Below are 115,343 nucleotides of genomic sequence, written 5' to 3'. Positions count from 1 at the left end.
TGTATTAAAGTCAGACATTCAAGATATTTTAGGTGCATAACAAATGAAATTATTAACTTTAAATTGTCATTCATGGCAAGAAGATGAGCAACTTGCAAAGATTCATTATTTGGCAAAAACGATTCAAGAAAATGACTATGATGTCATAGCGTTGCAAGAGGTAAGTCAATCAATTGAGGCAAGAAATGTATCCGGGAACATGAAAGAAGATAATTTTGTACGCTTATTACAAGCGGAGTTAGAGAAGCTTGGAGCTGCAAAATATGACATTGTATGGGATTTTGCTCATATTGGATACGATGTGTATGAAGAAGGTTTAGCAATTTTAACAAAGCATTCCATTACAAAGAGCGATTCATTTTTCGTATCGGACAGTACGGATACAACGTATTGGAAGACACGAAAAATTGTAAGCGCAACAATTTCCTATAACAATGAACCGGTGACTATTTATTCTTGTCATCTTGGCTGGTGGATTGATGAAGAAGAGCCGTTTAAGAAGCAAGTAGATCATTTATTGAATCATGTAGATAATAATGAGTTGTCGTTTTTAATGGGTGACTTCAACAACAATGCACGTACGCAGAATGAGGGATATGACTATCTCATAAAAAATGGTCTATACGACACGTATGAATTAGCAGAAAGAAAAGACGAAGGAACAACTGTGCAAGGAAAGATTGCTGGCTGGGATGAAAATAAGAATAATTTACGTATCGATCTTATTTTAAGTAATCATCCTTTGAAGGTTGTTTCCTCACAAGTGATTTTTAATGGTATGAACCGAAATGTAGTATCAGATCATTTTGGTGTTGAAGTCCAAATTAACGTGTAATAAAAAAGCAACCACCGTGTAGAATGCGGATTGGTTGCTTTTTTATTACGTTTTATATATGATTTTAATTATTGAACGAAAAACCTAAACGGTCAGTTGGTGTTATAATTTACATGTGTTCATTATATAATGACGTATAAAGCTTACTGGGAAAGTGTCGATTAGTTTAATTTAAAAATCTCGATAAACGGTGATATAATGGCAAAATGTATGTATGAATTTGGGAAAAAGAAAAAATATATGATTAGGTGATTAAAAATATGAAACAAATATGGCGTATTTATACGACAGACATACGGAATGTAGCGAAACATTGGGCTGCAATTGTTATCATACTGGGGCTTACTATTTTACCGTCGTTATATGCGTGGTTTAATATTAAAGCTTCTTGGGACCCTTATGGAAGTACGAAAGATGTTCCTATTGCGGTATCTAATGAAGACAGCGGTACAACTTTACGCGGGAAAGATATTAATGTAGGGAAAGAGGTTGTTGATTCTTTAAAAAAGGATAAAAACCTTGGTTGGAAGTTTGTTGATGAGAAGAAAGCTATAGAGGGTGTAAAGCATGGTGATTATTATGCAAGTATTACCATTCCAAAAGATTTCTCCGAAAAAATTGCAACGGTATTAAGTGATAATCCGCAAAAACCAGAGCTTCAATATTATGTGAATGAAAAGGTCAATGCGATTGCACCAAAAATTACGTCTAAAGGTGCATCAGGTATTGTAGAGGAAATAAGTAAAAACTTCGTAAAAACAGCAAACGGTGAGATTTTTAAAATCTTCAACGAGCTTGGGATTGATTTAGAAACAAATTTACCAAGCATCGAAAAGGTAAAAGAACTTGTTTTTAAATTAGAAACACAGTTTCCGGAGATTAACAATTTAGTTGATACGGCATTAACGGATGCCGATACAGCGCAAAAACTTGTGAAAACAGCGCAAGACACATTACCGACCGTTGAGAATGTCATTCGAGATGGACAACAAATGACGAAGGATTTAGATACATTCTTTACACAGAATACGAAAACGTTAGAAGCTGCACCAGGAGCAATTAAAAACAATTTAACATTTCTAAAACAGTCTGCAGATGGTGCGGTACAAATTACAGAGTTCTTGAAAAATCCAGCAGGGAATTTAGATTTAGCAAATATTAACGAACAAACATTAACCGAATCATCAAAAACTGTAAAAAGCTTTTTAGCATCTACTCGCCAAGTATTAGAATCTACACAACAAGTGGCAAATGCTATAAAACAAAATAATGTTGTTGACCCTGAAACGACAAAACAAAATCTTCAAATCATTAAAAGTCAAATTGATGTTAGAAGTCAACAAGTAGATACAATCATTTCATTGTTACAAACTCTTAATGCAACATTTAACACAACAATCTTTAATGATAATATTGATCGATTGAAAGGTTTAAAAACTGTATTAGATAATACAAGTAAGAAGATTGATAATACGATTAAGGCTATAGATCAAGGACAACAGCCGTCACAAGATGCAATCAATGCACTAGATCAAGGGGCTAAAGATGGAATTTCTATTATCGACGGTATTTTAGGAGCATGGCCTAAATTGGATCAATTAAAACAAGAGGGAGTAAATTTAGACCCAGCGAAAAACGGATTGAATTCTTTAAAAGCAAGTTTGACAGCTGGAATACAAGTAATAGATGGAATTATTCCAGTATTAAATGATGCAGATAAAATTGCCGGGGATTTAAATAAAACAACAAATATACCAAATACAATTAATCAATTGAACAAAGTAAAAGGTGAATTCCAAAAAGGAATCGATGGGGCAAATTTAGCATTAGATGCAATGAATAAAGGACAGAAACCTGCAAAGGATGTAGTTGATGGTATAAATGCCGCGTCTAAAAATGCTTCAGCGGCATTAGGCGACATTTTAGGAAGATATGATTCTGAAATTGTTCCAAGTTTTAATGATGCGATTGAACGTACGAAACAAATGTCGAAAGATACATCAAAAATCTTAAGTGAAGCAAATAAAAGTCTTCCTGATGTGAAGAAGGTACTCGAAGATGCATCGAAAGGTTTGTCTCTTGGCAAAGACGAAGTTGAAAAAGTAAAAGCTGAACTTCCTAATGCACAGAAGAAAATTACAGAAATCGCTAATAAAATTCGTGCATTTGAATCACAAGAAGATTTAAAGGACATCATTCGTTTGTTAAAGCATGATGTAGAAAAACAAAGTGATTTCTTCGCAAACCCGGTAAACGTAAAAGAGAATAAATTATATCCAATACCGAACTACGGTTCAGCGATGTCGCCGTTTTATACAGTGTTAGCGTTATGGGTAGGGGCATTACTTATGGTTTCATTATTAACAGTAGAGGTACATGAGGAAGATGCGGAGTATAGAAGTTATCACATTTACTTTGGGCGTTTCTTAACGTTCTTAACGGTTGGCCTTGCACAGGCGTTTATCGTAGCAATGGGCGATATGTTCTTACTAGGTACTTATGTAGTAGACAAATTTTGGTTTGTTCTATTTAGTATGTTGATTAGCGCGGTATTCGTCTGTATTGTTTACTCGCTCGTTTCTGTATTTGGGAACGTCGGGAAGTCAATGGCGGTTATTTTACTCGTACTACAAGTTGCTGGTTCAGGTGGAACATTCCCAATTCAGATGACGCCGAAATTCTTCCAAGCTATTTATCCATTTTTACCGTTTACGTATGCGATTAGAATCATCCGTGAGACAGTTGGCGGTATGCTGTGGAATATTGTATGGAAAGATCTTCTCGCATTGTGTATATGGGTCGTTGTTATGCTTATTATTGCGCTGTTCTTGAAAAAGCCGATTAATAAATCGAGTCAGAAGTTTGTAGAAAACGCAAAAGGAAGTAAGTTGATTCATTAATAACAAAAGGTTCCTACTAATTGGTAGGAACCTTTTGTTTATGAAGAGCGAGTGTAGGTTAAGTATGTCGAACATCGTTGAAGGGTCTTTATCCCGCATGAACGGGCAGTAAAGGACGGAGAAGAGCGGGGAAGAAAACGGCTGGCATGCGCCCGATTGGTGAGAGCTTTCCATCAGTGAGAAAAGCATCACTGATGGAAGTTTCACTTTATATTGTGTCGAAGCGCCGATATATTATTGGACATGAAAGAAGGAGTTGAATGAAAGGGCATCTACATCCCTTTTCATTCAACTCCCTTTGGTGTGTTATTTATCAAACTTCAGCCCTTTTAATGCTTCTGCGAATGCATTATTTAGAGGTTCTTCTTGTTTTTGTTGTTGTTTTAAGTACTTTTGTACAGAGCGTTTATCCATTTTTCCGTGAGATTCTTTCTTACGGCGTTCTTGGAATGAAGAAAGCTTTTCGCGATAGCCGCATTTACATGCGAAGATTTGACCTTCTCCTTCACCGCGAAGTTCTAGTTTTTTCTTACACTGAGGGCATCGTGCGTTTGTAGTACGGGATACGTTTTTACGGTGGCCGCATTCACGATCTTGGCACACAAGCATTTTGCCTTTCTTGCCGTTTACTTCTAGCATCGGTTTGCCGCAGTCTGGGCATGTTTTTGTTGAAATGTTATCGTGCTTATATTTTTTATCACTCGATTTAATTTCGGCAACAATTTCTTTCGTATAGTTTTTCATTTCTGAAATGAACACATCTTTTTTCAATTTCCCCTTCGCAATTGCCTCAAGTTTTTGTTCCCATTCAGCAGTTAGTGCAGGGGATTTTAATTCTTCTGGTACTAGATCAAGTAACTGACGGCCTTTTGATGTAATGTGAATGTCCTTGCCGCGCTTTTCGATTAAGAACGAATTGAATAATTTATCAATAATATCAGCACGTGTAGCAACAGTACCTAGTCCACCAGTTGATTTTAACGTGTCTGCAAGTTGTTTATTTTGCGTGCCCATGTACTTTGTAGGATTTTCCATTGCCGAAAGTAATGTTGCTTCATTAAAGCGTGCAGGCGGCTTTGTTTGCCCTGCTGTTTGGGCAATTAGTTTTACGTTTAATGTATCGCTTTTTTCGATGCGAGGTAAAATCTGTTCTTTTAAATCGTCTACTGCATCGTCATCTTCAAAGCGATTTTCATATACTTCTTTCCAGCCAGAGTTAACAATTGTTTTGCCGCGTGCGATGAAGTTTTCATCGTCAATTTTTGCGCGTAACGTTAGTTGTTCGTATTCGAAAGCTGGGAATAAAACTGCTAAGAAACGTTTTACAACTAGATCATAAATTTTACGTTCTTTATCTGTGAAAGCTGAAAGGTTTACATAACTTTCTGTTGGAATGATCGCATGGTGATCACTTACTTTACTATCATCAACAAACGCTTTAGAAGCTTTAATTGGTTTAGTTAAGACCTTATTAGCTAAAGAACGATACTCACCTACACCGCAAGCTTTCAGACGTTCTGGAAGTGTCCCCACGATGTCGGATGAGATGTAGCGTGAATCTGTGCGAGGGTATGTTAATACTTTGTGCTGCTCATACAGTTTTTGCATAATATTTAACGTTTCTTTTGCGGAATAACCAAAGATTTTATTCGCATCACGTTGTAGTTCTGTTAAATCATAAAGACCAGGAGAAAACGACTTTTTAGGTTTTTTCTCAATTTCCACAACAGTGGCATTTTGTTTGCCTAGTTTTTTCACAATGGCATCGATTTTTTCTTTATCGAAGCTACGGCTATTGCCTTTCGCATCTTGCCAAGTCAATTTTAACTTGTCTGTTGTTTGGGCTTCGATACCGTAGTATGTTTGTGCTTTGAAGTTTTTAATTTCGTCTTCACGGCCTGCAATGATCGCCACAGTAGGCGTTTGTACACGACCGCAATTTAGTTGTGCATTGAATCGTGTCGTTAATGCACGTGTCGCGTTAAGACCGATATACCAGTCGGCTTCCGAACGTGCGACAGCTGAAGCGTATAAATTGTCATATGCTTTACCAGGCTTCAAATTTGCAAAGCCATCTTTAATTGCTTTATCAGTAACAGATGAAATCCATAGACGCTTAATAGGTTTATTCATTTTAACTTTATCAATAATCCAGCGAGCGACTAATTCTCCTTCTCTTCCTGCATCTGTAGCCACGATGATTTCATTTACATCATTTCTAATCAGTTGACTTTTAACGGCATTAAACTGTTTTCCAGTCTGCTTGATCACTGTTAATTTTAAGCGTTCAGGCAGCATTGGAAGGTCTTCTAAATTCCAATTTTTGTATTTCGCATCATAACTTTCTGGATCTGCTAATGTAACGAGATGCCCCAAAGCCCAAGTAACGATATACTTATTGCCTTCAATATAACCATTTCCTTTTTTATCACACTTCAACACACGTGCAATATCACGTGCAACAGAAGGTTTTTCAGCAATTACAACACTTTTTGCCATATTTCAAACATCCTTTCGAATTTCCGTAAGTTAACTATAGCATACATCCTTTTTGGATTCAGTTATTCGGAAGATTCGAATCTATTGTTAGTAATGAAACACTTTACATCTTTGATGAGTTAAGAGGAGAAGAATTTTCATAACAAAATGTAACTTGTGATTTTGATAGAATAAGAGTAGACTCTGAATTAGATGAATAAGAAAACACATGGGAGTTTGTGGATGCAAACTGAGAGTACGGCTAATCTGTCGTTGACCATTTGAACCTGTTGGATAATGCCAGCGTAGGGAGAGTGTGAAAGCATATATTAAGACACTTTGCATGCGCAAAGTGTCTTTTTGGCTATATCTCCCATTATTAGAAAAGGAGATGGAAAAATATGAAAATCAAAGAAATTGCACAAGTAATTGAAACAGTACGAGAAAGAAATCCGCTCGTTCATAATATTACAAATGTTGTTGTGACAAATTTTACAGCTAATGGTTTACTTGCATTAGGTGCATCGCCCGTGATGGCATATGCGAAAGAAGAAGTAGCTGAAATGGCAAGTATTGCTGGAGCGCTTGTTTTAAATATGGGAACACTTCGCCCGGAAGAAGTAGAAGCGATGCTCATTGCTGGGAAATCAGCAAATGCGCACAATGTACCAGTTTTGTTTGATCCTGTTGGTGCTGGTGCAACTTTGTATCGAACAGAAGTTGCGAGACATATCCCAAGTGAAGTGAAACTAGCAGTTATCCGCGGCAATGCGGCGGAAATTGCAAATGTGATTGATGAGAAGTGGGAGATTAAAGGTGTTGATGCAGGAGAAGGAAACGGTGATGTTGTTTCCATTGCGAAACAAGCAGCAGAGCAGCTAAATACTGTTGCTGTTATTACTGGAAAAGAAGACGTTATAACAGATGGAGAAAGAACATTCATTCTTCGTAACGGTCATCCCATTTTAACAAAAGTAACAGGAACGGGCTGTTTATTAACATCTGTGATTGGCGCATTTGCAGCAGTCGAAAGAGACTATGTAAAAGCAGCAGTCGCAGCAGTAACGTTTTATGGTGTAGCGGCAGAAATAGCAGCAAACAAAACAGCTGAACAAGGACCAGGAAGTTTCCAAATTGAATTTCTTAATCAGTTAGCAAATGTTACTGCAAAAGACGTTGAACAATATGGGAATGTCGAAGAAGTTCGTTAAGAAAGGATGAGAGAAATGGCACGCATCGATAAACAGCATATGTCCGAGTTATTACAAGTATATTTTATTATGGGGAGTAACAATTGCCGCAAAGATCCATTACAAGTCATGAAAGAAGCACTCGATGGTGGAATTACAATTTTTCAATATCGTGAAAAAGGTGATGGAGCATTAACGGGAGAAGAACGATATGCATTTGCAAGACAGCTTCAGTCTTTGTGTAAAGAATATCATGTTCCATTTATTGTGAATGATGATGTGGAATTAGCACTAGAATTAGATGCAGATGGCGTTCATGTTGGACAAGATGATGAGGGCATTAAGATAGTACGTGAAAAAATGGGAGATAAAATGATCGGTGTATCCGCTCATACAATAGAAGAAGCACACTTTGCAATTGAAAATGGTGCAGATTATTTAGGGGTAGGACCGATTTTTCCAACACATACGAAAAAAGATGCAAAAGCAGTACAGGGAACGGAAGGATTACGCTTTTTCCGTGAAAGTGGCATTGAAATTCCGATTGTCGGTATTGGTGGAATTACAATTGAAAATGCTGCTTCTGTCCTTGAAGCAGGTGCGGATGGGGTGTCTGTTATTTCTGCGATTAGCTTAGCAGATTCTCCTTATAATAGTACGAAGAGATTAGCTGAACAAGTGAAAAAATAATAAATGAATTTGTTATATATCGTGAAAATCACTACCATTTTGAAAGAACCATTTCTAACATGAAGAAATGGTTCTTTTTGTCGTATAAAACAAACTGTGAGGCTTAAACTAACGTGTATGAATATATATCGTTTCGGAGGCGACAATATGATTTCGTTACAAAGTATTATAGCTGCTCATGAAAAAATGAAGGGGATTGTACATACAACACCGTTAGATTATTCCAGTACATTTAGTGAACTATCTCATAACGAAGTGTATTTAAAGTTAGAAAACCTACAAAAGACAGGTTCTTTTAAAGTACGTGGCTCTTATAATAAAATGACTTCACTTAGCAAAGAAGAATTGCAAAAAGGAGTTGTGGCAGCATCAGCTGGTAACCATGCACAAGGTGTAGCTTATTCTAGTAATATGCTCGGTATTCCTTGTACGATTGTGATGCCAAAAGGAGCACCGCTTAGTAAGATACTTGCGACAAAGCGTTACGGAGCTAATGTTGAATTGCAGGGAAATGTATTTGATGAAGCATTAGCATATGCACTTGATTTAAAGGAACGAACAGGAGCGACGTTCGTACATCCATTTGATGATGAGCTTGTTATTGCTGGACAAGGAACAGTTGGATTAGAAATATTGCATCAGCTTGATGATGTTGATGCGGTTATTTGTCCCATTGGTGGTGGTGGTTTAATTGCGGGCGTTGCGATGGCAATTAAAGAACAAAAGCCATCTGTGAAAATCTATGGTGTACAGGCGTTGGCGTGTCCTAGTATGAAACAATCTCTTACTGAAAAACAAAGGATAACGGTAGAGTCAACACCAACGATGGCAGACGGAATTGCAGTAAAAAAACCAGGGGATCTCACTTTTCAGCTTGTGCAGCGCTATGTAGATGATATTTTCTGCGTCGATGAAATGGAAATTGCTCGGACGATGCTCATGTTACTAGAGCGTAATAAATTACTTGTAGAAGGATCGGGTGCTACTTCATTAGCTGCGCTATTATATGAAAAAGTGCCAGTACAAGGAAAAAAGATTGTCCCTGTCTTGAGCGGCGGCAATGTTGATGTTAATTTTATTTCGCGCATTATTGAACACGGTATGGTTGAAGCAGGCCGATTTGTACATATTTCAACAACCATTAAAGATAAACCGGGGCAATTACAGCAAGTATTACAGATTGTAACCGATTTTGAAGCGAATGTTCTTCATGTTCATTTAGAGAGGATTGGAACGAAAGTATTTCCGGGTTATGCGCAGCTGCACCTTTCTCTTGAAACGAAAGATAATGAGCATATTGAGCAAGTGCTAATTGGGATGAAGAAGAAAGGATATAGCGTCGAAGTCATTGAATAAGTATTTAAACAAACGTTTGATTAAAAAGAGCCAGCCTTTGTAAGGGCTAGCTCTTTCTTCATTAAAACATCAGTGAAATGAGGAGCATTCCAATTCCAATTGATGTTATTGTTGCAACAAGACCTGGAATCATAAAGCTATGATTTAATACATATTTACCAATACGCGTTGTACCTGTACGGTCAAAGTTAATTGCCGCAACGATTGTTCCGTAGTTTGGAATAAAGAAATATCCGTTTACAGCTGGGAACATCGCAATTAATAGTGCTGGTGAAATGCCCAGTGTTAATCCAAGGGGTATTAACGCACGTACCGTTGCGGCTTGGCTATATAACAAGATTGATAGCACGAATAGTGCAATTGCGAATAACCACGGTGCACTCGTTACGAGACCTTGAATGGAACCTTGAATTATTTGTAAGTTACCGTTAAAGAACGTATCCCCCATCCATGCGATGCCGAAAATCGCAACAACTGCTGTTGCTCCTGCTTTAAAGACGTTACCAGACACGATGCTTTCCACATTTGGTTTACAAAAAATAATAATCAGTGCAGCGATTGTTAGCATCACCATTTCAATGGTGTTTGGCATAGAAAGGCGTACAAGTTTTCCGGCTATCATCCAGCTAGGGCGTAACGCTTCAAAAGATCCAAGAAGCACAACTAGAACTGTTGCAAGCAAAAAGAGGATAACAGACAGTTTTGCACCTTTTGGAACAATAAACTCTTTCTTTTCTTCTAGTTTTGGAATCATGCCTTCTTGTAATCGTTTTAAGTATTCTTCATCTTCGTTTAGCTCTTTCCCCATTTTGCTCGCGACGAAAGCAGCTGCCATACAAGCGATAAAGGTAGATGGAATACTAATTTTTAAAATATCTAATAGTGTAATCTGATAGTTAGCAAGCATAGCGAGAAGTGCAACGGTTGCTGCTGAAATTGGACTTGCCGTAATCGCTTGCTGCGATGCAATAACAGCGATTGACAGTGGACGCTCTGGTCGAATTCCTGATTCCCGCGATACTTCAGCAATGACAGGAAGAACCGAATAGGCAACGTGACCTGTCCCTGCGCAAAACGTAAATAAATAAGTGACGATTGGGGCAAAGAACGTAATACGTTTTGGATTTTTGCGGAGTGCTTTTTCTGCAAGGTGAACAAGATAGTCCATCCCCCCAGCAGCTTGTAGTGCTCCAGCGGCTGTAATAACTGCTAAAATCATAAGCATAACATCGATTGGCGGGGAAGTTGGCTGTAAGTGAAAGAAGAAGACAAAGATTGTCATCCCAACGCCTCCCATTACGCCAAGGCCAACCCCTCCAAGGCGCGCACCGATGAAAATACAAAGTAACAAAATGATGAACTGTAGCCAGAACATAGTGTAGTACCTCCGAGATAATAATCGATTGTTATTATCGAATAACTTAATTTGTTTAATGCTTCGAAAATTAAATAATGAATAATAAAATAAATCTCTGAAAATAGCCATTTTTATTATATAGCATATCCAAAACATGATTCGCTCATTTTTGTTACAATTATTTTACAAAAGAATTATTGTGAAATTAATATTTATATGTGCAAATAAATGGACAATTTGATTTAGATGTTGTAATCTGAGACAGAGAATTGTGTAATTCTCATAAAACTCCCATATCGTTCAACTCGTTCATCGAGAAAGGCAAACTTATGGAAACATAAGGTCGCAAAACTATAGGGGCTAAGGTCGAAATAGACTAAGCTAGCCAGTTACCGGACTGATAGGGTTGGTTTAGACCAATGCTTTTTCATACATTGGTCTCTTTTTTTAACTATTTTTGTTTTTAATATTCTAAATATTTTTATATTATGTTAATTTGTTTTGGGGAGGGATAAAATGATTATAAAAAAATATTGGTCTAAGTTATCGTTTTTACAAAAAAACGTATTGTTAACAATCCTTGTTATTTTAATGCTTATTGGCAGTATGAGCGCGTTAAACTTTAATATTTTCCAGAATAGTATGTTGTCTATATATGAAAAGCACTCTGTAGATACGGGGGATATGGTAGTCCACAAACTAGATACGGGATTGATTGAGGATCTTGTAAAAGACCCAACGACGCAAAGAGTGAAAAAAGAAACGTTAATTCAGCAGTTAGGTGATGTATCAAAAGAATTAAAAACCATAGGTCATCTGTATGTTACTGGTGTAAAAACAAATAACAAGGGAGAATTACAAGTAGTAGGAATGACCACGGAGTTATCGAAGGCCACAAAACTACAGGTAGGAGATTATGCTAAGCAGCCTTCATATTGGATGGAAACTTATGAAAAAGTAATGTCGACCAAAAAACCACAGGTATCCGCAGTATATGAAGATGATGTTGGGACTTGGGTCACAATATTAGAGCCAGTTATAGGCGAGGGTCAAAAAATTGTTGCAATTGTTGGGGTAGATGTAGATGCTTCTATTATTGCAAGTACGAAACAAAAGTTTATCATTCAAAGCTTGATTTTTATCTCTATTTTTCTCATTATTGCGACTTTAATTCAATTCTTTATCGTTCGTAGTTCTTTAGCACCGTTAAAAGAGTTGCGTGAAGGATTACGAAAAGTAGGAGACGGTGACTTAAGTATACAATTAAGGGAGCGTTCAGATGATATAGGGGTTATTAATGCGTATTTTAATAATATGATTGAAAAGTTTAGAAAAATTATTGAGAAGGTAAAAGAAACCTCAGAACAAGTTTCATCTTCTTCGCAAGAGCTTTCAGCAAGTACAGAAGAGAATAGTAGGGCTGTACAAGAAATTGCAAGCTCTATTGGAGGGTTAAACGAGGGTGCTCATTCTCAGCAAACTTCTGTACAGCAATGTCTAGAAATTGTCAATGAGATGGGTAATAAGATGCAAGGAGTTACAGAAGCTGCAGGGCACGTAGCGGAGGCAGCTGAAGGAATGGAGAATCATTCTATTAAAGGTAACAAGGCAATTGAACAAATTATTCAGCAGATGAATTTAATACAGAAAGCGGTCCAAGATTTATCTTCTATTATTTATTCGCTGGAAGATCGTTCAAAACAAATTAGTGATATTGTTACAGTGATTACAGGTATTTCAAATCAAACAAATTTACTTGCCTTGAATGCTTCTATTGAGGCAGCGCGTGCTGGAGAGGCTGGTAAAGGTTTTGCAGTTGTAGCAGAAGAAGTGCGGAAATTAGCAGAACAAACGGAAACATCCGCTAAAGATATTTCTAAACTTATTAGTGAAACACAAATAGAAACTGAACAAGCCGTTGTTTCGATGCAAAAAGGGTCACAAGAAGTGGAATCTGGCATTTCTCTTGTGCAAAATAGCGGAGTGTTTTTTGCGGAAATTTTACAGTCAGCACAATCTGTGACAAAACAAGTAAAAGAGGTATCAGGAACATCAAGTCATGTTTCGCAAAGCAGTAAAGATATTGTTCATTTAGTAAATGATCTTTCAAATATTGCAAAGACATATGTCGAGAGTACAAACTATGTAGAAGTAGGTATGAGAGAACAGGAAATGTCTGTTCAAGAAGTAGCAGAATTAGCAAGTTGTTTAAATGTGCTTGCTTATGAATTGCGAGAGCTTATTGGAGAATTTAAAAGCTGAATTATCATGAAAAAGCAGAAGTGCTAACCGCTTCTGCTTTTTCATATATGTTATCCCGATATTTCGGTGCAATAAGACCACGACCGATGCAAGTTTTACTTTGCAAAGAATTTCATTATGAATTCTCTTTGATATGCGTAAAAATATTAATAGAAAATATAATAATAGCAAGAACCACAAGAATGCTACCGCCGGCAACAAATGGAATAGCGGCATGATGTCCATAGATCTCAAGGGCTAGCGCAATCATCATAATTGGCAGTCCAATATTAAGTAGCCAAAAGTGCAATTTCCCTAGTTTAGACTGACCAGCCTCTTGAAAGATATGATATAAAATGCCAGCTGCCATCATTGAAGCCCAGCCAAGAAGCAGTAAGTGTACATGTACACTTTTTAATGCAAAATTAAGAGACATTGACATATACATCCCCATACAGACGCCGATGACAAAATAAATAGAAGAAATCTTGATAAAGCGAATGCCCATACAAATTCCACCTTTCCGTATTAATTTGTGAGTACAATAGAATATATGAAGACGAACTTGAGGACAGTATCATTAGATGGAAAAATTTAATTTTGTTTGTTCACAAAAATAATACGTGCTACAATGAAAACGAATTGGAACAGGGGAGCCCGTACGGCTGAGAGGATGTAACAATACATCGACCCTTAACCTGATCTGGATAATGCCAGCGTAGGGAGTTGTATCAAGAATCGTAGCATATGTTATTCTATGGTAACTTGAATATAAGGCTTTCCTGCCCTGGGGCAGGAAAGCCTTTTCTTTTTACACAAATTTTACTTTATATAAGGAGGAATTTAGTATGTCACAGCAAGTTACGATTTCATTTTCAGTAGTACCACAAGCAAAGATGAAAGATGTATATTCAGTTGTAGATAAAGCGATTGAGGTTGTTCAGCAATCTGGTGTACGCTATGAGGTTGGTGCGATGGAAACAACGATGGAAGGGGAATTAGATGAGCTTCTTGATATTATTAAACGTGCGCAGCAAGCTTGCATAGATGATGGGGCGGAAGAAGTCATTACTTCTATTAAAATTCATTATCGTCCAAGCACAGGTGTAACGATTGATGAAAAAGTATGGAAGTATCGTGAAGAATATGAAAAAACAGAAACGATCTAATATAGCGATTACAACAATTTGGCTTCTCCTCCTCGTTGCAATATGGGAAGGGGCTGTGTCAGTATTTCATATTGAACCGTGGATTTTACCGAAGCCTTCTGCGATTGTAAGTGAACTTATACAAATGAAAGATTTACTACTTCCGAATACAATGCAGACGCTGCAAGAAGTTTTAATCGGATTATTTTTTGCGATTGTACTTGGAACGAGTATTGCAATTATTATGGATGTCATCCCATTATTCCGTGTTTTAATTAATCCGTTATTAGTGATTTCACAAACGATTCCGATTGTCGTGCTAGCACCTTTATTTATTATTTGGTTTGGCTATGGAATGCTGCCAAAAGTAATGGTTGTTATTCTCGTATGCTTCTTTCCAATCGCACTTAGTATTTTAGAAGGTTTTCAAACGGTAGATAAAGCAATGCTAAAATTGCTTCAAACAATGCGAGCAAGCAAGTGGCAAGTATATCAAAAAGTGAAATTTCCAGCAGTATTGCCATACTTTTTTTCTGGATTAAAAATTGCAGTTACGTATAGCGTAATGGGAGCTATTATTGGAGAATGGCTTGGTGCAAGTGAAGGGCTAGGGGTTATGCTGACAAGGGCGACAAAATCCTTTTTAACAGCACGTGTATTTGGAATAGCTGCTGTTATTGTCGGTGTAACGTTATTGTTGTATTTTATTGTTGAATTGGTGGCAAGACTAACAGCACCATGGATTTACAGGAAGGATGAGAGAAAATGAAAAAAGGATTAAAAATGCTATTAGCAGCTTCTCTACTATTTTCATTTGCAGGTTGCTCGGCAGAAAAGAAAGCGGAGAGTAAAGAGAAAAAAGTAACAGTGGTATTGGATTGGTTTCCGAATACAAATCATACTGGTTTATATGTAGCAAAGACGAAAGATTACTATAAAAAACAAGGGTTAGATGTAGAAATTATTCAGCCGGGTGATAATACTTCTGTTGAACAAATGGTTGCATCCGGAAAAGCTGATTTTGGTGTAAGCTACCAAGAAAACGTAACGATAGCACGTGAAGAAAACGTTCCAGTTGTATCAATTGGTGCAATTATTCAACATAATACATCTGCGTTTGCATCTCTAAAAAAAGATAATATAACATCGCCAAAGGCGTTTGAAGGAAAAAGATATGGCGGCTGGGGTGGACCAGCAGAAGAAGCAACATTGAAAACGATTATGGATAAGCAACAAGCAGACTATAGTAAAGTAAAGAATGTTGTACTTGGACAAACTGATTTCTTTAAATCTATCGGCCGCGATGCTGATTTTGAGTGGATCTATTATGGCTGGGATGGTATTGAAGCAAAGAGAAAAGGCATTGAACTAAACACTATTATGGTAAAAGATTTAGATCCAGCATTAGATTATTACAGCCCTGTTATTATTACGAGTGAAAAACACGCAAAACAAGACAAAGACTTTGTGAAGAAATTTATGAAAGCGACAACAGATGGTTACAACTTTGCAATTAAGGAACCGAAAGAAGCGGCGGATATTTTAATTAAAAATGTACCTGATATTAATAAAGAGTTAGTACAAGAAAGTCAAAAATGGTTAAGTACGAAATATCAAGATGATGCGAAAGCGTGGGGAGTACAGAAGGAAGAAGTGTGGAGCAATTATATGAATTTCTTATATGACAATAAGGTCATTAAAAAGAAAATTGATGTAAAGGCAGCCTTTACTAATGAATTCCTTCCAAGCGAAAAATGAGCGGATTACAAGTAAAAGACGTTACGAAAACATTTGATGGGAAAACAGTGCTAGAACATATGAATGTCTCAATTCAGGATGGAGAATTTGTGTCCTTTGTTGGGCCAAGTGGTTGCGGAAAAAGTACATTATTAAACATTATTGCTGGAATTGAGCGAGCGAATGAGGGAGATGTATTTTACGAAAATCAATCTGTTATGAATCGAGATATTGTTAGCTATATGCCGCAGCAAGATCTTCTACTTCCGTGGCGTTCTGCTCTTCATAATATTGTGTTACCTTTAGAAATTGAAGGGCAGTCAAAAAGAAAACGATTAGAAGCTGGGATGGAGGCACTAGAGCAATTTGGACTTGATGAATATGCAAATCATTATCCAGATGCTTTATCAGGTGGTATGCGGCAGCGGGTTAGCTTTTTACGTACGTATTTATGTGATAAACCAATTATGCTGCTTGATGAGCCCTTTGGGAAATTAGATGCATTTACAAAAATGGAAGTGCATAGCTGGCTGCTAGAATCATGGCAAAAAGGAAAGCAAACCATCATTATGGTTACGCATGATTTAGATGAAGCCATTTTGTTATCAGATCGTGTTTTCATTATGTCGCAGCAACCATCAACAATTGTTGGAGAAGTCAAAGTGAATTTGCCGCGACCTCGAACAATGGACATGTTAACGTCAGTAGAATTAAAAGAAGATAAAACAGAGATATTAAAAATATTGGCTCCTTATATGAAGAAATAGACGAAAAAACTCTTAACAAGTCTAATTTGTTAAGAGTTTTTTCTTTTGGGTGCAGGAACAAAAAGAAAAATGAAGAATATGATATAAAAGCTTGGTTTATACTATTATTATGAGAAAATAATGATTTCAAAAGGAGTGAAAGGATAAGATGACTTTATCAACTGTTCTTCAAATGGTTTTGGCTTGATAAGGGAGAAGTATGCCCAATTTTTGATTAAAAGCCAACCGGAAGACAGTAGATAAAGAACCTTATTCCTTTTTTACGATAATGAATTGTAATGGGTAAGGTGTGTTCGCCTTATCCATTTTTATGTTCAGCTAATTGAATATGGCCTGTATCATGCTGTTCTCTCGTTTGGCTTTGTATGTAAAGCGAAAAGGAGAGAGTAAAATGAGTATGTTATCAGTTGAAAATGTTACCCATATGTACGGGGATAAAATAATCTTTCAAAACATTTGTTTTCGCTTACTTCGAGGTGAGCGCGTTGGCCTTGTAGGAAGCAACGGAGCAGGGAAATCTACATTACTGCGTATATTAGCAGGAGAGTTACTTCCTGATGCAGGAAGGGTTGAATGGTTCCCTCATGTAAATATCGGTTTTTTGCAGCAGTATATTGATTTACAAGCTGGAACAACTATTATGAAATATTTACAAACAGCTTTTGCCCACTTGTATGATATCGAGTGTAATATGCGGCAAGTAGCTGATAAAATGGCGACAGCAGGAGATAACCTTGAGCAATTGTTAGTACAATACGGGGAGTTACAAAGTATACTAGAGCATTCTGATTTTTATCATATTGATGCGAAAATAGAGGAAGTTGCTGCGGGATTAGGGATTTTAGCACTTGGTATGGATCGTGAGGTAGAAAAACTAAGCGGCGGTCAACGAACAAAACTATTATTAGGAAAATTGTTATTAGAAGAGCCGCAAGTTTTATTACTTGATGAACCAACAAACTATCTTGATAACGTGCACATTGAGTGGCTTATAGGATATTTGAAAAATTATAAGCATGCTTACATTGTGGTTTCGCATGATGAAAGGTTTTTAAATGAAATTACCAATGTAATTTATCATTTAGAGCATAAAGGAATGAAACGTTATATAGGTAATTATCAAACATTTATAACAAGCTATGAACAAAATAAACAGCAATTACAAGCGGCGTATGATAGGCAGCAAAGAGAAATTGGAAAGTTAAAGAACTTTATTCAAAAGAATAAAATTCGTAAAGCAAAACAGGCAAAAAGCCGCGAAAAAGTATTGGAAAAAATAAATAAGATCGGAAAACCAACTTCTGTATTGCAGCCGCGTTTTATGTTTCATGTTCACTGTGATCCTGTGAGCCGGATTTTGGAGGCAAAGGATATGCAAATTGGCTATACAGAGCCTCTATTCCCGCCAATTGATTTACTAGTAAAGCGCGGTGAAAAGATTGCGATTGTTGGCTATAACGGCATTGGAAAAACAACAATGTTAAAAACATTACTGGGACATTTGCAGCCTTTAACCGGAAGTGTGAAAATAGGGGAACGAGTAAATCCAGCTTATTTTGCACAAGAAGAGTTTGCTTCAGAACAAACACCGCTTGAGGAAGTACGGTCAATAAGGCCTGATATGACGCAAAAAGAAGTTCGGCAAGCTCTAGCAAGATGTGGTTTAACAGAAGAACATATTGGACAGCAGCTTTGCTCATTAAGCGGTGGAGAACAAACGAAAGTACGTTTATGTGAATTGATGTTAACAGAAAGTAATATACTCGTTTTAGATGAACCGACTAACCATTTAGATGTTCGAGCAAAGGAAGCACTTAAGGAAGCTCTCATGCAATATGAAGGAACGGTGCTACTTGTTTCTCATGAGCCAGATTTTTATGAAGAATGGGTGACGCAAGTTTGGAAAGTGCAAGAATGGTGTGAAAGTATAAAATAAAGTAAAGTTTTCATAAGTGTGGGGGGGGTATCCCACACTTATTTTCTTTGTTTCTCTCTGAATCTTGAGGTGGGGGTCTTACTGTCCGTTCATGCAGGATATTTTTTTGTAAACGCTTTAACTGTTTTTCCAATAATTGTTGTATGATAGAGACAAACATTATTTTAGTTAATAAGTATTTACTAGGGATGTTTTTGTTTTTTAGCCACTATTAAGTCTAGAGAAAAGTAGTAGTTTTGATTAGTATATTAATAGCTAGTGCTTTTAATATATTGTATGAAAATTTAGGGTGAGGAGAATTTAGAAAAATGAATCGAAGAATTGCAGCTCTATGTGTAGCTACTAGTCTATTAGTATCTCCAATAAATAGTTTCGCACATGCAGAAGAAATGAAAGTAGATCAAACACCTATTGTACTGCAAAAAGAAGAAAGCTCTACAATAACAACAAACGATACGAGTAAACAAGGAAATACTACTGGGGAAGTAGTAGAGAAGACACAAAATGAAAAAGTTGTTGAGAAAAAGAGTGATGTGCAACAGGAGCAAGGTGTATCAGAAGAAGATAAATCATTAAAACAGCAGACTACATCGACTCCATCTAGTAAAGTAACAAACGAAACAACTGAAGAAATTTCAAAAAAACAAGTAGAGGGTTCTAACTCCCAGGAGCAAATTAAGAATGGGTGGGTTCAAGAAAATAATAACTGGTATTATTATACAAATAATGAGATGGTAAAAGGATGGAAGGATATTGATAATAAACGATATTATTTTCATCCGGAAACAGGGATACGCCAAGTAGGCTGGATTAAGGATCAAAATACGTGGTATTACTTAAGTGAAAATGATGGAGCAATGGCGACAGGATGGAAGGATATTGACAACAAACGATACTACTTTCATCCAGAAACAGGAGTACGCCAAGTAGGCTGGATTAAGGATCAAAATACGTGGTATTACTTAAGTAAAAATGATGGGACAATGACAACAGGCTGGGTAAAAGACGGAAGCGCATGGTATTACTTAAATAACAATGGAGCAATGGCAACAGGCTGGATAAAAGACGGAAGTGCACGGTATTACTTAAATAACAACGGAGTAATGGCAACAGGCTGGATAAAAGATGGAGATGCATGGTACTACTTACAGAACGACGGAACAATGGCGACGGGCTGGATAAAAGATGGAAGTACGTGGTATTACTTGCAGAACAGCGGTGCAATGGCAACAGGCTGGATAAAAGATGGAGGTACATGGTATTACTTGCAGAACAGCGGTGCAATGGCAACAGGTTGGGCAAAAGATGGAGATACATGGTATTACCTACATAATAGCGGAGCGATGGCAGTTGGTTGGTTAAAGTACGGAGATAATTGGTTTTATTTAGCGAGTAATGGCGCTATGCAAACAGGCTGGTTATGGAATGGCGGGAAATGGTATTACTTACAGAACACCGGTGCAATGGCTACCGGCTGGATATGGGATGGCGGCAAGTGGTATTACTTGTATGAAGATGGAGTTATGAAAACAGGTTATGCATATTTAGACGCACCGCAAATCTTCCAAAATCCTGAATTGAAGAATGGCTGTGAAGTAGTTTCTATGACAATGATGTTACAGTATCACGGCTATAATGCGAATAAAATGACACTTGCTATGCAATTGCCAGTAGATCGAACACCAATTCAAACAGGACCGAATGGTCAAATCTATACATGGGGAGATCCTGCAGTTGGTTTTGTTGGTGATGTAACAGGTGCTTCTAGAGGATATTCCATTGATCCGGCACCATTAAAGACTGTACTAGATCGTTATACAAGCAGCGGTATTAATTTAACTGGTTCTGACTTCTCTAGAATTGAGCGTTTATTAGAAGAAGGAAAGCCGGTTGTAACATGGATTACAGCATCTTTTTCGTATCCAGTAGCACCAAAAACATGGAAAACTTTATCTGGTAAAGTTATAAATGCTGATTTTGATATGCATGCAGTGTTAGTAACTGGATATGATGATAACTATGTATACTTCAATGATCCTCTTCGAAGAGGTAAGGGAGCGAAGGTAAGTAAATCAAGCTTTATTAATAGTTATAATTACATGGGGAAGAAAGCTTTAAGCATGAATTAATCTTTGAACATAAAATATAGAAAAGAACTTGAATACATCCGAGGATGTGATGGTATGGATATCTTTTCAATTATTGCTGAAGAACGCATTCGTCAAGCAGTGGAAAAAGGTGATTTTGAAGATCTTCCAGGGAAAGGAAAGCCTCTTGAATTAGAAGATTTGTCAATGATACCAGAAGAGCTTCGTATAAGTTATAAAATCTTAAAAAATGCTGGCATGATTCCTGAAGAAATGCAGTTACAAAAAGATATGTTAAAAATTGAGGACTTAATTGCTTGCTGTCACGATGGTATGGAACGAGAACGACTGCAAGAAGAATTAACAGCAAAATCGCTTCGTTTTCAGCAAGTTATGGAAAGACGTAAGTTAAAAGAAACAGCAGTATTTGGTATATATCGTAAAAAGATATTTCAAAAATTCATGTAAGAGGGATTTGTATGAAGCAATTCTCAAATATAGAAGAACTAACAACATATATTGAACAACAACCATTATTATTATTATTTATTAAAACTGAAGATTGCGGTGTATGCGACGTTATGCTCGAAAAAATAACACAATTACTCGAACATCATTCGAATGTGGAAAGAGTTGTTGTTTCATTAGAGGATATGAGGGAAATTTCAGGACAGTATTTAGTGTTTACTGCACCAACTGTTTTACTATTTCATAGTGGAAAAGAGATATTACGAGAATCTCGTTTCATTTCTTTGGAGAATATAAATCGTATTCTACAAATAATTGAGTAGTAAAAGGGGGATTTTAGAATGGAATTATTAGTAGGCACTGTGCTTTTTATTGTATTGTTTTGGATTATTGTAAAAGTAATTGCATCTAATGAAAGAAAACGGGTACGGAAGCAATATAAATCCGATGCAACAGATAGTACAGCGTATACTGCTACACCATTTTTTTTCGCAGGACCTAGTGAGGGTTCAGGGGATTGCGATAGTTCTTTTGGTGGAGATGGCGGAGATGGTGGAAGTTGTGGTGGCGATTGAAGTGAATATGGAAATGCGTCTGAAAGGGCGCATTTCTTATTTTGAAATTTAAACAAACGTTTGATTAGTTAGGGTAAAGTCTTGTGAAATATATTAAACAAACGTTTGATTAATAAGGGAATTATCATCACTTAATAAGGATAAATAGATATAAAGAGGGGATATAGAATGGAAAAAAAGCCGAAAGTAAAAAATAAAGGGAAAATAATTGCATTTGCTTTAGTAGGGATAAGCGTTGTTTTATTTAAGGTAGCGTTAAAAATAGGAAAACTGTATGCGATTCATAATTGGATTGACAAGATGTTTTCTTAAATAGGGGTCACCTTACATACCCATCAACTTAAGAAATTGGTTGTTCCCCAAAACGCAAAAAATGCGCTAAATTCTCATTTCAAAATATTAGCTTGATGGACATGGAGCGGCACCCCAATATGCTTGGATTAAAATCATTGCAAACAACTAAAAAAATGATTACTGGAATAGAAGTTATGCATATAATCAAAAAAGGACAAACTCCCCAAGGTGAGAAGTTTGTCCAAAAATAGATATATCTTATCCATGATTTCTTTGGTTGAACAACATAAAATTCAATTCCGCTAGGAAACTTTGCACCAGAACCAACAATAGTGAATTAGAATAATGACTTAATACTTGCTAGGACAGTAAGTATACCTATAATAATGACAAATACATTGCTCGCTTTCCCTTTGTATTTAGCTAGTACTGGTACTTTATGGATCGCATACATTGGTAATAGACATAAGATAGCAGCAACTAACGGACCACTAAGGGCATCAATGATTCCAAGAATACTTGGATTTGCATAAGCAACATACCAGCATGTTAATACAACAAAAGTAAGGATCATTGTCTTAACTGTTTTTTCTCCCATATTTTTTCCGCGTTTTTTACCGACCTTGATAATCATGTCACGCATTACCTCATATGCTCCTATATAATGGCCAAGGAAGGACTTTGTTATAGCCGTAAAAGCAATAAGAGGAGCTGCAATAGTGATTACAGGCGAATTAAGCTCATTAGCAAGATATGATAGAATTGATAAGTTCTCTTCTTTTGCCTTTATAAGATCAGCTGGAGTTAAACTCAATGTGCTGCTCCAAACAAAGAACATAACAACAGCGAATGTCATGATATAACAAGCTTTTTGTATTTGAGCACATTTGGCATCAGTAGCGTCTATTCCATAGGTAGCTCTCTGTTTCATAACAAATGATGAAATCATAGGCGAATGATTGAACGAGAATACTATGATTGGTAGTATCATCAATATCGTTCCAAAATATCCTGTGCCTGTTGAAGCATTAGAAACACTTGAAAAACTAAGCATTGACGTATTCCATTTTGGAATTAAAGATATTGCGATAAAAAGTAGAGAAGCTATGAAAGGATATACTAGCATGCTCATTATCTTTACAGTGATATCTTGACCAAAATTTAGTATAGCTATAAGACCGAGTACTAATACAAGCGATAAAATGGCCCTTGGAGGCTCCGCCATGTGCAATTGATTCACGATAAAACTACTTGCAGTATTTGTAAGTGCAACCGAGTACATCAGTACGATCGTATAAATTGAGACGAAATATACAATGTTAAAAGTTATACCTGCCTTATTTCCGAAATACTCTCTTATTGTACCTGTAATCCCCTCATCAGCAGAATTGGAAGCGTATATCATTTTAGCAAGCGCCCTATGTGAGTAATACATAACAGGAAATGCAAGTATGGTAATTAGCAGTAATGATAATAAACCACCTGAACCTGCATTAATTGGTAAAAAGAGTACTCCTGCTCCAATTGCTGTTCCAAAAAGACTCAATGCCCAGGTAGTATCCTGTTTATGCCACTTTTTAGGGTCTGGATATTTCTCATTTTTTACTGCAGTATTTTCAGCTTGAAATTCTATGTTTTTTGCAGTATTCCCATTCATATAATGATTCCTCCTTGTATCTTATTCTTACGTCTTTTTTTAAGGCTTAGGGATATTGGCCCAATCACATCAAAACAACTTTTGTATTTAACAAATAAGCCCCCATAATGTATTGTTTTTAACTGCAGTTGAATCTAAGTTATTAGAATGTCCAATTCAAAATATGTTCCGGCTTTTATTTTCTACAACTCCATTTGTTCCAAAAATCAGAATATAAGATTCGGATGGTAACGCTTCCAGTTTTATGTTAAATAAAATTCCTTTTCTGATTACAAAAGGAAGCGTATCAGTATGTCCAATTTTAGAAGCTTAGAATTTTTGCACCAGAACCTGGTTTGATATTTTCTCTGCAGGTAATAGATTATCTCCTGACGCCCTCATTATAGCTTGCATATTTATGAGTTATAAGATTTTTTTATTTTTAGAAAGATTGAATAAACAGAATCTTGAATAGATAATAAATTACACCTGGCATATAGCAATTGTGCCCATTATTTGAATCTGTATTAGTTAGTAGAAAGAAAATAATAATACAGTTTTCCTTTGGTTAACACATCAATTATATGAGAAGACTATTACAAAGATACTTCTACTTTCCTTTGTCGAAACATCTTATTTTAGACGGGAAAACTGTTATAATAAATGATTCATGCATATGTAAAGGAATAAATAAAAGAAATATAAAATCTCTTTAGGATATTTATTATCAATTTTGAATTTATATTCATTTTTCAGAAAAGAGGAACTTCTTTTTGTATAAATCTTGGACATACCGATATTATTACTTTACAGAAGGTGTGTGATTAGTATGGAAAAAGAACAGTTATTTAGGTTCTGGTGTAAAAAAGAGCATAAAATGCATATATCTCTAACAGAATTGTATCTTATACTATAAGGCCCAGTACCAGCGTTCATGCAAAGTAGCAATTAAGTGTAGAAAGATAGTTCTATATAATGACCCTAAATAAGAAAATTGCCTCTTGTAAGGAAGATGTAATTTCATTAAAATTAGACTGAACGGTCGGTTTAGTGAGGTGCAATAATGAGAAAGAGTGCTGAAGAAATTAAAAGAGAAATTGCTTATAAAGCAGAAGAACTATTTTCAAAAACAGGGTATGCAGCAACATCTATGGAAGACATTTGTGAAGTTACTGAACGGAGTAAGGGCAGTATTTACTATCACTTTAAAAGTAAAGAAGAATTGTTTTTATTTGTAGTGAAGCAGCATACGTATGATTGGCTGGAAAAGTGGGCCGAAAAAGAAAAACAGTATCATACAAGTACGGAAAAGCTATATGGCCTTGCTGAATATTATGTGGAAGATGTCCAAAACCCAATTTCTAGCACAATTGAAGAATTTCTAACGAGTCAAGTTGTAAGGAAAGATATAATGGATGAAATGATAGCCTTAACTCGTGAATCGTATAGCATTTTCAAGAAGCTAGTTGAAGAAGGAATGGCATCAGGTGAATTTCGCCAAGACGATGTAAATGATCTCATGTACGTTGTGAACGGTCTGTTAGCTGGGCTTGGACCATTATATTATGAAATGAATGCAGGGGAAATGAAACGGATTTATAAAAAGGCAATTGATGTTTTATTACAGGGAATGGCAGCTGGATCGTAATGTCAGCAGCTTTTCTTTTGAAACAAATTAGACTGAACGGTCGGTTTAATAAAGGGGGAGATATTGATGAATGCTTTGTTAAAAAATCGAGTGTTTCTGCTTGTAATTGCTTCTGATATTTTACAACAATTTGCGATTTGGATCCGAAATATGGCGCTTTTGTTTTTTGTTATGGAGCAGACAAATAATGATCCTGTTGCTGTTTCTATATTGTCTGTTATGGAATATGCTCCTATCTTCATCTTTTCATTTGTTGGAGGTGCCTTGGCTGATCGATGGAATCCAAAGCGAACAATGATTACAGGGGATATATTAAGTGCACTATCTATCGTTATGATTGTTTTCTTGTTAAATATTGGGTATTGGCAAGCGTTATTTGCTGCAACATTTGTATCAGCGGTCGTCAGCCAATTTTCACAGCCAGCAACTTCACGCGTTTTTAAACATCATGTTGAAGAGGAACATGTTAGTGCAGCCATTGCTATATCTCAAAGTTTACAAGCATTGTTCTTGATCTTTGGTCCAGTTGTAGGAACATTCGTATATACACAGCTCGGTTTATTTGCATCACTCTACAGCTTAATCATTATTTTTGCTTTATCAGCTCTTTGTCTTTCATTTCTGCCAGGGTGGATGAAAGATAAAGAGGTGAGGCAATCTTCATTATGGAATGATATAAAAGAAGGTTGGTTGTATGTGCTACGTTCGAATCCTTTACGAATGTTGGCGGCTACTTTTTCGATCATTGGTTTGGCATCAGGTTTAGTACAACCGCTTGAAATCTTTCTCGTTGTGGAGCGGTTAGGAATGGAGAAAGAAGCTGTTCAATATTTAACTGCAGCGGATGGCATTGGAATGTTAATTGGGGGCGGCGTGGCAGCTATGGTTGCTGCAAAAGTAAGGCAGAAGCACTTGCTTGTTTTTGGAATAATGATTTTAGCTGTTTCATTTGTTGTAGAAGGATTTTCGACTTCGTTTTGGATTACAGTATGCATGCGTTTTATAACAGGAATTTGTTTAGCTTGTGTCAATATCGTAGTCGGAACGTTTATGATTCAACTTGTAGATGAGAACATGATTGGCCGGGTAAATGGAACGGTATTACCGCTATTCATGAGTACGCTGTTAATCGGTGTTTCGCTAGGAGGAATATTGAAGGAGACAACTTCGCTCGTAATCGTATTTAGCATAGCGGCGGTATTAGGTTTAGCAGCTGTTTTACCGGTACTTCGAATGAAAATGACACAAGCACAAGAAGGGTAAAAGATAAAAACGCTCTCCCCATTTATATGGGAGAGCGTTTGATTATAATGTCTCTGGTTTTTGAGAAGGTTCTGTTACAGAAGCAGAAGAGCTCTCTGGTACGCGTGTTAATAGAAATCCACCGATAATAAATAATATGATAATACTTAACACGCCAGCGTTTGTTTTACCTGTTAATTGCGTTGTGACACCGACGAGAACAGGCCCCATAATGGCAGCGAATTTACCAAATATGTTATAAAATCCAAAGAATTCGTTTGCAGATTCTTTCGGGATGAGCTTTGCAAAATAGGAGCGGCTTAACGCTTGAATACCACCTTGTGAAGTAGCAACGAGCATCGCTAAAATCCAGAAATCCAGCGTTGTTTTTAGGAAATAAGCGTACGTGCAAATAATAATATAAATAATAATACCAACATATAGCATTTTCTTGCCGGTAAATGTTTCAGACAACTTACCATATAATAATGCAAATGGGCAGGCGACGATTTGTGTAGCAAATAAAATAATTAATAAATTTGTTGCACTAATCCCAAGGTCTGTTCCATATGCTGTTGACATTGTAATGATTGTGTCGACTCCATCAATGTAGAAGAAATAGGCAAGGAGGAAGAAAAAAACTGTTCGGTATTGACGGATATTTTTAAATGTATAAGCAAGGCGTTTAAAGCTTGTCACAACAGGATTTGGATCACGTTCGATATAATAGCGTTGTTCTACATTTTTTAACATAGGAATTGTAAAGAGTCCCCACCAAAGCGCTGTAATTGCGAATGAAATTTGGCTTGCCACGCCGACTGATAATGGGATGATACTTTTTTGGGAAAGAATAATAAGAGCCATGCAGCCGATAAATGGAATTGTACTTCCGATATAGCCAAGGGCAAAGCCGCGTGTTGAAACACGGTTCATTCGGTCCTCTGTCGTCACATCTATTAAAAAAGCATCGTAAAAAATATTTGATCCTGCAAATCCAATTAAAGCGAGCATATAGCAGCAAAGTAAGAGAATCCACTGCGAAGTTGGCACTACTGCCAACATACCTGTAAAAATAATGCCTAACAGGAAAAAGAATGTGAAGAAACGTTTCTTAAATCCTTTATAATCAGCAATCGTACCAAGAATAGGAGCGAGTATAGACACAAGAAGTGTCGCAAAGGAATTTGCATACCCCCAATATGCAGTTGATGTTGTACCTGCAAGTCCAATTTCCTTAGCGGCTGCTTTAAAGTAGATTGGAAATACAGCAGTTGTAATAACAAGTGAATACACTGAGTTTGCCCAGTCATATAATATCCAGCTTTTTTCCTGCCTGGACATTTTTTTCATATATGTTCCTCCCTCAACTAATCTAATGTTATTGTACAAAAAGGCGTTTATAAAAAAGAGAAACGAATTGAATGTTTACATATTTTTTACATAACTTTACATTTGTAATAACTCTTCTATAACAGTTCCATCTGTGTCACCAAGATGTAATCCAAGCAATCTTGCAATTGTAGGACCTTCATCAATAAGTCGCATGTGCGGAATAATGGTGCCTTGACGAATTCCTTTACCGGCTGCCACGAAAATAGTTTCGTAATTTGGTTTTGATGGAGAATAGCCATGGGTACCAAACGTATATTTTTTATTAGAGGTTACATCTTCTCTTGTAATCTCTCTTATAAGGTCTCCAGTATGATTTTCTAAAAAGTAATACCCTTCTCGAGCTTCAAGCATAAAGAGGCAATTCCCATCAGCTCCGCGATCTTTTGCTTCTTCATCGGTTAATAGAAATTCTATGCCGTTTTGCTTATCTTGCATAATTTCTTGCAGTAAACGGTGTAAACTTCCAATTGTTTCTGTATCATTTTTATCTTTTACGTATACATATGCTGAACCGTCACAGCTTTGACAATAAGCTTTCCAATTTGTTACTTCCCCTTTTTTATTCACAGTAAGGAACCCCTTTTCACGCAATAGGACATTTAATTGAATGGCCTTATGTTCATCTAATGCGCTATGATCCCCGAGTGCAATGATGGTTGTTTCTTCGTACATACCGCTTTCTTTTAACGCTTCAACAATTGCACCTAGACGTTTGTCGTGGCGATGAATCGCTGCTACTGTTTCTTCAGAAGAAAATCCATGGTAATGGCGCTGTGTATCTAAATCAGTAAAATGAACAAACATAAGATTTGGTTTTTTCGTTTGAATTGTGTGTATTGCAGAAGCGAGGACAAAATCATCTAGCTCTGGTTGTGACAAACCATTCCGGATATGACCAAAACGTTGATTTAACTCTAGTTGATACAATGGACTCCCGCTGAATAATGAGACGAGTACTTGATTTTGCCATGGCCGATTTGGGAAAATTTCTGGCATGTTGTAATCAATTTTTGCTTTTCCTGTGACAGGCCATAGAAGTGCAGCTGTTTTTAAGTTTGCTTTTCGCGCTTCATCATAAAGGGTCGTTCCTTTAATAGAACGGCGGTACCAGTGCCAGTCGGGTGATTCTTTACCGGGTTGCAGCAGTGTATTGTTTACAACACCATGTTTTGCAGGATAATTTCCTGTCACAATCGTTGCATGACTTGGATATGTAACGGATGGATAAATACTTTCAACTTTTTCAGCGTATGCACCACGTTTTAGTAAAGAACGGAAGTGAGGAAGGTTTTGTAATATAGGAAAATCTAAAGCTGATAAACAATCAAAAGATAAAACAATAACATGTTTTGGTAGGGACTTGTTCATAGAAAATACCTCCGGAAGTTCTAAAACCTATTTTTATATATTACTATTAATACTTGATTATAAATACTCCCATTTAGAAGAAAGTATTTTTTAAATTTTTTGATCAATTAACATATAATGTATTTATGGGAGGGAAGATAATGGGAATTTTTTTAATGAGTAGTATTGTCACGACAGTTGTTGTTTTTCTCATTTCATTCATGTTACGAAAAAGCTTTCCAAATCGTTCGTTTGACTTTACCTTTGGACTTATTGTGATTATAATTTGTTTCGTTTGTTTTTTACTCACATTGTTTTTCATTGGTGGATGGGAAGGTATGGCATATGGTTTCCTATGTTTTTTTATTCTGATTGGAACAATTATTGGGATGTTAATTCATCAGATCGTGAAATTTTTTCGAGATAGATATATATAATACAAGTATAAAACAAAACAAAATGAAAAGAATATATAAGAATCAGAAAATTAATTATTGCTTTACAGCAAAGTGTGTATTATGATAATCAACAAATTTATATCGTTATGACGATGAAAAAGGATTAGTACATGTTCAATCTTTTTGCAGAGAGAGAATCCAGTGGCTGAGAGATTCTTAAAAGACAATATGGAACCTGCCTTTGAGTTCTGCATATGCAGCGGGATATTCCCGTTATCAAACAAGAGAGCATATACATGTTGTATATGAATCAGGGTGGTAACGCCGGCAAAAGCTCGGTCCCTATTATAGGGGCACGGGCTTTTTTTATTTTTTTGAAGGAGGAAAAGTAGATGGGAAAAGAACAAGTACAAGCCATTACAAAAATGGAAGAAGATTTCGCACAGTGGTATACCGATATCGTAAAAAAAGCTGAGCTTATTGATTATTCAAGTGTAAAAGGATGTATGATTTTACGTCCGCATGGATATGCCCTTTGGGAAAACATTCAAAAAGTAATGGATGAAAAGTTAAAAGAAACAGGGCATGAAAATGTGTATATGCCAATGTTTATTCCAGAAAGTTTACTTCAAAAAGAGAAAGATCATGTGGAAGGTTTTGCACCAGAAGTAGCATGGGTTACACATGGAGGAAGTGAAGAATTAGCAGAGCGTCTTTGCGTTCGTCCAACATCAGAAACGTTATTCTGTGAGCATTTTTCGAAAATTGTTCAGTCGTATAATGATTTACCAAAGCTGTATAACCAATGGTGTTCCGTTGTACGTTGGGAAAAAACAACGCGTCCATTCTTACGCACAACTGAATTTTTATGGCAAGAAGGTCATACAATTCATGAGACAGCGGAAGAATCACAGCAAGAAACGCTTAATATTTTAAATATATATGCGTCGTTTTGTGAAGAGTATTTAGCTATTCCAGTTATAAAAGGTCAGAAAACAGAGAAGGAAAAGTTTGCAGGAGCTAAAGCAACTTATACAATCGAAAGTTTAATGCATGATGGTAAGGCACTGCAAACAGGTACATCACATAATTTTGGTACTAACTTTACAGAAGCATTCGATATTAAGTTTTTAGATCGAAATGGGAAATGGCAGTATGCACATCAAACATCTTGGGGTGTATCAACGAGAATGATCGGCGGTCTTATTATGGTACACAGCGATAATAACGGACTTGTATTACCACCAAAGATTGCGCCAACACAAGTGATGATTGTACCAATTGCCCAGCATAAAGAAGGCGTGTTAGAAAAGGCAGCTGAGCTTCAGACTCGTATTCAAAAAGTTGCGCGTGTGAAAATGGATGCAAGCAACAAAACACCAGGCTGGAAGTTTAATGAATATGAGATGAAGGGAGTACCAATTCGCTTAGAAGTAGGACCGAAAGATATTGAAAAAAATCAAGTTGTTCTTGTACGTCGTGATACAAAAGAGAAAGAATTTGTATCTATAAACGAATTAGAAGAACGTATTACAACATTACTTGATGATATTCAGCAGTCTTTATTTGAAAAAGCAAAAGCACTCCGTGAAGAAAAAACATATACAGCTACTACTTTTGAAGAAATGAAACGAGTTGCAGCAGAAAAGCAAGGGTTTATTAAAGCAATGTGGTGCGGAAGTCTTGCTTGTGAAGAAAAGTTGAAAGAAGAAGCAGGCGTTACATCACGTTGTATGCCATTTGAACAAGAGGAATTAGCTAAACAATGTGTATGCTGTGAGAAAGATGCGAAGCATATGGTGTATTGGGGCAAAGCGTATTAAAGAATAGGTGACTGGATCTATTAAAAGTAAAAAAGGTTGGCAAAATGCCAGCCTTTTTCAATATTGTATGGTGTATTTTCTTGATGTGAATTTGCCCCGCTATTTGCGGGCAGTAATACTCCCACCTCAAAATTCGGTCAAAGCATTGTCCAGCTCTAGCGGCTGGAATCTCCGGTCGTTTCGCCCCCTCGGGCGAGGCAAAAAGCGCCTCTCTGCCTTAGGCGCGGGCGTCCTGCGATTCTGATTGAGCCGCTTCCGCTTTTCTAAAGAGGTTAGGTGGGAGATAAACTGTCCGTAAAAGCCCGATTGGTGGGGGCTGATAATCAGTGGGGGATGAAGAGACCCTCCACTGATTAAAGTTTCACTTTATGTATTGGTTCATAGATTCTTAACATTTTTCAAACACAAGGGATAGCAGTATGTATGTTAAAATATTAGATAAGAAAGTATGAGAAGGGGTGAACTTAGAATATTATAATCCTGATATTATAATAGATAATTAAATAGATGGAAAGCGGTACATTTATAGTAACAGCGGCATCTCTTATTTCCACACATGCTTTTGCACAAGAAGAAAGCACAGCGACAGTAAATACAATGAATTTAAATATACGCGAACAACTAACAACGCAAAGTCCAATTGTTGGACAATTCATGGGTTTACATCTTATATGATTAGTAAAATAGAAATTCTCGCACTTCTTACATCGGTGCGATGAAATCAAATAGGTGTTTTCGTATAATTAAAAAATTATTCTTTTTCTCAATCTATGAAAAATGCTACAATATAAAGAAAGAATACAATATTTTCCTAAGTGGAAAGTGACTTGTAGAAAGGAAGAGACTTCATGCCTATTATTTTAGAAAAAGGACAGAAGATCGATTTAACGAAAGGAAAACCTGGTTTAACAAAGTTACAAGTTGGCTTGGGCTGGGATCCAATTGAAAAATCAGGTGGATTTTTATCTTCATTATTTGGAAGTAAGCCAAATATTGACTGTGATGCATCTGTAATTATGCTTGAAAATGATCGCTTTTTACATAAAAATGACCTTATTTATTTTGGAAATAAATTATCTTCTTGCGGAAGTATTATTCATTCGGGGGATAATTTAACGGGTGAAGGAGCGGGCGATGATGAAACGATCTTTGTGGAATTATCAAAAGTTCCATCTAGAGTAAACCGCTTAATATTTGTTGTAAATATTTATGATTGTGTGAACCGTCGTCAAGACTTTGGAATGATTCGCAATGCGTATATTCGTATTCAAAATCCACAAACAAATGAAGAGTTAGTACGTTATAATTTAACTGATAACTACGGCGGAAAGACGACGCTAATTGCTGGTGAAATATATCGTGATAACGGTGAATGGAAATTCTCTGCAATTGGAGACGGAGCACAAGCTAAAAACTTAAGCGAAATTGTAACGCGTTATCAATAATCTCTAAGGAGGCGCTATATATGGCAGCTATTTCATTACAAAAAGGACAAAAAGTAGATTTAACGAAAACAAATCCAGGTCTTTCAAAAGTAATTGTTGGTCTTGGCTGGGATACAAATAAATATGATGGACAAGCTGATTTTGATTTAGATGTAAGTATTTTCTTAGTTGGTGCAAGCGGTAAAGTTGGCGGAGGAGAAGATTTTGTTTTCTATAACAATCCAACTGGAGCAAATGGTTCCGTACAGCATTTAGGTGATAATCGTACAGGAGATGGCGAAGGGGACGATGAAACAATCAAAGTTGATTTGAAAAATGTTCCTGCGCATATTGAACGTATTTGTTTTACAATTACAATTTATGATGGAGAAGGTCGTCGTCAAAACTTTGGACAAGTATCTAACTCCTTTGTTCGCATTTTAGATGAAGAGAAAAACACAGAGCTGATTCGTTATGATTTAGGTGAAGATTTCTCGATTGAAACAGCGGTTGTAGTAGGTGAATTATATCGTCATAACAACGATTGGAAGTTCAATGCGATTGGCAGTGGTTTCCAAGGCGGATTAGCAGCTTTATGTAAAAACTTTGGTTTAGATGTAGAGTAAAGAATCTATGTAAATAGAGGTGGATGGATATGGTTATTCAGTTACAAAAAGGACAAAAAATTGATTTAGGTAAGACAAGCCCAGGCCTTACAAAAGCAATTATTGGTCTTGGCTGGGATATTAAACAATATGACGGTGGAGCTGATTACGATTTAGATGCATCCGCGTTCTTATTAAATCAAGAAGGTAAATGTACGAAAGAAACAGACTTTATCTTTTATAACAATTTACAATCTCCTTGTGGTTCTGTGACACATACAGGTGATAACCGAACTGGAGAAGGTGAAGGCGATGATGAGCAATTAGTTGTCGATTTAAATAAAGTACCAGCGGATGTACATCGTATTGCTATTACAGTTACGATTTATGATGCAGAGGGGCGCCGCCAAAACTTTGGACAAGTTGCCAATGCATTTGTTCGTTTAACTAACGAAGAAACAAATGAAGAAGTGCTTCGCTATGATTTAGGGGAAGATTTCTCCATCGAAACAGCAGTTGTCTTTTGTGAATTATACCGTCATAATGGACAGTGGAAGTTTAATGCTGTCGGAAGCGGCTTCCAAGGTGGATTAGGTGCGCTTGTAAGAGCGTACGGCTTGGATGCGTAAGAAGGAAGCGAATTTCGTTTCCTTCTTTTCCGCTTTTTAGAAATTTAAAACAGAATAGGAGTCAACAACAATATGGAGATTTTACATGGAATCCTTAATACGTATGCCCAATTCTTTGATCTAGATATGTGGGTAAAAGTATTAACAGATCCAGTATCTTGGGGATTAATTGGTACGCTTGTTGTTTTGGAAGGATTGCTATCTGCTGATAACGCACTTGTATTAGCTGTTATGGTAAAACATCTTCCAGAAGAAAAGCGTAAAAAAGCATTATTTTATGGACTTATTGGTGCTTATGCATTCCGTTTTATTGCCATCGGAATTGGTATGTACTTAATTAAATTATGGTGGGTAAAAGTGTTTGGTGCTCTTTACCTTGCATGGCTTTCTTTGAAACACTTCATTGATAAATCTAAAGGAAATGAAGAAGACGAAGAAGCTCATGGTATGAAGAAAGATAGTGTGCTATTTAGAATGTTTGGCATGTTCTGGGGAACGGTTGTAATGGTCGAACTAATGGATATCGCGTTCTCTGTAGATAGCGTTCTTGCGGCATTTGGTGTTTCAAATGAAGTATGGATTCTGCTTCTTGGCGGAATGCTTGGAATTTTAATGATGCGTGGTATTGCAGGTGTATTTTTAAGATTACTAGAACGTGTTCCAGAGCTTGAAACGACAGCGTATATATTAATTGCAATTATTGCTGTAAAAATGTTCCTTTCTGTATTTCATATTGAAATGCCGCATTGGATGTTCTTTATGATTTTAGTTATTGCATTTGGTGCTACATTTATTTTACATTATACGAAAACATCTCGCCAAACTCGTGAAGAGGTGGCAGCTTCTAAGAAAGAAGATTAATAGGTTAATAGACTAAATGGGTTTGCTCGTCATACGAGCGCCCATTTTTTATAAATGTTTCGTTTGGAGGTGAATTAATGTGTTTTCACGTTTTACATTTCATCCACATGCATTAAACGAGGAAGAAGAATTGAAGCAATTTGGAGTAGAGTTAGCAAAGCGTCCGCATTATGAACTTACAGAGAATGAGTTGCATTTTAGTTATGTCGGATGCCGCATTCTTGGTGTGCCGAATGATGTGGATGAATACTATAACCAGTTATTTGATTATGGTCAAAATGAGAATATCACTGTACTTCATGAACAAAATTTAAATAAAGTTATTCCTTCGGAGAAGCTTCGTGATATTCAAGAAGTTTTTTCATTACATCAACAAGCATCTAACGGCTTAACTGTAAATCGTCTCGTTGCTCATTTGTCGGGAAAACGTTTGTTGCCTGAAGTTGACCATCCAGATATACAACACTACATACACACAACTTTTATTTCAATTTTAAAGCTGTACGAAAAACAGCATAATCAATCGTTAAAAACAGAAGGTTTCCGCCGTTTTTTAATTGATATGATTAAGTTAAGTGAAAATTACGTTTCAAAATGGTTTTCACAAAAGGATTACAAAGTACAAATGCCCCAAATTATATGGTATGGTGATGCGTCGGAAAGCCAAACTTATTTTTTATACTTTCTTATTATGCTTGGATGTGACGTATTGTATTATCATCCGGAAGGAAAAGATGGATTTGAAAAAATCGATGAAGAGAATCGAACATTTGTAATCTCGCATCCAAGTCGAATTTCATTAGAACCATTTCCAGATAAAAAACGAGAGCGCGTTGCAACGGTTGCATATCAAGCATCGAAAGAAATTGAGCAAGTGCTTCATCATGATAATTCGCTCTTATATAAACCGTGGCAATTCAGGGCATATACGCCAGTTGCGCGTACATTAAAGACAACATATGATGAACTCTTTATCATCACGAAAGAAAAGGCATTTATAAGACCAACATTCTTTGTAGAAAAGCAACATATTTATATTCCATCGTTATTTGCAAAGGTGTCTGGTGTTTCTAAAAATGGGAAAGAGTATTTTCAAAGATTAAAAGTGTTAACATCGTATGAGAACAGTATGTTAGTAAATCAATTTCCGTTTACGAAAGAACAGAAAGCTAATTTTCAATTTCATTATCGCGATGCATTAGATCGTTCTGGAAAGCTTAATGCACAGAGAATCCTTCAAAGTCATTGGTGGCCGCACAAACGCTTACCGGAGGGCTTACAATACGGCATTGCAGAAGCGATTATTCATACATGTGAGAGTCAGCTTTACAAGAGAATGGGAACAGAAACAGAGCAAGATGCAGCTTTATATGTGTTTGCGCAGCTTTCACAAATTCCACCGAATATACTTGAACAGCTTGAGAAATTCGATTATTCCCAAGAGGTTCCGAAGATAGTTATATTTAACAATGAAAAAAGTGGAGAACTTACGCGTTCTGATGCGATATTGATGCTCTTTTTAAATCACATTGGTGTCGATGTTTTACATTTTAATCCGACAGGACGTAATGATATTGAGCAGTACATTGAAGCGGGAGCATTTGATTCACATTGGTTAGAAGAAGTGAGCTTTGATGTAGAGTTTCACGGTCCATCGTCCTATAAAAATTTATCAAATACTTTAAAAGGGATATTTCGTCCATTTTTATAAAGGAAGGAAGATACATATATGAATCCGATCGTACTAGACCCAACAACAACAGAATTGACTGAACAAACATCACAAAATATTCGCTTACAGCTAAGACAAGACCCTGAAGTGCAGCGCATTTATAATGCGGTGGATATAAAAGATCAATTGGAATTAATCGAGCTAGGAAAAGAGCCATCTGTAGAGATTTCCCGATTTGCTGATCAAATTTTACATACGATGACATTATCTAAAGTAGAAGATTCCGGTGAGTTATTAAAACAGCTTGGGAAAATTATGGACAAGTTTGACAGTAAAGATTTCGTTGAAGACAAAGGCGGTTTTTTCTCTCGTTTATTTAAAAAAGGAAATCAAATGATTGAACAAATCTTTAATAAGTATCAAACGATGGGACGCGAAATGGATAAAGTATACGTGGAAATCACGAAATACCAAGATGAAATGAAGCGTTCAATCGGTACGTTAGATGGTTTGTATGAGCAAAACTTAAAATATTATTTAGATTTAGAGAAATACGTTGTTGCGGGTGAAATGCTACTTGAGCGTCTGCAAACAGAATTAGTTCCAATGTATGAAGAGCGCGTTCGTAACAATGATCAACTTGCAGGAATCGAGCTGGAATCATTAAAAAACTCTGTAGAAATTTTAGAGCAGCGTATTGACGATTTAGAAAAAGCGCGTATGGTTGCATTACTAACAGCGCCTCAAATTCGAATGATTCAACGTGGTAACAACAAGTTAATAGGGAAAATTAATACAGCGTTTATTACGACAATTCCTATTTTTAAAAATGGTATTATTCAAGCCGTAAATGCAAAACGTCAAAAGCTTGTTGCGGATTCAATGGCAGAACTTGACCGTCGTACAAACGAGTTATTGAAGAGAAATGCACAAAATATCGCGACGCAAAGTGTAGAAGTAGCAAAATTGGCGGGTTCTTCAAGTATTAAGATGGAAACTCTTGAAGAGACTTGGAATATTATTTCTAAAGGTGTTCAAGAAACAAAACAAATTGAAGAACAAAACAAACGTGAGCGTGAAGAAAGCCGTAAGCGCATGGCAGAATTAACGGATAGAATTAAAAAGGAAATGCAAGGATAATGAATGATAAAAAAGGCAATGAGGATGCTCCTCGTTGCCTTTTTATTTTTTAATTAATGAACCTAATTCTTCTGTAATAGCTTGCATTTCACTAATGCTAAATGTTTCGCGCTTCATAACGTGTTCATAAATGTCACGCAAATCTTCATACATATCTTCATTGAAGTTTGAAGCTCTCATTGCTCCAGCGTTTACCATGCGTAATTTTTCTTTAATTGCTTCTACCATATATTCAACGTTTTCTTGCGTTTTTACGGATAAATCCACGGAAGTACCCCCCTTTAAAGTAACATAGACTTATCTTAACATTTTTTATCATTTTCGTTAACGGAAGTTTGAAATCATATTAAATTAGCGCTTATTTCCTTTATAAGTAATTGTTGATTGTTTATACTAAATATAACAAATGCATCATGAAGGGAAGAAACAAATATGGTTCGAGTTTTATTTGTTTGTCTAGGAAACATTTGTCGTTCTCCGATGGCAGAAGCAATTTTTCGTGAGCTTGTAAAAAAAGAAGAATTAGAACAAGCGATTACTGTTGATTCGGCTGGAACTGGAGATTGGCATATCGGGCATCCGCCTCATCACGGCACACAAAAAATTTTAACAGAAAATGAAGTATCTTTTGAAGGAATTAAAGCACGTCAAGTAGAAAAAGAAGACTTAACAAAGTTTGATTACATAATTGCAATGGACAATAAAAACTTAGACGATTTAAAGGCTTTAGGAAAAGCAGGCGGCTATATTGGCAGACTATCCGATTTTGTTCCAGACGGTGGCTGGACAGATGTTCCGGATCCATATTTTACAGGGAACTTTCAAGAAGTATATGACCTTGTAACAGAAGGATGTGCAAAATTGCTAGCGTTCATTCGAAATGAGCAAGGAATATAAGGATGTTAGTTCAGAAAGTATAATGTGAAACTTCCATTGGTGAGCATTGCTACTTATGGTTAGTTAAACCAATCGAGCTCTTATGGGGAGATACCTCAAGGCTATCACCTTTAAGGTATCATTGTCCGTTTGAGCGAGATAACTTTCTAACAAAATAGATGAAAGGGTGAAGGAATATGGCAAAGAAGGGAAATATTGTACGCAATATTGCAATCGGTGTGGCAGCAGGTGTGGCGGTTTCTATGTTAAAGAAAGAAAATCGTGAAAAAGTGAAGTATACAGCAGGGAAAGCGAAAACAAAAATGATTGAAATTGGTGAAAATGCAAAGCTAAAAGAAAAGATGCAAACAGTTACAGATAAAGGGCGCGAAATTGCTGATTTTAATGTTGTAAAAGCAAAAGTGGCAGAAATTAAAAAGTTAACGCCAGCTGTTGTTGAAACATTAAAAGAGACGAAAGATATTTTTAACAAGAAGAAGAATAATGTGAAAGAACAACCAGAAACAATTGAAATTCAAGCGGTTGTACCGACAGAAGAGTTAAAGACGGAAGAAGAACTGATTGTAGCAGAAGATAGCGACAAAAAGGAATCTATTGTAGAAGAGAAGAAATCAGAAGCGTTTATTGAACTAAAACAAAATCAAGAAGAAAAGAAAAGCGTTTAAAAAAGATGAAAACATTTTTACAAAAAGCAAGAACTCATCATGTTTTCACATTTGGGAAAGATTTATATGATCGAACAATACGAGATGATGTGGCAGGCTTAGCAGCGCAGCTTGCCTATTTCTTCTTGCTTTCTCTTTTTCCAGCACTTGTTTTTTTAATAACGCTTCTTGGATATATCCCAATTGAGACGGAAGATGTATTATCCTTCTTACAGAATTATGCTCCTGAAGATGTATTGAGTTTAATTGAAACAAATGTAGATAAAATAGTGAGTGAACAAAATGGTGGGTTATTATCGTTTGGTTTACTTGCAATGTTATATTTTGCTTCGAATGGCGTAAATGCTGTGATGAAGGCATTTAACCGTGCCTATGATATTACTGAAACACGTTCATTTATTACAACAAGAGCATTGTCAATTGTATTAACATTAGCAACGATTTTTATGATTGTCTTTGCTTTAATCTTACCTGTATTTGGACAAATAATTGGATCAGCGATTTTTAAAGTTCTAGGTTTATCTCATGAATTTTCGTTTGTTTGGAGTATTGTTCGATTATTATTAAGTTTTCTCGTATTATTTGGTTTATTTTGCTTTTTGTATAAATTTGCCCCAAATCGTCATGTAAAGAGAAGAGAAGTAATGACAGGAGCATTATTTGCTACAATTGGGTGGATTGTGGCATCGTATTCATTTGCATTCTACGTCGATAACTTTGCAAATTATTCGAATACATATGGTAGCCTCGGTGCTATTATTATTTTAATATTATGGTTTTACTTAACTGGCTGGGTGATTTTGCTTGGTGGAGAAATTAACGCACTTTTGAATTATTATCGAACGAGTGACAATAATTCCCGTAATCAAAAGTAACCTTCTGTTTCATACTAAGGGGGAATAGGGGGGATTATTCATGGGTCAAAATAAGACTGGTAATAGTAAAAACGACAAAAACCAACGTAAACAACACAGCAGCTCACAGCCAAAACATAAAACGAGCAGCAGTGCAAACGGACATAACGGTTATCATTAAAAAAGGGTTCCATATTGGAACCCTTTTAATTATTTGCTTTTAATAATCGTAACCCATTTAAAATAACGAGAATAGTACTTCCTTCGTGACCGATGACACCTAATGGAAGTGCTAAAAATTGTAGGAAGTTTGAACAAATGAGCAGCATAATTACTGCCAATGAAAAGATAACGTTTTGCTTTATAATACGATTCATTCGTTTTGATAAGCGAATTGCTTGTGCTAAGCGAGAAAGTTCATTTTTCATTAAGACAACGTCTGCAGTTTCTAAAGCAACATCAGTTCCTTCTCCCATGGCAACTCCAATACTCGCTGTTGCCAATGCAGGAGCATCATTAATGCCATCACCGACCATTGCCACTGTACCATATTTCTTTTTCAATTCTTTTATTGCTTCTACTTTTGTTTCTGGTAAGCAAGATGCGTAGTATTCTTTAATATTACTTTCAGCAGCGATGGTTTTTGCTGTTTGTTCATTATCACCTGTAATCATCACCGCTTCGATACCAAGTTTTTGAAGCTCATGAATTGCTGCAATTGTTTCTTGGCGCAGTGTATCTTTTAAGGCAATAAGACCGAGAATACCTTTCTCATCGCTTACATATACAACAGTTTTTCCTTCTTGTTCTAATTTCGTTGAAATGCCGTTATGGAATGATTTTGTTTCTTCACCCATAAAATCAGCTTTCCCAATTTTGTAAGCTTCGTTTTGCAGTGTTCCTTTTAAGCCAAATCCAGTTACATCTTCAACGTTTTCTGGTTTTGTTAATGTCATGTCATATGCATGTTTTGCATATTTAACAATTGATGCTGCTAAAGGATGTGTAGAATGACTTTCAATAGATGCTGTAATGTGCAATAACTCTTTTTCAGATATTCCATCACGCGTATATACATCTGTTACTGTTGGCTTTCCTTGGGTTAATGTACCTGTTTTATCAAAGGCGATTGCTCTTAATGAAGCGAGTCTTTCTAAATGAACACCGCCCTTAAATAAGATTCCATGGCGTGCACCGTTTGAAATTGCCGATAACGTAGCTGGTGTAATGGCTGCAACGAGTGCACAAGGAGAAGCGACAACGAGCAGAATCATCGCACGGTAAAATGTTTCGTTCCAGCTCCAGCCAAGAGCATAGTGAGGAACAAACATCATGAGTGCTACAACAAGAAGTACGCCTTTCACATATGTTCCTTCAAATTTTTCAATGAAAAGTTGTGAAGGAGATTTTTCACTTTGTGCATTTTGCACGAGACGAATAATTTTTTGGAACAACGTTTGATCGCTATGCTTTGTGATTTCTACTTCGATCGCACCACGTAAATTAACCGTTCCTGCGAATACTTCATCACCAGGTTTCTTTTCACTTGGAATTGGCTCACCTGAAATGGCAGCTTCGTCAATATTTGTTTCACCAGTGTGAATCATGCCGTCTGCAGGAACGCGTTCACCTGGTTTAATTAAAATAATGTCACCAATTTGTAGCTGTTCGACTGAAATACGTTCCTCGACTCCGCGAGAGATACGCAGTGCTTCTTCAGGCTGTAAGTCGAGCAGTGCTGAAATTTCCTTTTGACTTTTGTTCATCGTGTAAGCTTCCATAGCTCCGCTTAAAGCGAAGATAAAAATTAATATAGCACCTTCTGTCCAATAGCCAATAATAGCTGAGCCGATAGCTGCAAAAAGCATAAGCATTTCGACGTTCAGCTCTTTTTCTGCAATCGTATCTTCAATACCTTCTTTTGCTTTTGCGTAACCTCCAATCATATAAGCTAATACGTAAAATGTGGTTGCAGTTGTTGTCACGTCATTCTTTGTTAATAGCCAACCTATCAAAATGAAAACTCCGGATGTAAGTGCAAAAATGAGTTCATAATGTTTTTGAAATGTTGCAAGCCAAGATGAAGAAGTTGGCGTTCCTTGTTGTTTTGATAATGCTTTTACTTCAGAATTCATAACTTATTGCTCCTTTCTATTGAGAAAAAATTTATTATGGAAACCAGTGAAAGATGGATAGTAGTTTTCTTTTAAGGTGGTGTTTCTGTTTGTTTTAATAATGCTTTTATTTCAGCATTCATAGTTTTTCGCTCCTTTCTATTGAGAAAAATAATCATCATCGACAGCCCTATAAAACGGCGAAAGCTGCCATCCATCTAGATAGCAGCATTCTTTTAAGTTGAAACGTTCTTTTACTTTGAGAATATTTTTACTGGTGAATTCATCTCGTTTTACTCTTCTTATTGAGAAAAATAATCATCATCGAAACCCTTATAAAACGACGAAAGCTGCCATCCATACGGATAGCAGCATTTCTTAGAAAACACATTCTGTGTAGATATTTACTTTATTATTACTATTCTAGATTATAACATATGTTTCCTTATACGAAAAGATTTTTACTTATTCCGCTATTCGTTGAGAGTAAGTACCCACCTTAAGATTGAGGAAGAAGCAAAGAAGGTAAGTTTTACTTGAATAAGTAGAAGTGAAAATACTTGTGTTTTTGACTCCGCTTTGTTATATATGGATATTGTTCGTAAAAAGTACGGAAAGGAAGACATCAGTGAAGACAGAAAGATTTTTTACACATCCGCTCGGTGTATTTGTTGCAGCATTAAGCGCAACTTTTCTATGGGGCAGTGCGTTTCCATTTATTAAATTAAGTTATGTACAGTTAGATATTCAACCTCATGAAGTAGGTGAACAAATTTTATTTGCTGGCTATCGTTTTTTCCTAGCAGGAGTTATGCTCTTATTCTTTTTTAAAGCATTAGGAAAAAATATATCTTTCCAAAAAGGTACAGCGAAGCAACTTGTTCAGATTGGTTTGTTTCAAACGTTTTTACAATATGTTTGTTTTTATATCGGTTTGAGCTATAGTACTGGGATTGAAGGAGCAGTTATTTCTGGAACATCATCATTCTTTCAAATTGTATTAGCACATTTTCTATATAAAGATGATTCATTAAATATGAGAAAAATCGTTGGTGTATCAATCGGTTTTTGCTGTGTCATTCTTGTAAACATTCCAAAAGGAAATATGGATTTTCACTTTGGTATTGGTGAATTGTTATTGTTAGTTGCGGCAATGCTGTACTCGTACGGTAACATTTTGGCGAAAGAAGGCAGTAAAACGATGGATGTAGGCTACATGACTGCATATCAAATGATTATTGGTTCTTTAGGTTTATTATTCATCGGGATTTTACAAGATGGATTCATGCCATTTACATTTCATATGCAAACGTTGCTTATGTTACTGTACTTATCTTTTTTATCGGCAGCGGGATTTTGTATTTGGAATACAGTGATGAAATACAACAAAGTTGGAAAAGTATCGATGTACATGTTCTTCATTCCAGTGTTTGGTGTAATATTATCAAGCTTAATTTTAGGTGAAGCAATTCATTCTTTCGTATTGTTTGGATTGGCATGTGTAGCGACTGGAATCATTGTGGTGAATCGTACACCTATAGTGCAAAAAACGGAGCAAATACAAAAGCAGTGTGAAGAGGCTCAGTAAGAGCCTCTTTTCTATATGTAAGGATAGGAAATATGAAATGGATTTTTTGAGAAAGTGATGGAGTAATAGAAACACACATATTTTTTGTTGAAACTTGTAGATAGAAGGAAGGAAAATGACGTTTTTATATCGAATAACATAGAAATATTAATCCATCAAGGAGAAAAATATGAATGAAATGTACGTACTGCTGATTGGACAAGTAACTTTATTTCTGTTCGGTACAATTTATGCAATAAGACAATCAAATCAAACAAAGAAAAACGAACCATTACCTTTATTTATACGTTTACTCCTGAGTTTTTCATTAACTGGAGCTGCGACATGGATGTGGGTGCAAGATCCTGTGACACCTTATCGGCAGTGGGTTGCAATCGGTATGCTTTTATCAACAATCGGCGATTTATTTATGGCAGGCTTGATTCCATTTGGGCACCGTTTAATTGGCGGAATGGCGACATTTGCTATTGCACATTGCTTGTATGTGACAGCTTTTTTAGAAACAGGTATTTCATGGACGGGGTTATGGTTTAGTTTAGTAGGATACGGGTTATTCTTAATTATCGGTTGGTTCTTTTTTATTCGAAATAATAAGCAAGATAAGTTATTTACAATAGGAGCACTTGTATACGGGCTTTGGGTTAGTGGAATGGCATGTTTTGCATTTGCACTTGCTTATTTGAACGGTGGAATATGGTGGATTCCAGCGTTTGGAGGTTTGTTGTTTGCCATCTCCGATTTTATTATTGGTGTTACTGATATCGGAAGAAGGAATATAAAATATGATCCTCTTTGGGTTTGGGCAACATATATTGGAGCGCAAATGTGTATTATTTATGTTGGAATGTAATAAAGCAAGCTGGTACATAACCAGCTTGCTTACTTTTTATTATTTATGCTGCCATGATATTTTTTTGTTGTAAAGCAGCTAAGCTATATTCGTCAGCAGGTTTATAACCTTGAGATAAAAGGTCATTAATATATAACTTATTATAAATAAAACAGAAAACTAAATTAGAAAAACCGAATGTGAATGCACTTGCAATTAAGATAATTAATAACCATTTCCAATCCCCGCGAAATAGTGCTGGAAAGAAGCCGAAGAAAAATACAGTCCAGCTAAACCCTAGTTTTGTTTGTTTAATTTGTCCAGTTCGTTCGTTTTTTAGCATAACTTTCATAATAAAAATAAATCCTCCTTGCATTTTATGTATCAAATAAAAAAGACCAGAAATATTATATCAAAAAACTATATATAAGGATATTTTTCAGAATATAATTGTAAGATTTGATAAAGGGAAACTTTAATCATTGGGGTTTTCTTGATTCCCCAATGATTATTAGACCTCACCAATCGGGCTTTACGGGCAGTTTATCTCCCGCCTAACTTCTTTAGAAAAGCGGAAGCGACTCGCTCAGAATCGCAGGGCGCCCGCGACCAAGGCAGAGAGGCGCTTTTTGCCTCGTCCGAGGGGGCGAAACGACCGGAGATTCTAGCCGCTAGAGCTGGAAAATGCTTTCATCGAATTTTGAGGGGGGAGTATTATTGTTCGTTAATGCCGGATAAAGTTGATGGATGAATATTTGCCATCTATATAGAAATGAAAGAAGAACTGCTTATTAGTAGTTCTTTTTTTTTAGTTAAATAATTTGTATATATAGAATGTTTTATTCTCATTGTGAATAGTATATGTAATTTACTGATAATATAGAATTTATTTACAAAAGTATTCTATAATATATGTACATAAGGGATAAAGGAGATAAGCATGAGACAGAAAAGTCGCTTTCGGGAATGGATTGAAGTATTGGTGATTGCATGTATGATTGCTTTTTTTATGAAAGTATTTGTATTTTTTTCGACGACGGTACAAGGAGCTTCCATGCAGCCTACGCTTTATGAAGGGGATAAAGTCATTATAAATAAGTTAGTAAGGAAAGTTGATAGCTATCACCATGGTGATGTGATTGTGATAAAAACAGATAATTTTTATGTGAAGCGTATTATCGGTTTACCTGGAGATAAAATTGAAATGAAAAATGATCAGTTGTATATCAATAGTCAATTACAAAAGGAATCATATTTGGAAAAAAATAAGAAGCAAGCAAAACAACTTATGATGAATTTAACAGAGGATTTCGGCCCGATAATTATTCCAAAAAATAAAATCTTTGTGATGGGGGATAATCGATTAGTGAGCCGAGATAGTCGTAATGGGCTAGGGCTAATTGATAAAGATGATGTATTAGGAAGTTTGGTTGCAATATATTATCCTCTTAAACGAATACAAATAGTAAATTAGAAGGAGAGAAGCTATGGAAGATATTATTGGTCACATTCTCGCTGGGGTCGTACGAGGAGCAGTTGCACTAGGAGAAGCGGCAGCAGATGCTACAAAGGTTATCGGTCGCGGAACAGTTGGAATTGTAAAAGTTGTAGGAGAAAATATAGCAGAGGAAATTGTGGAACAAGCGTTAGAAAGCATAGAAGGACGAGAAAAGCGAAAGCAAAGAAGATTTGCTCGTCATATTGAAAAGTTAAAAGGGCATGATTGGTTCAAAGTTATATATGAAGATGTAAAATGCCGAAATGTCATTCATACGGAAGAACGTTATCGGAATTTGTTGAGTAAGCGGCGGTATATACATAAACTAATTCGTAACGAAAACGATAGACAACAATTTATTCAGCAAATTCGCGTGGAAGCAAAGGTCGATGATGTGATTTGGGATATAAAGTGAAACTTTAATCAGCGGGGAGTTTGATGGAAGTTATTACCAATCGGGCATATGTCATCAGTTACCTTCACATAAGAGTTTAGTAAAAAAGCAGCCAATATTGGCTGCTTTTTTGTTCTTATTTACTACTATATGAGAAATTTAAAAGGTGGATATTTCATCTATGCTTGTTTCTAAAGTTGAATCTGTATAGGAATTATCCTTATCCATATTTACGATTACTTCATACTGGCGTAATCTCAATTCAAAGAGCGTTATAGGATCATGATAAACTTCAGGACTTGATTTCATTTTATGTAGTGTATTTTGTTTTTCTTGTATTTCTAAATGTGTGTCTTCTACAGCTTGTTTTAACGTACCAAATGGATTTCTGAAGAACATAGTAATATCCCGCTCCAGTGCGTTTTCAAATAGCTCAAACTGCAAGAAAAATTTGTTCATAATAGAAGCAGTTACATCGGTATAATCTTCATTTTCTAAATACTGTGTGTATTTGTTATATAGCATTGTTTTATTTTTAGGAAGAACTCCAAATAATTTACCGGCACTTTTCAGTAAAAATTGTGCTGGTGTAAATCGGCGTAAGATATTCACTTCTTCCATTTGTATTCTAGTTGTCATTCTATCCGTATCTCTACGCCAATCATCGAGCACTTTAAAGTCACATTCTAACTGTATTCGATTTTCTCCACATAAAGAATTAAGTCCTTCACTGATTTCTTCTAAGTACGATTGACTTTGAAGGAACTCGTTATTAGAAGTTGCAATCCAATCTTGCATAGAGCGAGCAAGGTTAGGTAACACAGTTTGTTCTAAATAGTTTTGCACTCTTTCGTTCATCGCTTTATTTAGTTCAATATCAATGTGCCCGAAATCGCTTTCTTCGCTAATTAAATCAGAACAACTTTGCAATAGTTTCGGAATATGTTCTGTCATATCATTCGTAATTTCGTTTTTCATTGTACGATATGATTCTGTAATAGAATGAATTTTTTCCTTCTCAAAAGCAGTAAGATTATTAATGAAACCATTTAGTCTAACTAAAATATCTTCATTCCAATTAATAGAATCCACTAGGCCGTTTTCCATCTCAACTCGTTTATCCAAAAGATATGTGATTGTTTTTCGAATGAAAGATAATAACTTTTCAGTGCGTTCTGTATCGATGTTTTTATGGTTAAAGTTAAAATGAATAAACTCAGTTAAATCGTTTAGTTGTTGACTATTTGTATATAACGAAGAATAAGGGAAAACTCTCGCATGCGGGAAATATGTGTTTATTCTCGCTTGCGTATCATGTATAACTCTTTTTGCTTCTGCTTCACTGTAAATGTTATCAATTTTATTTAATAAGAAATGAATTTGTAGATTTGGTGAATGTTCTTGAATACTTAATAGAATGTCACGTTCTTTGTCAGTAAAAGGTGAATCAGCATTCAATACGTATAATAATTCGTCTACCGAATGTAAATATTCGAATGTTTCATTTCTGCTATCGTTGTTTCTGCTAAAGCTAGGTGTAACAACGAATGTAAGTTTATTTTTACTTAAAAATCTGCATGGTAATTTAAATTCAACACACGCTCTATCTCTATATGTTTGGCGGTGCATAGACATCATGTTATGGAATTCAGAGAAATCCTCAGTCGTTGTAATTGCTGAATCTGTTATGGCGTTAATTTCGGTATGATCATCATTTTTAAAGACAACTACATTTGAGCTTGAGTCTTCTAATATATTTTCTCCTAGTATAGAGTTAATAAATGAAGATTTTCCGTTTCCTGAAGTTCCTGTTACTAAAAGACGATTTGTTTTTAAATCTGCAAGCTCGTCAACTAACCATCTAAATCGATGGCCTATTTCTAAATCATTTCTTTGTGCCCACTGTGTAATAGATTCAAAAAGATGTAAACTATACTCTAATCCATCTGTATGATTGGTAGAATATGATAGATTATTTTCTGCATGTTCTACATCTGTTGAATCTATTTGGGAAGGGAAAATCTCATCCCACGCCAATACTGCTGCAGATGGAAAGAAAGAATAAGACGGATTGGCTACCTTTAACCAATTTGTTAATAGGTTCGGAATGATGTCGTGTAATTGTCTCAGCATATATTGACCTTGAATTAATTCAAAGTACGTTTCTTCGTAAAGAGAAGAAATTTTGTCCCATATATCGGACGAATGTATTTCGATATGTAAGAAAAATTTATTTATCGTTTTAAGCCATAATAAATAAGTTTGTTCATTTTTATAGCTCTGCCAAAGCGATGAAACAATTTGCGTAAATTGTACTTGGTCTACATTATGTAATGTAGTTAATACTTCGTAAAAATAATCTGGTGAAATGGTTTTCGTAAATCCTTTATCAATATATTCTTTTAGAACTTCAAACCATGGGAAAGATTCTGTTCGAATTAGCTCATTTACAGCAAGCTCTACTGCACTGCCAAAATCCTGCTGTTCTTCATAAAAGGAACGAGCGATTGCTGTAACGTTTGGATAATCGGGATTTAAAGAAACCGCTTCTTTTATAACGGTGAAAGCTGAATCAAGTTTATTTTGCTCGATGTAAAGAGAGAGTAATTGCAGTGATATTTCGGTCATAAGTATTTTATTATCAGTTGTAATAGATGTATAAACATTTTCAGCAACTGATAATTGGTTAAGTTCGAAGTAAGCATCTGCAATATTTTTTTGTGCCCATGATGCTAATTCATTATTGACTTTCTCCCATTTAAAAATAGCTGATTCAAAATCTTGATGGTGATAATAAAATTCACCTTGAGCAAAACGAATATAAGATCCATCGGAAAATTCATTTTTTTGTTCGTTTAAATAAGCTTCTCCAAGCACTTGAAGAGGTGGATGTGTTTCATTTTCCATTAGGAATGTTTCATAATATATCTTTTTTATTAATTGTTTTTCTAATCTCATTTTTTTCCCCCACTATATCTTGAAAGAATACGTTTTCCTCCATGTGTCAACACTTTTTTGTCTGTATGCTTTTTATTTTAGCAAAGATTTTCTTTTGGAAAATTTCATTTTCCTTTCAATTTTTAAGTAGGATTGAATTCTAATGCAAAAAGTTTCAGTTATTTTTCAATTTCCTTTCAGTTGTGAAACAACATTATGTCTTCCTAATAAGTTAATGTGGATATAATATTCTCCATGAAGTTGTAACATTGTATATAGAGTTCGTCATAAAAACAATGTATAGTGAATATGTATGCCATGTTTGCTTCATTGATAGAGAGGGTACAATGTGGAATAACGATAGCGTATAGGATGTGTCGTGCGAATGGAACAAAATATTGGTGAGTTAATCGCACACTATGGTTATTATGGAATTATTATTGCACTTGCTGGAGGAATCGTTGGATTACCGATACCAGATGAATTTTTACTTACATTTGTCGGATACAATATTTCAAGAGGATATATGTCAGGTACAGAGGCTTTTATAAGCAGCATGACTGGGGCTATACTTGGGATTACATTAAGTTATATGCTCGGTTTAAAACTAGGACTTCCTGTACTAAAAAAATATGGTTCTAAAGTGGGGATTAAAGAAGCACAAATTGAAAGGACTCATATTTTATTTGGGAAGTATGGTCTTTTTTTACTAATGATTGGCTATTTTTTACCTGGTGTCAGACAGCTAACTGCATATTTTGCAGGAATGTCCAACTTAAAATGGGGTAAGTTTTGTTTATATGCGTATAGCGGTGCTTTGATTTGGGTGAGTGTGTTTATTGGGCTTGGTTGGAAATTAGGAGAAAAGTGGAGAGATGTAGAGTACAATTTACATCGATATGGATTTTGGATTAGTATTATTTCAATCGTCATCGCTTTGCTTGTGTATACATATGTAAAAATACAAAAAGCTAAGAAAAACCGCTAATGTATATAGCGGTTTTTCTTATCCCGCTATTCGTGGACAGTAAGCCTCCACTAATGAAGGTTTCTCTTTATTAACTAAAAGCAATAAAAAGAACGCCTGTTGTAATAAAGAGAACACCGATACCGGTCATGAAATTTAATTTTTCACCAAGAATAATCATAGCCAAGATAATCGAAAAGACCACGCTTAATTTATCAACAGGTGCTACTTGTGAAACCTTTCCTGTCTTTAAGGCGAGAAAGTAAAAGAGCCAAGAAGAAGCACCGGCTACACCGCTCAGTGTGATAAATAATAATGCTTTCTTATTTACTAATACTTCTCCGATATTTTGGAATTTTCCTTGGATGATAATAACGCCGACCATAAATAAGGCCATAATGATTGAACGAATTGTCGTTGCAACATTCGAATCAATTCCTTCTAGTCCTATTTTTCCGAAGATAGATACAAGCGCTGCTGTGATTGCTGATAGTAATGCGAATAATAACCATGAGCTCATATAAATTCCTCCAATCATATATTATTTTACATGAAAAAAACCATTCCTGTTAGGGAATGGTCTTCTGTATTATTCTGCAATTTCTTCATATAAGAAGTACGTCACATTATAAATATGTTCTACTTCGTCATCTGTCATATACATAAGCTCTTCGCGTTCAATTCCTTTTTTCTTTTCAATAAACTCAATCATGTTTTTCCGTTCTTCTCTTTTCATCATTTTTATTTCCCCTCTCACTCTGTTTTAATACAGTTTATTTAAGTTAATGCTATTATATAACAGAATCTTTAGAAAGTTCCAGCTTTTTCAATTTTTTTTGGAAAAGAACTTTTCGACAAAACGAGACCTCATATTTCGTGAGATCTCGTTTCTTTTTGCTATAGACGTAAAAATTCTGGTTGCGTTGTACCAGCACTATCAATGTAATAAATTGTTTCAGGATTAATTTTTATTAAAACGTAATTTGGATCTTCAGGACCAAGTAACCAACGTTTCAAGCTGTTTGTCCAGAATTTATTTTTTAATGTATGGTCTTCTTCAATAGAAGCGATTCCTTCTACCTCAATATACTCTTCATCCCAGTTTTTTCCTTCTCGCCCAAGTAAAATATGAACATTTGGATTTTGTTCTATATCTGCTATCTTTTTTGAATGGCGATCTGTTGCAGCGTACAATACAAAATCTTCATGAAAAAATATCATAAAGCAGCTATGTGGTTTGTTGTCACGCATTGTTGCCAGTACACCTGTTTTTTGATTTTGAATGATATTTGCTATTTTTTCTTTTATATGCATTTGTTTATGCTCCTTCCTCGTCAATACTCATATTTTTTAAGGGGAAATTCTCGTAAGATTTCAATTGGTGTTGTTCCCTCTTACTTTTTTCTTCAATGCTCTTTTTTAAACATATCTCCAAAAGAATTCCCCTTCCTCAAGGAACGAGAAGGGTGAAAAGCAATGAGTAGGGAGGGGATGAATTTTGGTTGGCGTAAGCCAAAAAAAATGAAAAAGGAATTTCCTCAAATCAGATAGAATTCGTGTAAAGAATGCTTTTGGTCTCAAGGTTATTGTTTGTTGACTGTAGGTGGTGCAGTATTAAAAGTTCTAAACAATACATCGAAACACAAGGACAAAACCAACGGGAGGTGAAGACAATGTTGTTGAATCAAAAATATGAAATCTTTCCAACAGAAGCACAAAAAGAAGTGTTAGACCGTTGGTTACAATATTGTCGTCAAACCTACAATTCTGCCTTACTAGACAAAGAACGAAAATATAAGCAAAACAAAGAAAATTACGATCGTTATGATATGCAAAGACAACTTACATTGGACAAGAATACGTACCCTTTTCTAAAAGAAATGCCTTCTCAGCCTTTGCAAGAAGTTTTTGCACGTCTGAAAAAAGCATTTGATAATTTCTTTCGTAAAGATGCAAAATATCCAAAACAGAAAAAGTATAAGGACTACAATAGTATGACGTTTCCACAATTTGGACTCAAACCGAATGGAAAGCATCGTTATGCGATGTCTTTTTCTGATAACGGTAAGTTATACAATGAGAAATTGGGTAAGTTAGAAGAATAATGATAAAACAAAGGATAATTGATGAAAATTGGAAGGATGAAAAAGATGTTTAATAAAATCTTTTTATTCGTTGTAGTTATCGGTGTGCCGTTTTCCATTCTTGGTAACGTCATGCACTGGCCACAAACAATTATGTTTGCTGTATATTGTATTACGATTATTGCACTTGCTGGCTTTATGGGGAGAGCGACAGAAAGTTTGTCGATTGTATCAGGACCGCGTATCGGTGGTTTACTAAATGCAACATTTGGTAACGCGGTTGAACTTATTATTTCTATTTTTGCATTGCAAGCTGGATTAATTGAAGTAGTGCTCGCTTCGTTAACGGGTTCTGTTCTTGGCAACCTATTGCTAGTGGGGGGCCTTTCCTTTTTTGTAGGTGGTCTAAAGTATAAACGTCAAAGCTTTAATGTATATGATGCAAGACATAATTCAACCTTATTAATTTTTGCAGTTGTTGTTGCATTTGTTATTCCAGAAATATTTTCAATGAAAATGAACGCAGAGAAAACAGTTCAACTTAGTATTGGCATTTCAATCATTATGATTATTTTATATTTAGCAGCATTGTTCTTTAAACTTGTCACGCATCGAGGTGTATATCAGCCTAAAGAAGAAGAGTTAGAACAACACGATGAAGAGCCGGAATGGTCAAAAGGAAGAGCATTGCTTATTTTAGCACTTGCAACAGCAGCGGTTGCCTATGTATCAGAAGCACTTGTACATACGTTTGAAACAGTTGCAAAGGCATTTGGCTGGAGTGAATTATTTATTGGAATTATCATCGTTGCCATTGTCGGAAATGCGGCAGAGCATGCATCGGCTATTCTTATGGCCTATAAAAATAAGATTAATATTGCCGTTGAGATTGCAGTTGGATCAACATTACAAATTGCAATGTTTGTTGCACCTGTACTTGTCATTATTTCTATATTTTTTGCAGTAAACATGCCTCTTATATTCACTTTTCCGGAATTAGTGGCAATGATTACCGCTGTATTTTTGACAATTTCCATATCAAATGATGGTGATACGAACTGGTTTGAAGGCTTAACCTTACTTGCAGCATATTTTATTATGGGTATCGGTTTTTATTTATTATAAAAAATCCCGCCACTTTTCTTCTTTGAATCTTGAAGTGGGGGAGATCTCGTGTATCCCCTTTGGTAGATGCTTAACACGAGTGAAGTTTTCCTGCCTATTTTTTGATAAAAAGTTTGGATAACAAAGAGGAGTGTGGAAAAGAATATAACAGTATAGTCCCATTAGGAAGGAGCTTTACGGATGAAACGAATGTACAGTATTTGTCTCATCATCATGTTCTCGTTTATCTTTTTATTTCCTTGTAGTAGCTTTGCAAAGACAGAACTGAATGTGAAAATTCCACCGTCTGTTTTAAACATTTCAAAAGGAAATACGTATCCAAATCCAACACAAGATTTGCCGCGTTTACAACCGAGTGAACTAGCAAAAACATTGCTTGAAACATCGCCAATAAAAATTGAGAATCCAGATTTAATTCGAATGTTTAATGAAACTTCCATTTCGAATGCACCGCTTGCAGTTGGATATCGAGCTAAAATTTATTTAGGACAATGGCCTTTAAATTATGAATCAACTGAAACAACAATGAATTGGGAATATCGACAAGTGAATCGGAATTTCCATGATAATCGTGGTGTACAGGGGTTTTATCCGCTTCGCTATAAGCAAGAAGCACAAAAAATTGTGGAAGGTGGACTTACTGCTTCCATTAAAGATGCGGAAGATGTGAAGAAGATGATGCTATTAAAAGCAATGGAAAAAGTACGCTTACCTCTTTCGTTTAAAACAATTATTGGTTATGGAACTGAGCATGAACGAGTATACAATATTAGTCCGAAACAACTTGGATACTTATATGCATATACACCAGCAGTTAATGAAAAAGGAAAAGTAACATTTGGAGAAGTATATCTTGTCTTAAAAGGAAATCAGCGAAAACTTATGATAAAAAATATAACATCACAGGGAATTGGAGCTTCCATACCAATTCAAGATCATATTTCATTTAAGTTTATTTCGTCTCCTACTCCAAAATAAAGTGAAACTTCCAGCAGTGGGGAGATCATCTCCCACTGCTGGCATACGCCCTCACCAATCGGGCGTATGCCAGCAGTTATCCCCACCTATCTTCTTTGTCTCTGATTCTTGAGGTTGGGTCTTACTGCCCGCGAATGGCGGGATAAAAAAACGTCAGCGCATATTGCGCTGACGTTTTTTCTTCCACTTATAGAGTGAGATTTGCTTGTTTTGTTAAAAAGTTTTCTGTTGGGTAATAACTATTTTTAACAAGAATATTTGGTCCAAGGCATTTTACGGCTGGACAATGGCAGCTTAATTCTTTTGCTGTTTGTGAAGAGCTCCACTTGTCATAAGCTTCTTGCAATGTGTTCGTTTGGATGTTTCCAAGCAATGGAATGTCACCGAAATCTGTAACGATAATATTGCCGTCAAAAATATTTACATTTAAGCGAGAACGACCGTCTGGATCATTACGTACTGTGACGTTTTTACTTGTATGTAGCTTTTTGAATACTTCTAAATCACGTTCGTCATTGCTACATGCATAGAATGGCAATGTTCCAAATAACATCCATACATTTTCATCACGAATATCAAGAAGGTGTGAAATTGCACTGCGAATTTCATCTTTCGTTAAAATTTCAAGATTACTAGCAAAATCACTTGGATACATCGGATGTACTTCATGACGTTTGCAGCCCATCTCTTCAACAATTTGACGGTGAATATGCTCAATGTGTGGAAGAGTGCGTTTATTTAGCATTGTTTCAGCAGAAACAAGAACACCCGCTTCTGATAATGCTTTACTATTTGAAATCATACGTTCAAATAGTTTGGCACGTTGTTCATATGATGGTTTGCGTTCCATCATGGCAAATCCGCCTTCAACGAAATCGTCAATCGTTCCCCAGTTATGAGAAATGTGCAAAACATCTAAGTAAGGAACAATTTGTTCATAACGAGCCAAATCTATAGTTAGGTTAGAGTTAATTTGTGTACGAACGCCACGTTCGTGAGCATATTTTAAGAGCGGTGTTACATAGTTATCAACGGATTTTTTTGAAAGCATTGGCTCGCCGCCTGTAATACTTAAAGAGCGTAGATGAGGAATTTCATCTAATCGTTGTAATAACAAATCAAGCGGAAGTGGATTTGGATCTTTCGGCTGTAATGTATAACCAACAGCACAATGTTCACAGCGCATATTGCATAACGTTGTAGTTGTAAACTCAACGTTTGTTAATAATAATTTGCCGTACTCTTCAAGGTCCATATACGCTTCCCATGGATCATAAGAAGGAGTAATCGGCTTCATTTTTTGTGATGTATTCATTATGAAATACTCCTTTGACTATTGAAATAACAATTTGTCCATTCTCTATGATAGAAGAAGATTGCTTTTTAATAAAGGGAAACTTCCATAAGTGGGGAGTTTTTTCATCCCTACTTATGGAAAGCTCTTACCAATCGTGCATATGCCAGCGGTTTCTTCATACCTAATTTCTTTGCTTTATGTTGAATTTTGAGGAATGAGGATTACTGTCGGCGAATAGCAGGATAAACCATTTTAATCAAATTGACGGGAAAATTTTATGACCGTAATAATCATTTTTGCTGTATAATAAAATAAAGATTCAACAAGCAAACAATGAGTATGCTGAATATGAATCGAAGCAATCGAGTTGTATAAGTGTGTTATTTTTCGTAAATATGTAGGAACACTTATGTTTAGTCTAATTAGGATAACTCGAATAAAAAGGAGAGAGCACCTATGGGAAATGCTACTTATGATAAAGATTCACAATTAGTATATTTGAAAGAACGTTTAAATATGTTTATAGAGGTTATTGATACAATTGAACCAGAAGATGTAGAACTAGAAGATGTGGATCGTCTTCTTGAAATGTTAGATGATATTGAATTTAAATGCGAGCAATTTAAAAAAGGTGAGTAAGAATCAGCAAATTGCTGATTCTTTTTTGTTAGAAGCAATACAAAAAAAGATGTATAATCAAACTGTGAAATTTTTTAAAGCGTTTTGGTAGCGTTCACAATTGAGGGGGAAGTAATGATGAAAAAGCTTCAAGAAAGCATGTATCAACTAATTGTTGCAACGTCGACGAATTTACCGAAAGATGTTCGCCGTGCAATTCAACAAGCGAAAGAACGAGAAAATGCAGGAACTCGTTCAGCAATGGCGCTTGGTACAATTACAAATAACATTAAAATGGCAGATGACAATATTTCGCCAATTTGCCAAGACACAGGGATGCCAACTTTTAAAGTTTACACACCAGTTGGTGTAAATCAATTACACATTAAAGAAGCGATCTATCAAGCAATTGAACAAGCAACAAAAGATGGGAAGCTTCGCCCAAACTCTGTTGATTCTCTTTTTGGCGATAATAGCGGAAATAACTTAGGACCGGGAACACCTGTTATTAAGTTTGAGCAATGGGAAAAAGATTATATTGATGCACGTCTTATTTTAAAAGGCGGTGGCTGTGAAAATAAAAATATTCAATATAGCTTACCTTGTGAACTAGAAGGGTTAGGACGAGCTGGTCGTGATTTAGAAGGAATCCGTAAATGTCTTCTTCATGCAGTGTATCAAGCACAAGGACAAGGATGCAGCGCTGGTGTAATTGGTGTTGGTATCGGAGGAGATCGCACTTCTGGTTATGAGCTTGCGAAAAACCAATTATTCCGTACATTAGATGATGAAAATCCAATCCCAGAATTGAAGCAGCTTGAAGAATATATTATGGAAAATGCGAATAAACTTGGCATTGGAACGATGGGCTTTGGCGGCGAAACAACATTGCTTGGCTGCAAAATTGGCGTATACAATCGTCTTCCAGCTAGCTTCTATGTTTCTGTTGCGTATAACTGTTGGGCATATCGCCGCTTAGGTGTAACGATTCACCCAGAATCAGGTGAAATTATGGACTGGTTATATCAAGAAGGTGAAGATACGTTAAAACACGAGGAAGCGAAGGAAGATGCAAATACGCAACGTGAAATCGTCCTGCAAGCTCCAATTACAGAAGAGCAAATTCGTGAACTTCGCGTTGGTGACGTTGTAACGATTAACGGTATGATGTACACAGGCCGTGATGCGATTCATAAACACTTAATGGATAACGATTGCCCGGTTGATTTAAACGGACAAGTTATTTATCACTGCGGACCAGTTGTTGTAAAAGATGAAAACGACAATTGGAAAATTAAAGCGGCAGGACCAACAACAAGTATTCGTGAAGAACCTTACCAAGGCGATATTATGAAGAAATTTGGTATTCGTGCTGTTATTGGTAAAGGCGGTATGGGTGCAAAAACATTGGCAGCATTAAATGAGCATGGCGGCGTATATTTAAATGCAATTGGCGGTGCAGCACAGTACTATGCAGAGTGTATTAAAGAAGTAAAAGATGTTGATTTCTTACAATTTGGTATTCCAGAGGCAATGTGGCATTTACGTATAGAAGGATTCAAAGCAGTTGTAACGATGGATTCTCATGGTAATAGCTTACATGCAGATGTTGATAAAACATCTTTAGAGAAATTAGCAACGTTTAAAGAGCCAGTATTTAAATAAGAAAGATGAAGAGCATTTCCAATAATGGAGATGCTCTTTCTTTGTATTGGCATAAATGGAAAAACGTGTTCAGCATGAAACAAATCGAGGTCACAGAAACTACAAGTACGATTCTATATGAAAAGGAGCATATAAATGAAGCGTAATTGGTTATACATCAGTATTATCTTTTCAATTATGATGGTACTTGTTCCAGCTTCTGTGTTTGCTTATGTGAATACACCGAATCATTGGGGGATTCCACGTGCGAAGAATGAAACGCCTCCGGATGCTGGTCAGAAATTTACAGAGCTGCTGCAAAAAAATGGAGGATTTTATTTAGGGGATACAAAGAAAAAAGATATTTACTTAACGTTTGATAATGGGTATGAAAATGGCTTTACAGGAAAGATTCTTGATGTGTTAAAAGAAAAGAAGGTACCAGCAACGTTTTTTGTAACAGGACATTATATAAAAAGTCAACCAGATTTATTGAAAAGAATGGCAGATGAAGGGCATATTATTGGAAACCACTCACAAAGTCATCCGGACTTTACAACAGTAAATGACACAAAGCTTCGTGAAGAACTGCAAATTGTAACAGAGGAAATTAAGAAGGTAACAGGACAAAAAGAAGTACGATATGTAAGGCCGCCACGCGGGATTTTTAGTGAGCGTACATTAGCACTTGCAAAAGAACAGGGCTATTATAATGTATTTTGGTCACTTGCTTTTCTGGATTGGAAAGTAGATCAGCAAAGAGGCTGGCAATATGCCCATAATAATGTTATGAATATGATTCACCCCGGGGCTATTATTTTATTGCACTCTGTTTCCAAAGATAACACAGAAGCACTAGCGAAAATCATTGATGATTTACGCGGGAAAGGGTATCATTTTAAAAGCTTAGATGATTTAGTAAAAGGCAATCAACCGTAAGCATGTATGCTTGCGGTTTTCTCATGCTATAATGATGTGTAAAAAGGATGAGGAATGCATGTGGAGCGAACAAATTACGTTAGAATACCCGTATCGTTTTGAAGAAGTGTTAAAGCGATTATCTTTTGATCCATTAAATGTCGTTAATCTAGAAGATAAAACAATTCATGTTCCGCTTAGCATAGATGGAGAACAACTTGTTGTACGTGTACAAGGAAAGGGAACAATGGAACAGCCACAATTTTGGATCTCTAGCCAAACAGACAAACAAGATAAAATTATGAAGCGTATTTCGTCTATTTTCCAATGGAATCAACCTTTTCATGAGATTCAAAATCATTTTATAAACACGTCATTACGTCCGCTTTTTGAAACATTTGCATATACACCAATTATTTTGGAGTTTGATTATTTTTCTTGTCTTCTTCGCTGCATTATTCATCAACAAGTTCATTTGAAATTTGCCACAAAGCTCACAGAACAATTTGTAAAAACATACGGAACAGAGAAACATGGTGTTTTCTTTTTTCCAAAACCTGAACAAGTAGCAAATATTACAGTAGAAGAATTGAGAAATCAAAAATTTAGTCAGCGGAAGGCAGAATATATCGTTGGGCTTGCGAAACATATTATGGACGGTAAGTTAAACTTAGAAGAGCTAGAGGGAAAAACAGACGAAGAGGTTAGAGAACAACTATTACCGCTGCGCGGTATTGGGGCATGGACCGTACAAAATTTCTTACTGTTCGGGCTTGGACGTCAAAATATGTTTCCAAAAGCAGATATCGGAATTCAACGCGCGCTTCAACAGTTGTTTCAGTTAGAACAAAAGCCAGATGACGTATTTTTAGAACGAATGAAACAAGAATGTGAGCCATATTGCAGTTATGCATCATTATATTTATGGAAAAGTATAGAGTAGAGGTGTAACAATGATACAAAAACAACATGAGAGTAAGTTGGAAGTTGGCCAAACGTTTCCTGTGACAATTAAACGTCTCGGAATTAACGGAGAGGGCGTAGGTTACTTTAAGAGACAAGTTGTCTTCATTCCAGGAGCATTACCGGGAGAGGAAGTTGTTGCAGAGGTAACGAAAATTCAACGTGGTTTTGCAGAAGCAAAAGTGAAAAAAATTCGTAAAGCTTCACCGCATCGTGTGAAGCCACCATGTCCTGTATACGATGAATGTGGCGGTTGTCAGCTGCAACATTTAGATTATCAAGAGCAGTTGAATCAAAAACGTGATATTGTTGTACAAGCATTTGAAAAGTATATGAACGGAAGTATGGAAGCGGATATTCGTCCGACACTTGGTATGGGAGATCCGTGGCATTATCGCAATAAAAGTCAATTGCAAGTAGGTCGTAAAGATGAAAAAGTCATTACAGGGTTATATGAACAAAACTCACACCGCCTAATTGATATTTCTCATTGTATGATTCAACATAAAGCAACGAACGAAGCAACAAAAGTAGTAAGACGTATACTAGAAAAATTGAACATTTCTATTTACAATGAGAGAAAACAAAAAGGTCTTGTACGTACAATTGTGACACGTGCTGCAATTCAAACAGGGGAAGTACAAGTTACATTAATTACGACAAAAGAAGAATTGCCAAATAAAGAGCAGTTTATTGCAGAAGTACAGAAACAAATGCCATCTGTAAAATCGATTATGCAAAATGTGAATGGTCGTAAAACATCAGTTATTTTTGGTGATAAAACATTCCGTTTAGCAGGAAAAGAAGTGATTCAAGAAACACTTGGTGATTTATCATTTGAATTATCTGCACGCGCATTTTTCCAATTAAATCCTGAGCAAACCGTTGTGTTATATAACGAAGCGAAAAAAGCAGCTGCTTTAACAGGAAAAGAAAAAATTGTAGATGCTTATTGCGGCGTTGGTACAATTGGACTTTGGCTTGCAAACGATGCAGCGGAAGTACGCGGAATGGATGTTATTCCAGAAGCGATTGAAGATGCGAAGAAAAATGCGAAGCGTCACGGGTTTACAAATACAAAGTACGAAGCTGGAAAAGCGGAACAATGGTTACCAAAATGGGTGAAAGAAGGATGGCGTCCAGATGTCATTGTTGTTGATCCTCCGCGTACAGGTTGTGACGATAAATTACTTGAAACAATTTTAAAAGTAAGCCCTAAAAAAGTTGTGTATGTATCGTGTAACCCATCATCATTAGCACGTGATGTAAAAACATTAATGAAGAGTTATAAAGTGGAGTATGTACAGCCGGTTGATATGTTCCCGCATACGGCGCATGTAGAGAATGTTGTTAGGCTTGTTAGAAAATGTAACTAATGAATAAACATTTCCGAAACAAAATAAAAACTTTTGATTTTTCATCAGAAATGAGAAAAGTTTTTGTGAAAAGTGATTGTTAAGCCTGATTGCTTCAACTAACCATCAGTGGGGATGAAAAAATCCCTACTGATGGAAGTGTCACTTTATATGATATCATTTTAATTTTTTAACTTTTAAGGAAAAATATATAACATCTTAGAAGTAGGCTAGTTAAAACAGTTCTTTTAGACCATTCGAAGTTATTAATGTGTTCTTTGATGTCTTACTGTGATACATTTTATTATCAGCAATCTTTATTAATTCGAATAAATTGTTATTATGATCTGGATAAATAGCCGAACCTATGGAAACCATAATAGGTATTTGTATTTGATTAGAAAAGTTCTCTAGTTTCTCTTCCAGTCTTTGAAGAAGGGCTTGTAAACTTGTCTCGTCCTTATAATGTCCAATCACCAAGAATTCGTCACCACCCCAACGAGCCACAATATCACTTTTTTTTGTTGATTCAACAAGTGTTTTACTAATCTTTGCTAGGATTATGTCCCCTTGATGATGCCCGTAGGTGTCGTTTATAGTTTTGAAATTATCACAATCTACTACTAATACAAATAATTTATTATTAGTTCGTGCCGCCAAGGAAATAATCTTTTCATAAGTGCCCATAACAAATCTTCGATTGTAAATACCCGTAAGTTCATCTTTCTCAGAATAAAATCTTACTTTATCATACTGTTTACCGCCCCAATACCCCAAAAAAATTAAGAAAGGATATGAATAAAAGTCAAGTGGTTCTACTGCTTTATCACGAAAATAATAGTAGAAGATGTAAATAGAGTGCAATAAAAATATACCCAAAATTCCAATAATTCTGCCGGTGTATTTCATAGTAATCCATCCTTATTATAGTCTTAGATGCCCTATTCTTAATTATATCATGTGCTTATAAAGGGTTAAACAATAGATTTATAGTGTATACGACTATAAATCTTTGTTAAATAAATGAACTGTACTATGGTTATTAGAGGATAATTATATAAATATAAAATGCAGGATGTATTTCCACCAGAGGAAGTATTAGCATTTGACTTTTGGGAAGAACCTTTAGAGGATCCAGGAATTCGTGTTTTTGTTGCTGTTCATGAAGAAAGAGTAGTAGGGGCTACCGAATACCGTTATTATGAGGATTTTAATGTTGCTATGACGGATTTCACAATCATAGGCCAAGCTGGCTTGGGAATCGGCCCATTTTTAGCAAGAGGGCTTGAACGCATTAGCAGCTGCTAATAATAAGAAATTATTAGGTATATTTGCTGAAATCTATGATCCATATCGTGTAGGTCACTATGAGTTTGGCGGAGTTAAGCCGATGGATCCATATGTTCGACGCGAAGTGTTGTCTCATCTTGGTTATAGACGTCTTGATTTCCAATATGTTCATCCTTCCTGGAACAATGATGGTGAAGCCATAACAGGTCTTGATCTTTGTTTCCTTCCAATGGATGGCGAAATCAATGAGCTACAAACAGACTTAATTGTGAAATTTTTGAAACGCTATTATGCTGTTTTATCAAATAAACCAGATTCTTGGCATACGATGGTTGAAAACCTGGAAGCAAAAGAAAAAGTAACATTATTATACCTCTAATAATTGATACTTTAAAAATTTTTGTAGAAGTAACTCTATAAAATGATGTAACTCACCAACATCTTATGTATTGTCAATTGCAGACTGCACATGTTGAATGCGTAATATTGATGACTTTGAAAAAATAATATTAAGAGGAAGCTTCTTACTGCCCGTTAATGCGGGATAAAATTGAGGGTAAATTAATAGGCTTGTCCAAAATGGACAAGCCTGCTTTATAATAATCCAGTATTACCTAATAATGCTCTACGATGATCTTAAGCATTAGGAAAAACGAAAATATGCCGCTGCTTGAATATCCGAAAATTTGTGCGGCATATAAGATCGATTTAGCTTCGTATAGTCTCTTAAATAAACAAACTAAATAAAAACTGCTGCTTTCTTTTTATGTTCCAAATTTCGATAAACAAGTGCAAGCAGCATCGACGGTATGGTACAAACAATCATCCCGATAAAGGCGTATCTTGGCTCGATTTCGTATAAATAACCGCCGAACATCGTGAACACCGCAGTACTCCAGCTAAGTGCCAGTGCTGAATACATGCCTTGTGCTTTTGGAATCTGCGCATGTGGAATATTTTTGATTAAATATTTCATAAAGGCATAATGCCCCATTGCAAATGAGCATGCATGCAATGTTTGTGCGATACAGAAAACAATAACATTTGGAAAGGCAAATACTAATATCCAACGTACGGATGAACCAAGTGCCGCTAGTGTCAGTAAGGAGCCTACTGAAAATTTATGAAAGCTCTGATCTGCGATTGAGAAGAAAATGATTTCTGCGATCACGGCAATGTTAATAATTAACCCAATTAAATATTTGGGTGCGTGAATATCTTGTAAAAAAATATAGCCATAGCTGTAATAAGAAGCGTGTGCTGCTTGCAGTAAAATCACAATGACGAGCACCAAACCAAAGTGTTTGATGCGAAATAATTCCAGCATACCGCCTTTTTTTGTTTGATCCGCTTGCGGTTTTTTAGATAAAACAACGGGTGCACGCATAAAACCAAGACACACGAATACCAATGTGCCGAGTAACAGTGCCCATAAAATTACTTCATCCCCAAACGCCCCTGTAAAGATTGTTAAGATCATACCTGCCACGACAAACCCAATGGATCCCCACGAGCGGCTCTTCCCATAATGTCTTAATTGATTACTTTGCGCAAGTACGCCAGCTGCGCTATCTAAAGCAGGCATCAGCGCTGGGTAAACAAAATTCAAAAGTAACGTTACCACAAGTAAGCTAACAAAGGAACTTGCTGGAATACAACACAGAATAGCAATTAGTGTGCCGATTGCCATTCCATTTAATAAGATTTTACTACTAAATTTCCTCGATAAATAAGGAAACGCAATTAATGTAGAAAGGCCTCTTGCAACCAAACCTAAGCTCATAATCAAACTAGTTTGCGAAAGCGTAAGTCCTTTTGTATGAATCATCCATCCTGTCCAATAGGGTAGAAAAATGCCCCATGTCATATAAAAACTAAAAAACTGTCTACTCATCCAGCGTTGTGTGTCCATTCTGTATCCCCCTCATTGTTTGCATGATAACATGGAGATACGTACAATAATATGAGATATCTCATATTTTTGAGGTGGATTATGGAAATTTATAAAAATGAGAAAAGGAAAAGATATTTGAATGAGTACTCCATTGCGCATTTATTTTCTTTTCCGATTGAAGAGTTTATAGAAGTGCATGAATATAAACGCGATGAATGGATTATTCAAGAAGGCATGCGACCGGATTTTTTATTTTATGTCATTGAAGGAAAAGCAAAAATTTATGTAACGCATCAAAATGGGAAAGTTTCCTTAATTAATTTTATCAATGCGAATGATTATATTGGGGAAATGGAATTATTAAATGAGGTGTACTATACAAAAGGGATCCAAACCTCCACTAAGACCATTTGCTTTGCGCTTCCTTTTCATCGCTGTCGCACACAAATGTTAGAAGATGCAAAATTTCTACGTGAACTAACCAAATTTTTAAGTGTAAAAGCAACACAAATGGCTGCAAAGTATTCGTATAGTCTCGCCTTCCCACTTGAAAACCGGCTTGCGGATTTTATTTTGCAAACTTCGGATGAAGAGGTCTATAAGGAGAAACACGTAACTGTTTGTGATTTTTTAGGCGTCTCCTATCGACATTTATTACATGTGCTTGCACAATTTTGTGACAAAGGGTATTTGCAAAAGGAAGGACGTCACTATCGCATTCAGCAGCACAGCCCACTATATGAACTTGCTGAGATGTTGAGGAATAAATAACTAACTGCAATTCATAAATAGTGGTATACCAAAATAGAAGAACAGACGTTTACTCCGATAAAAGCCTTAATTTAATGAACCTCACTTAGATTACTCACGGTGAATCGTGTCACAAGTAACAGTAAACGATATTCTTTTTGAGTAAATGAACGTTATTTAATGAATTTCTAATATAATTTTCATTCTCCTTTCATGCAGTAAAGGGTGTTTCCGTGTAACATATTTTTATGTTCTGATACAGTGGTGGCTGTACAAATGATTATTTCCGTAAAGCCGTTTGTTGAACGGCTAATAGACCGGATTATACAAAAAGTCCAACTCAGAAAAAATAATAGACTTTAAAAATAATTTCTTTTGCATCCAGATTGTTTTTTTGTGAAGGAAAGAATCATTGGAGGGAAAAACGAGCATATGAATAAGTCCTTATCGGCCGTTATGCATCGCGCAAAGCCGATCTTGTCGAAAGTTCCGGAAGTTACAGTCTATTTTTGGATTACCAAGGTGCTGACTACTGGAATGGGAGAGGTGTTTTCTGATTACCTAGTCAATCATATGAATCCGATCATTGCAGTTGCTCTTGGGGGATTTGGTTTAGCGGCCTCATTGATACTTCAATTCTTGGTACGAAGATATGTGCCATGGATCTACTGGCTCGTTATTGTGATGGTCAGTATTTTTGGTACGATGGCTGCTGATGCTGTGCATGTTGTGTTGGGAGTCCCATACCTTGTATCAACTGTGTTTTTTGCAGCGACACTGGCAGTTATATTCTTCATTTGGAACGCGTTCGAGAAGACTCTATCTATACACAGTATTTACACGACTCGCCGCGAGATTTTTTACTGGTGCACCGTACTGGGTACGTTCGCCTTCGGTACTTCTGCAGGTGACATGACCGCGTCAACGATGCACTTAGGTTACTTTTCTTCTGGGGCGCTGTTTGCTGTCTTGCTTGCCATTCCAGCTCTAGGGTATTGGTTGTTTGGTCTAAATGAGATATTTGCCTTCTGGTTCGCCTACATCATGACTCGTCCAGTAGGTGCCTCGTTTTCGGACTGGATCTCGACGTCTCACGGTGGTCTTGGGCTGGGCGAAGGTCCGGTCAGTCTTGTCTTAACGATTATTATTGTTGTTCTTGTTGGCTACTTGACGATTAGCAAAAAAGATCGTAAGGATGAGTCAGCCGCGGCGTAGAAGCGATAGAAAGCTCACTCGTCCATAGTTTTTTTGTTGTAATAAGTATATAAATGTTTCTCACTTGCACACGAGAAGTACGGAGCATAAATAATAAAAAAGAAGCAGAAAATCACTTAGGATTTCCTGCTTCTTTTTTTATAAAGAAAATACTTGAGATACTACTATTCGTTAGTACACGACAACCGGTTCATAAGTGCTGAGATTATCATACACAGTTTTCGCAACACTAGGAGGGAGGTTGACACATCCGCCCGAACCTGCCGTTAAATAGGCATTATTTGCCCAGTTTGTCCGCCAGCCGGCATCGTGGAACCCTTGTCCGCTGTTTGTGAATGGAGCCCAGTAATCTACCTTAACGGAATAATCCGGTTTACCTACTGCGCTGCCTCTGAGTGTGTACGGTGATCGTTTATAGAGGATATACCACACGCCCGGTGATGTATCTTCACTCGTGCTATGTTTACCAGTCACTACACTCGTTGTAACTGCCAATTTTCCATCTTTGTAAATCCAAATTTGCTGTTCTGCAATTGACACTTCAGCATACGTGTCTCCAATGCCATTATTCGCTGTTGTTTCATAACCGATGCCTTTATTCTCCCAGCCATTTCCGTAAATATTAGAAGCAGAAAGCGATTTTTCCCCTTTTTCGAAGGCTTCTTGGATTTGTTTTGCTTCTTTTTCAACATCTATTGCCCAGCCGTAGCCTTCTCCTTTTACTGATATGACAGAACCAGAATGGGTTGTAAATGTGAAGTTTTTATTTAATGTCGATTGAGATTTATTAATTTCAGTAATCTTGTTCTTAATGTCACTCGCGTCGATTGTAACCTTCATATCCTTTGACATAGAGGCATTTTTAATTAGATCTTTAGCTGTTAAAGAGTAAACTTCATTTTGTACCTTATAATCAATGGTTTGTTGAAGAAGATCCTGTAGCGCTTTCTCTTCTTTTTTTACGATCGGATCATTTTCTTTAATAGGCTGTATGTATACAGGATTCAAATGGATTTCACTTTTATACTTCTGCTTGTCGTAATCTTTTAATAGATTAGCCACATCATACTGTTTTCCGTCAATGCTTTTTGAGATAACAACTTTGCCCTGTTCAAGCTTCGCCATAGCATCTTGAGGCGCTTTTAAATCTTTATTCATAGATATGAGCTTTTCTTCTACAAGTTTTTTCATCGTTTCGCTTCGATATTGATCCGCCTTTTCCGGTATCAGCCAATAATTTTTTTCCTTTGAGGAAGGGAAAAATGTCCACTGGCTTTTTAATAGTTTCTTAACTTTAGGCAAATCTTCATCTGTAAATCCTATTTGTGTATCTTTTTCATCTAAAATTTGTTGTTGACCGACATAGACTTTGTTTTCTAATACAGATGTTTTTAATTTCTTTATTGCCTGATCAGCATTCAGACCGCCAACTTTTGTTTCATTAATCGTAACCTGTGAATTGAATCGGGTTGTCTGATAATAACTAATTCCCACAATTAGGAGTGCAATCATAACGATGACACCCGTTGCGATAAACTTCCAATTTTTAGAACGTTTAATTGAGTTTACCCGTTTTTTATCAACTTCTTCAACTGATTCACTTAGCGTGTTGTTGTTCATAAATCATTCCTCCGCATACCTAATATAACCCCGGTATCACCGTCACCGATGTTAAATTAGTGTTTTTGCATTCAAAACCATTGATTAGTTTACCTTATTATTCTTAAATTTTCATTATTTTTTTACCAGATTTTACAGTGATGAATTGACCAAATGTGGATTTTTGTCAATAGAATGAACGCGTTAATAACCTGTAGATCGACCAAAGGGATTATAAAATTGTACATAATTTATCTTCTTTAATCCTTTTTCTAGGTGGTTACATTATATAATTAGAATATATTATCCATACAAGTTTGATGAGTATTAATCAATTAGAAATCTAAAAGAGCTTTTTTCAAATTTTAATAGTGTTTAGTATGGTAGCAGAGAGATGCTGGTTCAGACAAAAAGATAGTTCGGAAATTTTAATATACAAATTGATGAGGGGATGAAGAGATGAAGTTTATCATAGTCGATTTAGAATGGAACCCTGTTCATCGTAATGGTAAATTGATAAACCAAGACATTACTGAAATTGGTGCAGTTGAAGTAAGCGAAGTTGATGGGATGGTTATGATAGGGAGGAAATTTCATTCATATGTTAGACCTTTTAATCCCATTTCAAAAAAGATAAAAGAATTAACAAATCTCCAAGAACCTGATACATGGTTAGCACCAAAATTTTCTTTAGTTATTAACCGTTTTGATAAGTGGATTGGAAATGAATCCTATATCTTTTGCTCATGGGGAGAAGACGATCGTAACGTTTTACTCAAAAATCTATTGCTTCATCACTTGGACGTAAAGTCATTTAAACATTATTTTAATCTGCAATCTGCTTTTTCAAAAATGGTTGATGAACAAAGCAGGAATCAAGTAGGTTTGATTAAGGCCATAGAATCGCTAGGTTTAATATTTGAAGGAGCGCCCCATTGTTCGGTTGATGATGCATATAATACAGCAAGAGTATTTACCAAGGTCTACAATGAAATATTAGTAACTCCTGAACCTTTTGTTAATAACTTAGTATTAGATATAGATTATAGAAATAGAGTCAATAAGGTAAAACATTTACGAACAAAATTTAAACTTAGTTATCAGGATTTATCATTAATATCAAAAATAAGTGAAGAAGAGCTTGAACAAATTGAATCGTTTCAATTAACTAAGAATAAAAAAGAAATAACAAGATTGATTAAATTGCTGTATTCCATAAGGGGAGAAACGATAGGGAAGAGATAAATGTGTTACATTCGTTTGATTGAATATATACGCCGATTTTAACTTATGTATTTTCGAATGACTACAAATAAGCTGAGCGATCAGGCCCAGTTTCCTTCTGAGGACTAGGATATTTTTATAGAGTATGAGAAATAACCTTATTGAAGATGCTGTAATATATCTTAAGAGTAAGCAAGATGAGGAAAGAAAGAGCACCTCTTTGGTAAGACAAGAGGTGTTTCAATTTGAAATACGGTGATAATGTGAAAGCCAAATAACATGATAAATTACATGAATCGGCAGACCATAACCTAAAGTGAACTTTGCAGCCTCGTTAAAGGTAACCTAGCGATAGGACAAAGAAGGGAAGAAAGGTGATAAAATGTACACAACAGTCCTACATATAGCAGGCTTATTCCGTAACATATAGAGAATGGCATGTAAAATTGTATAACCCCAAATGCTCCTTACATGATAGCCAAATTCTTTCGATTCACAATGAATAGCCCCTTACAATCCCCTTGTAAGCCCATCAAAAGCCCCTTGCAAGTAATAAATCATTACAAAAACAAAACAAAAAAACTACTACTACAAGAATCGCTTCGAAGGAAATAAAACCGTAGTAGTAATTTTTTATAAAATAAAACTACCAAATTTTCTCGCTCATCTTTATATCTATTAAGGAAACGGTAATTTCATATTTGCGGCTAAAGATGGGGGGGAATACATATGGCAGTATACCGGAATGTACGGGTAAATTTTTGGCAAGATGATTTTGTCTTGGACTTAACACCGGAGGAACGATACTTTTACATATATTTGTTAACATGCTCTAAAACTACGCAATGCGGCATTTATTCGTTACCGAAGCGTTTAGCGGAGATGGAAACAGGTTACAACAGAGAGACTGTCGAGAAGCTGCTGCAACGGTTTATCGATTATGGAAAAATATTATATGATGCAGAAACAAAGGAGCTATACATCCAGAACTGGGTGCGCTATAACCCAGTTACGAACACGAACGTCGAGAAATGTGTGTTACGCGAGCTAAAGACTGTGAAAAGCAAAAAGTTTGTACATATGTTTCTTCAAAAATGTTTAGAGGAAGAGCTGAGCATTCCGCTATTATTGGAGCATTTCGGCATGCCAGTTGAGGAGGTTCAAACTGCCCTCAAGATGATGTCGAAACCTGTGAAGCAGATGAAGACGTGGATTCCGATTGTAATGTATTCATGTTTTATAAACAAAATTTCGGTAGTTTGTCACAAAAGCTGAATGGCAGGATCAAGGACTTATTGGAGGAGTGCGTATTACAAGCACTCCGGATTGCCCATAAAAACAACAAGCCGATGCTTACTTATCCCGCATTAACGGGCAGTAAGCCCCCACCTTAAGATTCACAGAGAATCAAAGAAGGTAGGTGGGGGACAACTGCCCGTAAAAGCCCGATTGGTTCAACTAACCATCAGTGGGGAAGACCCCCCACTGATGGAAGTTTCACTTTATGTGAAGGGTATACGTAGCTTGTTGAAGTAAAGGAAGCGTCTGTTATGGAAACTGCACTAAGGAATTTTGTATTCCTTATCTATCGCTGTTTCCTATAACGTGGTATTTTTAAATATGCAGGTGAGAAGAATTATATATGATACGGATAGGTACAGTGATTGTATTTTCTAGGTATAAGAAAGGCGGTGAGTCTGTTAATAAAAAATAGGCAAATGTCTATGTTTTTAATAGCAGAAAATAATGAACAACTACAAATTAACAATTCAATATGACGGCGGCCGCTATAAGGGTTGGCAGCGTCTTGGTAATAACGATAATACCATTCAAGGAAAAATAGAAAATGTATTATCTGAAATGCTAGGAAAAGAAATTGAAATCATTGGATGCAGCAGAACAGACGCTGGTGTACACGCTCTTAATCAAGTAGCCAATTTTACGATTGATGAGAATGTAACGGAACCTAAAGTGAAAAAGTACTTAAATCAATACTTACCAAATGATATTAGTATTATTGATGTAGAATTAGTTCCAGAGCGTTTCCATGCTCGCTACAACTCGAAGGCGAAAACGTATTTATATAAGATTTGGAATGAAGAACATACAAATCCATTCATGCGAAAATACAGTATGCACGTTGGAAAAAAATTAAATATTGAACATATGAAGAAAGCAGCTCAATATTTAATCGGCTCACATGATTTTACTGCTTTTTCAAATGCTAAATCTAAGAAAAAGTCTATGGTTCGTGAAATCTACTCGTTAGATGTGACAGAAAAGGATGGCTTTATTCAAATTAGAGTGAGTGGCAATGGATTTCTTCACAATATGGTGAGAAAAATTGTTGGAGCGTTAATAGAAGTTGGATTAGGCCAGTTAGACGCGGAAGCAATACCACAAATTTTAGAGGCGAAACAACGAAATCAAATCAATTGTCTTGCTGATGCAAGTGGGCTGTATTTAGAGAAGGTTGATTTTTAATTGGATAATAAGGAACATAAAAATCCCAGTAAGTAAATGGAGTCACTTACTGGGATTTTATTGTTTCGGTTGTAAATAAGGGTTTAAAATAAAAATATAAATCGTTGAAAGTTTGTAGACACTAAAGTGTTTATGTAAAAATAAAAATTTACTATACATGCAAAGGGGAATTTGCAATGAATGAAACGATTTCAAAGCTACTAGAACAAATTGATGTAAGAAAAGATGAATTAGTAGAACTGGCAAAAACATTAATTCGTTTTGAAACTCCTGCACCACCAGCAAGAAATACAAATGAAGCGCAGCAGTTTGTCGCTGATTTTTTAACGAAGCGTGATTTTAAGATTGATAAATGGGACGTGTATCCGAATGATCCAAATATTGTTGGAGTGAAACAGGGTACAGCGGGAGACTCACACAAAAGCTTAATTATTAATGGGCATATGGATGTAGCAGAAGTCTCAGCAGATGAACCATGGGAAACGGGACCGTTTGAACCTTTTATAAAAGATGGGTGGCTTGTTGGCCGCGGCGCTGCTGATATGAAGGGTGGACTAGCTGGAGCTCTATTTGCCATTCAGCTTTTACAAGAAACTGGTATTGAATTGCCTGGGGACTTGATTTTTCAATCGGTAATTGGAGAAGAAGTAGGAGAAGCGGGAACACTTCAATGTTGTAAGTGTGGATATAATGCTGATTTTGCAGTTGTTGTGGATACAAGTGATTTACATATGCAAGGTCAAGGCGGGGTTATTACAGGATGGATTACTGTGAAAAGTCCGCAAACGTTTCATGATGCAACGCGCAGACAAATGATTCATGCCGGTGGTCGTTTGTTTGGAGCGAGTGCGATTGAAAAGATGATGAAAATTGTGCAAGGATTGCAAGAGCTAGAAAGACACTGGGCTGTTATGAAAACATATGATGGTTATCCAGTAGGGACAACGACAATTAATCCAGCGGTCATTGAAGGAGGACGCCATGCGGCATTTATTGCGGATGAATGCCGATTATGGATTACGGTACACTTCTACCCAAATGAAACACATCAACAGGTGATTGAGGAAATTGAGGATTACATTGGCAGACTTGCGGCAGCTGATCCATGGTTGCGTGAAAATCCCCCACAATTTAAATGGGGTGGGGAATCTATGATTGTTGATCGTGGTGAAATATTCCCTTCGTTAGAAGTTGATCAAGATCATCCTGCGGTGCGACAACTTGCAGCTGTACATGAATCGACATTACAACGCAGTGCCATTCTCGATATGTCTGCTACAGTAACGGATGGGGGATGGTTTAGTGAATTTAACATTCCAGCAGTGATTTACGGACCAGGCACGTTGGAAGAAGCGCACTCAGTGAATGAAAAAGTTGAGATAGGACAGCTTGTTGAGTTTACAAAAGTGATGTTGTCATTTATTTATAAGTGGTGTCATACAAAAAAGGGCGTTCTATAAGAACACCCTTTTTTGCTGTACTTATAGAAATTTCAAAGAGATCCATGTGATATATATAAACTCCTATGGATTCATGACAGAGCGATAATCTTTACGTATTCAGCCCGTACTTTTTTAATCGGTATTGCAGGTTTTGCCTGCTTAATCCTAAATATTTTGCGGCCTGTGAGATATTACCATTATGTTCATTAAGGATTTGAATAATATATTCTTTTTCCATTTCTTTTATTGTGTTCTTTAAAGTTCTAGATGTGTGATCTGAGTTATCAGTTTCCCACCTAGCTAGAGGAGGGTGAATATTTAATTCATTTTTTACTAGCTCGTAAAAACGTGTTGGAATATGAGATGTTGTAATCATTTCTTCATCTTCTATTAAATTCATAGACCCTTCAATTATATGTTCTAATTCTCTTATATTTCCAGGCCAATCGTGTTTATAGAAAAAGTCTCTGACGTTGTCATCTATACCTTTTACTTTTAAGCCAAATTGCATATTATATTTTTCAATAAAACTACGAAGAAGTGGTAAGATGTCTTCTTTTCGCTTTCTTAAAGGTGGAAGAAATAAAGTAACGACACTTAATCTATAGTATAGGTCTTTTCGTAAGCGATTGTGCGCGATGGCCTCAATTGGATCTTCATTAATAGTTGCTATGATTCGAACGTCTACTTCTTTTTCTTGTGTTCCTCCGATTCTTCGTATTGTTTTATCTTGTATCGCACGTAATAATTTAGCTTGAAGCGCTGGACTTAACGAGTTAATTTCATCTAATAATAAAGTTCCCCCGTGTGCTTCTTCAAATAAACCTGGTTTATCTATTGCACCTGTGAAAGCTCCTTTGTTTGTGCCGAATAATAAGCTTTCCATTAGGGTTTCAGGTATAGCAGCACAATTTTGTGAGATAAAAGGCTTACTTGCACGGTGACTTTCATTATGAATACTTTGTGCAAATAATTCTTTTCCGGTTCCTGTTTCTCCCATGATAAGTATAGAGGAAGAGGTGCGTGTTACTCTTTTTGCTTCTGCAATAACCGATTGAATGGCTTTAGAATTACCTATTATATGATTAAAGGTAAATTTAGTATTATGCCCTCGAAGGGCATTCGCTTTACTCGTTTGTCTTATCTGGGGAATCTCTTTTACTATTTCAATAGCGCCTTTTATTTTTCCATTTTCTACTATGGGAAAGGTATCATTAATTGTTGTGATCTCTTGCCCTTTATTATTAAAATAAGTTTGCTTTATATTTTTTCTCGCTTTTCCCAGTTGTAATGCTTCTATAAGTGTACTGTTTTGATTTTCTTCAAATGCAAATACCTCTAAAAGGTTTTTATATAGTACCTCCTTATGATTCATTGATTCAATTTCCATCATTTTGCGGTTGTAGATGATCGTTTTACCCTCTTCGTTAATCATGTGAATCCCAATATCAATTTCATTGAGTAAGGTTTCATATAGCATATTCATTTCGACTAATTTTTTGAGATTGATTTCTTTTGTGTGCATCGTTCATCTTCTCCTTGTTATACCCTATGAAGACTGACTTTTCTTAATTTTAATAAAATTATTGCAAGTATGCAAAAAAAATTTGCGTTTTTTGGTTGAAAATCTTTAAAGAAGAAGAAAAATTTTGCGCGTATTAAAATTTTTTCAGTACTAACTCTTAATTCCACGTAAGAAATTAGATTGGTACATATCTTGCATATTAATAGTTGAATGTTCTGATTTTTTTGGGGAGGTGAATTGGAAGATTTACAGGTTTATTTAATAAGAAAGAGGGGTTTAAAAGATGAAGATAGTCATAGAAAACGTGTACAGTCCTTGTTATGGTAAGGTTGAAAAATTATTTATTAATGAAAGTTCCTATGTGTATGAGTGGGAGAAATTAGCTTTAATTGAAACTATGGATAAGCAGAAAGTAGAAATTAAAGTGGGAATCAGTGGCTATGTGGAAGGGCTAGAAGTAGAAGAAGGACAAGCTATCACAAATCAAACATTATTAATAACAGTCAGGGATGATCTGTTGATTACAGGAAGTGATTAATCTAAAGCCTTCTGGATTATGTACCGTTTTCTAATGCTCTTTTAAACAATTGCTTAATTTATATCACTATCAAGTGGAGCCTAAGAAAGTTTTCGTATGAACTATCTATCGTATTTTGGTTTTTTCTTGTATTGGGAGATTTTCTTTTGAAAAATCTCCCTTCTATTACAAATCTATAGTAACAATGAAATAAAAATGCACTTTATTCATTTTTATTTTTCATATTAAATTTAAAGCGTTTACATTTTGGGGTGCTTATAAAGTGAAGCTTCCATCAGCGGGGGTCTTACTGTCCGCGAATAGCGGGATAAAATTAAAGGGGGGTTCATATGGAAAAGCAAAATCAGGAGTTAAAGCGGGAGTTAAAAAGTAGACACATATTTATGATCGCACTTGGAGGGGTTATTGGTACAGGCCTTTTCTTGGGATCTGGTTACACTATTCATGAAGCTGGGCCAGGCGGGGCAATTGCTGCGTATCTTGTTGGGAGCTTTGTTATGTATTTAACGATGCTTTGTCTTGGAGAGTTAGCCGTTGCTATGCCGAATGCGGGATCTTATCAAGTATATGCTACAAAGTATATTTCGCCTGCAGTAGGTTATGTAGTTGGTTGGATGTCATGGCTAAACTGGGCTGCTACGATAGGGATTGAGTTGATTGCAGTAAGTATTTTAATGAAGCGCTGGTTTCCACATGTACCATCTTGGATATGGTGCATCGTGTTTGCAGTCCTTCTTTTTTCGATTAATGTATTATCCTCACGGAGTTTTGCAGAGTTTGAGTTTTGGATTGCTGGTATTAAAGTAATTACAATTATTGCATTTATTATTTTAGGCGGGGCGGCAATGTTTGGATTTTTACATATGAAAGGAACTGACGCAGCACCGATGCTTTCAAACTTTACTGATCACGGGGGACTGTTCCCGAATGGACTGAAAGCGATTCTAATTACAATGATTGCCGTTAATTTCTCCTTTCAGGGGACCGAAATTGTTGGGATTACGGCCGGTGAGAGTGAAAACCCGGAGAAAACCATTCCGAAAGCAATTAGAAATACAGCTTGGCGTATATTCATTTTCTTTATACTTTCTATGTTCATACTCGCTGGGTTATTCCCATGGGAAAAAGCGGGATTAGTAGAAAGTCCATTCGTAGTTGTATTTGATAAAATTGGGATTCCGTATGCCGCAGATATTATGAATTTTGTTATTATTACAGCGGTGTTATCAGTAGCAAATTCAGGCTTATATGCAACTTCTCGTATGCTTTGGTCTATGGCGAATCAAGGGATGATTAGTCCGATTTTTGGGAAGTTATCTAAAAAGGGTGTTCCTATTTATGCATTAATTACAAGTTTGATTTTTGGTTGTCTTTCTTTATTATCCGGTATATATGCAGAGGATACAGTTTATTTATGGCTACTTTCTATTGCAGGATTCGGTGGAATACTAGTCTGGGCATCAATTGGTTTATCAAATTTTCTAGGGAGAAAAGCATATATAAAACAAGGAGGGGATATTAAGGATTTGAAATTTAAAACGCCGTTGTATCCAATTGTGCCACTTCTTTGTTTCGGATTAAATATGGCCGTAATTGTGAGCATGGCTTTTATTCCAGACCAACGTATGGCATTGTATTGCGGTATTCCGTTTACGATTGTTTGCTTACTGTTTTACCGTTTTTCTAAAAATAAGAACAACAAAATGAAACAGGTTGAAGAAACAAATACGAGAGAAGCGCAAAGTTTATAATAAAGTGAAACTTTAATCAGTGGGGGATGAAAAAACACCGATGAAAGTTTCGCTGTATCCTCCGCCTAAATTTTTGTTTTTGGCGTAATTTTAAGGTAAGAGTATTACTGCTTACCAATAGCAGGATAAAAATTTAGGTTAAGGTAAAGAAAAGGGATGCATGTTAGCTAAGGACATGCATCTCTTTTCTTTATAGTGTGGAATAATAGGTTTTATTTTTCTTTCTCCGATTTATTTTTAATCTCAGCTAACTTTTTCTTCGTTAATTCCACTGCAATTGCATCATCTAAGTATCCAATCGGAAATACGTAATCTGGAATAATATCGGTTGATAAAACAAAATATAGCAAGGCGCTTCCGATAATTGCTCGTTCTTGCGGCGTAATAGATTCTTTGCAAAATTGATGATACATATCTTTTAGTTGATCGATGAAAGGGCCTGTGCTATCAAGTTGTTGCAGCTTTGTTGAAAATCCTTCGTGAATGAGACGTTGTCCTTCAATTGTTTTCGCATAGCGTTCGTAATTTTCAAGCTCTTGTTTTACACGAGTTGTTGTGTATTCGTAGTCAAATAAGTTAGAGGATTGTAATGTATTTTGAATGGCATCAATTGATGTATACATTTCTGTTTGGGATTCAGCTGTTTGTTGGGGATGTTTTACGTACATTGCATCATATAAGTACTGTATAGGAATTTGCAGACATTCGGCAAATTTTTGAAGATGTTTTTGCTTCGCTTGTTGCTTTCCATTAATAATTCGTGAAATGGTGGAGGGATCGACGTTGGTTAGCGCTCCAAATTGCCGCATAGATAAAGCACGCTCTTGTAATAATTCTTTTAATACCGTACCGAGTTGATGATTTATATTTTGAGTAGACATAGTTTTAGGCGCTCCTTTTTGTTACTGAAATGTTGAAGAACTGTTGAGATTTTATTAGAAGTATATGAAACAGACAGGCACAGTTGCTCAATATTTGCATAAGATACAATAAAAAATGCAATAAAGGAGCGTTCGTTGATGTATATAACAAGTTTATTTTCAATTCTATTTATTGCGATAGCTTCAAATTTAGATAATGCGGGTGTAGGAATTGCCTATGGAATTCGAAAGATTCATATTTCGTGGTTCAATAACTTTATCATAGCTTTCTTTGGCTTTTTATTTACACTTGTAGGAGGTTTTTTCGGTAATTGGATTTCCTTGTTTATTTCAGATGCTACAGCTAGTGTTATTGGTGCCATTGTAATTGGGAGTATTGGAGTATTGGTACTATGTCAGCCGTTGCTTAGTAAGGAGACAGAACAGGGAAGGAAGCAAAGTAATGTGTTAATGCGCATTTTACGTAATCCAGAAGCAGCTGATTTCGATGGATCGAAATCAATTGGTTTTTCAGAAGCAATTGTACTTGGAATTGCACTATCCATTAATAATATTGCAGGTGGTTTTGATGCAGGTATAACAAATTTGAATTTGTGGATGACGGCTATTATTTCTGGTTTCTTCAGCTTCTTAAGTGTTAGGTTCTTTTCTTACGTAGGTAAAAAGTATTTAGCGGTGTATTTAGGGAAATGGGCAACTGTAATTGCGGGTGCTTTGCTTATTATAATTGCAGTGGATCAACTCTTATAAGAGAAAGTTGGGCTTACTGTTCGTTAAGCGAGGAATCAAACAAACTTCTGCAATTTCCTCGGAAATACAACAAACCATTGCATATGTCGACGACCTTTTATTTATACTAACATAGACTTTATTCAATGGAAGGGGTGTTAGTATGGGACGCGGTAAATCTTTTGATCATAAGAAAAAAGGACACGATCATCAACCTCCAAAGGGTGCTTACATTCACAAAGATGTAAATGAACATACGTTAGAAGAGGAAGAGTTACCAGTAAATATTGAAACATATAAAAATAGTTTAAAAAAACATTAAAAAGCACCTAAAGAGGTGCTTTTTTTTACCGCTTTAATGGGAGGAGTGTTATTTTACTGGAAGTGTTCACTTTATCCCTCATTAACGGGCAGTAAGCCCCCCCACCTCAAGAAACAAGGAAGAGTAGCTGGGGGATAGCTGCTGGCATGCGCCCGATTGGTTCAACAAACCATTCGTGAGGAAAAGCATCTCACGAATGGAAGTTTCACTTTACCGAATATCTTCAATTAATTGCTCTGTTTCCTCATACATTTCATAATCACTTAGCACTTGAATACAGCGCCATTTTAACTCTTCGATATTTTGTTCTAAATCTTCTGGGATTAGGTTTTGAATGTCTTCTAACTCTATGCCGAAGTGAATGACTTCCAGTACTTTATCATCAATGCTTCGATCCATTAACAATTCCAGTACATCTAAATTAAATATGTATCGATAGGCTTCATCAAGGGAAACAACTTTTAATTTTAAACTTTCAACGATGCTTAATACAAAAAGAAGAATAGTTTTCTCGAGAACTGCCTGATCTTCTGTTTGAAGGATGAGTTTCATGAGCACCTCCATTTTATCCCGCTATTCGTGGGCAGTAAGAACTGATTAGTGAACGATTTAGAAAGAAAGGTATTCTCTGATTGGAAGTTTTATGTGATAAAACACTGGGTTGTACTATACTATTCGGAGGTATATAGAAAATATGCAAGATTATACAGAAAAAAGCGCCATTTTAGACGCTTTTTAAAAAATACTCCAGCCTTCTTGTTCAGAAAGTAATTCTAATATTTTAAGTCCAGCGAGACTGTTACCATTTTCATCTAGCGAAGGACCGAAAATACCAATACCCATTTCACCTTTTACACAGCCAAAGATACCACCAGCTACACCGCTTTTTGCTGGAATTCCAACGCGAATTGCAAATTCTCCAGATTCGTTGTACATTCCACACGTTACCATAAAGGTTTTGCAAATTTTTGTAATGTGTTTTGGAATAATTTGTTTGCTGCGATATGGATCATAACCATCCATCGCAAAGATAAGTCCGATACGAGCTAAGTCTATGCAGTTTACTTCAATTGCACATTGGCGTGTATATAGATCCATTAATTCTTCAATATCACCATCGATAATGTTGTTTTGCTTCATATAGTAGCAAAGAGAGCGGTTTAAATAAGCAGTTTCTAATTCAGATATGGCAACTTTAGAAGAATAGTTAATGGAAGGATTATCTGTAATATCACGAACAAAGTGAAGGATGCGTTCCATTTTTTCTTCATTGCACTCACCTGCAATCATACTTGTGATAGCTAATGCCCCGGCATTAATCATTGGATTTAATGGTTTAGAGGGACTTGTTGTTTCTAATTTAATAATAGAATTAAAAGGATCACCTGTTGGCTCCATGCCAACTTTAGAAAATACATACTCTTCACCGCGGTCTAAAAGAGCAAGAGCAAGTGTAATTACCTTTGAAATACTTTGAAGCGTAAAGAGTATCTGGGATTTTCCCGCATGAACGTAATGGTTTTCTCTATGGTAAATCGCGATACCTAAATCATCAGGATTTGCATTTCCTAATTCAGGAATATATGTTGCAAGCTTCCCTTGTTTTGTATAGGGCTGAACTTGATCTAATAACTGTTGTAAGTTGTTAGTCTCGATACACTGCATAATAAACACTCCTATTATATTAGTTACTAAATTTAACTTTCCCGACAAGTACAGAAATAAATAATAACATGAAAATGAGGAATGATAAAATGAAACTTCTATTCATGAGGGCGCTTCGTTATTTGTAAAAACGGTAATTTCAATCCATTGCTGTTTAGTGATTAGAATAAGGATGAATCCCACTGACATCTAGGATTAAGGGAAATAAATCCATAAAAAATTCAAAAATAATAACTACACATCTATACAACTATATGTTATTATGTTCATGTGATATAAAGCGTTTTCTAAAACTTTTTTATAAATGGTAACGTTTTCATAATTTTGAATAGGAGGAATTCAGATGTTGCAGTTTTTACAACGTATTGGTAAAGCATTAATGCTTCCAATTGCAGTATTGCCAGCAGCAGGGCTCTTGCTTCGTTTAGGGCAGCCTGACGTATTTAATATTCCTGTTATGGCGCAAGCCGGTGCAGCAATCTTTGATAATTTAGCACTTATTTTTGCGATTGGTGTTGCAGTCGGTTTGTCTGTTGATGGTAGCGGTGCCGCAGCTCTTGCGGGTGCGATTGGTTATGAGGTTTTAAAAAATACGACGGATACTTTAAGTAAAGGGTATTCAGCGGCAGAGTTAAACGATAAATTAAGCAGTGTGCAACATTTAGTTGGTTCTGTAGATCCTTCTAAAATGGCAGATACTTTAGGCCAGGTTGCAAAAGCGGCAACGTTAGCACCGAAAATTAATATGGCCATTTTAGGCGGTATTATTGCAGGTGTAGTTGCAGGATTGCTATATAATAAATTCCATAAAATTAAATTACCAGAATGGCTAGGATTCTTTGCTGGTAAACGTTTTGTTCCCATTATTACAGCTGTAGTGATGCTACTATTAGGGTTAGTGTTTGGAGAAATTTGGCCAACAATTCAAAGCGGTATCGATGCAGTAGCACATGGTATCGTTAACTTAGGAGCAGTTGGTGCAGGAATTTTTGGATTATTAAACCGTTTATTAATTCCAATTGGTTTACACCATGTAATGAACACATATTTCTGGTTTGTGCTTGGTGATTTTACAAACTCAGCAGGAAATGTTGTAAATGGCGATATCGCTCGTTTCTTTGCAGGAGATCCAAATGCAGGTATGTTCATGACTGGTTTCTTCCCAATCATGATGTTTGGTTTACCAGCAGCATGTTTTGCGATGATTGCAGCAGCAAAACCAGAAAAGCGTAAAGCAGTTACTGGTATGTTAATTGGTCTTGCATTAACTTCATTCTTGACTGGTATTACAGAACCAATTGAATTTTCATTCATGTTCTTATCACCAGTATTATATGGTATTCATGCTTTATTAACAGGCCTTTCTTTATATATCACAACAACGCTTGGCATTCATGATGGATTCTCATTTAGTGCCGGTGCAATTGACTATGTTATTAACTTCGGTATTGCAACAAAACCAGTACTATTAGCAGTTGTAGGTTTAGTTTATGCAGCAATTTACTTCTTTGTCTTCTACTTCTTAATCAAGAAATTAGATTTAAAAACACCTGGTCGTGAAGATGATGATGAGTTAGTGGAAGAAGGAACGGTTGAGGCAGGGGAAGCTGGTTCTATCGGTGAAACATATGTAGCAGCGTTAGGCGGAAAAGAAAACTTAACAGTAATTGACAACTGTGCAACTCGCCTTCGTTTACAAGTAAAAGATGCAAACTTAGTAAATGAATCAGCATTAAAACGTGCTGGTGCAAAAGGTGTCATGAAATTAAGTAATACAAGTGTACAAGTTATCGTTGGTACAAACGTTGAGTCTGTTGCTGATGATATGAAAAAACATGTATAAATAATAAACAAGAAATCCCTCATTGATAAAAATGAGGGATTTTTTTATCCCGTTATTTGCAGGCAGTAAGACCCCCGCCTCAAGATTCAGAGAAAAACGCAGAAGATAGAGGGATAGATACCCGATTGGTAAGAGCTTTCTATAAATCGAGGATGAAGAAAATACCATTGATGGAAGTGTTATTTCATTACAAATGTAACGACTATCTTGCATTTTCAATGCTCTTTTTTATTTTTTTATGTATGACGTTGGTAAACTACTCATTGCGTGATAAAGTAGGATGTAAAATGGGCAACTATGCAAAAAGGCAGGTTTTTATTGTTATGAAATCTCACAGACCGATTGTATATATAAAGCGAACGATTATTCTCAGTCTGTTGTTTACCCTTATATATTGGGGATATACGAAAATTACTTCTCACAATAAAGAAAAGGAAACGCTGCAAGCGGTGAAAGAAGTAAAGAAGGAAGATGTAGAGAAAAATCCAAATCCGAATCTAAGTCCAAAAGAATTGCCAGCTGAGCAACCTACGCAAGATATAAATAATAATGCGCAGTTGGATGAGTACTTAAAGAGTAAAAACTTCAATGGTACAGCTGTTGTTATAAAGAATGGAAAGGTTCTTTTGAATAAAGGATATGGACTTGCCAATCAAGATAAAAAAGTTGCTAATAATTCAGAGACATCTTACTATATTGGGTCAATTACAAAAGCTTTTGTCGCAACTTCCATCATGCAATTGAAAGAACAACATAAATTAAACACAGAAGATACTGTCGCGAAATATATTCCTGATTTCCCAAGAGGCAGGGAGATTAAATTAGTACATCTCCTTACACATACATCAGGTATTCCAGAGTACCCAGAGGGAGCAGAGAACATTACTCATGATGAACTCATCAAAAGAATAGGACATCAAAAATTAGCATTCCCTCCCGGATCGAATTGGAAATACTCTGATTCTAACTACTCTGTGCTTGCGTATATTGTAGAGAAAGTGAGTGGAGAATCTCTTCAGGATTATATTCAAAAGCATATATTTGACGTAGCTGGTATGAATCACTCAGGATTTGGTGACAACTTTCAACAAGAAAAATATCCTTCTACCGGATATAAAATTGTAGATAATAAGATGACAACACCAGCTTTACCAAGCATGTCGCAATTGTTTGGATGTGGTGATATATATATGACCTCATATGATTTATATTTATTTGATCAAGCTTTATTTACAGGAAAGCTCATTTCAAATGAAAGTTACCATCAAATGTTTACAGCAGTTAAAAAAGATTATGGTTTTGGTTGGTATGTGGATCCAGGTAGTTACTCAAATCATGGCGTTATGCCGGGGTGGAATTGTTTAAATAGTTTTAGCAAAAATGGAAGTGAGTATGTGGTTTTATTATCTAATATTCAAAATAACATTAAATCGTTTGGTGTATTAAGTAATGATATTTATACGATGATTCGGCATGTAGAGGGTTAGAAAGCTATCTTATGAGATAGCTTTTTTCATTTGGATAAATACTTGAAAAATGAGATAATAATAAAAATATGTAAAAAAGTGGGGTTTGATATGGGGATTCATGAACATCATGCCCGGAATGGGAAAAGGTTATTTCTTCTTTCTAGCTTTATATTTTTTGCTGCTATTATAGCGTTTATACTTGATTATATTCGGACACCGTATTTTCAGTGGAACAAGAATACTATGACCTTTGTAAGTATGATTATAACGGCCTTTTTTTTTATGATTTATAGTTTTATAGAAAAAGGGAGAGCTAAGAAAATTGGAACAACAATTTGTATTGAAGAGACATTACCGATGCTGGAGCAACAGCGATTTGTCATAAGAAGAGAAACGTCTTTAGTCACGTCAATTACATACTTTTCAATGGATGGAAATACAATGGGCGGTTTAAGAGAAGAATATGAAACAGAAATGCAAAAAGTTTGGAAAATTTTTGTATCTTTTTTCTTGAAATCATTGCATGAAAAGCGCTTTGTTTTGTATAACGAACTAGGAGAAGAGATGTTAATTGTAAGACAAAGAGCGGGAATGCACCTTTCTTATACGTTTCATGACTTGGCGGGAGATAAGATTTGTGAACTGAAACAGACGTGGAATTTAAAAAAGCTGGAATGGCTTTTGAGGTCTGAGCATGATGAACAAATTGGAGAAGTTACTGGAGATTTGCATGCCAATATTCAAAAGGGACGCTGGAAAGATGGCAGTTATATTGAAGTAAAAGAAGATGCGATTCCAGTAGAAGCAATTGAATATTTTTCTGCGAGCGGCGGTTCGCTCGTTAATTTGTCGATTGCGGAATATGCAAAGTATGAGAAAGCTTTGTATTATGCGGTAGCCGCAATATTGACATTGAAAAATCGTTAGATGTCTTTCCATAAATGGAAACGATTTTTTGTTGACAGAAATACCATGTTGTAACTATAATTGTTACAACATGAAGGTGAAGGAGTAAAAATAATGACATTACAAATAAAAGTATATTCCGATTATGTTTGCCCATTTTGTTTTATTGGTGAGCAACCATTACAAGAAGCAATTCAAGGAAAAGATGTAGAAGTAGAATGGATGCCGTTTGAATTACGACCATATCCAGCGGAACGTATTGATCCATGGAATGAACCAGACAAGTTAGGCATGTTTCAAAGTACAATTGCACCGTGGGCAGAGCAAATGGGTGTTGATATAAAATTACCTCGTTTGTCACCACATCCATATACACATACTGCATTTGAAGGATATCAATATGCAAAAGAAAATGGAAAAGGAAATGAATATCAACATCGTGTGTTTACTGCATTCTTCCAAGAGGAGCGTAATATTGGAGAAGTGGATGTGCTTGTAGAAATAGCTGGAGAAGTGGGATTAAATCAAGATGAGTTTCGCCAAGCGCTAGAGAATGGTACGTATAAAGAGGCGCATCAAAAAGCAGTTCATCACGCTTATTATGAACAAGGCGTACAAGCTGTGCCGACATTTGTTATTGGCGAGAGTGTGGTACAAGGTGTACGTAATAAAGCAACGTTAGAAGCTGTCATTGAACAGGAACTAAAAAAAGAAAAAGTAACAGTCTCAAATGGTATGACATGTAATATAGAAGGTTGTGAGTAAGGGAAGGCAGATGCGTAGTACATCTGCCTTTTTTACTTTATTTTACAACTTCAATTTTCATCAGATTTGTCGTTCCGCGTTCGTTAACAGGGACACCCGCTGTTACAATGACAATATCTTGCGTAGAGACAAGTTGTTGTTCTTTAGCGTTACATAATGCTTGTTCGATTACTTCATCTGTCGTTTGTTTTGATGCAGTGAAAAATGGATGTACGCCCCATACGAGTGCGAGTTGCTGCATAACAGATTGTTCAGATGTTGTTGCGATAATAGGAGTGTGCGGGCGATATTTTGAAATCATTTGCGCTGTATAACCACTTTTGGTTGGTGTTAAAATCGCTTTTGCTTGTAAGGAATAAGCTGCTTGGACAGCAGCAGCACTGATTGTTTCTGTTATTTGTTTATGGTTATCATGAAGCAATTGCTTTTGATTTTGGAATAAAGAAGACTCCTCTACTTGCAGAGCGATTTTATTCATCATTTGTACGGCTTCTATTGGGTAGTCACCGGCAGCTGTTTCTCCTGAGAGCATAATCGCATCTGTGCCATCAAAGATTGCATTTGCTACGTCTGAAGCTTCTGCTCTTGTTGGTCTTGGATTTCTTTGCATAGAATCCAGCATTTGCGTTGCCGTAATGACTGGTTTTCCGAGCAGATTACAGGTATGAATTAATTCTTTTTGAATAATTGGTACATATTCTGCTGGAATTTCAATGCCCATGTCACCCCGGGCAACCATAATTCCATCCACAACTTCTACAATTTCTTTTATATTATCAATTCCCTCTTGATTTTCAATTTTTGCGATGATGCGAATATGTGAGGCACTATGCTTTGCTAATATGTCGCGTACTTCTAAAATATCAGCAGCTTTACGTACAAAGGAGATTGCGATGTAATCAACACGTTGCTCTATTCCGAAAAGAATATCTTGTTTATCTTTTTCCGTAATACCAGGCAGGCGGATTTTTACATTTGGCACATTCACACCTTTATGATCTTTAATGATCCCGCCATGTATAACTTTTGTTTGTAACTCACCATTTGTCTTTTCTGTTACTTCTAGCTCTAATAATCCATCATCAAGTAATAGATGAGACCCTACTTCTACATCATCGTATAGACCTTCATATGTGACAGAAAACTGTTTAGATGTTCCGAGTACCTTTTTCATTGAAACGGTAACAGGCGTACCTTCAAGCAGTTCTGCTTGTCCGCCTTCAAATTCATCGATTCGAATTTTAGGCCCTTTAATATCCTGTAAGAGTGCAATGTTTTTTTTAGCTGCCGCTGCGGCTTTTCGTATCGTATTGATACGTGCTTCATGTTCTTCGTGTGTTCCATGAGAAAAATTTAACCGAGCCACATTCATTCCAGACTCTAGTAAAGAAAGTAATGTTTCGTATTGATCACTTGCAGGTCCAATTGTGCAAACGATTTTTGTTTTTCGCATATAAAATTCCTCCTTTTTTAAACCACATATTAACGGACAATAAATCCCCTACTGCTGGAAGTTTTCGCTATTCGTGGGCAGTAGACCTCTTCAGGGAAAACGAAGAAGATAGGCAGGGAAAAGGCCTGTAAAAGCCCGATTGGCGAGAGCTTTCCATTCGGTGGGGATAGAAGTTTCACTTTATGAGAAGTTTATCCCTACCGTGGAAGAAATATTATTTTCATCGTGGTTTGCAATGTATATAGCCATCTATACAAAAAAGGTGTGCCAAAACAGGCACACTTTTTTATTCTGTTTCAAAAAAACTATAACAGAATAGGGAGGGAGAGTATTACAGATTGAAGTGAATACGACTCTTATACTGCAGAAAAGGATTCCTTCATTAAGAATACCAAAAAAAATGAAATGATTAAAAGAGGCTAATTAAATCAAGATTTAATTAGTGTTTTCACTATGTCCATAGTAGTTTGTTCACTATTTCACAAACATGTCACAACTTTAACGTTCACTTTTTCAAAAAAGTAGTATTCTAAATACGTAAGCTGTTATATAAAAAATCTTAGTCCTGTACTAATCAAAAATGGAGGAGATTAGGATGACTGAAGTATTAGAAAATGTAAAAAATGCATGGGAAAACTTTAAAGGTGAAAAGTGGAAAACAGAGATTGATGTCCGCAACTTCATTTTAAATAATGTAAACGTATACGAAGGTGATGAAGCCTTCTTAGCTGGAGCAACAGAAGCGACGAAACAACTTTGGGATCAAGTAATGGATTTAACAACACAAGAACGTGACAATGGCGGAGTCCTTGACATGGATACGAAAATTGTTTCTTCTATTACATCACATGACCCAGGATATTTAAATAAAGATATTGAAAAAGTAGTTGGTTTCCAAACTGACAAGCCATTTAAGCGCTCATTACAACCATTCGGTGGTATTCGTATGGCAGAGCAAGCTTGTGAATCTTACGGATATGAAATGGACAAAGAATTAAGCCGTATTTTCAGAGACTGGCGTAAAACGCATAACCAAGGTGTATTCGATGCTTATACTCCAGAAATGAGAGCAGCTCGTAAATCAGGCGTTATTACAGGTCTTCCAGATGCATACGGACGTGGTCGTATTATCGGTGACTATCGCCGCGTAGCATTATACGGTGTAGATCGTTTAATTGAAGCGAAAAAAGAAGATTTGAATTTAACTGGCGGTGTAATGAGCGAAGATACAATGCGTTTACGCGAAGAATTATCTGAGCAAATTCGTGCCCTTCAAGAATTAAAACAAATGGCAGCTTCTCATGGCTTTGATATTTCTAAGCCAGCAACAAATGCACAAGAAGCGTTCCAATGGTTATATTTTGCTTATCTTGCAGCAATTAAAGAACAAAATGGTGCAGCAATGAGCCTTGGCCGTACATCTACTTTCTTAGATATCTTTATTGAAAGAGACTTAGAAAACGGTACATTAACAGAAGAAGAAGCACAAGAAATTGTGGATCACTTCATTATGAAATTACGTCTTGTGAAATTTGCAAGAACACCTGATTATAATGAATTATTCTCTGGTGATCCAACTTGGGTAACAGAATCTATCGGTGGTATTTCACTTGATGGTCGTCCATTAGTAACGAAAAACTCATTCCGTTTCTTGCATACATTAGACAACTTAGGACCAGCTCCAGAACCAAACTTAACAGTTCTTTGGTCTAAACAATTACCACAGAACTTTAAAAACTACTGTGCGAAAATGTCTATTAAAACATCTGCAATTCAATATGAAAATGATGACATTATGCGCCCAGAGTATGGCGATGATTACGGTATTGCTTGTTGTGTGTCTGCGATGAGAATTGGTAAGCAAATGCAGTTCTTCGGAGCTCGTGCAAACTTAGCTAAGACACTATTATATGCAATTAATGGCGGTAAAGATGAAAAATCAAAAGAACAAATTGGACCTGAATTTGCACCTATCACTTCTGAAGTATTAGATTACGAAGAAGTAATGCGTAAATTTGATATGACAATGGAATGGCTAGCAGGTTTATATTTAAACACATTAAATGTTATCCATTATATGCATGATAAATATAGCTATGAACGCATTGAAATGGCACTTCATGATACAGAGATTCTTCGTACAATGGCAACAGGTATTGCTGGATTATCTGTAGTAGCTGACTCTTTAAGTGCAATTAAATATGCGAAAGTAAAACCAATCCGTGATGAAAATGGTATCGCAGTTGATTTTGAAATTGAAGGAGACTTCCCTAAATACGGTAACAATGATGATCGCGTTGATGAAATTGCAGTAAGTCTTGTGAAAACATTTATGAACAAGCTTCGTAAACATAAAACATACCGTAATTCTGTTCATACAATGTCAATCTTAACAATTACATCTAACGTTGTATACGGTAAGAAAACTGGTAATACTCCAGATGGTCGTCGTACTGGAGAACCATTTGCACCAGGGGCAAACCCAATGCACGGTCGTGATACAAAAGGAGCGCTAGCATCATTATTATCTGTTGCGAAATTACCATATGAAGATGCAAGAGATGGTATTTCTAATACATTCTCAATTATTCCAAAAGCACTTGGTAAAGAAGATGATGTACAAGTTCGCAACTTAGTATCTATGCTTGATGGATATGCAGTAAAAGAAGGGCATCACTTAAATATTAACGTATTTAACCGTGAAACATTAATGGATGCAATGGAACATCCTGAAAAATATCCACAATTAACAATTCGCGTATCTGGTTATGCGGTTAACTTCATTAAATTAACTCGTGAACAACAAATTGACGTTATTAACCGTACAATGCACGAAAGCATGTAAGTAAAAAGTTTCCCTCTGTTTTTCATAAAGACAGAGGGGAGCTGTTTTAATAGAGGAGGAAGTAACATGGTAAAAGGAAGAATTCATTCTGTTGAGTCTTGTGGTACTGTTGACGGTCCAGGAATTCGTTATGTCATATTTACGCAAGGGTGTTTACTACGTTGTCAATATTGTCATAATGCGGATACGTGGGAGATTGGTAAAGGGAAAGAAATAACAGTTGAAGAAGTGATGCAGGATGTTACATGTTACCTTCCTTTTATTGAAGCTTCTGGCGGTGGTATTACAGTAAGCGGCGGTGAGCCGCTATTGCAATTAGACTTTTTGATTGAGCTGTTTAAGAGATGTAAAGAGGTCGGCATTCATACGACAATTGATTCTTCAGGAGGGTGCTATTCTGAAGATGAAGAATTCCAAAGAAAATTAGACATTTTGATGGAATATACTGATTTGGTATTACTTGACTTAAAACATATTGATTCAAAAAAACATCGTAAATTAACAGGAAAACCGAACGAACATATTTTACAATTTGCTCGTTATTTATCAGATAAAAAGAAATCAATTTGGGTGCGCCATGTACTTGTACCTGGAATTACTGATGGTACAGAGGACTTAGAAAATTTGGCAGCCTTTATTCAAAGTCTTGATAATGTACAAAAGGTAGAAGTCTTACCGTATCATAAGTTAGGTGTTTATAAATGGGAGGCGTTAGGGCACAAATATCCTCTTGAAGGAGTCGAGCCTCCAACGGAAGAAAGCATTCAAAAAGCAAAGAATATTTTAGCGGCAGTCTAATCCAATTGTGGATTAGACTTTTTGCTTTCCATTGATTAATAGTAGAGCAAACATAAGGAAAGGAGTATACTATGATTACACAATGTCTATTTTTGTAAAGAAACGATATGGATAAATTTACAAAAATGTAAAGGGAAAACGAAACAATAGAAAGAATTAAGAAATAATGTAAGGCGTATCATGGAGTATAGATAAAAGTCAAGTTATTGCGAAAGCAGTTATAGGAAAGTATAATGTTAAGATATGAGCAGATGGGATTAAGGGGTCAATAACATATGCTTTGCATATCCACGACAGGTACAGATCCAACGAAAAATCGTTGGAATTCAAACATGCAAAATTATAAGGGAATTGTTTTTTATATTGTGACAGATACAATATGAAAGACCGAAAAAGCTAGGAGTGGATTTGTTTGATAAAAAACCCCAAGGTTTTAATATTAACAGCACATTACGGTAACGGTCATGTACAAGTGGCAAAAACATTAGAACAAACATTTCGTCAAAGAGGATTTGAGGATGTAATCGTATGCGACCTTTTTAGTGAATCGCACCCTGTCATAACAGACATTACAAAATATTTATATTTAAAAAGTTATACAATTGGGAAAGAGCTGTACCGCTTATTTTATTATGGTGTTGAGAAAATTTACGATAAAAAAATTGCATCATGGTATGCCAATTTTGGTCGAAAACGCTTAAAAGCGATATTGCATGCTGAAAAACCCGATATTGTTATTAATACATTTCCAATCATTGCAGTGCCAGAGCTGAAAAAGCAAACAGGTATTTCTATTCCTGTTTATAATGTAGTTACTGATTTTTGCTTGCATAAAATATGGATTCATCGAGAAGTAGATCGTTATTTTGTTGCAACAGATCATGTGAAGGACATTATGATACAGGTAGGAGTACCTGCTGAACAAATTGTAGCAACAGGGATTCCGATTCGTAAAAATTTTGAAGCAGTCATCAATGTAGAAACATTGTATGACAAGTATGATTTGTCACGGGACAAGAAGATTTTGCTTATTGTAGCAGGAGCGCATGGAGTGTTAGGAAGTGTAAAAGGGTTATGTCAGTCCTTTATGTCAGTTCCTGATCTGCAGGTAGCCGTAGTTTGTGGGAAAAATAAAGTATTGCAAGAGGACTTGCTGCAATTACAAGAAAGCAATCCAGATGCATTAAAAGTATTCGGTTATATAGAGAATATTGATGAGCTGTTCCGTATTACCTCTTGTATGATTACAAAGCCAGGGGGAATTACATTAAGTGAAGCAGCAGCTTTGCAAGTACCTGTCGTTTTATATAAACCAGTACCAGGGCAAGAAAATGAAAATGCGAATTACTTTGAAAAACAAGGTGCAGCAGTTGTTATTCGTGAAGATAATGAAATTTTTGGGAAAACGAAAGAATTATTGCAAGATGATATGAAGTTATTGCAAATGAAAGAAGCGATGAAACGCATTTATCGTCCGGAACCAGCGTTTCATATTGTAGATTCTATTTTAGAAGAAAATCATGTGCGAGTACATTCACCAGTACATCCACCGGCCCTTGTACAGTCTTTTACTTAATATAAGAACCTCTTTTCTATCTGAGTAGAAGGAGGTTTTTTTATTGTTTTACTCAAATGGACAGCCATTATAGAAATAACAAGATGATGAAACGTCTTTAATAATTTATCCCGCAAGTAAGACCGCCACCTCAAGATTGAGAGAGAAGCGTTGGCCAGCTCTAACGGCTAGAATCTCCAGTCGTTTCGCTCTCTCGGACGCCTCTCTGCCTTTGGCGCTGGCGTCCTGCGATTCTGAGCGAGCCGCTTCCGCTTTTCTACAGAAGATAGGGTGGGGATAAAAAAGCCTCTCCACTGATGGAAGTTTCACTTTATCCACAAAAGAATCCGCTTACAATATACAGTAAACTTCAAATATTAATAAAATTATCCACAATATCCACAATTTTTAGTAAATATATCCACAAAACAAACAAGGTAACTGTGGTTAAAGTTCCCTTTTATAGAAAAGATATTAGAATTTATACACAATTCTATCGATCTTGTGGATAAAGTTTTCCACAAAAAAAGCTACCTCCTATGAATAAGAGGTAGCTGTATGTTAATAAATTCCTTTTGGCTTATACCCAGCTGCACGATCTGCTCTTTTAAATTCACGTTGATAGAGAACTTCTTGTGTGCTAGATAATGTATTTCTTGATTTTTCACGTCTTTTCTTATCCATTACAGTTCACCTCGTGTCATAAAGTCATTACCTATCGTTACCAATGACAGAGGGAGATATACATAGATTATGCTTCTTTTAAATGATGAGCGTCTTGGAATGTTGCTTCGCGCATTGTGTGTAGTGTGTATTGATCTTTTGGAATTTCATATAAGTTATATACTTCATCATTCGCGTTAATTTGATCATATACACATTTTCTTGTTTCATTTGCTAGATTCACGTATGGCAATTTTTCGGCAGCTTTAATAGAGCGAGTATTTAATTTGCGAATTCGCATAAAAATAGTCTCAATATCTAATTCATAGAAAAGTTCACTAAAGAAAGCATCTTTTGCTGGTTTATTATAACCTTTTCCGTGGTACGGTTTGCCAAGCCAAGTGCCAAGAAAACCTGCTTTTTCTTGCACATCAAATAAAGTTATTGTTCCAATAGGGTTTCCCCATTCATCAACAATTGTGCGTGAAATTAGTTCTCCGCGCTCTTCAGCTTCAATTGTTTGTTTTGTTAAAAATAAAAATTCGTCATAAGAAGATGCCTTCTGACGCACAAAGGGGAAGACATCAGGGTGAATCATCAAATCATATAGAACGTGGCTGTCATGTAGGTCACGTTTTTTTAACATACTATCTCCTCCTAAAAAGAGGGCAGCATGACGACAAAAAAACACCCCACCCTCGAAATTTTTATATAAAACTTAAAAAAATTTCGGGGTGGGAATCGAACCCACTAGAACCAGTCTATAATGCTGGTGGCGCACCATTTGCCTTCCCCATTCATCAATTTGAAATTACTCAACACGACACAAATTGATCATGGTTTCATTCAGTTTATAATCGTATAATACTTCATCTAGTCAAAAAAATAAACTAGTTTTTATGATTTTTTTGTATGGATAATTTTTCCGTCTATCATCGTTAACACAGGCTTGGCTAAATAGTGAAAAGGATGATGAGTCCATAGGACAAGATCGGCGTCTTTTCTAGGCTCGATACTACCAATTTTCTTTTCTAAACGTAAGTTGCGAGCAGGGATAATTGTAATTCCTTCTAGAGCTTTGTGCTCATCTAATCCTTCCCTTACAGCGATAGCTGCGCAAACATTTAAATACTGAATTGGTGTATAGGGGTGATCTGTCGTAATAGAAACTTCAATTCCATGATTCGATAAAACATGATACGTTTGCCAAGATTTGTTTTTTAATTCAATTTTTGAACGACGTGTTAATGTTGGACCGACAGATACTTTTAAATCGTGGTTTGCTAATTTATCAGCAACAAGATGACCTTCTGTACAGTGTTCAATACGTAAATCAAGATTAAATTCCTTAGCAAAGCGAAGAGCAGATAGAATATCATCTGCGCGGTGGGCGTGGGCACGTATAGGAATTTCACGGCGGAGCGCTTGTAATATAGGAACCATTCGAAAGTCCGCATCATTTCCATAATGCTTTGCTTCATAAAAAGCTTCGCGCAGCATCCCCATAATTCCCATGCGGGTAATGGATTCTTTGTTTCCATTACTATGCATTCCTTTTGGGTTTTCTCCAAATGCAATTTTCAGACCTGCGGGCTCTTGAATGACCATATGATCAATACTGTTTCCCGCTGTTTTTATGACGCATGTTGTTCCGCCAATTACATTTTGACTTCCAGGCATAACATGTACGGTTGTAATACCGCTTTGTACAGCATCTTGAAAACCCATATCAAGAGGATGAATGCCATCTAAAGAGCGAATATGAGGAGTTAGCATTTCAGCTGTTTCATTTGCATCATTTCCAGCCCATCCAGTTCCTTCATCATATAGGCCAAGATGTGTATGCACATCGATAAAGCCTGGAAGAAGATGAAGACCACGTGCATCAATAACGGTCATATCTTCGCTAGATTCAATAAATCGTTCTAATGCTGTAATCTTGTTATTTTCTACTAATACATCGCCTTGCAATTTAGGAGATGTAATAGGATAAACAGTGGCTTGCTTAAATAATATTTTCATAATAACCTCTTTATTCTGCATACGAGTTTTTTCTCTTGAGAAAGTTTAGAAATTATTAGTGCGATACAATGTTTTGAAGCGCGTGTTCTAAAGTATCATAAGAATGTGTATATCCATGTTGTATTGCTTTTTGAGGTAATACATTTTGTCCTTGTAAAATAAGGGTGCTCATTTCACCGAGAAGGGTTTTGAGTGCAAATGCAGGTACCGGTAACCAATGTGGTCTATGCATCACTTTTGCGATGGTTCTTCCGAATTCTTCCATCGTTACTGGGTGAGGGGCTGTAATATTTAATGCACCGTTCACTTCTTTTGTATGAATAGCAAAATCAATCATTCGAACAACATCTTCAAGATGAACCCAAGAAAGCAATTGGTTTCCTGATCCAATTGTTCCTCCAATAAACAATTGATAGGGAAGTAGCATTTTCGGTAGTGCCCCTCCATCTTTTCCGAGAACAACACCAAAACGTGTATAGACAGTGCGAATACCAAGTGCTGCGGCTTTGCTTGCTTCTTCTTCCCATAGCTTTACTGTAGTAGCTAAAAAATCATTACCTGATTTTCGGCAGTCTTCTGTAAATATTTCTGTCTCTGATGTACCATAATAGCCGATTGCACTTGCATTTATAAATGTATGCGGAGATTGGGGCAGCGTTTGTAGTTGCTTAATTAATCCTTTTGTCGTTTGTAAGCGACTATTGATGATTTTTTCTTTTTGTTTTTTAGTCCAACGTCCATTGTTTATAGATTCCCCGGCAAGATTAATAACAACATCAATGGAAGGAAGGGGGAATTTTGAATCGGCAGCATCCCATTTTATATATTGGATAGTTGAAGGTGAATGATTTTCTCTCAGTTGACGCGTCAAAATGTATACGGTATGTCCGTTGCTTGCTAAATATAAAGTGAGTGCTTTTCCAATAAAACCTGTTCCTCCAGAAATAGCAATTTCCAAGAGAAATCCCTCCTTATTATGTATATTCAAGAAATTTAAATTTGTTGCATATATGTTAAAATGATGTTGAGGTGAATTTTATGGCTGTCATTACAAAAATAGAAGTACAAAAGCGAACAAAAGAAAGGTTTAATATTTATGTTGATAAAGGTCATGGAGAAGAATATGGTTTCAGTGTAGATCAAGTGACCTTAATTAAACACGGACTTCAAAAAGGTTTAGAATTTGATGATGTTGAATTAGCAAATATTTTATATGATGAAGAAGTACAAAAAGCATATTTATACGCCATTACTTATTTATCGCATCAAATGAGAACGAAACAAGAGGTAGAAGACCAATTACGGAAAAAAGAAATTGGACAAGCCATCATCTCTGAAGTTATTTCAAAACTATTGCATGATCGTTATATTAATGATAAGGAGTATGCAATTGCATATGTACGTACTCATAGCAATGTGAGCCAAAAAGGACCGATTGTTATTAGACGTGAACTGCTAAGTAAGGGTATTTCGGATATAATTATTACTCATAGTTTACAGGAGTATCCACAAGAAAAACAAATTGAAAATGGTCTTGGACTTATAGAAAAAAAGAAAAAGTCTTATCAAAAACATTCTTTTCTGCAAATGAAACAAAAATTAGAAGAGACGCTAGTACGCAAAGGGTATGGGCGTGATATCATTCAAATTTGTTTAGAAGAACTACAGGATGAAAAGGATGATAAAAAGCAAGAAGAAGCCCTTATATATCATGGTAATAAATATCATGAAAAATACAAGAAATATGATAGCTGGACGTATGAAAATAAGATGAAGCAAGCGCTATATCGAAAGGGTTTTTCAATTGATGAAATAGAAGTGCTTATTCAAATGAAACGTGAAGAGGGATGAGGGAAAATATGAGAAATATGCCAAAGCGCTATAGCGAGATGACACCACATGAGTTAAGAGAAGAAATTGGCATTTTAAAAGAACAGGCAGTAAAGGCAGAGCAACTTGGTATTGTAAATGAATTTGATGTATTAATGAGAAAAATAGCAATGGCTCGTGCTTATATGACAGACATAAATACATTTGAGATTGGTGAAACATATGAACTTATAGAAGAGCCAGGGGTATCTTTTACCATAACGTATTTTAATGGAGTATTTGCTTGGGGTCACAAACAAAATGAAACAGAGGAAATTGGTATTCCTATTTCGCTATTGCAACAGAAATAAAAACCAGAGAGCCTTGGCTGCTCTGGTTTTCACTTTTCATAGTTGTTAAAGGAGATGGACGGCTAATATTGGCGTTTTCTCATCTCATTTGCCAAAATAATGAGAGATTGAGTTTGCTGCGTTTGTCCATTCACTTGTGCTTTTGCATGTTTTGGACGGGCCCATGTAGGGTTAAATAATTCGGAACGATGGTCTAAATGATCACGGTAGCTCATCTTATCACCTCGTATAAGAAGTTATCGATAGATATTTATTATGCTTCGTCTTGATTAGCGGCATGCATTCGCTCTTGCGGATGCGTATTAATAGTGCCGTTAGGTCGTTTTGACGCAAAACGAGCTTTTGCTTTTGGTGAACCGTCTAACTTATTGTTATTTCTAGCTTCAGACCAAATTTCAGATTGTTTACCCAAGAGGAACTCCCCCTCGCTACAAATTGATACAAAAAGTATCACTTATAGAATGTGCAATGTGAGAGAAAATATTCTATAACGTAAAATGGATAAATTGACTAAAGGAGACATAAAATGAACGATATTTTTGAAAAGTTAACGAAAGAACTTCTTGAAAAAAATGCTACCCTTTCTTATTCTCAGGCGCGTACTTGGGTTGAGTTGTTATGGGAAGATTTTGGAGCGACATATGCAAAAACAGGAACGTATCAAGGGATTGAAATGACAGAGAAAGTTGTACGAGCATGGATTAATAACCAAGGGGCGCGTTTGCATGAAATTCAAACGAATAATCCAAAGTATAGTCATTTAATTAACAAAGACAATCATTTAAAACATTAAAAAAACGACCAATTGCGGTCGTTTTTTTAATGGGGAAGTAATTCTAATTTTTTTCGTAGTTTTTCTTCACTGAAAATCCATCCTGTGTATGAACTCATAATCTCAAGCTCTTTATTAAGCTGAACGATTGCAACAAATGGATAATAACCTTTGCTCCGATAGCGCAAATCAATAAATCGAACTTCATAATGATCGTTGTATTCAAAAATGTCCCAGCGATAGACAGGAGAAAATGATAAGAACGCTGAAATATTTTCATCTTTTTGAGCGGCGCGAATGACATCATTATTAGGTAATGGAATGCGCTCGAATTTATCATGAACCATAATATGACCGCGATGCCAATGAGCAACAAAGTAATGATCTTTTGTCACAATAGCTAGGCGGTAATGATAAAAGCGGTATGACGGTGAAATAATGACTTGTTCAACATCACGGAATCGTTTATTTACGACACTTTTTACATTTTGGCGCATCATAATTCGGCCAATATAATAAACGGTCATTAATATATAAGCAGCAGCTGCCGTATAACCTTTATTTGCACCGACAAGCATACATGCAATCGCTAATGTATGAATGAAGAAAATCACTGCATCAAATGTATTAATGACGCCTAATGCCACCCATCTCTTAGTAAAGGGCCGCAGTGCTTGTGTACCGTATGCATTAAAAATATCAACAAAAACATGAATGAAAACAGCAATAAATGACCATAGAAGAAGATGAAGATAAGGAGTTCCTTGAAATATTGCAAAGGTAATCCCACTAATCAGAAATGACCAAAGAATAACAGCCGGGATAGAGTGAGTAATTCCACGGTGATTTCGAATGTATTTCGCATTGTTTCGTAATTTTAAGACAGTATCAATATCAGGAATATTCGAACCAACAATTGTTGCAAACATCACAGCTTGTGGTCCTAAGTCACTTTGGCTGAGCGCTGGATCTAGTGTGGCTAAGCTTCCTAATGTAACGCCCATGACAAGATGAGTGGCTGTGTCCATGAAAACCACCTCCGTTTTTTATTAATGTAACTCTTTTTATTTTATATCACAAGGCATTTACCTTTTATTTCTTATATCATCTTAGTTAAATTTTCTCCTAAATTCTTTATAATAGTACGTATATGTAAAAAATGAGGGGGATCAAGTTTGAAGCTTGAGATATTAGACGATTTTAACATAGAAAAATTTCGACATGATTTAATCAGTTGGTTTGAAACGGAGCAACGTGATTTACCATGGCGCATCAATAAAGATCCATATCGCGTTTGGGTTTCGGAAATTATGCTTCAGCAAACACGAGTTGAAGCTGTAAAACCATATTACGCAAACTTCATGGAAAAGTTTCCAACATTAGAAGCGTTAGCTGATGCTGAAGATGAAGAGGTGTTAAAGGCGTGGGAAGGACTTGGTTATTACTCAAGAGCACGTAATTTACATGCTGCAGTAAAAGAAGTAAAAGAACAATATGGCGGAAAAGTCCCAAGCGATGTAAAACAAATTGAAAAGTTAAAAGGTGTAGGACCGTATACAAAAGGAGCAATTCTAAGTATTGCTTACGGAATTCCAGAGCCGGCTGTTGACGGAAATGTGATGCGTGTATTATCACGAATTTTATCGATTTGGGATGATATCGCTAAACCAAAGACACGTAAAGTATTTGAAGATATTGTTCGTGAAATCATTTCAAGAGAAAATCCATCTTATTTTAACCAAGGATTGATGGAATTAGGTGCACTTATTTGTATTCCTAAAAATCCATCTTGTCTTCTATGTCCTGTTAGGGAGCACTGTCGCGCGTTTGCAGAAGGGGTACAAAAGGAATTGCCTGTGAAAAGTAAGGCGAAAGCACCGAAGATGGTTCCGATTGTTGCTGGTGTATTGCGTACAGAAGATGGTAAATATGTGGTTAATAAAAGAGAGAGCACAGGGCTACTTGCTAACATGTGGGAATTTCCTAACGTAGAAATTGGAGAAGGGATTCGTAACCACAAACAACAATTGACAGATTACATGAAAGAGAAGTTTTCTCTTTCTGTTTCTATTGATGATTATGCAATGAGTGTTCAGCATACATTTACGCATAGAACGTGGGATGTCTTTGTATTTTATGGTACAGTAACAAATTCAATTGTTGAAACAGATATTTTAAAGGTGATAACGGTTCAGGAATTTGAACATTTACCAATTTCTAAATCGCATCGAACCATTTTTGAAGAGTGTGTGAAAAAACTCCAGCCGTAGCGGTTGGAGTTTTTAATCATAGGATATTTTTGCACTGTGTGTCTAATCAACTTATTGTCGCTGCAGGCCACCGCGTGCTTCAATTTCTTTTACAATCTCTTTATAAATAGTTTGGCCTTCTACATTTAAGTATGGCATCATTTGCTGCAAAGAATGATGAAAATAAGCAAGTTCATGTTTTTTCCAATGATCTTTCGGAGTCATTGATAATTCTGTCATATCACGTCCAAGATACATATATTCACACCTCCATCACAGTTAGTTTGAATGAACATTTTTGTCTGTATACGTAAAAAAAATATATTTCTTTTCACATTTTTTACGGATATGTTCAGTGCAGGATGGTTACATTATGTGTTGTGGAGGTGAGAAAGATGAACAAACAACATAGTTTTGGAAAAACAACTTCTGGTGCTAGCATTCAAAGTGCAAAACAACAAAGCGCTAGCTATGGCACAGAATTTGCAACTGAAACAAATGCACAAGAAGTAAGACAACAAAATGCACAAGCAGAAGCTAAGAAATCACAAGCTTCTGGTGCTGCTGCTAGCGCTCAAAGTGCAGCTGCTAGCTATGGAACAGAGTTTGCAACAGAAACAAATGTACAAGCAGTAAAACAACAAAACGCAAAATCAGCAGCAAAGAAAACACAATCTTAATCACAAAAAAACACTCCTTTTTATGTAAGAGGAGTGTTTTTCTTTTTTATCCCGCATTAACGGACAGTAAGACCCCACCTCAAGATTCAGGGAAAAGCGAAGAAGACAGGTGGGGGATAACTGTCCGTAAAAGCCCTATTGGTTCAACTAACCTTCTGGGAAAAAACGCTCCCAGAAGGAAGTTTCACTTTATCCCGCATGAACAGGCAGTAGGCCCCTCATTGATGGAAGTTTCATTTTATTTGTAAAAGCTGACACAACTTCTAATAAGTCAACAAATATAGTCAAAGGAGAAGTGCCGTCTTTATTCGAAACTATGTAATAGTATTTCTAAGGAGGTATGAAATGAAACAGTTTGATGAACTAGTTGAAGAACAATTGAGGACGATGGACGAATTGTTAAAGTTACAAGTTCATCTAGAGAAATACCAAAACCTTGAAATGGATAAGCAAGATATGAAAGAACTTCATTTTATTCGGCAGGAAATTCAAAGAACAGAAAAAACTTTAAAAGCTTTACAGCAGAAATTTGAGCAACAAACAGCAGCGGTGATTCATTCCTTTGAAAATGATAAAATGCTTTCGAACTAAGAGACGATTTTGTAAATCGGCTCTTTTGTTTTAAAATTTCGACAGAACCGTTATAATAAAAAGAAAAGTGAATTCGACTCAATATGTTTTGAGAAAAAAGTAAAAATGAACAGTATACCAGGTAACAGCTTTAGAAGAGCGTTCACGACGAAAGAAGGGAGAAAGTATGGGGTTTCCCAAAGAAGGAGAAAAAGTACAAATACATAGTTATAAACATAATGGCTCTATTCATAGAATGTGGGAAGAGACAACGGTTTTAAAAGGGACACAAAGTTTTGTTATTGGAGCAAATGACCGAACGATGGTAACAGAAGCAGATGGAAGAACGTGGATTACTCGTGAGCCCGCTATTTGTTATTTTCATTCGAATTATTGGTTTAATATTATTGGAATGCTGAGGCAGGAAGGTGTGTACTACTATTGTAATTTAAGTTCGCCATTTGCCTACGATTATGAAGCGCTAAAATATATTGACTATGATTTAGATATTAAAGTGTATCCTGATATGACGTATACATTGTTAGATGAAGATGAGTATGAGAAACATCGTGAGCTTATGAACTATCCAGCTGTAATTGATACGATATTAAAACGAAACGTTGAGTATTTAACGCAGTGGATTCATCAACGAAAGGGCCCATTTGCTCCTGATTTTATTGATATGTGGTATGAACGATATTTAATGTATAGAGACTAGAGAAAAACCTGCTAGGACATCCTGCAGGTTTTGTCTTGTTAGAACGGGGGAGTGGCATGAAAGGAATAAAACGGTATCTGCAATTCGTAAAGCCGTATCGGTTGTCCATTACAATTACTATTGTAATAGGCCTCATTAAATTTGGTATTCCGCTTATTATGCCGTGGTTATTAAAGTATATTATTGACGATATTATTCAAGGAGGAAGTTCACTAGAACAGAAAACATCTCAATTATTTACAGCGATTGGAATTGCATTGTTTATTTTTGCGGTGCTACGGCCTCCAATTGAATATTATCGTCAATATTTTGCGCAGCGTATCGGAAATGAAGTGTTGTATGATTTGAGAAAATATATTTTCGCGCACTTACAAAAATTAAGCTTACGTTATTACTCTAATACGAAGACCGGTGAAATTATTTCTCGTGTAATTAATGATGTTGAGCAGACGAAAGACTTTGTTATTACTGGGTTAATGAATGTTTGGCTGGACACAGCAACAGTTTTTATTGCAATTGCGGTTATGTTTTCGATGAATGTGAAATTAACACTTGTTTCCTTACTCGTATTGCCTGTTTATGTAGTTGCAGTCAAATATTTTTTCAGTCGTCTTCGAACATTAACACGTGAGCGTTCGCAAGCACTGGCAACGATGCAAGGATACTTACATGAGCGTATTCAAGGTATGCCAGTGACACGTAGCTTTGCGTTAGAGGAGTATGAAGAAGAGCAATTTCAAGAGAAGAATAATAGATTCTTAACGAAGGCACTAACACATACGAGCTGGACAGCGAGGACATTCTCTACTGTAAACACATTAACGGATCTTGGTCCTTTAATCGTCATCGCTTTTGCTGCTTATGAAGTCATTCATGGATCGTTAACGCTCGGTACATTGGTAGCCTTTGTTGGATATATGGATAGTTTATATAGTCCGTTACGCCGTCTTGTAAACTCTTCGACCACACTTACGCAATCTTTTGCCTCTATGGACCGTGTTTTTGAATTGCTAGATGAGGAGTATGATATTATAGATTGCCCAGATGCTATCGTAAAGAATTCACTTCGAGGTGAGGTCGTATTTAAAAATGTTTCATTTCGCTACAATGAAGATGAACAAGATGTGCTTCGAGACATTTCTTTATCTATTCCACCAGGTGAAAAAGTAGCACTTGTCGGTTTAAGTGGGGGTGGAAAGTCTTCACTTGCAAGTCTAATCCCTCGCTTTTATGATGTTTCGAAAGGATCAATTTATGTAGATAAGATTGATGTTAGGAATTACGCTGTGCGTAATTTACGCAGTCATATTGGTCTTGTGTTGCAAGATAACATTTTATTTAGTGATACAGTTGGAGCAAATATTTTATATGGAAAGCCTGAAGCAACAGAAGAAGAGGTAGTAGAAGCAGCTAAAGCTGCACATATTCATGATTTTATTATGAGTTTACCTGACGGATATGAAACAGTGGTCGGAGAAAGAGGTGTGAAATTGTCAGGTGGACAAAGACAACGCATCGCGATTGCACGTGTATTTTTAAAAAATCCGTCATTACTTATTTTAGATGAAGCTACATCTGCGTTAGATTTAGAAAATGAACGTTATATTCAAGAAGCCCTGCAAACGCTAGCTGCTGATCGAACTACAATTATTATTGCGCATAGATTATCAACAATTACACATGTAGATACAATCATTTATTTGGAAGACGGTGAGATAAAAGAAAAGGGTTCTCATCAGCAGTTAATGCAAAAGCGTGGTCATTATTATAATTTATATCAAATTCAACATATAAAAGAAACGACCCCTTCGTAATGTGAAAGGGTCGTTTTTTCATTCATCTTCTTGTTTATCATGAATTTGTAGTTCATTTTCTGGATTATGGTACGTATAGAAACTGTCTACAAGTAAATCTAAATGTTCTACTTCCTCGCTGTAATTAATAATAGCTGAAACGAGAGGGAATAGGTGAAGCCATATTTTATAGCTTTCTTCATCTTCTTTATTTTGATAGTTCATAAACATATCGATTAGTTGTTGTTTACCAATAGAAATCTCGTCAAGAAATTCAACAGATTGCTGTTTTTTGGATTTCCCGATAAATTTCAGCAATACTTGTTCATGATAATGTGTTAATGAATCAAGTTCATTTTGAATCGATTCTTGAAACGATTCTGGCATATAACGTAATTCGTTTTCTGTTCGATGTAATGCTTTTAATGTGCTCAAAGCACGATTAGTTGTCGTTAACATTTGTCTAAATAAAACTAGCTTACGAATTTTAGCAACCTGTACTTTTTTCGTATAGCTTCTTTCTTCCTTATACAGTAAGTAGTAATGATTTAGACGAATCATTTTTTCTTTCATATGGTCAATATCTGTTTTCAATGTTGTGAAATCAGATGCTTGCCTGCTGCTCATACGAATCCATTTTACAATTTCTTCTGTACTATCAACGATTTTGTGATACAGTTTTGTTTCGTATTTTGGCGGCATAAATATTAGATTTACGAGAGATGCCGCGATAATCCCAACCATAATTGTTGCAAAGCGTAATAGGGCAAAATCAAAGAAATTTGCACCTTGATATTCCATAATGGCAATAACAGTTACGAGGGCGATAGAAATTGTATTTTCTAAATGTAATTGTAAGGCAAGTGCAATAACTAATATACATGTTAATCCAATAATAAAAGGGTTGTTTCCAAAAGCAAACACAAAGACAATGGCAAAAATTGCCCCAATTACATTTGCTTGAATTTGTTCTAGAGCTGTTAAATACGATCGGTATACAGAGGGTTGTACAGCAAAAATTGCTGAGATCCCAGCGAATACAGGGCTTGGTAATTTAAGCAATAAACATGCAAATAAAGCTAATGTAATGGCAATACCCGTTTTTAAAACGCGAGCACCAAGTTTCATACTCTTTTTTATATCCTTTCTTTCTTGTCATAATGAATGTACAACATGATACTATACATTCATTAACTTATGTTAGCAAGTAATATTTTAATGAAAAAACCTGCTGAAATTCAGCAGGTTTTTTTATTTGTTATAGAGTACTACGAGAATCATAAGTCGTCAATTAGAAAACTGTTATTCTCAAATAATGAAAGTTTTATTCCGCTATTTGCCGGCAATAAGCCCCGCCTCAAGATTGTGAGGAATCCTAAGAATTTTGAGGCGGGGGACTGGTCTGTGCTTGATTGATTCAACTAACTATCAGTAGGGGGGAAGAAAACCCCCGCTGATGGTAGTTTCACTTAATTTTACTCTGTTGAAACAGACGGATCAGCTTGCTCTTTTGCTGGAATTACTTCGTAAAAATGAGAATCCAGATCTATTAGTAAAGGTGAAAGAAGAGCAACTTCTTCATATTGTTCATGTTCATTTAATATACGAAGATAGTCTAATAATAACTCTTTCACATCAGATTCTCCTATTTTGCTGAGTGGACGAAGAGTAACATTTGCTCCTTTTGCAATTCGTCGCTCTAGTGCTTGTTCTGTTAATCCGAGATCAGGCTCATGACGTAAGTATACAACTCCTCCTGTCATTCCGGCACAAATCCATGGGCCAGGGTCACCGAGGACGAGCGCGCGGCCGTTTGTCATATATTCAAAAGCAAATCCTTTTATATTAGCGTGAACACCAATATTTCCATACTCTTCTTTTGGGAGTGGTTTTGTCATTCTTCCGCCAATAATCATATCAGCCCCTGATAGACGAATCCCAGCTCTGGCGTCAGCATTTCCTTGTACGTATAATGCTCCTTTTTGCGCACCGTATCCGAATCCTTTTCCAACAGAACCGTTATAGTATTTACCGTCTTTTCCTTTTGTTTTTGTAATGTAAATACCGCCTCCAAAAGCTGTTTTTCCGATGCCGTCTTGCGCGCCGCCATTGACATGAATGAATAGATTTTCACTATTATAGGCCCCTAAGCCATTTCCCGGAATGGAACCATTTGTGTACTTTAATGTAATTGGCTCTAATATATGATTTTCATACAATTTACTACGCACGCGGTAGCAAGATTCCATGCCGCCCATTACACGCTGATCAACGCCAACACTAACAAGCTCTTTTGATTCAATCGCATAAGGGGTTTCATCATGTTTTTGCTGTGATGTTGTTTGCAAGGCATGGTATGTTACATCTTCTAATGTTTGTAATAGGTAATGTAAGTTAAGTAAATGCTTGCCGCTTGCTTGTTCTAATAAATCGGAACGTCCAACAATTTCTTGTAAGTTTGTATGACCAAGCTGCCCTGTTAATCGCTTTAGTTCTGTTCCAAAAGCTGTGAATAAATTTAATAATCCTTCTACAGCACTTTCAAAATTTCGCGGTACAAAGCGGCGCAGACCATGTTCTTTCGCTTGTGCTTCTGATTCAATTTGCGTTGCAATTCCAACATGACATGTATCTAAATGACAACCGCGGCATGTTGTACAACCGATAGCAATCATAGAAAGTGTACCAAAGCCAATGCGGTTTGCACCAAGAAGCATTATTTTCAATGCATCTGCAGCACTGCGTATACCACCGTCAGCCCAAATTTCTACGTGATGTCTCATACCGGCTTCTAATAGAGCATTATGAGCTGCTTTTACACCAATTTCAACAGGAAGACCAACGTGTTGCAAGGCATGAATACGTGCTGCACCTGTTCCGCCGTCGAAACCGCTAATGTTGATAAAATCAGCACCAGCTTTGGCGATGCCGACTGCAATGGTTCCAATGTTAGGGACAACAGGAACTTTAACCGCTACTTTTGCATGTTGATTAGCCGTTTTAATTTCTGTAATCATTTGGGCTAGATCTTCAATTGAATAAATGTCATGGTTATTAGAAGGAGAGATTAAGTCGGAACCAATTGTTGCATTTCGTGCTTCTGCAATTTTTGCTGTCACTTTTGAACCTGGTAAATGTCCGCCTTCTCCCGGTTTTGCTCCTTGCCCAATTTTAATTTCAATTAAGTTAGAGGAATTAAGCAGTTCAGCATTGACGCCAAACCGTCCTGATGCAACCTGTTGTCCGCGTGTATGCGGATATTTGCCAATCATATCCTTAATTTCGCCGCCTTCACCGTTTAAACTAATCATATTTAAGCGGTCGGCAGCCTCGGCGTAAGCACGGAAGGCAATTTCATTTTGTGAGCCGAATGACATTGAGCTAATAATAAATGGCAAGCTATGATTTTTTACTCCAATTGAAACTCGCTCAATGGGAACTTTATGATTTGTTTCCTTTATTTTTATAAGATGCCGAATTGTTGTTGGATTTTTTTCTTCTAATTCCTCTAGTTTTTCACGATAATCATCGTAGGCATTTCCTTTTGCGATGTCCCCGATTGCTTTCCAAATGCGCGGGAATAGATGAAATGTTTTTCTTATTTTTGCTTTTTCATTCGCATAATCTATTGCTCGTGCTTTTGCATCCTCAGCTAGTGCTTCTAGTGAAAAATCTAACGTATCAGATCCAAGGAAGTTTGTAATATCCAGTATACATGCGATTTCTTCATGTAAACCAATGGAAGAGAAGAGTCGGCCGTAGCCGCGTAATTCATGAATTCCAAGTGTTGAAATGACCTTTTCAAGCCCTTTATTGAATGCAGTATATAAATTTAGAATAGGCTTTTCTGTTCTGTCATTTACTGTTGCAAATGTAAGGTATGGATTTATAACGTCTGCTCCTAAACCATATAACGTTACAATATCATGTAAAGAACGAAGCGCTCCAGAGCGTACGACAATTGCACACTCACGGCGGAGTTTGTGTTTTGTAAGTTCTTGATGAATTTTTGCTGTGATTAAGTGTGGATCAATCCATAATTGATTATTTTGATGAGCCTTTGCATCGTCGAGTATGAGAAGAGAGGCTCCTTTTTTTACTGCTATTACAGCTTCTGATCCTAGTCGATTCAGTGAAGTATATAAAGTTTCATCCGCTGTAAATGTTCCAGATAATTTATAGACAGTGCTATGCAGAGCAAACATACGGATGAGTTGTTCGTATGTTACTGTTTCTAAATGCTTTGTTGCTTGCTGTCCGGATTCTCCTTCTAAGACAATAGGGCTTGGAAGCTCTACAACAAATGGTTGTTCTTCTGTGGCATACAGATTTGGACGTGTTCCTACAATTGTACGTGTAGAGAAGTGCTCTATTTCGCGATCGCGATCAATAGCAGGATTTGTTACCACAGCAACGCTTTCTTTTATAAAGTCAGCAATATTTCTTCTTCCTATGTCGAGTCCTGCAAGAGGAGCATCATGTCCGAGAGAACGGATCGGCTCAGCGCCTTTTTCAGCCATTTGTTCAAGAAGCTGAATATGCTCGCGGTCCCAGCCAAAGGCTGCGTATTGTTCTGTTTTGACTTCAGTAATTGAAGCAAGATTATCCAGCTCTTCTGTTGGTGGAACATGTAGATGATGGCGATAGTCGATAAAGTCAATTCGCTGTTTCATACGTGCATATACTTCCTCTTGATATACATCGTATTCGTATAAAATAAGCTCGCCTTGTGAATTCCGCTTTAACCCTATTTTTTCTCCAGGAGCAAGTGATTTTGGTTCCGCAACATATTCTGATGGAGAAATAACACCTGGTTCAGAAGAAAAGATGTAAGAATTTTCTGTTTCTGTTTTCCAAACTGGTCGTAAACCGAGAGAGTCTACACTAAAAACAGCTTCATCTTTATGCCTTGAAATAATTCCAGCCGGTCCTTGAGCAAAATGTCCCCAGGCTTCACGTATATACGTATATAAGTCTTGCATATGCGGCTTGTATAACTTAATTTCATTAATAATTGGTGGAAATAATATATCCATCGCTTCGAATAAACTGTAGTTGTAATGAGTGAGAAGTGTTTCTAGGGTGCGGTTTAAATCTTGAGAGTCGCTGCCTCCGATTGTAAGTGGTACATCAATCATTTCAGCTTGGTCACGCAGCTTAGCAATTGTGTTAATTTCTCCATTATGCCCAAGTATACTAAATGGCTGAACGCGAAAAAAATTAGATAATGTGTTAGTAGAATAACGGTTATGTCCAAGTGTCATTGTAGATGCGATAAGTGGATTTCGCAGGTCAGCATAGTATGACACAAGTGTATCGCCAGCTCCGAGTACTTTATAAACAACATAATCCTGACTGAATGATGCGACATGAATTGCTTCGTTTTTTTCAATTTCTATCGTTAGAGAGAATAATAATTGATCAATCTTTTTATATTGATTTTCTGGAATAACAGCAACTTGCCAAAATAGCGGTTCTTCTTGTTTGCCGAGAGGTCCGAGTGCATCAGAGTTTGTTACGGTGCTAGTTTCAAACACGATAGTTAGATTTTCTTTCTGCAGCAAGGAACGGATATCATTTTGTAAGGAGTTTGTATCTCCTTTTTGGTGTAGAAAAAAATGTCCAACGATAAAGTGGGGATGGTCCACTAATGCTGGATTATAACCATTTTGAGTTAATTTTTCTTTCCAAAGTGTTTTTGGAAGATCAATATGAATTCCGATCCCGTCACCTTCATTATTAATAAATCCAGCACGATGATTCATCTTCACTAGCGATTCTATACAAAGATTAATATTTTCTTTCGTTGGAATGTTTTGTTTCTCCATTACGGAAACGATTCCACACGCGTCATGTTCTGCATTTGCATAATTTTGAAATAAAGACGGTGTCCATCTATTTGTTTTATTGAGCATCCGTCAATCCCCCCTTGGTATGGAATTAGAATAATCAAAATATTAAAGGTGTACGACACCTAATATTTAAAATAATGAATTGTTATTTAGGAATAAAAAATAGATAATTTTGAATAATTATACTATTAATTCGTGATTTATGAAATAGTAAAAATAAAAAAACAGAGGAGATCCTCTGTTTTTTATTTTATTCCGCTTAATTAGGCGATATGTTTTAAGGATCAGTGGGGGGGAAGAACCCCTTGCTGATGGAAATTATTTTAATGCAGCAAATGCTCTGCCAACAGCTTCAATCGTGTATTCAATGTCTTCTTTTGTATGCTCTGTTGTTAAGAACCATGCTTCATATTTAGATGGTGCTAAGTTAATTCCTTCATGAAGCATCAGTTTGAAAAATCTACCGAAAATTTCACCGTCTGTATTTTGTGCAGCATCGTAGTCTTCGATTTTATTTTTTGTAAAGTATACTGTTAAAGCGCCTTTTAGGCGGTTCACTGTAATATCAATGTTGTGTGCAGCTGCTTGTTCCAAAATACCTTTTTCAAGCATTGCCCCAAGTTCATCTAGCTTTTCGTATACCCCTTCTTGCTTTAGTACTTCTAAGCATGCGATACCAGAAGCCATAGAAGCTGGGTTTCCAGCCATTGTACCAGCTTGGTAAGCAGGGCCAAGCGGTGCAACTTGTTCCATGATTTCTTTTTTACCACCGTAAGCACCAATTGGAAGACCGCCGCCGATTATTTTGCCAAGAGCAGTTAAGTCTGGTGTTACACCGAGTAAGTCTTGAGCACCGCCATACATGAAGCGGAAAGCTGTGATAACCTCGTCATAAATGACTAATGCACCTGCTGCATGAACAAGTTCATTTACTTTTTCAAGGAAGCCAGGTTTTGGTTCCACAATTCCGAAGTTCCCAACGATTGGTTCTACAAGAATCGCCGCTACTTCATGTCCCCATTTATCTAATGCTTCTTTTAATGTCTCTACATTATTAAAAGGAACTGTGATTACTTCTTGTGCGATGCTTTGTGGTACACCCGCAGAATCAGGAGTACCAAGTGTAGAAGGACCGGAGCCAGCTGCTACAAGTACTAAATCAGAATGTCCATGGTAGCAACCAGCAAATTTCATAATTTTCGTGCGCCCTGTATAAGCGCGAGCAACGCGGATTGTTGTCATAACAGCCTCTGTTCCAGAGTTTACAAAACGTACTTTATCCATCGCAGGCATAGCTTCTTTTAACATTTTTGCAAATTTTACTTCTAAAGCTGTTGGCGTTCCGTATAACACACCATTTTCAGCAGCTACTTTAATTGCTTCTGTTATGTGTGGATGAGCGTGACCTGTGATAATTGGCCCGTATGCTGCTAAATAATCGATATATTTGTTGCCGTCTACATCCCAAAAGTAAGCGCCTTTACCGCGCTCCATTGCAACAGGTGATCCGCCGCCAACTGCTTTATAAGAGCGAGAAGGGCTATTTACACCACCAACGATATGTTCTAATGCTTCTTTATGTAGTTCTTCCGATTTTGTGAATTTCACGAAAATTCATCTCCTTACAAAAATCTATGTATTATTTTAACACGTTTTTGGAAAAGACGTATTGTTTGTGATAGTTGTTACTGTTGGGTAAACTATTCGTTGTGCTAAACTGAAACTTTCGTCGGCATTATCTACTTCATTGTTAGTTAAATGAAGCGAGTTTATAGGAGGAATCCCGCAAAAGCTCGCTGTCTTTATATTATAGGAAAATGAAAGGTGTTGCCTGTTAGAGAGAGAAATAGAAAGGAGAATGAGTATGGAGACGGTTATTGAAGTAAAAGATTTACGGAAAGAATTTACATCGTACTCAAGCCGCTCGGGGTTAAAAGGAGCGTTTCGAGATTTATTAAATCGTAATTATAAGATTGTACCAGCAGTAAATGATATTTCGTTTACTGTAAAGCAAGGGGAGATGGTTGGATATATTGGTGAAAATGGTGCTGGTAAATCCACTACTATTAAGATGCTAACAGGTATTTTAACACCGACTGCTGGACAGATCACTGTGAATGGCATGAATCCTCACAAACAAAGGGAAGAATTTGTGAAAACGATTGGTGTTGTGTTTGGGCAGCGTTCGCAGCTTTGGTGGGATATTGCTGTGCAGGAGTCCTTCCGTTTGTTAAAAAAAGTATATGGTGTTTCTGATCAGCAATATAAAGAACATATGGAGCATGTGATTGAAACGTTAGATATTGGTCCGCTCTTGGACAAGCCAGTTCGGAAGCTATCTCTTGGACAGCGGATGCGCTGCGAATTAGCGGCAGCATTAATTCATAATCCGCCGTTATTGTTTTTGGATGAACCAACAATTGGACTGGATGTTCTTGTTAAATTGAAAATCCGTGATTTTCTAAAAGAAATGAATGAGCGATATAAAACAACAATTTTATTAACGACACATGATATTACAGATATTGAAGCGCTTTGTGATCGTGTGGTTATGTTAGATGAAGGAAAAATAATGTATGACGGATCTTTAGACAAGCTAAGATCGCAGTGGGGAGCAGAAAAGGAAATACATTTTCAATTTGGAACTCCTGTTACTTATCAGCAGCTTGCGATGTTAATGCCTGATAATGATGTAGTTTGGTCGCAAGGAAAAGAACAAAATACATGGATCGCCAAGATTCCGAATGAAGAAATTATTATTTCCACTCTTATATCAAAAGTTGTACAAACTTTTGCAATTAAAGATTTAAAAATTAATGAAGTATCTACGGAGGAAATCATTCGTAATATTTATGAAGAGGGCATAACTCATGGGTAAGTATATTGAAATGATTCGCGTCCGTTTTTTAATGATGCTTGCTTATCGATCAAACTATTATAGCGGTATTATCATTTATACGATTAATATCGGAGCATATTATTTTTTATGGCAAGCGATTTATAGTGGGAAAGAAAATATCGAAGGTGTATCAGTTACACAAATGACAACCTATATCGCAATTGCATGGATGGCCCGTGCTTTTTATTTTAATAACATTGACAGAGAGATTGCGATGGAAATTATGGAAGGGCGAGTTGCAGTTGAGTTAATTCGTCCATATAACTATTTAGGTATGAAAGTGATGCAAGGGTTAGGGGAAGGGATTTTTAGATTTGCTTTCTTTTCTATTCCAGGCATGGTGATTGTTACATTGTTGTTCTCACTGCAAATTACAACGAATTTCCAAACATGGTTGTACTTCTTCTTATCGCTATTATTTAGTTTTATCATTAATACACAAATTAATTTAATGACAGGGATGTTAACGTTCTTTTTATTTAATAATAATGGAATTATGTATGCGAAACGTGTCGTTATCGATTTGTTTTCCGGACTGTTACTCCCAATTAGCTTCTATCCGTTATGGGCTCAAAAAGCAATGACGTTTTTGCCGTTTCAAGCGATTAGTTACATTCCGAGTATGATTTTTTCTGAAGGCATACAAGGTGAGGCAATTTATAAAGCTTTATTATTTCAAATAACATGGGCGGCTCTGCTCATTATTCCAATTGTTATGATGTGGAAAACAGCGAGAAAACGGCTGATTGTGCAAGGGGGATGATGAGAAATGTTATATTTTAAGTTGTTTTTACAATATGCAAGTCAATATATAAAAACGAAGCTAGAATACCGTGGTGATTTTATTGTTGGTTTACTATCAGATTTATTGTTACAAGCAGTAAACTTAATCTTTATTCTTGTTGTATTTGGACATACACAAGAATTGAAAGGATGGAATAAGGAGGAAGTTATTTTCATTTATGGTTTCTTCTTAGTTCCATTTGCAGTTTTTTCAGCGTTCTTTAATATATGGGACTTTAATGATCGTTATATCGTAAAAGGTGAAATGGATCGGATTTTAACACGTCCCATTCACAGTTTGTTTCAAATTATATTAGAACGAATGGAGTTGGAGTCACTTCTTGGTGCGATAACAGGTTTTGCGGTAATGGGATATGCTGTAGTACAACTTCAATTAACATTGCATTGGTATGATTTCTTTTTATTTATATTAATGGTACTAGGCGGTGCGCTGGTGTATGGGGGAATTTTCATAACACTTGCAAGCATTGGTTTTTGGTCAGATGCAAGAAGTTCCATTATGCCGCTTATGTATAATATTGGAAACTATGGACGTTATCCGGTTAACATTTATAACCGCGTCATTCGTTTTATCTTAACGTTTGTATTGCCATTTGCTTTTGTTGGTGTGTATCCAGCAGCTTATTTTCTAGGAAAAACAGAATGGAATTCTTACGCATTTGCAACACCTGTTGTTGGGATTATTTGCTTCTCAATTGGTTTTTTCGTTTGGAATATAGGAGTAAAACGATATCGCGGTGCTGGAAATTAATAAAGTGAAACTTTAATCAGTGGGAGTTTTTCTCTAGGTTTCATTGTCCATTAAGGATGGGATAAAACTGCCTTTGTCCTCATACAAATAAAATGAGGTGGAGGACATGTTATGGGGAATTATTTTATTTATTGCCGCGATTGCTGTATTGCGAAGTATCCAATTGTTATGGAGTTCGGCGGGAGAATCAAATCGTTTTTTCTCTTTGTATAATCTTATTTCATTATTTCTCATTTATACAACTATACTAATTGCATTTGCGTTAAGTTATGTTGTTCTAGAAGAAAGTGGATTTTCGGTATTACAGGAAGACGGAAAGATGATAACAAGTCATTCATTTTCACTTGTAGAGGTATGTTTATATTTTAGTGCGATTACATTACTCTCAGTTGGATATGGAGATGTAACTCCTATTGGAATTGGCCGTTGGATTGCGATTGTAGAAGCACTGATAGGGTATACGATGCCATTTGCATTTGTTGTACGAACAGTTATGGAAACTGAAAAATGATATGATATTTGATATAGTGGAAGAAAAAGACAAGGAGTGATTATAAGTGGTTGCAGTAGGACAAATGGCACCAGATTTTACACTAGAAGCAAGTAACGGAGAGCAAGTAAAACTATCTGATTTTCGCGGGAAACATGTTGTACTTTATTTTTATCCGAAAGATATGACACCAGGGTGTACAACAGAAGCGTGTGATTTTCGTGATGCATACGGGGTGTTTCAAAAGAAAGATACAGTGATCCTTGGCGTGAGTCCTGATCCAGCAAACAGACATTTGAAATTTATTGAAAAACATGATTTACCATTCTTACTTTTAGTGGATGAGCAACATGAAG

At 36.2% G+C, this 115,343-nt stretch carries 105 protein-coding genes, 4 pseudogenes, 3 riboswitches and 1 other annotated feature (2 of these 113 cut by a window edge); of the genes and pseudogenes, 76 read left to right on the top strand and 33 right to left on the bottom strand.

Features of this window, described 5'->3' with window-relative positions; all coding sequences use genetic code 11:
• The 3 genes from AB1279_RS22085 to AB1279_RS22075 all read left to right on the top strand — a co-directional run.
• Positions 1 to 40 carry the 3' end of a PTS transporter subunit IIBC gene (locus AB1279_RS22085; protein ID WP_429760983.1) on the top strand. The gene continues 1,601 nt to the left of window position 1, outside the view, so only the last 40 of its 1,641 coding nucleotides appear in the window; its start codon lies beyond the left edge, outside the window; its stop codon occupies positions 38 to 40.
• A 3-nt stretch (positions 41 to 43) separates the two neighbouring features.
• Positions 44 to 835, top strand: a complete 792-nt coding sequence (locus AB1279_RS22080) for an endonuclease/exonuclease/phosphatase family protein (protein ID WP_429760981.1) — start codon at positions 44 to 46, stop codon at positions 833 to 835.
• A 260-nt stretch (positions 836 to 1,095) separates the two neighbouring features.
• A complete protein-coding gene (locus tag AB1279_RS22075) occupies positions 1,096 to 3,735 on the top strand; it encodes a YhgE/Pip family protein (RefSeq protein WP_429760979.1) in 2,640 nt (879 codons plus the stop codon).
• 306 nt (positions 3,736 to 4,041) lie between these two features.
• Here AB1279_RS22075 and AB1279_RS22070 read toward each other — a convergent pair whose 3' ends face one another.
• Positions 4,042 to 6,234, bottom strand: a complete 2,193-nt coding sequence (locus AB1279_RS22070) for a DNA topoisomerase III (protein WP_429760977.1) — start codon at positions 6,232 to 6,234, stop codon at positions 4,042 to 4,044.
• A gap of 198 nt (positions 6,235 to 6,432) precedes the next feature.
• Positions 6,433 to 6,542: riboswitch (TPP riboswitch) on the top strand.
• Between the two features lie 72 nt (positions 6,543 to 6,614).
• Here AB1279_RS22070 and thiM point away from each other — a divergent pair.
• The 3 genes from thiM to ilvA all read left to right on the top strand — a co-directional run bounded on the left by thiM (position 6,615) and on the right by ilvA (position 9,449).
• The gene (thiM, locus tag AB1279_RS22065) at positions 6,615 to 7,424 is read left to right on the top strand and encodes a hydroxyethylthiazole kinase (RefSeq protein WP_429760975.1); all 810 of its coding nucleotides are present in this window, start codon (positions 6,615 to 6,617) and stop codon (positions 7,422 to 7,424) included.
• Positions 7,425 to 7,439: 15 nt separating this feature from the next.
• Positions 7,440 to 8,093, top strand: a complete 654-nt coding sequence (thiE, locus tag AB1279_RS22060) for a thiamine phosphate synthase (RefSeq protein WP_429760973.1) — start codon at positions 7,440 to 7,442, stop codon at positions 8,091 to 8,093.
• A gap of 147 nt (positions 8,094 to 8,240) precedes the next feature.
• Positions 8,241 to 9,449 (top strand): threonine ammonia-lyase, encoded by a 1,209-nt coding sequence (gene ilvA, locus AB1279_RS22055; RefSeq protein WP_429760971.1) that lies wholly within the window; start codon positions 8,241 to 8,243, stop codon positions 9,447 to 9,449.
• A 61-nt stretch (positions 9,450 to 9,510) separates the two neighbouring features.
• On the opposite strand, the gene AB1279_RS22050 is transcribed toward ilvA, so the two are convergent.
• Complete coding sequence (locus AB1279_RS22050) at positions 9,511 to 10,824, bottom strand: anaerobic C4-dicarboxylate transporter family protein (RefSeq protein WP_429760969.1); 1,314 nt, start codon at positions 10,822 to 10,824, stop codon at positions 9,511 to 9,513.
• A 292-nt stretch (positions 10,825 to 11,116) separates the two neighbouring features.
• Positions 11,117 to 11,203: riboswitch (cyclic di-GMP riboswitch) on the top strand.
• A 125-nt stretch (positions 11,204 to 11,328) separates the two neighbouring features.
• On the opposite strand from AB1279_RS22050, the gene AB1279_RS22045 reads away from it, so the two are divergent.
• Positions 11,329 to 13,068, top strand: a complete 1,740-nt coding sequence (locus AB1279_RS22045; protein ID WP_429761535.1) for a methyl-accepting chemotaxis protein — start codon at positions 11,329 to 11,331, stop codon at positions 13,066 to 13,068.
• A gap of 115 nt (positions 13,069 to 13,183) precedes the next feature.
• On the opposite strand, the gene AB1279_RS22040 is transcribed toward AB1279_RS22045, so the two are convergent.
• Entirely contained in the window at positions 13,184 to 13,555 is a 372-nt protein-coding gene (locus AB1279_RS22040) for a cytochrome-c oxidase (protein WP_429760967.1), read from the bottom strand.
• Positions 13,556 to 13,686: 131 nt separating this feature from the next.
• Positions 13,687 to 13,789: riboswitch (TPP riboswitch) on the top strand.
• Positions 13,790 to 13,895: 106 nt separating this feature from the next.
• Here AB1279_RS22040 and AB1279_RS22035 point away from each other — a divergent pair.
• The 11 genes and pseudogenes from AB1279_RS22035 to AB1279_RS21985 form a co-directional block, all read left to right on the top strand.
• Positions 13,896 to 14,216, top strand: a complete 321-nt coding sequence (locus AB1279_RS22035; RefSeq protein ID WP_429752568.1) for an MTH1187 family thiamine-binding protein — start codon at positions 13,896 to 13,898, stop codon at positions 14,214 to 14,216.
• The gene (locus tag AB1279_RS22030; RefSeq protein ID WP_429760965.1) at positions 14,164 to 14,964 is read left to right on the top strand and encodes an ABC transporter permease; all 801 of its coding nucleotides are present in this window, start codon (positions 14,164 to 14,166) and stop codon (positions 14,962 to 14,964) included. Before AB1279_RS22035 ends, AB1279_RS22030 begins: the two co-directional genes overlap by 53 nt.
• Positions 14,961 to 15,953 carry an ABC transporter substrate-binding protein gene (locus AB1279_RS22025; protein WP_429752564.1) on the top strand — a complete coding sequence of 331 codons (993 nt, stop codon included), beginning with the start codon at positions 14,961 to 14,963 and terminating at the stop codon, positions 15,951 to 15,953. Before AB1279_RS22030 ends, AB1279_RS22025 begins: the two co-directional genes overlap by 4 nt.
• Positions 15,950 to 16,699: an ABC transporter ATP-binding protein gene (locus AB1279_RS22020; RefSeq protein ID WP_429760963.1), complete on the top strand. Its 750-nt coding sequence runs from the start codon at positions 15,950 to 15,952 to the stop codon at positions 16,697 to 16,699. The genes AB1279_RS22025 and AB1279_RS22020 overlap by 4 nt, the downstream gene beginning before the upstream one ends.
• A gap of 391 nt (positions 16,700 to 17,090) precedes the next feature.
• Entirely contained in the window at positions 17,091 to 18,635 is a 1,545-nt protein-coding gene (locus tag AB1279_RS22015) for an ABC-F family ATP-binding cassette domain-containing protein (RefSeq protein ID WP_429760961.1), read from the top strand.
• Positions 18,636 to 18,943: 308 nt separating this feature from the next.
• Complete coding sequence (locus AB1279_RS22010; protein ID WP_429760959.1) at positions 18,944 to 20,764, top strand: C39 family peptidase; 1,821 nt, start codon at positions 18,944 to 18,946, stop codon at positions 20,762 to 20,764.
• 54 nt (positions 20,765 to 20,818) lie between these two features.
• On the top strand, positions 20,819 to 21,190 hold the full coding sequence (locus AB1279_RS22005) for a DUF1992 domain-containing protein (protein WP_429760957.1): 372 nt from the start codon (positions 20,819 to 20,821) through the stop codon (positions 21,188 to 21,190).
• 11 nt (positions 21,191 to 21,201) lie between these two features.
• Positions 21,202 to 21,513, top strand: a complete 312-nt coding sequence (locus AB1279_RS22000) for a thioredoxin family protein (RefSeq protein ID WP_429752556.1) — start codon at positions 21,202 to 21,204, stop codon at positions 21,511 to 21,513.
• Positions 21,514 to 21,531: 18 nt separating this feature from the next.
• Entirely contained in the window at positions 21,532 to 21,765 is a 234-nt protein-coding gene (locus tag AB1279_RS21995) for a hypothetical protein (protein ID WP_429760955.1), read from the top strand.
• A gap of 168 nt (positions 21,766 to 21,933) precedes the next feature.
• The gene (locus tag AB1279_RS21990; RefSeq protein WP_429760953.1) at positions 21,934 to 22,077 is read left to right on the top strand and encodes a histidine kinase; all 144 of its coding nucleotides are present in this window, start codon (positions 21,934 to 21,936) and stop codon (positions 22,075 to 22,077) included.
• 104 nt (positions 22,078 to 22,181) lie between these two features.
• Positions 22,182 to 22,310 (top strand): annotated as a pseudogene (locus tag AB1279_RS21985) (IS6 family transposase); the annotation flags it as partial.
• An 86-nt stretch (positions 22,311 to 22,396) separates the two neighbouring features.
• On the opposite strand, the gene AB1279_RS21980 reads toward AB1279_RS21985, so the two are convergent.
• Positions 22,397 to 23,716, bottom strand: coding sequence for an amino acid permease (locus tag AB1279_RS21980; protein WP_429760951.1), 1,320 nt, complete (start codon positions 23,714 to 23,716; stop codon positions 22,397 to 22,399).
• A gap of 1,042 nt (positions 23,717 to 24,758) precedes the next feature.
• Between AB1279_RS21980 and AB1279_RS21975 the strand changes: the two genes are divergently transcribed.
• Positions 24,759 to 25,343, top strand: coding sequence for a TetR family transcriptional regulator C-terminal domain-containing protein (locus AB1279_RS21975; RefSeq protein ID WP_429752550.1), 585 nt, complete (start codon positions 24,759 to 24,761; stop codon positions 25,341 to 25,343).
• Between the two features lie 66 nt (positions 25,344 to 25,409).
• A complete protein-coding gene (locus AB1279_RS21970) occupies positions 25,410 to 26,606 on the top strand; it encodes an MFS transporter (protein ID WP_429760949.1) in 1,197 nt (398 codons plus the stop codon).
• Positions 26,607 to 26,648: 42 nt separating this feature from the next.
• On the opposite strand, the gene AB1279_RS21965 is transcribed toward AB1279_RS21970, so the two are convergent.
• Positions 26,649 to 27,935, bottom strand: a complete 1,287-nt coding sequence (locus AB1279_RS21965; RefSeq protein ID WP_429752547.1) for an MFS transporter — start codon at positions 27,933 to 27,935, stop codon at positions 26,649 to 26,651.
• Between the two features lie 96 nt (positions 27,936 to 28,031).
• A complete protein-coding gene (locus AB1279_RS21960) occupies positions 28,032 to 29,345 on the bottom strand; it encodes an alkaline phosphatase family protein (RefSeq protein WP_429760947.1) in 1,314 nt (437 codons plus the stop codon).
• 140 nt (positions 29,346 to 29,485) lie between these two features.
• Here AB1279_RS21960 and AB1279_RS21955 point away from each other — a divergent pair, with 140 nt between their 5' ends.
• The 9 genes from AB1279_RS21955 (at position 29,486) to AB1279_RS21915 (ending at position 37,876) form a co-directional block, all read left to right on the top strand.
• Complete coding sequence (locus tag AB1279_RS21955) at positions 29,486 to 29,761, top strand: YesK-like family protein (protein WP_429760945.1); 276 nt, start codon at positions 29,486 to 29,488, stop codon at positions 29,759 to 29,761.
• A 104-nt stretch (positions 29,762 to 29,865) separates the two neighbouring features.
• Positions 29,866 to 30,069: a binding site (T-box leader), on the top strand.
• Between the two features lie 45 nt (positions 30,070 to 30,114).
• Positions 30,115 to 31,545: a proline--tRNA ligase gene (proS, locus tag AB1279_RS21950; protein ID WP_429752541.1), complete on the top strand. Its 1,431-nt coding sequence runs from the start codon at positions 30,115 to 30,117 to the stop codon at positions 31,543 to 31,545.
• A 507-nt stretch (positions 31,546 to 32,052) separates the two neighbouring features.
• Positions 32,053 to 32,220 carry a hypothetical protein gene (locus AB1279_RS21945; protein WP_429760944.1) on the top strand — a complete coding sequence of 56 codons (168 nt, stop codon included), beginning with the start codon at positions 32,053 to 32,055 and terminating at the stop codon, positions 32,218 to 32,220.
• A 173-nt stretch (positions 32,221 to 32,393) separates the two neighbouring features.
• On the top strand, positions 32,394 to 32,990 hold the full coding sequence (locus AB1279_RS21940; protein ID WP_429760943.1) for a TerD family protein: 597 nt from the start codon (positions 32,394 to 32,396) through the stop codon (positions 32,988 to 32,990).
• 20 nt (positions 32,991 to 33,010) lie between these two features.
• The gene (locus AB1279_RS21935) at positions 33,011 to 33,595 is read left to right on the top strand and encodes a TerD family protein (RefSeq protein WP_429760941.1); all 585 of its coding nucleotides are present in this window, start codon (positions 33,011 to 33,013) and stop codon (positions 33,593 to 33,595) included.
• 29 nt (positions 33,596 to 33,624) lie between these two features.
• Positions 33,625 to 34,203 (top strand): TerD family protein, encoded by a 579-nt coding sequence (locus AB1279_RS21930; RefSeq protein WP_429752535.1) that lies wholly within the window; start codon positions 33,625 to 33,627, stop codon positions 34,201 to 34,203.
• Between the two features lie 72 nt (positions 34,204 to 34,275).
• Positions 34,276 to 35,064, top strand: coding sequence for a TerC family protein (locus tag AB1279_RS21925; protein WP_429760940.1), 789 nt, complete (start codon positions 34,276 to 34,278; stop codon positions 35,062 to 35,064).
• A 79-nt stretch (positions 35,065 to 35,143) separates the two neighbouring features.
• Positions 35,144 to 36,775 (top strand): YceG family protein, encoded by a 1,632-nt coding sequence (locus AB1279_RS21920; RefSeq protein WP_429760939.1) that lies wholly within the window; start codon positions 35,144 to 35,146, stop codon positions 36,773 to 36,775.
• 18 nt (positions 36,776 to 36,793) lie between these two features.
• Entirely contained in the window at positions 36,794 to 37,876 is a 1,083-nt protein-coding gene (locus AB1279_RS21915; protein ID WP_429760937.1) for a toxic anion resistance protein, read from the top strand.
• A 42-nt stretch (positions 37,877 to 37,918) separates the two neighbouring features.
• Here AB1279_RS21915 and AB1279_RS21910 read toward each other — a convergent pair whose 3' ends face one another.
• Positions 37,919 to 38,143, bottom strand: coding sequence for a DUF1128 domain-containing protein (locus AB1279_RS21910; RefSeq protein WP_098311126.1), 225 nt, complete (start codon positions 38,141 to 38,143; stop codon positions 37,919 to 37,921).
• Between the two features lie 165 nt (positions 38,144 to 38,308).
• Here AB1279_RS21910 and AB1279_RS21905 point away from each other — a divergent pair, with 165 nt between their 5' ends.
• The 3 genes from AB1279_RS21905 to AB1279_RS21895 all read left to right on the top strand — a co-directional run bounded on the left by AB1279_RS21905 (position 38,309) and on the right by AB1279_RS21895 (position 40,313).
• Positions 38,309 to 38,773, top strand: coding sequence for a low molecular weight protein-tyrosine-phosphatase (locus tag AB1279_RS21905; protein WP_336483808.1), 465 nt, complete (start codon positions 38,309 to 38,311; stop codon positions 38,771 to 38,773).
• Between the two features lie 176 nt (positions 38,774 to 38,949).
• Positions 38,950 to 39,438: a DUF4075 domain-containing protein gene (locus AB1279_RS21900; RefSeq protein ID WP_429752529.1), complete on the top strand. Its 489-nt coding sequence runs from the start codon at positions 38,950 to 38,952 to the stop codon at positions 39,436 to 39,438.
• 5 nt (positions 39,439 to 39,443) lie between these two features.
• Positions 39,444 to 40,313 carry a YihY/virulence factor BrkB family protein gene (locus tag AB1279_RS21895; protein ID WP_429760936.1) on the top strand — a complete coding sequence of 290 codons (870 nt, stop codon included), beginning with the start codon at positions 39,444 to 39,446 and terminating at the stop codon, positions 40,311 to 40,313.
• Positions 40,314 to 40,498: 185 nt separating this feature from the next.
• On the opposite strand, the gene AB1279_RS21890 is transcribed toward AB1279_RS21895, so the two are convergent.
• Positions 40,499 to 42,427 carry a heavy metal translocating P-type ATPase gene (locus AB1279_RS21890; protein ID WP_429760935.1) on the bottom strand — a complete coding sequence of 643 codons (1,929 nt, stop codon included), beginning with the start codon at positions 42,425 to 42,427 and terminating at the stop codon, positions 40,499 to 40,501.
• Between the two features lie 607 nt (positions 42,428 to 43,034).
• Here AB1279_RS21890 and AB1279_RS21885 point away from each other — a divergent pair.
• Together AB1279_RS21885 and AB1279_RS21880 are read left to right on the top strand one after the other, a co-directional pair.
• Positions 43,035 to 43,994, top strand: coding sequence for a DMT family transporter (locus AB1279_RS21885; protein ID WP_429760933.1), 960 nt, complete (start codon positions 43,035 to 43,037; stop codon positions 43,992 to 43,994).
• Between the two features lie 169 nt (positions 43,995 to 44,163).
• Positions 44,164 to 44,844 carry a lysoplasmalogenase gene (locus tag AB1279_RS21880; RefSeq protein WP_429752521.1) on the top strand — a complete coding sequence of 227 codons (681 nt, stop codon included), beginning with the start codon at positions 44,164 to 44,166 and terminating at the stop codon, positions 44,842 to 44,844.
• Positions 44,845 to 44,887: 43 nt separating this feature from the next.
• On the opposite strand, the gene AB1279_RS21875 is transcribed toward AB1279_RS21880, so the two are convergent.
• Entirely contained in the window at positions 44,888 to 45,175 is a 288-nt protein-coding gene (locus tag AB1279_RS21875; protein ID WP_429752519.1) for a hypothetical protein, read from the bottom strand.
• A 588-nt stretch (positions 45,176 to 45,763) separates the two neighbouring features.
• Here AB1279_RS21875 and lepB point away from each other — a divergent pair.
• Together lepB and AB1279_RS21865 are read left to right on the top strand one after the other, a co-directional pair.
• A complete protein-coding gene (gene lepB, locus AB1279_RS21870; RefSeq protein ID WP_429760931.1) occupies positions 45,764 to 46,297 on the top strand; it encodes a signal peptidase I in 534 nt (177 codons plus the stop codon).
• A 13-nt stretch (positions 46,298 to 46,310) separates the two neighbouring features.
• The gene (locus tag AB1279_RS21865; protein ID WP_429760929.1) at positions 46,311 to 46,736 is read left to right on the top strand and encodes a hypothetical protein; all 426 of its coding nucleotides are present in this window, start codon (positions 46,311 to 46,313) and stop codon (positions 46,734 to 46,736) included.
• A 138-nt stretch (positions 46,737 to 46,874) separates the two neighbouring features.
• Here the strand turns inward: AB1279_RS21865 and AB1279_RS21860 are convergent, their stop codons facing one another.
• Positions 46,875 to 49,673, bottom strand: a complete 2,799-nt coding sequence (locus tag AB1279_RS21860) for a dynamin family protein (protein ID WP_429760927.1) — start codon at positions 49,671 to 49,673, stop codon at positions 46,875 to 46,877.
• A 364-nt stretch (positions 49,674 to 50,037) separates the two neighbouring features.
• On the opposite strand from AB1279_RS21860, the gene AB1279_RS21855 reads away from it, so the two are divergent.
• On the top strand, positions 50,038 to 50,640 hold the full coding sequence (locus AB1279_RS21855) for a DedA family protein (protein ID WP_429713288.1): 603 nt from the start codon (positions 50,038 to 50,040) through the stop codon (positions 50,638 to 50,640).
• A gap of 70 nt (positions 50,641 to 50,710) precedes the next feature.
• Here AB1279_RS21855 and AB1279_RS21850 read toward each other — a convergent pair whose 3' ends face one another.
• The 3 genes from AB1279_RS21850 to AB1279_RS21840 form a co-directional block, all read right to left on the bottom strand.
• The gene (locus AB1279_RS21850; protein WP_429760925.1) at positions 50,711 to 51,139 is read right to left on the bottom strand and encodes an EamA family transporter; all 429 of its coding nucleotides are present in this window, start codon (positions 51,137 to 51,139) and stop codon (positions 50,711 to 50,713) included.
• A gap of 69 nt (positions 51,140 to 51,208) precedes the next feature.
• Complete coding sequence (locus AB1279_RS21845) at positions 51,209 to 51,355, bottom strand: BH0509 family protein (protein WP_028411195.1); 147 nt, start codon at positions 51,353 to 51,355, stop codon at positions 51,209 to 51,211.
• A gap of 161 nt (positions 51,356 to 51,516) precedes the next feature.
• The gene (locus AB1279_RS21840) at positions 51,517 to 51,933 is read right to left on the bottom strand and encodes a pyridoxamine 5'-phosphate oxidase family protein (protein ID WP_429752507.1); all 417 of its coding nucleotides are present in this window, start codon (positions 51,931 to 51,933) and stop codon (positions 51,517 to 51,519) included.
• Positions 51,934 to 52,292: 359 nt separating this feature from the next.
• Here AB1279_RS21840 and AB1279_RS21835 point away from each other — a divergent pair, with 359 nt between their 5' ends.
• The 3 genes from AB1279_RS21835 to AB1279_RS21825 all read left to right on the top strand — a co-directional run bounded on the left by AB1279_RS21835 (position 52,293) and on the right by AB1279_RS21825 (position 54,806).
• Positions 52,293 to 52,724 carry a helix-turn-helix domain-containing protein gene (locus AB1279_RS21835; protein WP_429760923.1) on the top strand — a complete coding sequence of 144 codons (432 nt, stop codon included), beginning with the start codon at positions 52,293 to 52,295 and terminating at the stop codon, positions 52,722 to 52,724.
• Positions 52,725 to 52,769: 45 nt separating this feature from the next.
• Positions 52,770 to 53,828 carry a calcium/proton exchanger gene (cax, locus tag AB1279_RS21830; RefSeq protein ID WP_429752503.1) on the top strand — a complete coding sequence of 353 codons (1,059 nt, stop codon included), beginning with the start codon at positions 52,770 to 52,772 and terminating at the stop codon, positions 53,826 to 53,828.
• A gap of 180 nt (positions 53,829 to 54,008) precedes the next feature.
• Positions 54,009 to 54,806, top strand: a complete 798-nt coding sequence (locus AB1279_RS21825; protein ID WP_429752502.1) for a YfkD family protein — start codon at positions 54,009 to 54,011, stop codon at positions 54,804 to 54,806.
• A 187-nt stretch (positions 54,807 to 54,993) separates the two neighbouring features.
• Here the strand turns inward: AB1279_RS21825 and yfkAB are convergent, their stop codons facing one another.
• Entirely contained in the window at positions 54,994 to 56,121 is a 1,128-nt protein-coding gene (yfkAB, locus tag AB1279_RS21820; protein WP_429760921.1) for a radical SAM/CxCxxxxC motif protein YfkAB, read from the bottom strand.
• Between the two features lie 438 nt (positions 56,122 to 56,559).
• On the opposite strand from yfkAB, the gene AB1279_RS21815 reads away from it, so the two are divergent.
• The 5 genes from AB1279_RS21815 to rlmD all read left to right on the top strand — a co-directional run bounded on the left by AB1279_RS21815 (position 56,560) and on the right by rlmD (position 61,622).
• A complete protein-coding gene (locus tag AB1279_RS21815) occupies positions 56,560 to 56,742 on the top strand; it encodes an SE1561 family protein (RefSeq protein WP_251229065.1) in 183 nt (60 codons plus the stop codon).
• A gap of 117 nt (positions 56,743 to 56,859) precedes the next feature.
• Entirely contained in the window at positions 56,860 to 58,386 is a 1,527-nt protein-coding gene (gene fumA, locus AB1279_RS21810) for a class I fumarate hydratase (RefSeq protein WP_429752499.1), read from the top strand.
• Positions 58,387 to 58,521: 135 nt separating this feature from the next.
• Complete coding sequence (gene pdaA / locus AB1279_RS21805; protein WP_429752497.1) at positions 58,522 to 59,304, top strand: delta-lactam-biosynthetic de-N-acetylase; 783 nt, start codon at positions 58,522 to 58,524, stop codon at positions 59,302 to 59,304.
• Positions 59,305 to 59,362: 58 nt separating this feature from the next.
• On the top strand, positions 59,363 to 60,226 hold the full coding sequence (locus tag AB1279_RS21800) for a DNA-3-methyladenine glycosylase family protein (protein WP_429760919.1): 864 nt from the start codon (positions 59,363 to 59,365) through the stop codon (positions 60,224 to 60,226).
• 10 nt (positions 60,227 to 60,236) lie between these two features.
• A complete protein-coding gene (gene rlmD, locus AB1279_RS21795; RefSeq protein ID WP_429760917.1) occupies positions 60,237 to 61,622 on the top strand; it encodes a 23S rRNA (uracil(1939)-C(5))-methyltransferase RlmD in 1,386 nt (461 codons plus the stop codon).
• A 213-nt stretch (positions 61,623 to 61,835) separates the two neighbouring features.
• On the opposite strand, the gene AB1279_RS21790 is transcribed toward rlmD, so the two are convergent.
• Entirely contained in the window at positions 61,836 to 62,510 is a 675-nt protein-coding gene (locus AB1279_RS21790; protein ID WP_429760915.1) for a GGDEF domain-containing protein, read from the bottom strand.
• A gap of 159 nt (positions 62,511 to 62,669) precedes the next feature.
• Between AB1279_RS21790 and AB1279_RS21785 the strand changes: the two are divergent.
• Positions 62,670 to 63,270: pseudogene (locus tag AB1279_RS21785) on the top strand (GNAT family N-acetyltransferase).
• A 360-nt stretch (positions 63,271 to 63,630) separates the two neighbouring features.
• Here the strand turns inward: AB1279_RS21785 and AB1279_RS21780 are convergent.
• Positions 63,631 to 64,803, bottom strand: coding sequence for an MFS transporter (locus AB1279_RS21780; protein ID WP_429760913.1), 1,173 nt, complete (start codon positions 64,801 to 64,803; stop codon positions 63,631 to 63,633).
• Between the two features lie 81 nt (positions 64,804 to 64,884).
• Between AB1279_RS21780 and yeiL the strand changes: the two genes are divergently transcribed.
• Together yeiL and AB1279_RS21770 are read left to right on the top strand one after the other, a co-directional pair.
• Positions 64,885 to 65,556, top strand: coding sequence for a transcriptional regulator YeiL (gene yeiL / locus AB1279_RS21775; RefSeq protein WP_429760912.1), 672 nt, complete (start codon positions 64,885 to 64,887; stop codon positions 65,554 to 65,556).
• A gap of 411 nt (positions 65,557 to 65,967) precedes the next feature.
• Complete coding sequence (locus tag AB1279_RS21770; protein ID WP_429760910.1) at positions 65,968 to 66,750, top strand: COG4705 family protein; 783 nt, start codon at positions 65,968 to 65,970, stop codon at positions 66,748 to 66,750.
• A gap of 171 nt (positions 66,751 to 66,921) precedes the next feature.
• On the opposite strand, the gene AB1279_RS21765 is transcribed toward AB1279_RS21770, so the two are convergent.
• On the bottom strand, positions 66,922 to 68,370 hold the full coding sequence (locus AB1279_RS21765; protein ID WP_429760908.1) for a L,D-transpeptidase family protein: 1,449 nt from the start codon (positions 68,368 to 68,370) through the stop codon (positions 66,922 to 66,924).
• A 438-nt stretch (positions 68,371 to 68,808) separates the two neighbouring features.
• On the opposite strand from AB1279_RS21765, the gene AB1279_RS21760 reads away from it, so the two are divergent.
• The 4 genes and pseudogenes from AB1279_RS21760 (at position 68,809) to AB1279_RS21745 (ending at position 73,517) form a co-directional block, all read left to right on the top strand.
• Positions 68,809 to 69,594, top strand: coding sequence for an exonuclease domain-containing protein (locus AB1279_RS21760; RefSeq protein WP_429760906.1), 786 nt, complete (start codon positions 68,809 to 68,811; stop codon positions 69,592 to 69,594).
• A gap of 708 nt (positions 69,595 to 70,302) precedes the next feature.
• Positions 70,303 to 70,934, top strand: a pseudogene (locus AB1279_RS21755) (DnaD domain-containing protein); the annotation flags it as partial.
• Positions 70,935 to 71,319: 385 nt separating this feature from the next.
• Entirely contained in the window at positions 71,320 to 72,057 is a 738-nt protein-coding gene (gene truA / locus AB1279_RS21750; RefSeq protein ID WP_429760904.1) for a tRNA pseudouridine(38-40) synthase TruA, read from the top strand.
• Positions 72,058 to 72,233: 176 nt separating this feature from the next.
• Positions 72,234 to 73,517 carry an acetylornithine deacetylase gene (locus AB1279_RS21745; protein ID WP_429760903.1) on the top strand — a complete coding sequence of 428 codons (1,284 nt, stop codon included), beginning with the start codon at positions 72,234 to 72,236 and terminating at the stop codon, positions 73,515 to 73,517.
• A 91-nt stretch (positions 73,518 to 73,608) separates the two neighbouring features.
• Here the strand turns inward: AB1279_RS21745 and AB1279_RS21740 are convergent, their stop codons facing one another.
• On the bottom strand, positions 73,609 to 75,024 hold the full coding sequence (locus AB1279_RS21740) for a sigma-54 interaction domain-containing protein (protein ID WP_429760901.1): 1,416 nt from the start codon (positions 75,022 to 75,024) through the stop codon (positions 73,609 to 73,611).
• 283 nt (positions 75,025 to 75,307) lie between these two features.
• Here AB1279_RS21740 and AB1279_RS21735 point away from each other — a divergent pair, with 283 nt between their 5' ends.
• Both AB1279_RS21735 and AB1279_RS21730 read left to right on the top strand, forming a co-directional pair.
• On the top strand, positions 75,308 to 75,562 hold the full coding sequence (locus tag AB1279_RS21735) for a biotin/lipoyl-containing protein (RefSeq protein WP_429760900.1): 255 nt from the start codon (positions 75,308 to 75,310) through the stop codon (positions 75,560 to 75,562).
• A 329-nt stretch (positions 75,563 to 75,891) separates the two neighbouring features.
• Positions 75,892 to 77,313, top strand: coding sequence for an amino acid permease (locus AB1279_RS21730; RefSeq protein ID WP_429760898.1), 1,422 nt, complete (start codon positions 75,892 to 75,894; stop codon positions 77,311 to 77,313).
• Between the two features lie 212 nt (positions 77,314 to 77,525).
• Here AB1279_RS21730 and AB1279_RS21725 read toward each other — a convergent pair whose 3' ends face one another.
• On the bottom strand, positions 77,526 to 78,194 hold the full coding sequence (locus tag AB1279_RS21725; protein ID WP_429760895.1) for a helix-turn-helix domain-containing protein: 669 nt from the start codon (positions 78,192 to 78,194) through the stop codon (positions 77,526 to 77,528).
• A 138-nt stretch (positions 78,195 to 78,332) separates the two neighbouring features.
• Here AB1279_RS21725 and ytaF point away from each other — a divergent pair, with 138 nt between their 5' ends.
• Both ytaF and AB1279_RS21715 read left to right on the top strand, forming a co-directional pair.
• Positions 78,333 to 78,944: a sporulation membrane protein YtaF gene (ytaF, locus tag AB1279_RS21720; RefSeq protein WP_429760894.1), complete on the top strand. Its 612-nt coding sequence runs from the start codon at positions 78,333 to 78,335 to the stop codon at positions 78,942 to 78,944.
• Between the two features lie 142 nt (positions 78,945 to 79,086).
• Positions 79,087 to 79,245 carry a hypothetical protein gene (locus AB1279_RS21715; protein WP_020061179.1) on the top strand — a complete coding sequence of 53 codons (159 nt, stop codon included), beginning with the start codon at positions 79,087 to 79,089 and terminating at the stop codon, positions 79,243 to 79,245.
• Positions 79,246 to 79,455: 210 nt separating this feature from the next.
• Here AB1279_RS21715 and AB1279_RS21710 read toward each other — a convergent pair whose 3' ends face one another.
• Together AB1279_RS21710 and glsA are read right to left on the bottom strand one after the other, a co-directional pair.
• Positions 79,456 to 79,797: a DUF3969 family protein gene (locus AB1279_RS21710; protein WP_429760893.1), complete on the bottom strand. Its 342-nt coding sequence runs from the start codon at positions 79,795 to 79,797 to the stop codon at positions 79,456 to 79,458.
• 183 nt (positions 79,798 to 79,980) lie between these two features.
• Positions 79,981 to 80,910, bottom strand: coding sequence for a glutaminase A (glsA, locus tag AB1279_RS21705; RefSeq protein WP_429760892.1), 930 nt, complete (start codon positions 80,908 to 80,910; stop codon positions 79,981 to 79,983).
• 343 nt (positions 80,911 to 81,253) lie between these two features.
• Between glsA and nagE the strand changes: the two genes are divergently transcribed.
• The 4 genes from nagE to AB1279_RS21685 all read left to right on the top strand — a co-directional run bounded on the left by nagE (position 81,254) and on the right by AB1279_RS21685 (position 85,893).
• On the top strand, positions 81,254 to 82,753 hold the full coding sequence (gene nagE / locus AB1279_RS21700; protein ID WP_429760891.1) for an N-acetylglucosamine-specific PTS transporter subunit IIBC: 1,500 nt from the start codon (positions 81,254 to 81,256) through the stop codon (positions 82,751 to 82,753).
• A 287-nt stretch (positions 82,754 to 83,040) separates the two neighbouring features.
• Positions 83,041 to 84,240 (top strand): serine hydrolase domain-containing protein, encoded by a 1,200-nt coding sequence (locus AB1279_RS21695; RefSeq protein ID WP_429761533.1) that lies wholly within the window; start codon positions 83,041 to 83,043, stop codon positions 84,238 to 84,240.
• A gap of 90 nt (positions 84,241 to 84,330) precedes the next feature.
• Positions 84,331 to 85,149 (top strand): sugar ABC transporter ATP-binding protein, encoded by an 819-nt coding sequence (locus AB1279_RS21690; RefSeq protein WP_429760890.1) that lies wholly within the window; start codon positions 84,331 to 84,333, stop codon positions 85,147 to 85,149.
• 93 nt (positions 85,150 to 85,242) lie between these two features.
• Positions 85,243 to 85,893 carry a DsbA family oxidoreductase gene (locus AB1279_RS21685; RefSeq protein ID WP_429760889.1) on the top strand — a complete coding sequence of 217 codons (651 nt, stop codon included), beginning with the start codon at positions 85,243 to 85,245 and terminating at the stop codon, positions 85,891 to 85,893.
• A 43-nt stretch (positions 85,894 to 85,936) separates the two neighbouring features.
• On the opposite strand, the pseudogene pyk reads toward AB1279_RS21685, so the two are convergent.
• Positions 85,937 to 87,346 (bottom strand): annotated as a pseudogene (pyk, locus tag AB1279_RS21680) (pyruvate kinase); the annotation flags it as partial.
• Between the two features lie 595 nt (positions 87,347 to 87,941).
• Here pyk and pflB point away from each other — a divergent pair.
• The 3 genes from pflB to AB1279_RS21665 all read left to right on the top strand — a co-directional run bounded on the left by pflB (position 87,942) and on the right by AB1279_RS21665 (position 92,565).
• Positions 87,942 to 90,191, top strand: coding sequence for a formate C-acetyltransferase (pflB, locus tag AB1279_RS21675; protein ID WP_429760888.1), 2,250 nt, complete (start codon positions 87,942 to 87,944; stop codon positions 90,189 to 90,191).
• Between the two features lie 66 nt (positions 90,192 to 90,257).
• Positions 90,258 to 90,989, top strand: a complete 732-nt coding sequence (gene pflA, locus AB1279_RS21670; RefSeq protein ID WP_429760887.1) for a pyruvate formate-lyase-activating protein — start codon at positions 90,258 to 90,260, stop codon at positions 90,987 to 90,989.
• A gap of 412 nt (positions 90,990 to 91,401) precedes the next feature.
• The gene (locus tag AB1279_RS21665) at positions 91,402 to 92,565 is read left to right on the top strand and encodes a diglucosyl diacylglycerol synthase (protein WP_429752460.1); all 1,164 of its coding nucleotides are present in this window, start codon (positions 91,402 to 91,404) and stop codon (positions 92,563 to 92,565) included.
• Positions 92,566 to 93,105: 540 nt separating this feature from the next.
• On the opposite strand, the gene AB1279_RS21660 is transcribed toward AB1279_RS21665, so the two are convergent.
• The 4 genes from AB1279_RS21660 to AB1279_RS21645 all read right to left on the bottom strand — a co-directional run bounded on the left by AB1279_RS21660 (position 93,106) and on the right by AB1279_RS21645 (position 96,187).
• Positions 93,106 to 93,228 (bottom strand): YfhE family protein, encoded by a 123-nt coding sequence (locus AB1279_RS21660; protein WP_429752458.1) that lies wholly within the window; start codon positions 93,226 to 93,228, stop codon positions 93,106 to 93,108.
• 67 nt (positions 93,229 to 93,295) lie between these two features.
• Positions 93,296 to 93,853 carry a GNAT family N-acetyltransferase gene (locus tag AB1279_RS21655; protein WP_429752456.1) on the bottom strand — a complete coding sequence of 186 codons (558 nt, stop codon included), beginning with the start codon at positions 93,851 to 93,853 and terminating at the stop codon, positions 93,296 to 93,298.
• A gap of 251 nt (positions 93,854 to 94,104) precedes the next feature.
• The gene (locus AB1279_RS21650; protein ID WP_429760886.1) at positions 94,105 to 95,229 is read right to left on the bottom strand and encodes an amidohydrolase; all 1,125 of its coding nucleotides are present in this window, start codon (positions 95,227 to 95,229) and stop codon (positions 94,105 to 94,107) included.
• 55 nt (positions 95,230 to 95,284) lie between these two features.
• Positions 95,285 to 96,187, bottom strand: a complete 903-nt coding sequence (locus AB1279_RS21645) for a TIGR01777 family oxidoreductase (RefSeq protein ID WP_429760885.1) — start codon at positions 96,185 to 96,187, stop codon at positions 95,285 to 95,287.
• A gap of 80 nt (positions 96,188 to 96,267) precedes the next feature.
• Between AB1279_RS21645 and recX the strand changes: the two genes are divergently transcribed.
• Complete coding sequence (recX, locus tag AB1279_RS21640; RefSeq protein ID WP_429760883.1) at positions 96,268 to 97,080, top strand: recombination regulator RecX; 813 nt, start codon at positions 96,268 to 96,270, stop codon at positions 97,078 to 97,080.
• Positions 97,081 to 97,088: 8 nt separating this feature from the next.
• Positions 97,089 to 97,409 carry a YfhH family protein gene (locus tag AB1279_RS21635; protein WP_336483761.1) on the top strand — a complete coding sequence of 107 codons (321 nt, stop codon included), beginning with the start codon at positions 97,089 to 97,091 and terminating at the stop codon, positions 97,407 to 97,409.
• A gap of 62 nt (positions 97,410 to 97,471) precedes the next feature.
• On the opposite strand, the gene AB1279_RS21630 is transcribed toward AB1279_RS21635, so the two are convergent.
• On the bottom strand, positions 97,472 to 97,624 hold the full coding sequence (locus tag AB1279_RS21630) for a YpzG family protein (protein ID WP_336483760.1): 153 nt from the start codon (positions 97,622 to 97,624) through the stop codon (positions 97,472 to 97,474).
• Between the two features lie 38 nt (positions 97,625 to 97,662).
• On the bottom strand, positions 97,663 to 97,821 hold the full coding sequence (locus tag AB1279_RS21625; RefSeq protein WP_242220646.1) for a small, acid-soluble spore protein K: 159 nt from the start codon (positions 97,819 to 97,821) through the stop codon (positions 97,663 to 97,665).
• Between the two features lie 114 nt (positions 97,822 to 97,935).
• Here AB1279_RS21625 and AB1279_RS21620 point away from each other — a divergent pair, with 114 nt between their 5' ends.
• Positions 97,936 to 98,202, top strand: coding sequence for a YfhJ family protein (locus tag AB1279_RS21620; RefSeq protein ID WP_336483759.1), 267 nt, complete (start codon positions 97,936 to 97,938; stop codon positions 98,200 to 98,202).
• A 26-nt stretch (positions 98,203 to 98,228) separates the two neighbouring features.
• Here the strand turns inward: AB1279_RS21620 and AB1279_RS21615 are convergent, their stop codons facing one another.
• Positions 98,229 to 99,209: a metal-dependent hydrolase gene (locus AB1279_RS21615; protein WP_429760882.1), complete on the bottom strand. Its 981-nt coding sequence runs from the start codon at positions 99,207 to 99,209 to the stop codon at positions 98,229 to 98,231.
• A 147-nt stretch (positions 99,210 to 99,356) separates the two neighbouring features.
• Between AB1279_RS21615 and mutY the strand changes: the two genes are divergently transcribed.
• Entirely contained in the window at positions 99,357 to 100,451 is a 1,095-nt protein-coding gene (mutY, locus tag AB1279_RS21610; RefSeq protein ID WP_429760880.1) for an A/G-specific adenine glycosylase, read from the top strand.
• Positions 100,452 to 100,502: 51 nt separating this feature from the next.
• On the opposite strand, the gene AB1279_RS21605 is transcribed toward mutY, so the two are convergent.
• Complete coding sequence (locus tag AB1279_RS21605) at positions 100,503 to 100,688, bottom strand: hypothetical protein (RefSeq protein ID WP_429760879.1); 186 nt, start codon at positions 100,686 to 100,688, stop codon at positions 100,503 to 100,505.
• Positions 100,689 to 100,810: 122 nt separating this feature from the next.
• On the opposite strand from AB1279_RS21605, the gene AB1279_RS21600 reads away from it, so the two are divergent.
• The 4 genes from AB1279_RS21600 to AB1279_RS21585 all read left to right on the top strand — a co-directional run bounded on the left by AB1279_RS21600 (position 100,811) and on the right by AB1279_RS21585 (position 104,212).
• Complete coding sequence (locus AB1279_RS21600; protein ID WP_429761532.1) at positions 100,811 to 101,110, top strand: gamma-type small acid-soluble spore protein; 300 nt, start codon at positions 100,811 to 100,813, stop codon at positions 101,108 to 101,110.
• Between the two features lie 345 nt (positions 101,111 to 101,455).
• Positions 101,456 to 101,701 (top strand): YgaB family protein, encoded by a 246-nt coding sequence (locus AB1279_RS21595; protein WP_429760877.1) that lies wholly within the window; start codon positions 101,456 to 101,458, stop codon positions 101,699 to 101,701.
• A 166-nt stretch (positions 101,702 to 101,867) separates the two neighbouring features.
• Positions 101,868 to 102,398 carry a nucleoside tri-diphosphate phosphatase gene (gene ntdP / locus AB1279_RS21590; protein WP_429760876.1) on the top strand — a complete coding sequence of 177 codons (531 nt, stop codon included), beginning with the start codon at positions 101,868 to 101,870 and terminating at the stop codon, positions 102,396 to 102,398.
• 56 nt (positions 102,399 to 102,454) lie between these two features.
• Positions 102,455 to 104,212 (top strand): ABC transporter ATP-binding protein, encoded by a 1,758-nt coding sequence (locus AB1279_RS21585; RefSeq protein WP_429760875.1) that lies wholly within the window; start codon positions 102,455 to 102,457, stop codon positions 104,210 to 104,212.
• An 18-nt stretch (positions 104,213 to 104,230) separates the two neighbouring features.
• Here AB1279_RS21585 and AB1279_RS21580 read toward each other — a convergent pair whose 3' ends face one another.
• The 3 genes from AB1279_RS21580 to hemL all read right to left on the bottom strand — a co-directional run bounded on the left by AB1279_RS21580 (position 104,231) and on the right by hemL (position 111,657).
• A complete protein-coding gene (locus AB1279_RS21580; protein ID WP_429760873.1) occupies positions 104,231 to 105,319 on the bottom strand; it encodes an aromatic acid exporter family protein in 1,089 nt (362 codons plus the stop codon).
• Positions 105,320 to 105,666: 347 nt separating this feature from the next.
• Positions 105,667 to 110,106, bottom strand: a complete 4,440-nt coding sequence (locus tag AB1279_RS21575; RefSeq protein WP_429760871.1) for a glutamate synthase-related protein — start codon at positions 110,104 to 110,106, stop codon at positions 105,667 to 105,669.
• Positions 110,107 to 110,361: 255 nt separating this feature from the next.
• Positions 110,362 to 111,657, bottom strand: a complete 1,296-nt coding sequence (gene hemL, locus AB1279_RS21570) for a glutamate-1-semialdehyde-2,1-aminomutase (RefSeq protein WP_429761530.1) — start codon at positions 111,655 to 111,657, stop codon at positions 110,362 to 110,364.
• Positions 111,658 to 111,907: 250 nt separating this feature from the next.
• Here hemL and AB1279_RS21565 point away from each other — a divergent pair, with 250 nt between their 5' ends.
• From AB1279_RS21565 to bcp, 5 genes are all read left to right on the top strand, one after another.
• Complete coding sequence (locus tag AB1279_RS21565; protein ID WP_154709357.1) at positions 111,908 to 112,921, top strand: ABC transporter ATP-binding protein; 1,014 nt, start codon at positions 111,908 to 111,910, stop codon at positions 112,919 to 112,921.
• A complete protein-coding gene (locus tag AB1279_RS21560; RefSeq protein ID WP_429760869.1) occupies positions 112,914 to 113,705 on the top strand; it encodes an ABC transporter permease in 792 nt (263 codons plus the stop codon). The genes AB1279_RS21565 and AB1279_RS21560 overlap by 8 nt, the downstream gene beginning before the upstream one ends.
• A 6-nt stretch (positions 113,706 to 113,711) precedes the next feature.
• Entirely contained in the window at positions 113,712 to 114,497 is a 786-nt protein-coding gene (locus tag AB1279_RS21555; protein WP_429760867.1) for an ABC transporter permease, read from the top strand.
• A gap of 106 nt (positions 114,498 to 114,603) precedes the next feature.
• On the top strand, positions 114,604 to 115,008 hold the full coding sequence (locus tag AB1279_RS21550) for an ion channel (protein WP_429760866.1): 405 nt from the start codon (positions 114,604 to 114,606) through the stop codon (positions 115,006 to 115,008).
• A gap of 46 nt (positions 115,009 to 115,054) precedes the next feature.
• Positions 115,055 to 115,343 carry the 5' portion of a thioredoxin-dependent thiol peroxidase gene (gene bcp / locus AB1279_RS21545; RefSeq protein ID WP_429752425.1) on the top strand. 167 nt of this gene lie beyond the right edge of the window, so 289 of the gene's 456 nt are visible here — the first part of the coding sequence; it begins with the start codon at positions 115,055 to 115,057; its stop codon lies beyond the right edge, outside the window.

This window comes from Bacillus sp. S14(2024), assembly GCF_050473785.1.
GTDB classification, from domain to species: Bacteria; Bacillota; Bacilli; order Bacillales; family Bacillaceae_G; genus Bacillus_A; species Bacillus_A yunxiaonensis.
The sequence above is the reverse complement of the archived record's forward strand: the minus strand, read 5'-3'. Positions and strand labels throughout refer to the sequence as shown.

Coding starts and splice junctions, on each gene's coding strand:
- AB1279_RS22080 (WP_429760981.1), top strand. CDS start 44: ATGAAATTATTAACTTTAAATTGTCATTCATGGCAAGAAGATGAGCAA.
- AB1279_RS22075 (WP_429760979.1), top strand. CDS start 1,096: ATGAAACAAATATGGCGTATTTATACGACAGACATACGGAATGTAGCG.
- AB1279_RS22070 (WP_429760977.1), bottom strand. CDS start 6,234: ATGGCAAAAAGTGTTGTAATTGCTGAAAAACCTTCTGTTGCACGTGAT.
- thiM (WP_429760975.1), top strand. CDS start 6,615: ATGAAAATCAAAGAAATTGCACAAGTAATTGAAACAGTACGAGAAAGA.
- thiE (WP_429760973.1), top strand. CDS start 7,440: ATGGCACGCATCGATAAACAGCATATGTCCGAGTTATTACAAGTATAT.
- ilvA (WP_429760971.1), top strand. CDS start 8,241: ATGATTTCGTTACAAAGTATTATAGCTGCTCATGAAAAAATGAAGGGG.
- AB1279_RS22050 (WP_429760969.1), bottom strand. CDS start 10,824: ATGTTCTGGCTACAGTTCATCATTTTGTTACTTTGTATTTTCATCGGT.
- AB1279_RS22040 (WP_429760967.1), bottom strand. CDS start 13,555: ATGGGCATTCGCTTTATCAAGATTTCTTCTATTTATTTTGTCATCGGC.
- AB1279_RS22035 (WP_429752568.1), top strand. CDS start 13,896: ATGTCACAGCAAGTTACGATTTCATTTTCAGTAGTACCACAAGCAAAG.
- AB1279_RS22030 (WP_429760965.1), top strand. CDS start 14,164: ATGAAAAAGTATGGAAGTATCGTGAAGAATATGAAAAAACAGAAACGA.
- AB1279_RS22025 (WP_429752564.1), top strand. CDS start 14,961: ATGAAAAAAGGATTAAAAATGCTATTAGCAGCTTCTCTACTATTTTCA.
- AB1279_RS22020 (WP_429760963.1), top strand. CDS start 15,950: ATGAGCGGATTACAAGTAAAAGACGTTACGAAAACATTTGATGGGAAA.
- AB1279_RS22015 (WP_429760961.1), top strand. CDS start 17,091: ATGAGTATGTTATCAGTTGAAAATGTTACCCATATGTACGGGGATAAA.
- AB1279_RS22010 (WP_429760959.1), top strand. CDS start 18,944: ATGAATCGAAGAATTGCAGCTCTATGTGTAGCTACTAGTCTATTAGTA.
- AB1279_RS22005 (WP_429760957.1), top strand. CDS start 20,819: ATGGATATCTTTTCAATTATTGCTGAAGAACGCATTCGTCAAGCAGTG.
- AB1279_RS22000 (WP_429752556.1), top strand. CDS start 21,202: ATGAAGCAATTCTCAAATATAGAAGAACTAACAACATATATTGAACAA.
- AB1279_RS21995 (WP_429760955.1), top strand. CDS start 21,532: ATGGAATTATTAGTAGGCACTGTGCTTTTTATTGTATTGTTTTGGATT.
- AB1279_RS21990 (WP_429760953.1), top strand. CDS start 21,934: ATGGAAAAAAAGCCGAAAGTAAAAAATAAAGGGAAAATAATTGCATTT.
- AB1279_RS21980 (WP_429760951.1), bottom strand. CDS start 23,716: ATGAATGGGAATACTGCAAAAAACATAGAATTTCAAGCTGAAAATACT.
- AB1279_RS21975 (WP_429752550.1), top strand. CDS start 24,759: ATGAGAAAGAGTGCTGAAGAAATTAAAAGAGAAATTGCTTATAAAGCA.
- AB1279_RS21970 (WP_429760949.1), top strand. CDS start 25,410: ATGAATGCTTTGTTAAAAAATCGAGTGTTTCTGCTTGTAATTGCTTCT.
- AB1279_RS21965 (WP_429752547.1), bottom strand. CDS start 27,935: ATGAAAAAAATGTCCAGGCAGGAAAAAAGCTGGATATTATATGACTGG.
- AB1279_RS21960 (WP_429760947.1), bottom strand. CDS start 29,345: ATGAACAAGTCCCTACCAAAACATGTTATTGTTTTATCTTTTGATTGT.
- AB1279_RS21955 (WP_429760945.1), top strand. CDS start 29,486: ATGGGAATTTTTTTAATGAGTAGTATTGTCACGACAGTTGTTGTTTTT.
- proS (WP_429752541.1), top strand. CDS start 30,115: ATGGGAAAAGAACAAGTACAAGCCATTACAAAAATGGAAGAAGATTTC.
- AB1279_RS21945 (WP_429760944.1), top strand. CDS start 32,053: ATGGAAAGCGGTACATTTATAGTAACAGCGGCATCTCTTATTTCCACA.
- AB1279_RS21940 (WP_429760943.1), top strand. CDS start 32,394: ATGCCTATTATTTTAGAAAAAGGACAGAAGATCGATTTAACGAAAGGA.
- AB1279_RS21935 (WP_429760941.1), top strand. CDS start 33,011: ATGGCAGCTATTTCATTACAAAAAGGACAAAAAGTAGATTTAACGAAA.
- AB1279_RS21930 (WP_429752535.1), top strand. CDS start 33,625: ATGGTTATTCAGTTACAAAAAGGACAAAAAATTGATTTAGGTAAGACA.
- AB1279_RS21925 (WP_429760940.1), top strand. CDS start 34,276: ATGGAGATTTTACATGGAATCCTTAATACGTATGCCCAATTCTTTGAT.
- AB1279_RS21915 (WP_429760937.1), top strand. CDS start 36,794: ATGAATCCGATCGTACTAGACCCAACAACAACAGAATTGACTGAACAA.
- AB1279_RS21905 (WP_336483808.1), top strand. CDS start 38,309: ATGGTTCGAGTTTTATTTGTTTGTCTAGGAAACATTTGTCGTTCTCCG.
- AB1279_RS21900 (WP_429752529.1), top strand. CDS start 38,950: ATGGCAAAGAAGGGAAATATTGTACGCAATATTGCAATCGGTGTGGCA.
- AB1279_RS21895 (WP_429760936.1), top strand. CDS start 39,444: ATGAAAACATTTTTACAAAAAGCAAGAACTCATCATGTTTTCACATTT.
- AB1279_RS21890 (WP_429760935.1), bottom strand. CDS start 42,427: ATGAATTCTGAAGTAAAAGCATTATCAAAACAACAAGGAACGCCAACT.
- AB1279_RS21880 (WP_429752521.1), top strand. CDS start 44,164: ATGAATGAAATGTACGTACTGCTGATTGGACAAGTAACTTTATTTCTG.
- AB1279_RS21875 (WP_429752519.1), bottom strand. CDS start 45,175: ATGAAAGTTATGCTAAAAAACGAACGAACTGGACAAATTAAACAAACA.
- lepB (WP_429760931.1), top strand. CDS start 45,764: ATGAGACAGAAAAGTCGCTTTCGGGAATGGATTGAAGTATTGGTGATT.
- AB1279_RS21865 (WP_429760929.1), top strand. CDS start 46,311: ATGGAAGATATTATTGGTCACATTCTCGCTGGGGTCGTACGAGGAGCA.
- AB1279_RS21860 (WP_429760927.1), bottom strand. CDS start 49,673: ATGAGATTAGAAAAACAATTAATAAAAAAGATATATTATGAAACATTC.
- AB1279_RS21855 (WP_429713288.1), top strand. CDS start 50,038: ATGGAACAAAATATTGGTGAGTTAATCGCACACTATGGTTATTATGGA.
- AB1279_RS21850 (WP_429760925.1), bottom strand. CDS start 51,139: ATGAGCTCATGGTTATTATTCGCATTACTATCAGCAATCACAGCAGCG.
- AB1279_RS21845 (WP_028411195.1), bottom strand. CDS start 51,355: ATGAAAAGAGAAGAACGGAAAAACATGATTGAGTTTATTGAAAAGAAA.
- AB1279_RS21840 (WP_429752507.1), bottom strand. CDS start 51,933: ATGCATATAAAAGAAAAAATAGCAAATATCATTCAAAATCAAAAAACA.
- AB1279_RS21835 (WP_429760923.1), top strand. CDS start 52,293: ATGTTGTTGAATCAAAAATATGAAATCTTTCCAACAGAAGCACAAAAA.
- cax (WP_429752503.1), top strand. CDS start 52,770: ATGTTTAATAAAATCTTTTTATTCGTTGTAGTTATCGGTGTGCCGTTT.
- AB1279_RS21825 (WP_429752502.1), top strand. CDS start 54,009: ATGAAACGAATGTACAGTATTTGTCTCATCATCATGTTCTCGTTTATC.
- yfkAB (WP_429760921.1), bottom strand. CDS start 56,121: ATGAATACATCACAAAAAATGAAGCCGATTACTCCTTCTTATGATCCA.
- AB1279_RS21815 (WP_251229065.1), top strand. CDS start 56,560: ATGGGAAATGCTACTTATGATAAAGATTCACAATTAGTATATTTGAAA.
- fumA (WP_429752499.1), top strand. CDS start 56,860: ATGAAAAAGCTTCAAGAAAGCATGTATCAACTAATTGTTGCAACGTCG.
- pdaA (WP_429752497.1), top strand. CDS start 58,522: ATGAAGCGTAATTGGTTATACATCAGTATTATCTTTTCAATTATGATG.
- AB1279_RS21800 (WP_429760919.1), top strand. CDS start 59,363: ATGTGGAGCGAACAAATTACGTTAGAATACCCGTATCGTTTTGAAGAA.
- rlmD (WP_429760917.1), top strand. CDS start 60,237: ATGATACAAAAACAACATGAGAGTAAGTTGGAAGTTGGCCAAACGTTT.
- AB1279_RS21790 (WP_429760915.1), bottom strand. CDS start 62,510: ATGAAATACACCGGCAGAATTATTGGAATTTTGGGTATATTTTTATTG.
- AB1279_RS21780 (WP_429760913.1), bottom strand. CDS start 64,803: ATGGACACACAACGCTGGATGAGTAGACAGTTTTTTAGTTTTTATATG.
- yeiL (WP_429760912.1), top strand. CDS start 64,885: ATGGAAATTTATAAAAATGAGAAAAGGAAAAGATATTTGAATGAGTAC.
- AB1279_RS21770 (WP_429760910.1), top strand. CDS start 65,968: ATGAATAAGTCCTTATCGGCCGTTATGCATCGCGCAAAGCCGATCTTG.
- AB1279_RS21765 (WP_429760908.1), bottom strand. CDS start 68,370: ATGAACAACAACACGCTAAGTGAATCAGTTGAAGAAGTTGATAAAAAA.
- AB1279_RS21760 (WP_429760906.1), top strand. CDS start 68,809: ATGAAGTTTATCATAGTCGATTTAGAATGGAACCCTGTTCATCGTAAT.
- truA (WP_429760904.1), top strand. CDS start 71,320: ATGAACAACTACAAATTAACAATTCAATATGACGGCGGCCGCTATAAG.
- AB1279_RS21745 (WP_429760903.1), top strand. CDS start 72,234: ATGAATGAAACGATTTCAAAGCTACTAGAACAAATTGATGTAAGAAAA.
- AB1279_RS21740 (WP_429760901.1), bottom strand. CDS start 75,024: ATGCACACAAAAGAAATCAATCTCAAAAAATTAGTCGAAATGAATATG.
- AB1279_RS21735 (WP_429760900.1), top strand. CDS start 75,308: ATGAAGATAGTCATAGAAAACGTGTACAGTCCTTGTTATGGTAAGGTT.
- AB1279_RS21730 (WP_429760898.1), top strand. CDS start 75,892: ATGGAAAAGCAAAATCAGGAGTTAAAGCGGGAGTTAAAAAGTAGACAC.
- AB1279_RS21725 (WP_429760895.1), bottom strand. CDS start 78,194: ATGTCTACTCAAAATATAAATCATCAACTCGGTACGGTATTAAAAGAA.
- ytaF (WP_429760894.1), top strand. CDS start 78,333: ATGTATATAACAAGTTTATTTTCAATTCTATTTATTGCGATAGCTTCA.
- AB1279_RS21715 (WP_020061179.1), top strand. CDS start 79,087: ATGGGACGCGGTAAATCTTTTGATCATAAGAAAAAAGGACACGATCAT.
- AB1279_RS21710 (WP_429760893.1), bottom strand. CDS start 79,797: ATGAAACTCATCCTTCAAACAGAAGATCAGGCAGTTCTCGAGAAAACT.
- glsA (WP_429760892.1), bottom strand. CDS start 80,910: ATGCAGTGTATCGAGACTAACAACTTACAACAGTTATTAGATCAAGTT.
- nagE (WP_429760891.1), top strand. CDS start 81,254: ATGTTGCAGTTTTTACAACGTATTGGTAAAGCATTAATGCTTCCAATT.
- AB1279_RS21695 (WP_429761533.1), top strand. CDS start 83,041: ATGGGCAACTATGCAAAAAGGCAGGTTTTTATTGTTATGAAATCTCAC.
- AB1279_RS21690 (WP_429760890.1), top strand. CDS start 84,331: ATGGGGATTCATGAACATCATGCCCGGAATGGGAAAAGGTTATTTCTT.
- AB1279_RS21685 (WP_429760889.1), top strand. CDS start 85,243: ATGACATTACAAATAAAAGTATATTCCGATTATGTTTGCCCATTTTGT.
- pflB (WP_429760888.1), top strand. CDS start 87,942: ATGACTGAAGTATTAGAAAATGTAAAAAATGCATGGGAAAACTTTAAA.
- pflA (WP_429760887.1), top strand. CDS start 90,258: ATGGTAAAAGGAAGAATTCATTCTGTTGAGTCTTGTGGTACTGTTGAC.
- AB1279_RS21660 (WP_429752458.1), bottom strand. CDS start 93,228: ATGGATAAGAAAAGACGTGAAAAATCAAGAAATACATTATCTAGCACA.
- AB1279_RS21655 (WP_429752456.1), bottom strand. CDS start 93,853: ATGTTAAAAAAACGTGACCTACATGACAGCCACGTTCTATATGATTTG.
- AB1279_RS21650 (WP_429760886.1), bottom strand. CDS start 95,229: ATGAAAATATTATTTAAGCAAGCCACTGTTTATCCTATTACATCTCCT.
- recX (WP_429760883.1), top strand. CDS start 96,268: ATGGCTGTCATTACAAAAATAGAAGTACAAAAGCGAACAAAAGAAAGG.
- AB1279_RS21635 (WP_336483761.1), top strand. CDS start 97,089: ATGAGAAATATGCCAAAGCGCTATAGCGAGATGACACCACATGAGTTA.
- AB1279_RS21630 (WP_336483760.1), bottom strand. CDS start 97,624: ATGAGCTACCGTGATCATTTAGACCATCGTTCCGAATTATTTAACCCT.
- AB1279_RS21620 (WP_336483759.1), top strand. CDS start 97,936: ATGAACGATATTTTTGAAAAGTTAACGAAAGAACTTCTTGAAAAAAAT.
- AB1279_RS21615 (WP_429760882.1), bottom strand. CDS start 99,209: ATGGACACAGCCACTCATCTTGTCATGGGCGTTACATTAGGAAGCTTA.
- AB1279_RS21605 (WP_429760879.1), bottom strand. CDS start 100,688: ATGTATCTTGGACGTGATATGACAGAATTATCAATGACTCCGAAAGAT.
- AB1279_RS21595 (WP_429760877.1), top strand. CDS start 101,456: ATGAAACAGTTTGATGAACTAGTTGAAGAACAATTGAGGACGATGGAC.
- ntdP (WP_429760876.1), top strand. CDS start 101,868: ATGGGGTTTCCCAAAGAAGGAGAAAAAGTACAAATACATAGTTATAAA.
- AB1279_RS21585 (WP_429760875.1), top strand. CDS start 102,455: ATGAAAGGAATAAAACGGTATCTGCAATTCGTAAAGCCGTATCGGTTG.
- AB1279_RS21580 (WP_429760873.1), bottom strand. CDS start 105,319: ATGAAACTTGGTGCTCGCGTTTTAAAAACGGGTATTGCCATTACATTA.
- AB1279_RS21575 (WP_429760871.1), bottom strand. CDS start 110,106: ATGCTCAATAAAACAAATAGATGGACACCGTCTTTATTTCAAAATTAT.
- AB1279_RS21565 (WP_154709357.1), top strand. CDS start 111,908: ATGGAGACGGTTATTGAAGTAAAAGATTTACGGAAAGAATTTACATCG.
- AB1279_RS21560 (WP_429760869.1), top strand. CDS start 112,914: ATGGGTAAGTATATTGAAATGATTCGCGTCCGTTTTTTAATGATGCTT.
- AB1279_RS21555 (WP_429760867.1), top strand. CDS start 113,712: ATGTTATATTTTAAGTTGTTTTTACAATATGCAAGTCAATATATAAAA.
- AB1279_RS21550 (WP_429760866.1), top strand. CDS start 114,604: ATGTTATGGGGAATTATTTTATTTATTGCCGCGATTGCTGTATTGCGA.